This is a genomic window from Corynebacterium sp. 21KM1197 (assembly GCF_033783015.1).
GTDB lineage: Bacteria > Actinomycetota > Actinomycetes > Mycobacteriales > Mycobacteriaceae > Corynebacterium.
On the sequence record NZ_CP123907.1, the window covers coordinates 113,542 to 227,379 of the forward strand.

Sequence of the window (113,838 nt, forward strand, 5' to 3'; positions counted from 1 at the left end):
CCGACGCCCCCGTGGCCCAGGTGGGTGCGAGTCTGGCGAGGGTGGACTCTAAAGATTAAGTGTGCCCGATTTAGCCATAAACCCTGCTAGAGCAGGGAGAACTCTGTTTAAGAGGCTGCTCAATAGCGATACTTTGGCTCATCCCGGCGGTAGGGGCTGGGCATCGAGCACTGAAGCAGTCTAACACCACGAGACTCTGGTGTATAATGAAACAAGTAACGCTATTGTATCGCGGATGGACGGTCTTATGTCTCTAGTAGTAGTCATTCCATTTTTGACCGCACTTCCTTTGGCTCTTGTGGCAATGCGGGGGTGTGGAGGTTTCGTGCGGCTTGCCACCTCGTCCGTTCTACTGTCCTTCCTGGTCATGGTCGCAGGGGCCCCTCAAGTGGGTGCTCGATGATGTATATTTTGTGTGGTTCATCTAATGTTATCCATCAGAAGTGTTATGGAACTTACTTTCGGCGCGAGGGGAGCTAAAGTACATGAATACATACGCTAAACTCTGTGGCCCCCAGGTCACAGCCCTCTGGGCCAAGTCCGGGGATGAGACCGGCTGGCTTCCCCTCCCGCAGCACATGGTGGACGCCGCCTGCGTGGCCGAGTACCTCTGGGAAGCGTGGCTGGCCGATTCGGTCAAGGCGTACATCACCTCCGCCACCGGCCTGACTGAGGCAGAGGCAAAGACCCTGGTCGCCTGGCTTGCTGCCCTCCATGATTGTGGTAAGGCCACCACTCAATTCCAGTGCCAGATTGAGTCCCGCCCGGAGTATGCCTACATCGTGGAGGGCGTGCGCGAGGCCTTCCCTGTCACCCAGCGCCTCAAGCAGGAGAAACTGCGCCACGAGTTGGCCTCGGAGGTGATCCTGAAGCGTTGGCTCAAGGAGCAGGGCCTTAACCCCAAGGTGGCCTTATCCATCGCTCAGGTGGCGGGCGCGCACCACGGCAAGGCCACCGATCCGGCGGTGGTGGCTCGTGCGGAGGATCTCCTCGATGAGCACGCCGAGCCCTGGCACCGGGCGCATGCGGAACTCATCGCCATGATCAACCAGGTCACGGGCATGACCCCGGAGTTGTTGCGGCGGGTCAGGCGCCTACATTCCCCCGCGCAGCAACTCCTCACCGGCCTGGTGATCATGGCGGATTGGATTGCCTCCAACTCGGATGCCTTCCCCATGACCACATCAACCACTCAGGAGGAGCGCACCCGCCAGGGAACAAAAAAGATAGCCCTCACCCCGCCGTGGCGACCTCAACCCCCAGGAAGCCTCACCAGCAAGGATCTCATCGACGCCTATTACCGCAAGGTATTCGGTTGGCCGGAGGAGTTCGGGGCGCGCCCCATTCAGCGGGCGGTGGTGGAGGCCCTGGGCGAGGTGGAGGGGCCGAGCCTGATCATCGTGGAGGCGCCCACGGGGGAGGGCAAGACGGAAACCGCGCTGGCCGCCGCCCAGATCATCGCGGAGCGCATGGGCGCACAGGGGGTGGTGTTCGCTGCGCCCACGATGGCCACGGCGAACGGACTCTTCGAGCGCGTGCTGGACTGGGCGCAGGGCGCGGCGGCGGGGGAGGTTACCTCCATGTATCTGGGCCATTCCAAGAGCAATCTCTCCGAGGCCTATCGGAATATCGGGGAGGATCGCCGCGAGGATCACGGCGCGGTGGTGGCCACCCAGTGGCTGCGCGGAAGCAAGCGCGGGGTGCTCTCGAACTTCGTGGTGTGCACGGTGGATCAGGTGCTCATGCTGGCCTTGCAGGCCAAGCACTCCATGCTGCGTCACCTGGGTCTGGCGGGCAAGGTGATCATCGTGGACGAGGTTCACGCCTATGACGCTTATATGGGCTCCTACCTGCACAAGGCTCTGGAATGGTTGCGGCACTACGGGGCCTCGGTGATCCTCATGAGCGCCACCCTGCCGGTGGCCCAGAAGGGCGCGTTGGTGCGGGCCTATGGCGGTGAGGGCTCGGAGGGCACGGCCTATCCGCTGCTCACGGTCGTCGATAAGCAGGGCACGCGGGAGGTTCCGGTGCCCGCGCGGCCCACCGAGTTGCACGCCCACGTGGAGTTGCTTGCCGACGCCCCGGAGCACCTCATTCCGTTGGTGGCTGATGGTGGGTGCGTGTTGGTGGTGTGTAATACGATCCGCCGGGTTCAGGAGACGTATCGCCTGCTCAACGAGCATTTTCCGGGCGAGGTGGAACTGCACCACGCGGCCTTTATGGCCTCCGACCGCGCGGCCAAGGAGGACGCCCTGCGCGCGGCGTTGGGGCCGAGGGCGCATCGCGGGGCGGGTCGCCCGGAGCGCCGGTGTGTGGTGGCCACGCAGGTGGTGGAGCAGAGCCTGGACATTGACGTGGACGCGCTGGTCACGGACATCGCGCCGATGGATCTGCTGATTCAGCGCGTGGGCCGCCTGCACCGGCATCGCCGCCCGCCGGAGGATCGCCCCGAGCACCTGCGCCAGCCGAGGGTGTTTATCCGCGGGGTGGAGGAGCGCGAGCCCGTGCCGCGTTTTGAGCGCGGTACCGCCGCGATCTACGACCCCACCGTGCTGCTGGCCACGATGGCGGTGCTGGAGGAGCGGGTGCTGGCCGAGGGGCTGCGCCGTCCCGATGACATCGCGCCGCTGGTACACGCCGCCTACGCGCAGGAGAGGGAGGTGCCCGAGCAGTGGCGGGAGGCGTGGGCGAAGGCCCAGGCCAAAAGCGCGGAGGCTCGGGAGCGTTCCGAGCGGCGGGCCAAAACCTATCAGATACCGGGGCTGCGTGCCGCCGCGAATCTTGCAGCCCTGTTTGAGCGATACTCCGAGCAGAGCCAGGCGCACGCCGGGGAGGAGGCCGGAATGGCACAGGTGCGCGACGCCGACCCGAGCGTGGAGGTCATACCCATCGTGAGCGGCGAGTATGGGTATCGGCCCCTGGGTTACGAGGGCGCGGCGCTCACGGAGGGGGCTACCCCCGGATACCCCCTGGACATGCGGTTGGCCTGTAACACTGTTCGATTGCCCAGCCGATTAACCCAGCGACAGGATGATTTCGACCGGGTAATTACACAGCTGGAAGAAGAAACCCCAGCGGGCTGGGCGGAGAGTTACCTGCTCAAGGGGCAGGTGGCGCTGGTGCTTGACGAGAACCACGAAGCAACCATAAACGGGACCAGGCTGCGCTACTCCCTGGAGCTGGGGCTAGAGCAGGTACGAGAGGACGAGTGATGGCATTTTCGCTTATCGACGATCCCTGGATCGCCTGCGTGCGCGGCGACGGCACGCAGGAATTAATAAGCCTGCGCCAGGTATTTGGTGGCGCGGCGGGCGGGGAGTCCCCGGTGGTGGGGCTGCGCGGAGATTCCCCCGCGCAGGATTACGCCGTGCTGCGCCTGCTGCTGGCGATCTTCTGGCGGGCGCACAGCACCGAGATACGGGGCGACCAGGGGACGTTCTACGAACACGATGAATGGTTCCGCGCGGAATGGGCGGCCGCCGCCTCCGGAGAGGCGGATACCACCGCGCTGGATTACCTGGAGAAATACCGAGAGCGCTTTGACCTGCTGCACGCGGAAACTCCGTTCATGCAGGTGGCGGACCTGCATACGGAAAAGGGCGCTCGGTTAGAGGCACGCCGCATCGTGCCCGAGGCGGAGGATGAATACTTCACCATGCGCGCGGGGCGGGCACGCGGCAGCCTGAGCTTTGCCGAGGCCGCCCGCTGGCTGATCCACGCTCAGGCCTATGACTATTCCGGGATCAAGTCCGGCGCGGTGGGCGATCCCCGCGTCAAGGGAGGCAAGGGCTATCCCATCGGTACCGGGTGGACGGGAAACACCGGTGGCACGGTGATCCTGGGCTCCACCCTGCGCGAGACGCTGGTGCTCAACACCACCCCGGATTGCCTGGTGGCCGAGCCCGATGTGGATTGGGCCGCCTGGGAGCGCCAGCCCGATACCGCCGCGCAGCGCAAGCCCGAGGCGGAGGCCGTGTATCCCACCGGGCCCGCAGACCTGGCCACCTGGCAATCGCGCCGGGTGCGGCTCTTCCACGACGGCGAGCGGGTCACCGAGGTGCTGGTGAGCAACGGCGACCGCATCCCCGAGGCCGGGGCCAACATCATGGACGATCCCATGACCCCGTACCGCTACAGCGCCAATAAGTCCAAGAAGGGGCACGACGTGTACTATCCGCGTCCCTTCGACACGGATCGCACGATGTGGAAGTCCCTGGAACCCCTCCTGGCCCTGGAGGGGGACCCCGGATTCACGGAAAAGAGCAAGGCCCCCAAGCGCCCCCGGAACCTGACCCAACTGGCGGAACTGCGCAACCTTGAGGTGGTGCCCGAGTGGGCGAATATCCAGATGGTGTCCGTGGCCTACGGGCCGCAATCCTCCTCCATTGCGGAGGTGGTGGCCAGCGCGATAGAGATCCCGGTGGGGTTGTTGCGGGAGGAGGCCCGCCGCCAGCGTCGCCTGGTGCTGGATAATGCCCAGGCCACGGCCACGGCGGCCATCGCTCTGGGTTCCTTTGCCGGGCAGTTGAACACCGCGGCGGGCGGGGAGTACGAGTTCCAGTCCGCGCCCACGGATACCCTGCTCAGCCGCCTGGAACTGCCCTTTAGCCGTTGGCTGGCGGGGCTAGACGAGGAGAAACTAGAGGACCACGCCCGGCAGTGGCAGGGCTATGTGCGCGGCCGGGTGCTCGCGGAGGCAGAGGTGCTGCTGCGCGGGGTGAGCCCGCAGGGATTGGTGGGACGGGAGAAGTCCCCGGCCTCGGAGAGCGGGAAGCCCTATATCGAATCCGCCGCCACGGTGCTGCACCGTTTGCACAAGAAACTCGACGAGGCCCTGCCGACTACCGTGCGGGTGAGGGCTACAGAGGGAGAGGAATAAATGGATAACCTGCGTAAATCGGTAGGAGATACCGCGCAGTCAATGCAAAGAAAGTTCTTAGGCCATCATGGGGACCGCGAGCAGGCCCATGCCCGTGGGGTGCTGGCCGAGTTGCGTCGCAACGTGGGGCGGACTATGGAAAGCGATCCCTTAGGGTTAGCCCGAGTACTCTTGAATCTGGATCCACCGCTGGAGCAAGAGCCGATGGGAAAAGAAGGCGCTGTCACGCCGTCAGAAAGCGCTGCATACCACGCGCTTACGCTCTTTGCCTGGCACATGCAGAGCGCGCGGGAGCCCATGCACGTGCCGGATCGCTCCTTTGCGGCGGCGTGCGGGGTGCTGTACCGGCGCACGGAATCGGATTCCTTCAAGCCGCGCTTTGACGCGATGGTGTTGGCCGCTTCCTCGCGCTCGCGTTTGCAGCGCATGAGGGAAATGATCGCCCTGCTGCGCGGCGAGGCGTTGGGCTTTCATTACGGCCAGTTCGCTGCCGACCTGCGCGCCCTGGAAAACCCCGAATACCGCAAGAAAGTGCTGATGAGGTGGGGGCGGGACTTCGCCCGTATCCCGGCCGATACCCCCGTCACGGACTCTTAAAAAATAACGAAAGGAAACATCCTCATGTCCATCACCATTGATATTCACGCCCTGCATTCCCTCCCGCCCAGCCTCATCAACCGCGATGACACCGGCGCTCCCAAGTCCGCGATCTTTGGCGGCGTGCCGCGCCAGCGGGTGTCCTCCCAGTCCTGGAAGCGCGCGATCCGCAAGGATTTTGAGGATAACTGGGATGCCTCCCGGGTGGGATACCGCACCAAGCGGGTGGTGTCCACCATCGTGGACGCGATTCAGGAGCAGGCGGGCAAGGAGGAATGGCCGGACGACCGCGCCGCAGCGGCCGTGGAGGCCGTGTTCAAGACCCTCAAGATCAAGCTCACCGAGCCCAAGATCGACCCGGAGGAGGCGGACCCCGAGGAGCGCAAGCGCCTGGCGGAGACCGGCTACCTGCTCTTTATCAGCCCGCGCCAGGTGGAAAACATTGCGGCGGCGATCATTAAGGCCGAGGTAGAAGGCACCAAGATCGCCAAGAAGGAGGCTCAGGCCCTGCTCAACCAGGAGCACAGCGTGGACATCGCCATGTTCGGTCGCATGGTGGCCGATGACGCCGCCTATAACGTGGACGCCTCCGTGCAGGTGGCGCACGCCCTGGGTATCCACGCCTCCGAGCCGGAGTTTGATTACTTCACCGCCGTGGACGATCTGGTGGAGGATAATAAGGAAACCGGCGCGGGCATGATCGGCACGGTGCAGATGATGTCCTCCACCCTGTACCGCTTTGCCACCATCGACGTTGATTCCCTGGCGGAGAACCTGGGGGATCACGAGGCCGCCGTGACCAGTTCCGTGCAGTTCATCAAGAGCTTCGTGGAGTCCCTGCCCACCGGCAAGCAGAACACCTTTGCGCATAACACCCTGCCGGAGTTGGTGTACGTGGCGGTGCGCGATACCCGCTCGGTATCCCTGGTCAATGCCTTTGAGGAGCCGGTGGCCAGCACCGAGGGCCGCCGCCAGGAGGGTGCGGAGCGTCTATCCAAGGAGGCCCGGCAGATCGAGGAGGTCTATGGCTTCAAGCCTCTGGCGGCGTATGTGACGGGCCTGGGCGATCTGGCGGATTCCTTCCAGGACATCGCGCAGAAGGTGACCCTGCCGGAGTTGGGCGATTCCCTGCGCGCGGCCCTGGCCGCCGCCGAGGAGGCTTAATGCCTTCCACCTTGCTCCTAAGGCTCAAGGGGCCCATGCAATCCTGGGGCGACCGCAGCCGATACAAGATCCGCGCCACCGGCCAGGTGCCCAGCAAGTCCGGCGTGATCGGGCTCTTGGCCGCCGCCGAGGGCCGCAGGCGCACCGATCCGGTGGCCGACCTCGCGGAACTCACCTTCGCGGTGCGCGTGGATCAGCCCGGCAACCTGCTGCGCGATTATCAGACGGCGCAGCGCTGGCAGGAAAACCCCAACGCCGCCGCCAGTCTGGTCACCCGCTACTACCTCAGCGACGCGCTCTTTATCGCGGCCGTCGAGAGCCCGCGCCGGGAGGTGCTGGAGGGCCTGGAGGAGGCGCTGCGCAGGCCGCGCTTCCCGTTGTTCCTGGGGCGGCGATCCTGCCCCGCCCCGCCGGACCTGGTGATCGGCATTGAGAACGTCGGCGCGATGAACGCGCTGCGCGACCTTAAGTGGCAGGCCACCAAGGCGCACCGCGAGCAGCGCGGCACCCAGGTTTCCCTGCCGATCTTCCGCGATGGCCTGCCCACTGAGGCCGGGGTGCAGCGCCAGGACGTGCCGCTTTCCTTTGCCCAGGAGCACCGCCAGTATGCCTGGCGCACCGTGGTGGAGGAGGAACTGCGCCTGGATAATCCCGAGGGCACGTCCACGGACCCGTTCATGGAGGCGGTGATGTTCGCATGACCACGTTCACCAAGGTTCTGCTCAACCCGCAGCGCCGGGGCGCGCGCACCCTGCTGCTCAACCCGCAGGCCATGCACGCCGCCGTGCGCTCGGCGTTCCCCCCGGACATTTCCGAGGAAGATACCCGCGTGCTGTGGCGCGTGGATCATCGCGGGCACGAGCACACGCTCTACATCGTGGGCCCGGAGAAGCCGGACGCCGCGAACATCGTGGAGCAAGCGGGCTGGGATACCCGTCCCGCGCAGAGCGCCGATTACTCGCCGCTCTTGGACAAACTCCTGCGTGGTCAGCAATGGCGCTTCGAACTGGTGGCCAACCCCGTGAAGTCCACTCCGGTGCCCGGCAAGCGAGGCCGGATCACCCCGCTGGTGGGCCAGGGGCAGATGGATTGGCTGGCGCAGCGCGCACCGGAGGCGGGCTTTAGGCTTATCGACGCCGCCACCACCGGCCAGGACAACCTCCGCTTCCGGCGAGGCGAGGGCAAAAACTACGTGAGCCTGCGCACCGCGCGTTTCAGCGGGGTGCTGGAGGTAGAGGACGCGGATAAGTTGCGCCGCACCCTCACCCACGGGATCGGGCGGGCGCGTGCCTACGGCTGCGGCCTGCTCACCCTCGCGCAGCGATGACCAACCCCAGCGAGCTGCCGCTGGAGCGGCAGGAACTGGCCCGCATGGAGGATCGTCTTAGTTTCCTCTACGTGGAGCGGGCCATACTCAACCGCGCCGATAATGCGCTGACCATCACGGATAAGCGTGGGGTGGCGCATGTTCCCGCCACCGCGCTCGCCGTGGTGCTGCTGGGTCCGGGCACCCGCGTCACGCACAAGGCGATGGCCCTGCTTGGCGACGCCGGCTGCTCCACCGTGTGGGTGGGTGAGCGCGGCGTGCGCTACTACGCGCACGGGCGTTCCCCGGCCAAGACCGCCCGCATGGCGCAGGTCCAGGCGCGGATAGTGAGCAACCAGCGCACCCGCCTGAACTGCGCCCGCGCGATGTATGGCATGAGATTCCCCGGTGAGGACGTGAGTGCCATGAGCATGGCGCAACTGCGCGGGCGCGAGGGCGCGCGCATGAAAAAGATCTACGCCACCGAGGCCGCGCGCACCGGCGTGGCGTGGAGCAGGCGCAACTACGACCCCGCCGATTTTGCCTCCGGCGACCCGATCAACCGCGCCCTGACCGCCGCGAACGCCGCTTTGTATGGCATCACCCACGCGGTGATCGTGGGGCTGGGATTCATTCCGGGGCTGGGCGTGGTGCACACCGGGACGGATCGCTCCTTTGTGTACGACATTGCCGATCTCTACAAGGCCGAGATCACCATTCCTGCCGCCTTTGATGCCGTGGCCGCTGCGGTGGAGGACGGTGTGGGCCTGAGTGCTGATGCGCCGGATCTGGGTACCGATGTGCGCCGCCGTGTGCGCGACAGCGTGGTGCGCACGCGACTCATGGAACGCATAGTCAAGGACCTCTATGCCCTCATGGGCGTTACGGAGAAAGAGGACCTTTTGGATGTGGAACTCAAACTCTGGAGCGAACTAGAGGTGATCGCCGCCGGGGTGAACTGGGGCGAAGAAATCGGAGAATACCGATGATGGTGCTGGTGGTGACGGCCTGCCCCGCGGGTTTGCGCGGCGACCTCACCAAATGGCTGATGGAGATCGCGCCCGGTGTGTTTGTGGGGCGGCCCACCGCACGCCTGCGCGACCAACTCTGGGATCACACCGTGGCGCTGGTGAAAGACGGGCGGGCGCTGCTGGTGTACCAGACCAATAACGAACAGGGGATGGAGTTTCGGACGCACCGGCACGACTGGCAGCCCACGGACTATGAGGGGCTGACCCTGATGATGAGGCCGCACTCCAAGCCGCCGGAGAACAAGAGACGGACGGGGTGGAGCAAGGCGAGGAATATGCGGAGGGCTCGGAGATAGGTTTTTTGTGGGGTTGGGTTGGTGGGCCTTGGGGGTGCTCGTGGTGGCTGTGGTCGCGGGGTGAGGGAAATGGCTTGGGGTGAGGTGTAAGTTTTGGAAAGTTATAGCTAAAATGAGGAAACGGCTCTTATTTATGCTGGTCAGCAAGTGCGTTCCCCGCGCTAGCGGGGATGAGCCGATTCATTCTTGTGCGGGGAATATTATCACCCTGCGTTCCCCGCGCTAGCGGGGATGAGCCCCCTCCCCAGGGAAACCGTCTACCTTGAAAAAAGCGTTCCCCGCGCTAGCGGGGATGAGCCGGGAGACCGGAGACTCTGAAATCACCTTCACCCGCGTTCCCCGCGCTAGCGGGGATGAGCCGGATAACCCAGTGACTAGTCAAAGTATTTTCGAGCGTTCCCCGCGCTAGCGGGGATGAGCCTAGCATGGCCGGTGGCGCAGCCAATCAAAGCAGGCGTTCCCCGCGCTAGCGGGGATGAGCCGACACCCCCACCGAGCCCGATTCTCCTCATGAAGCGTTCCCCGCGCTAGCGGGGATGAGCCGCCTAGTAATGGTCAGTATGGCGAGGAGGGTTAGCGTTCCCCGCGCTAGCGGGGATGAGCCGAGATTTAAAGACTGTGGTAGGGCGCGCTACTGGCGTTCCCCGCGCTAGCGGGGATGAGCCCCCCCAAGACAACTCCGCTGCCCGAGCCGCAGCGCGTTCCCCGCGCTAGCGGGGATGAGCCCACCTGGCGGCATTTTCTCCGGCTTGGAGAACTGCGTTCCCCGCGCTAGCGGGGATGAGCCGTGGCGGGGTGTTGGTGTCTCCAATGTGCTGAAGCGTTCCCCGCGCTAGCGGGGATGAGCCGTACGACTCGAACTGCGCGGCCCCCGCTCGGTGGCGTTCCCCGCGCTAGCGGGGATGAGCCGTACAAAATCACCTTCAAGGATTTGCTGAAACTGCGTTCCCCGCGCTAGCGGGGATGAGCCTTTCCGGCCACGTGGTATGGGGCGGGTGAGCCGGTGTTCCCCGCGCTAGCGGGGATGAGCCGAACTTCGAGACCGGGATCGTGGACTCCCTGCGGTGTTCCCCGCGCTAGCGGGGATGAGCCTATCGAGCAGTTGGGCGCCGGGGCCAGAGTCCAGTGTTCCCCGCGCTAGCGGGGATGAGCCTCCTGGTGGCGGATCGTCGTTGCCCGCGCCATGGTGTTCCCCGCGCTAGCGGGGATGAGCCACTCAACAGTGGATAGCGCCGTGAAAGATACGGCGTGTTCCCCGCGCTAGCGGGGATGAGCCACCGCAGCGTGGGGTTCCACGTCTTATAGGGGTTGTGTTCCCCGCGCTAGCGGGGATGGGGCACGGTCTCATCACCGCCGTGACCATGCTGATAGAGGTGATCTGGAAGATCCGCAAGGAACAGAAAGAAAAACCCCGGCACGGTGAGCACCGCGAAGATTAGGAAAACCCCACCCCGGCTCCTGGCTACAGCAACTAGCCAGGCTCCCGGGTGTGGGGCACCCCTCCACCCTAACCCACAGAAAGGAACCCCCACCATGACAAAACACGACGCCTTCATCTACATAGGAGCCACGATCAGCGTGCTCGCCATCATCCTCACCGGCCTCAACGGCTGGTGGGCCACCCCCATCATCGCTATCACCGCCTTCCGCGCCGGATACGATACCGGGGCCACGCAGCGATGAGGTACACCGTCACCGGCGACGATGGCCGCGAGTACTGGACAATGGCGCAGTGCCTAGAGCACACCCAGGTCACTAAGGGCACCTGGTCGGCCTACGTCACCCGTGCCCAGGCCCCAGCCCCGGCGGGACATCTCAATCTTCGTACTCCCCTGTGGTCTGCTGATGAGGTACGCTCCTGGCACGCGCAGCGCCCCTCACAGCGACGCTAGGCCCCTGTGGAGCCAAACCCTCCCTCCCAGCGTTCTCTGTGGTCGGGAAGTTTCTACCTGTTCCACGGTGGGGATGAGACTGAGTGGTGAGTGTGTGAGAGAGCTATACGGCTTTCACGTTAGCCGCTCGCAGCGTGTCAATACTGGCGACGAGTCCGCAGAAATCCTGTGTGCGGATCATTTCTTCTTCGACCTCATCGAGCAGATGGTCAGGGGTGGTCAGGCCGTGGCGTGCGGCGTACCACAATGCATAATCCATACCTGCCCATGCGTTGCCATAGTATCCGTCTTCAACGACTTGAGTCTGTACTCTAAGTGGCAGGTTCTCCCATAGAAGAGAGACTACGTTGAAGGGGATAGGGTCATCCTCGTATTCGTTTTTCATGCCATTGAAAGTTACTATGAGATTCATCTTCTGATCTCCATTCATTTGTCGTCAAATGGCTCAAGTAAATGGGTTCTCTCTTCAGTATTATGGTACGCCGCTCGGATGTGCTGTGTGAAAAATGGTGTCCCCATAGTTTTAATGAGTATATAGTGCAATGTTGCGAATGTCTGTGGTGTTGGACGATGTACCTGAACACACGGTGAGTGTCAGGGAGTGGAGCTATGCAGGTAATTGATGGTTTCCTGCGCGCTTCGATGGTGTCTGCATCCGATCTGCTAGAAGGAGAACTGTTCGCTGGTGCCTGCCCTATATCCACTTTGGCGAAGATTATCTGGCTTCCCATCCAGGATGTGCTGGATATCCTTATCTGTGAGTGTCGGGCGCGGATTATCGCTGGAATCTCCATGATGGACCATGCACTCCGTTGAGTGTGGCGTGTGTAGTTAGTATGCTCACGCCCCACTGTCGCCTGATTCGTTATTGGTCCACGCTCGATCTCGGTCGCTTGAGCGGAATCCCAGACCGTATCGTGCGTAGCCTGCCGCACTATCCACCCCACTAGACCTGGGCAGTCTTTATGTCTCAACAAGTAGATTGTCCCTCGGCTTGGGTCAAAGGCTAGGACGCCGTGGAAGGTGTCTGTGCAACATGTACCGGCTCGGCGACCGCTCAAGGGGGTGGAGGGCCCGCGCTCCGGCACCCATTATTTAGGTACTAGGAATCATAAGAGTCCTCTGCTTAAAAATTTTCCTCCCTGTGTAACATCTATGCCTCACTGGCGATATCTCCAGCAAGGGTTGAAACCTTTAGCAAGGAGAATCTCATGAAGCGTCTTATCGGTGTTGCGGTCGCCATGCTTACTGCCGGTGGCCTTGCCTCGAGCGTAGCCACCGCCGGAGCGGTGACGATGGCTCCTGTCCCGGACGAGTCGTATGCGGAAGTGACCGTGGAGAATCTCATTTCTCCCTACGGGAAGCAGGCCACCTGCCAACTCCAAAAGGGCAGTCTTGGATATGTGCCTGAAACATGCAAACAGCAGCGTCCGGACGGGATCTGGGTGCAGCTTGATTCCATTGGCACACCTTTTTTCTTCTATATGGCGTATCCCGTATGGGATGATCCCGATCCTATTTTTCAGGCACTCCCGATAGGGGTTCAAAAGGAAATTGAAAAATGGGAGTTGATCCGCCGTGTTGGGCTCCAGCCTGGTTCTTCATTGTTTAGTAGTCCGCGCTTTGTGGAACTTGCCCTCACTCCAGCCGATCAGTTCCCGGAAGCCATGTATGAGCACATTGATGAGTTCACATCCCGGCGTGGACAGTATTAAAGAGGGTTATCAAGAATGAAATAAAATGGTATATCTGTAACCTATATATCTGTTGTGCTCAGCGTTCTTGTTCCGACTGCTCTCTATGCGGGTTATCATCTCCGTGGTTTGGTTGAGGGATCTGTTATGAAGAAGGGATAATCATGATTGATCGAGACGATATACTTCTTGCTTCGCTTGGCATTGCTGCTATTGCTTTTACTGCGGGTTGGGAGGTGGCGCTCCCCGTGGTTGGATATCTGTCCATATCGGCTTATCTCCGGTATCGCTATGCCAGGGAACACGGGGCGCGTTGAAGAGAGCGTTCCGCGAAGTAGGCCCCGGGGCCTACTTCGCGGAAAACATGGCCCGCGTTCTGGGATACGTCCCCGGAGCGTATACGTGGTGCTCTGATGAGGGTTAGATCCGGAGGGCGCAGTGATTCTCGTGGTGGTCACCAACCTGATTTAGAGGCGTAAGATCTAGGAAAGATCTCCGTTTTGCAAGAAAGATGAACTAGGAAAGTGCATTGCGTACTGTCCTACATTGCCCTGAGCGGAGTGGTACTTGCCGTGGTGATGGATAATCCACATGGTTGGGTACTGGCCCCTTTGGGGTTTGTGGCGATGGTCGCCGCGTTGGACGCCCACCGGGCCGGAAATGAGTGGAGTTTTACGCATGAGCAGGTCCTTCACCTGGAAAACCGCCTTAGCCTGGGCCGTCGTTGTTCTCGGGGCGCTGCTCGTTCTCGGCGGCCTACTCAGCGGCGGTGCGCTCCGTATTCTTGGTGCCCTGTTTCTAGGGGCGGCGGTCATTCTCCCCGGGGCTTGGTGGTTGTACTGCGAGAGGCAGGACAAAATCGCGGAGGAAAAAGCCGAGGAGCGCGCGGCCAAGTGGGCGAGTCTCACGATGGACGAGCGCGAGCTGTGGGGCGATCCCGCCCCCGCGAAAAGGAAAAAGCGTCGCTGGCCCGTGATCGCGGGTATTTCCGTGCTCTTGTTGATCGTCGGCGGCACGCTTTCTCCTGCTTTTGAAACGGGAGACGATGGTTCTGCTGAGGAAGCCACGAACCCCACCAGCACGGTTAAGATCACCACCTCCAAAGCGGCCAAGAAAACGGCGCAAACCGCCACCCCGGAGGAATCGTCGGAGGCTGAGTCTGAGGCTGAATCCGAGGCAGAACCCACGGAGAGTCAGGAACGGGAGCGCGGGGAGCGCCGCGCGGACAAAGATATATCCGATAGCCGGGGTAATCCGAAGCGGGTGAGCGTGGAGCGCCGTGCCCCGCAGGAGGAACAGCGGGTGGAGCAGCCGCAAGAATGGCAGGAGGAGGCCCCGGTGGAGGAACCTGCGGAACAGCAGACACCCGAGGTAGAAGAGCAGCCCGCCCCGGAACCGCCAGTAGAAGAACCAGCGCCTGAGACCACCACGCCGCAGGAAAGCGTGTATTACGCAAATTGCGATGATGTCCGCGCCGCAGGCGTTGCGCCTATTCCCGCAGGAGAACCCGGTTATCGGTCGGGCCTTGACCGCGATAACGATGGCTTTGCCTGCGAGGATGAGGGAGAGGAGAAAAGATGACCACGGTTGCCGTGGCTACCGCCATAGGAATGATCGTTCTTGACGCACACCCCGCCGCCGTAGCCATCACTTTGACGGTAGCGGCGCTGTGCCTGACGCTGGATACGCGGGAGGCGATCATCGAGCACCGCCAGGCGCGAGCGGCGCAAGCACGGTAAGGAGAAGCCGCCTAACCAGCCGCTTCCTCTAACTCCGCGCGCCAGGCGCTGAGACGAGAGTCCTCCGCGAGGTCGGCAAAGTCCACGTCAAAGCCTTGGTTGCGGATCTCGGTGACCAGGTCCATGAGGCGCACGGAGTCGAGCCCCTGGTCAAAGAGTTCCTCCTCGGGGTCGATCTGCTCGGGCGTGACGTCCAGCATGTCCGCCACCTTGGTGGTGATGCTACGGATTACTTCATCTACGGTTGCCATAATTATCTCTCCTTGAACTAGTCGTTGAGTCCCAGAACCGCGCGCACCGGGCCGAGTTTTACCTGGGTTTCCTGTACCTCGGCCTGGGGGTCGGAGTCGGCCACGATCCCGCCGCCCGCGTGCGCCAGCACGTGAGCCCCCTGAGTCATGGCCCCGCGAATGGTCACGCGCCACTCGCCGTTGCCGCGATCGTCGGCCCAGCCCACGGCCCCGGCGTAGAAGCCGCGCTGGGGTTCCTCCGCACGTAGCGCAGCCTGGGTGGCGATGGTGGGGTAGCCGCACACGGCGGGGGTGGGGTGCAGGGCGGCGGCGAGTTCGAGGGCGGAGATCGCCCCGCCGCGCAGGCGACCGTCGGCGGAGACGGCGTCCTCGCGCAGCATGCCGCGGATGCGGGTGCCCAGGTGCCAGGTGTGGGAGGTGGCGGTGAGCGAGGGGCGCTCCGGTACCTCTAGTTCCGCGCACCAGGGTTGCAGGATCCGCTTGATCTCGCGGGTGACGTAGGAGTGTTCCTCGATGTTCTTGGCGCTCAGCGTGAGTTCCGTGGCCAGGGCCTCGTCCCGCACCGGATCGGCGGAGCGGGCGACGGTCCCCGCCAGCGGGTGGGACTCGATGTATCGGCCGCGCTTGAGCAACAGCAGCTCCGGGCTCGATCCCACCAGCCGCGCCCCCGAGTACGCGGCCCCGGCGCTATCCAGGCTCACCAGGTGCCCGTGCCCGGTGCCGGAACCGGCGAGGAAGCGTGAAAGCAGCACTCGCGCGTCCGCCTCGGCCGCGAGCCGGTAGCGCACCGCGCGCGCGAGCACGATCTTTTCGAACTCGCCGCCGCGAATCCGCTCCGTGGCCTCCTGCACGCGCCGCGCGTGTTCCTCGGGCTCGGGCGTGGATTCCGTCCCGGTCACTACCGGCACCTCGCCCTGGGGCAGCGCGGGGGCGCCGGGGGAGAACCAGAACTTCACCGGGCTAAAGAGCGCCGGTGGTTCCGTGGTGTGGAAAGGCAGCGCCCCCGCCACCAGGGGGGCTCCCTCGCTCAGCCCCGCCAGGGCCTGATCCACGCTGTGCCATGCGGCTTTGCTGCCGACGCCGCTGAGCGTCCCCTCGGGGCCGGTAAAGAGGAAAGAATAGTCCGGTGTGCTCACTGGGCAACCGCCCAGACGCGTAGGACGTCGTGAGTATCCAGGACCCGCCCGGAGCGCTTGGCCACCCAGTCGAGGGTCTGGCGATGATCCTCGGCGGTGAAGTCCGCGATGGCGTCGCGGAGCACAAAGGCCCGGATGTCATTCATGAAGGCCTCGGCGGCGGTGATCATGCACCCCATGTGCCCGTAAACGCCTGCGATGATGAGTTCGTCGCGCCCCGCGTAGGCCAGGGATTGCCGCAGGTCGGTGCGTTGCAGCGCGGAATACCGCCACTTGGTGAGCACGTGGTGGTGCTCGCGCGGGGTGAGTTCCGGGATCACCTCGGCCTCCTGTTCGGTCTGCATTCCCGAGCCCCAGAACTCCTGCAACAGCCCGCGGCGATGTTCCCGCTGGCCGGGCGGCTGCACGGAGTAGAACACGGGGATGCCGGCGGCGTCGGCGGCGTCGATAAGCTGACGGATGTGGGGGATCACGGTGCTGGCGGGGGCCTGGGTGGCGGGGTAGGCGTCCAGGAAGTACCGCTGCATGTCGTGAATGAGCAGCGCGGATTTGTGGGGCTGCGGCGCCCAGTCCACGGTGTGAGTGGTGGGCATGGCGGGGATCTCGTAGGGGGCGATCTGGGGGATCGGCATGGGGTCCTTTCTTTCGGCTCGGCGGCAGGACAGAGAATGTATAAGGGGAGCCTACCCTATATATACGTTGTTGCTGTCGTGGGGCGGACCCGCGCCGTGCGCTCGGAGACCCAACCGGGTAAGGTTCCTCGCCGTGTCTCATACCCCCGATCGCGCCACGGTCACGCCCAAGAGTAGCGGCCCGAGCCGCCGCAGCATACCCCGCCAGACGGAGATCACCGATACCCGTCGGTACATCGTCATGGTGGCGATGGCCCTGGGCGGCTTTGGCATCGGGGTCACGGAGTTCGTCTCCATGGGGCTGCTCAGCGACATCGCCGCGGACTTTCAGATCTCGGAGGACTCCGCCGGGCACATCATCACCGCCTACGCGATGGGCGTGGTCATCGGAGCCCCGCTGATCGCGGCGCTCACCGGCTCGGTGCCCCGGCGCAGGCTGCTGCTGATTCTCATGGCGGCATTCACGGTGGGCAACGCCCTGACGGTGTTCGCGGGCGTGTACGCCAACTCCTACGCCGTGCTGGTGGCCTCCCGCTTCCTCGCGGCCCTGCCTCATGGCGCGTTCTTCTCCGTCTCCGGCCTGGCGGCGGCCTCGATGGCACCCAAGGGGCAGCGCGGCCGCGCTCTGGCCTTCGTGGGACTCGGCTTGCCCTTCGCCACGGTGCTGGGTGTGCCGGTGGCCCAGGCCCTGGGGCATGCGGTGGGTTGGCAGAGCGCATATGTGCTGGTCTCGGCCATCGGCCTGGCCACGCTGGCGGCCCTGTGGTTCCTCATGCCGCACATGACTCGAATGGCCCCCACCAGCCCGCTCACGGAACTCGGCGCGCTGGGGCGCGGCCAGGTGTGGCTTTCCCTGGCCATCGGCTCGGTGGGATTCGGCGGCATGTTCGCGGTGTACACCTACATCTCCTGGACGATGACCCAGCGCGCGGGCCTCGACCCCAGCCACATGTGGTTCGTGCTGATGGTCTACGGCCTCGGCATGGTCGCCGGTACCTGGGTGGGCGGCCGACTCTCCGACTGGAACCTCGAATACGGAATCCTCGTGGCCCTCGGTGCGATCTGCGCCTCCCTCCTCGCCTTCTACGTGGCCTCCACGAATGCGGTGGCGGCCACCGTGTGCTTTGGCCTCATCGGCATGGCGGGCTCCACCTTGATCCCCTCCCTCCAAATCCGACTCATGGATGTGGCCGGGGAGGCCCAAACCCTCGCCGCGGCCCTCAACCACTCCGCCCTCAACATCGCCAACGCCGCCGGTGCCTCCATGGGCGGCGCGGTGATCGCGGCTGGGTACAGTTACTCCGCCCCGGCGCTCGCGGGGGCCGGGCTGGCGCTCATCGCCGTGGTCCTCTGGTACGTGGCCTTTGCTTTACGACGCCGCGACATGGCGCGGTAGGGGGTTTGCTGGTTGTGCTGGCGCGGTTGCTGATTTAACTCTGCCGCTCTAACCCTAAGGGGTGCCATTGGCGGGGGCGGGGTGCTTTTCCGAGGCCTGGTGGCACCCCTTGGGGGTGGGGTGTGGGAGCCGCTTTTGGTGTGGTGCTTGATCGACCCGAGTTGATCGACCCGAAGGGGTGCCATTGGCGGGGATTTGGCCTGTTGCTTCCGCTAGCGGCACCCCTTGGTGTTGGGGAGGGGGCCGGAGAGGTGGAATGGGGGAAGTGGTGGGGCACCAACCACACCAGGGGCACCACCAGTACCAGGAATGGCGGGGTGCGGGAGGGAGGGCGTCGATAAGCGGCGCAAGGGGTGCCACCGCGTTGCGGGGGCCGCTGCACCCCGGCCTAGTGGCACCCCTTGGGGTGCCTAGAACACCTCGATCCGCGCGCCCAGGGACTCCGCCTGGATCAACTGCCGCTCCCACCCGGGGCCGCCGGGGTGTACGCGCAGCACCGGGCGGGCGGAGATGCGAATGGGACTCACGGAATCCTTGAGGGCGCCGGAGCGGGCCTCGAAGCGCACGCGGGAGCGGTGGCCGGCGTCGGTGAGTTCCTGGAGATGGGGGTGGGGGCCGGTGAGTTGGGCGCGGGCGTCCCCGAGGAGGGAGAGGGCCTCGTCGAGGGCGTCCACCAGGGCCTCGGAGTTGGTCTCGCACATGGCGCGCACCAGGGAGGGCGCGGTTCCGGCCACGCGGGTGCCATCGCGGAAACTCCCGGCGGCTAGGGAAAGGGCCAGCGCGCCGCCGTTATCCCCGGTGATCGCCAGGGCCTCGGCCAGCAGGTGGGGGAGGTGGCTCACGCGGGCCACGGCGGCATCGTGCGTGCTCACGCGCGCGGGGATCGCCTCGGCCCCCACGGCGGCGATCATGCGGGCCACGTCCGTCCACAGGGTCACCCACTCGGGGGTGGGGGTGGCGTCGCAGGCGTGATCGAAGGTGATGACCCAGGCGGCGCCGTCGAAAAGCCCCAGGTGGGAGGCCTTCCACCCGGATTGCGCGGTGCCTGCCATCGGGTGCCCGCCCACGTAGCGCCCCTCCATGCCGCGGGCGCGCACCAGCTCGTACACGCGGGACTTCACGGAGGCGACGTCCGTGAAGCCGCAGTGGGGGGCGTGCTCGTTGAGCGCGTCCAGCAGCTCCGCGAAGGAGGGCAGCGGGGTGGCCAGCACGATGAGCGCGCCCTCCTCCTCGGCGCGGCGCAGGGTGGCCAGGAGATCGGAACTGACGTCGAAGCCCTCCTTGGTGGCGGTGCGCGCGCCGGAGGGGGAACGGTTATAGCCGTACACGGGGTGCCCGGCGGCGTGGAGGTCACGCAGCAGGGAGCCGCCGATGAGACCGATACCCAGAATGCACACGGGGCGAGAAAAAGCGGTGGAAGTCACCTGACAAGTGTGGCACATTCCGACTACCGTTACGGGGTATGGAACCCGAGGATTACGGCGAGAGCTTTGCCGTGACGGTCACCCGCGTGGCCGGGCAGTGGCAGGTGCGCGAGTACGACGACGACTTTGAGACCATCTCCACCGCCGTCTCCGCCGTGCGCGCCCTACGCAGCGAGGGCCCGGCGTTTGCGTTGCTGTGCGTGGAGGACGATTACTTTGTGATCGTGCGCCCCACTCCCCAGCGCGTCAAACTTTTGCTTTCCGACGCCGTGGCCGCCACCGAGGACGACTTCGCCGCCTCCATCCTCGACGAGATGGACGCCGAGATCCCCTACGACGCCGCCGAGGACGACGCCTGGGCCGACGGCGACTTTGACATCCTCGCGGACCTCGGCCTCTCCGAGCAGGTCATGGGCGTGATCGCGGACGACGACGAGGCCTGGGCCTCCGAACAACTCATCCGCATCGCGGAGGAACTGGACTTCGACTCCGAGCTTATCGACGCCACCGGGCTCGACGATTAATGCCGCCGTTCTCCCTGCCCGTGCCCCTGGGACAGCGCCGCGCGGAGGAGGCCATGCGCCGCGCCCTGGAGGTGGCGTGTTCCACCCCGCCTGCCGACGTGCCGGTGGGGGCCGTGATCCTGGGGCCCGACGGCTCCGAACTGGCCCGTGCCACCAACCGCCGCGAGATGGATCTTGACCCCACCGCCCACGCGGAGGTCCTGGCGATCCGCCAGGCGGTGCGAGCCCACGGCGACGGCTGGCGACTCAGCGACTGCACCCTGGTGGTGACCCTGGAACCATGCGCCATGTGCGCCGGGGCGCTCCTGGGGGCCAGGGTGGGATCGCTGATCTTTGGCGCCTTTGAACCCAAGACGGGGGCCTGTGGTTCCGTGTTTGACTTGGTGCGCGATAGCGCGACGCTCCACCACCCCCAGGTGCGCGGCGGGGTGCTGGAGGAGGAGTGCGGGGAGTTGCTGGCCGGGTTCTTTGCGGGGCGGCGCTGAGGGGATGGGGGTGTTGTGGGCGAGTGTGGTGCTTCCCAGGGGCGCCATCACATTATTTTTCCATAACAGAATAATCACAATTTCTGGGGAATGGTGGCGCGGGGTTCCCGGTGCTCCTATCCTCGAGGAAGAGTGAAAGGAGAAACATAAATGGGTTTTCTTGACGACGCAAAAGACAAGCTGAACGAAGCTAAGGACAAGGCCGCCGACGTGGCCTCCGATCTGAAGGATAAGGCCGAGGACGCAGCCTCCGAGGCCAAGGACAAGGTAGAGGAGCAGAAGTAACATGGGTGATTTTCAGGACAAGGCCGAGGACCTGGCTGGCAAGGCCAAGGAGACCGTTGGCGACGTGACCGACAACAAGGACCTTGAGAACGAGGGCAAGGCCGATCAGGTCAAGTCCGACATCAAGGAGAAGGTCACCGAGGCCGGTGAGGCCATCAAGGACAAGGCCAACGAGGTTCTTGGCGCCTTCAAGAAGGACTAGTTTTTCCTTCACGTTTTAATTCTTTTCGAGGCTGATTTGAGGTTTCGGCCCCGGCTTGGATAACGTACTTGGCGGTGGCGTGTCCGAGCGGCCGAAGGTGCTCGCCTCGAAAGCGAGTGTTGGGTAACCCCCAACCGCGGGTTCAAATCCCGCCGCCACCGCCAACAACCCGGCTCCCCTGATCGTGGGGAGCCGGGTTTTCTCGTGGTGGTGGGGGTTGTGGTTGTGGCTACGGCGTTGAGGGGTGCACAACATCAAGGGGTGCCGTCCTTGGTGCCTGGTGGCCTTGCCTCACGCCTAATGGCACCCCTTAGAGGCGGGAAGTGAGGGGTACACAGCCACCACAGCGTTAAGGGGTGCCAGTGATGGCAAAACCAACCCCGCATATCCCGGTAGTGGCACCCTAAAGAGGTGGGCGAGGTGGGGTGGGAACCACACCCCCACCTGCGAACGCTGTCAGGTAGCGCTTAAGGGTGCCACCGGGGGCGTCGATAAGCCGCACCCGGCACCAATGGCACCCCTCTGTACACTTGGGGAGTCTTTAAGTCGATGGAGGGACGTCGTTCGTGGCTGAACTGTTGTACTCGCTGGGGCGTTGGTCGTTCCGCAGGAAGTGGTGGGTGCTGTGTACCTGGCTGCTGGTGCTGGCGGCGATGGCGGGCGCGGCGCTGTCCCTCATGCGGCCGTTTACCAATCAGTTCTCCATTAATAATTCGCCCGCGATCGAGGCCACGCGCATGCTGGTGCGCAATTTCCCAGATCAGGGCAATCCGGTGACGGCGGCCTCGGTGAACGTGGTGTTTCAGGCGCCGGAGGGGGAGAAGCTCAGCGATCCGCAGAACGTCAAGGCCATCGACGACGTCATTGCCGCCCTCAACGCGGATCTGGGTGACCTCATCGCGGATACCCAGCGCTTTGGCAACCCGGTGACCAAGTCCGCCGAGCTGGAAAAACAGGTGATTCAGACCTCCGTGGAGTCCGGCCTGCCGGAGGAGAGCGCCAAGGAGGACGCCGCGAACCTTCGCCTGCTCTCCGAGGATCAGACCATCGGCTACACCACCTTTGCCCTGGACGTGGACACCTCCATGGACGTGACCCAGGAGCAGCGCGACGCCGTGACCGCCGCGATGGAAAAGGGCCGCGCTGAGGGCCTGACGGTGGAGGCCGGCGGCGCGGGCTTTGGCGAGCCCATCGCCATCAAGGCCTCCAGCGAGGTCGTGGGCCTGGTGGTGGCCTTTGTGGTGCTCATCTTCACCTTTGGTTCCCTGGTGGCGGCCGGGTTGCCGCTGATCACGGCGGTGATCGGCGTGGGGATTGGCGTGCTGGGAATCCTGCTGACCACGCGCTTTGTGGAACTCAATAACATCACGCCCACGCTGGCGGTGATGATCGGCCTGGCGGTGGGCATTGATTACGCCCTGTTTATCCTGGCGCGGTATCGCGCGGAGCGGGCCCGCCTCGACCCGGAGCGGGCCGCCGGAATGGCCGTGGGCACGGCGGGCACGGCCGTGGTGTTCGCGGCGGTGACGGTGATCGTGGCCCTGGCCGCCCTGGCGGTGGCGGGGATCGGCTTCCTCACGGCGATGGGTCTGCTGGCGGCGTTCACGGTGTTTGTGTCCCTGCTGGTGGCGCTCACCCTGGTCCCGGCGCTGCTGGGCATCGCGGGGGAAAAGGCCTTTGCGGGAGCCATTCCGGGTATCGCGGGAAATAAGCGCCGCGCTTGGCGACGCCGCCCCGGGAGCCCCGGGCGCTCGGGGGGCGCTTCGGGAGACAAGGGGGTCGCGGCCTCGGAAGCGGCGGCCCGCCCCGCCTCCCACCGCCTGAAATCTCACCGCCGCGCCCCCATGAGCATGGGCCGCCGCTGGGTGCTCTTTGTACACAAACTCCCCGGCCTCACCATCGCGGTGGTGGTGCTGGGCCTGGGCGCGCTGTCCTTCCCGGTGAGCAAGCTGGAGATGGCCCTGCCCTCCGATTCCACCTCGAACCTGGAGACCACGCAGCGCAAGTCCGCCGATCTGATGGCGGAGGGCTTTGGCCCGGGCGTTAATTCCCCGTTCCTCCTGGTGGTGGACGCCCACGAGGTTTCGCCGGAGGCCCCGGCGCTCAAAACCTTCATGGAAGCCCAGGGCGAGGCCGCGGTGGAGAACCCGCAGCGCGCGGCGGCCTTAAGTTCCTTCATCTATGCGGTGGACACCATCGACGGCATGGCGGGGGTGAAGAACGCGCAGTTGGTGGGTGCGAATGGGGATCAGACCGCCGCGCAGATCATGGTCACCCCGTTCACCGGCCCGGACGATCAAAAGACGGTGGCCCTTTCCCACGCCCTGCGCGAGCGGGCTCACCAGATCGCGGACGCCACCGGAACCACCGTGGGGCTCACGGGGCTCACGGCGGTGCAGATGGATATTACGGAGACGCTGGAGGACGCCATGCCCCTGTACCTGGGGATCGTGGTGGGCCTGGCGATCGTATTGTTGCTCCTGGTGTTCCGCTCGATCATGGTGCCGCTGGTGGCGGGCCTGGGCTTCCTGCTCTCGGTGGGGGCGGCCTTTGGCGTGACGGTGTTGGTGTGGCAGGAGGGCCTGTGGGGCCTGGTGGGCACCCCGGCCCCGCTGATCTCCTTCATGCCGATCTTCCTCATCGGCGTGACCTTTGGCCTGGCCATGGACTATCAGGTCTTTTTGGTCACCCGCATGCGCGAGCATTACACCCATTCCGGCGGGGTCTCGCACTCCCGGTATACGGCGGTGGAGGAGTCCATCATTGAGGGCTTTACGCAGGGCGCGCGCGTGGTCACGGCGGCGGCGCTGATTATGATCGCGGTGTTCGTTGCTTTTATCGACCAGCCGCTGCCGTTCATTCAGATCTTTGGTTTTGCCCTGGGCATGGGTGTGCTCTTTGATGCCTTCTTTGTCCGCATGGCGCTGGTTCCGGCCGCGATGTTCGTGCTGGGCCGGGCCACCTGGTGGATGCCGAGGTGGCTCGATAAGATCCTGCCCTCCCTGGATGTGGAGGGTTCCGCCCTGGAAAAGAAGGTAATAGGAAAAGCATGACTGATCTGTCCTTTGACGTACACACCCGCCTGGAGCAGGCGGGGCCGGGCAAGCACGGCCGCACGGGCGTGATCCACACCCCGCACGGGGACATCGCCACCCCGGCGTTCATTCCGGTGGCCACCAAGGCCACGGTGAAAACGCTCACCCCGGAGCAGATCCGGGAGACCGGTGCGCAGGCGATTCTCTCCAACGCCTACCACCTGTATTTGCAGCCCGGCCCGGAGATCGTGGACGAGGCCGGGGGCGTGGCGGCCTTTGAGAACTGGCGCGGCCCCACCTACACGGATTCCGGCGGATTCCAGGTGATGAGCCTGGGCGTGGGCTTCAAAAAGGTGCTGGCGATGGACGTGGCGGACCTCACCCCCCAGGACGTCCGCGCCGCCAAGAAGGAGCGCTTGGCCAAGGTTGATGAGGACGGCGTGGATTTCAAGTCCGTGATCGACGGCTCCGCGCACCGCTTCACCCCCGAGGTCTCCATGCAGATCCAGCACCACCTGGGCGCGGACATCATGTTCGCCTTTGACGAGCTGACCACCCTGGTGGATAGCCGCGCCTACCAGGAGGAGTCCCTGGTGCGCACCACGCGCTGGGCGCAGCGCTGCCTGGACGAGCACGATCGCCTCACCCGCGAGCGCGCGCACCGGCCCAAGCAATCGCTGTGGGGCGTGGTGCAGGGCGCGCAGTACGAGGACCTGCGCCGTCAGGCCTCCCGCGATCTCGTGGCGCTTTCTGACGCCGCCGAGGCCCAAGGCAGGCGCGGCTTCGGGGGCTTCGGCATCGGGGGCGCCCTGGAAAAGGAGAACCTGGGCACCATCGTGGGCTGGGTGTGCGACGAACTCCCCGAGCACAAGCCCCGGCACCTGCTGGGGATCTCCGAGCCGGACGATCTCTTCACCGCCATCGAGGCGGGCGCGGATACCTTCGACTGCGTGGCTCCCACCCGGCTGGGGCGGCGCGGCGGGGTGTACACCCTCGACGGGCGGCTGAACCTCACCAACGCCCGCTTCAAGCGGGACTTCCAGGGCATCGACGAGGAGTTTGGCGGCTACGTCTCCCAGAACTACTCGCGCGCCTATATCCATCACCTGCTCAAGGCCAAGGAGTTCCTGGCCGGCACGCTGTGCACCATGCACAACCTGGCCTTCATGGTGGGGCTGGTGGATAATATCCGGGCGGCGATGGAACGCGGCGATTATGAGGCGTTCCGCGATGAGTTTTTGGGTCGTTATTATCACCATTAATTACGCGGGAGCCTGTGGCGTGTGAGAAAATGCCCAGGTGGCCAAGCAGCAGATGAATACAGTCCAGGGCGGCAAGCGCGGTAAACACCGTCGCGCCGACGGGCCGGTAAAGGCCCCCAAGAAGTGGTCCACCGCGGTCTCCACGATCTCCGCGGTGATGATGACGCTGGACATCACCATCGTGCTGGTGGCCCTGCCCGCCATCTCGGAGGACCTGGGTCTCACGCTCTCCGGGGGCCAGTGGGTGATCAACGCCTATTCCCTGGCCTTTGCCTCGCTCATGCTCAGCGTGGGCAGCATCTCCGATCTCATCGGGCGGCGCTCCATCTTCCTGATCGGGCACGTGCTGTTCCTGGGGGCGTCGATAGCCTGCATGTATGCGGACTCGGAGACGATGCTGATCGCGGCCCGCGCGGTGCAGGGTGCCGGTGGCGCGCTGGTGTTTGGTACCTCGGTGCCGCTGCTTTCCGACGCCTTCGCCCCCGCCGAGAAGGCGGAGCGCACCAAGGCGATTGCGACCCTGATGGGGTTGTCCGCGGCCGCCTCGGCGGTGGGACCGCTGGTGGGCGGCGCGCTGGTGGAAAACGGCGAGTGGGAGTGGATCTTTGCCATTAACATTCCCATCGGCATTTTTGTGCTGCTGGCCACCCTGCTTTTCATTCCCGACCTCCACAAGCAGGCGCGCGAGGCCGGAACCACGGACATGCCGCCCATCGACGTCCCCTCCACCATCATCGCGGCGGGCATGCTCTTTAGCCTCAATTACGGCATCATCTCCGGCCCGGAGCGCGGCTGGACGGACTGGCTGGTGATCCTGAGCTTTGCGGCAGCCTTGCAGCTGGGCGTGATCCTCGCGTGGATTCAAACGGCCAAGGGCGATAACGCGATGATTGATATTTGCCTTTTCCGCATTCCCTCCTTTTCCACGGTGGCCTTTTCCGCCTTTGCCGCCCGGCTTTTCAGCTTTGGCATGATGCCCTTCATTATTCTGTGGCTCTCCGGCCACGTGGGCCTCTCCGCCCTGGAGGTGGGGTATGTGTCCACCACGCTGGCCGGGCCGATCGTGATCTTCTCCGCCGTGGGCCTGGCCCTGGGCAAGGTCATGCGGGTGAGTTTTGTGCAGGCGCTCGGCATGGTGATCGTGGCCGGTGGCCTCCTGCTGGGCCTGATGGTGCAGCCGGATTCCAGTTGGCCCGCCCTGGTGCCCTCCTACGTGGTCATTGGTATCGGTACCGGCATCATGCTGCCGCACCTGATGGATCTGGCGGTCTCCGTGGTGCCTCGGGAAAAGACGGGCACCGCCTCCGGCATCGCCAATACCTCCCTGCCGCTGGGCACCAGTTTTGGCGTGGCGCTCTACGGCGCGTACCTGGCCAATCACATCGAGGACGGCATGGAGGGCGCCCCCGAGCAGATCATCACCGCCACGGAGGGCGGCCGCTTTGACCTGGTGGATCAGTACGCCCCGCAGTTGGGCGACCTGGCCCGCGAGGTATTCGTGGAGGGCCTGCACGGCATCTTCATCATGGCGGCGATCTTCGCCGTGGTGGGTGCGGTGGCCTGCCTGCTCTTTATTCGGGAAAAGGACATCCGGGCGGTGGAGGAGGACTCCGTGATTTCCGTGACTGTAGGCTCGGAGAGCTCGTTGAGCCCGGAGGCTGTGGTGGACGCTGTGGCCCCTGTGGCCCCTGTGGCCCCTGCGGCAAGCCCGGAACCCGGCACCGAGTTAGTGCCTCGCCCGGCCACCGCTCCCGCCGTCCCCATGTCCGCGCACCCCGTGGGCCGGGCCGAGTTGGCGGCGCGTGCGCGCCAGCGCCTTAATAATTCTCGCGGCGTTTAATCCACCCGATCACCGCGTACGTGATGGGCAGCAGCACCACCTCCAGCGCGGTCTTCCAGGCGAAGCCCACGATCAGGTAATTCAGCCCATCGCTCCAGGTGGTGATGCCGATGACCGGGGCGGCGATCAGGCAGAACAGCAGCGTATCGCCAAACTCCCCCACCACGGTGGAGCCGAGCAGCCGCGCCCACAGTTTCTTCTCCCCGGTGCGGCGCTTCAGGGCCACCAGCACGTACGAGTTCAGCAGTTGGCCCACCAGGTACCCGGCCAGGGAGGCCAGCACGATCTGTGGCACCAGACCCAGCACCAGGGAAAATTCCTCCTGGTTTTCGTAGAAATCGGCCGCCGGTAGCGCGATGGCGATATAAAAGGACGCCACCGCCAGCACCGTCACGCCAAACCCGGTGAGGATTGCGCGCCGCGAGGCCTTGAACCCGTAGCACTCCGCGAGCACGTCACCCAGCACATAGGCCAGGGGAAAGAGGAAAAAGGCGCCGTCCGTGATGAGCGGCCCGAGCGCCACGCCCTTGGTGGCGGTGATGTTGGAGATGAGGAATACCGCGACGAAGATCGTCACGATCACCGGGTACAAGGAGCGCTGAATGGGAATGAATCTGGCTTCTGTGGAGTTTGTCACGGGTTACATGCTGCCATAGGGGTGCCAGTGGCGGGGGATAAAAGGTTCGGGGCAGGGTAGTGGCACCCCTTGGGGTGGGGAGGGGCGGCGGGGTGAGAGGCGGGGGCGGCGTAGCGTCCGTTGGGGTGCCACCGCGCCGCCGATCAGCGCCCCGCCCCCGCCAATGGCACCCCAACGGTAGGTGAGGAGGGGAGGACGTATCCTGGTGCGATATGGCAGCAGAGAAACCACAGCCGGGCCCCTTGGAGCACCATGAGCACGGGGCGGGGCGGTACGCGCCGTCGCCAAGCGGGGACCTGCACTTTGGCAACCTGCGCACGGCGGTGCTGGCGTGGTTGCTCGCGCGGCGCACGGGGCGGCGGTTTTATCTGCGCGTGGAGGATATTGATACGCAGCGGTCCTCGGCGGAGAGCGCGCGGCGGCAGATAGAGGATCTGGTGGCGCTGGGGTTGGATTTTGACGGGGATCCCACCTATCAATCCGATAACACCCGTGCCTACGCGGCCGCGCTGCGGGCGCTGCCGGTGTTCGAGTGCTACTGCTCGCGTAAGGACATTCAGGAGGCGGCCCGAGCCCCGCACGCGATCCCCGGCCGCTACCCCGGCACCTGCCGCGATCTGCCGGAGGCCGAGCGGGAACGGCGCCGCGCCGAACTCACAGCGCAGGGGCGGGTCCCGGCGCTGCGGTTGCGCGCGGGGGTGGATCGGTGGCCGGTCACCGACGCGCTGCTGGGCGAATACACCGGCGAGGTAGATGACTTCATTCTGCGGCGCGGAGGCCAGCAGCCGGACTGGGCTTACAACCTCGCGGTGGTGGTGGATGACGCCGCCGCGGGCATCGACCAGGTGGTGCGCGGCGATGACCTGGCCTCCTCAGCGCCGCGCCAGGCGTACCTCGCGCACCTGCTGGGCCTGCCCGCCCCCGGCTATGCGCACGTGCCGCTGGTGCTGGGCCCGAGCGGGAAGCGCCTGGCCAAACGCGACGGCGCCGTCACGCTCCGGCAGATGCTTAGCGACGCCCCCGTGGCCCAGGTGGTCACGCGCCTGGCGGCGTCGGTGGGGGTGGAGGGGTGTGATTCCCTGGCGGGCCTGCTAGCGGAGTTTGACCCGGAGAAGTTGCCGTGCGAGGCGTGGGTGTGGGAGGGCGAGCAGCACTAAGGGGTGCCACTATGCCGCACGGGCCGCCTCGTCGGGGTTCAGTGGCACCCTTTCGTGTCGCAGTAACACCAAGGGGTGCCACGACCGGGGCTGCGGCCCGAAATCCGCCCCTAGTGGCACCCCTTAGCGTCATTGCAGCAAGCCGCCAGCGCCCCTATTTCCCCAGCCGCTCGGAGCGGAGCTGGTTCACCACGGGAATGTCCAGGGGCTCCAGGTCCGCGAGTGGAATGTTCATGGCCTGGGCGAGGAGGAGATCGGCCAATTGGGGATTGCGGGCCAGGACGGGGCCGTGCATGTATGTGGCCACCACGGAGCCCTGGACGGCGCCCTCGGCGGTGACCTGGGTGGAGGCGTCGGGGAGGCCCTCGGCTCCGTGGCGATCGCAGTTGCCCACCCCGCGATCCACCACGCCGAGCGCGGTGGCGCGGGGGCCGAGCACCGTGGCACCCATGTGGTTCTCAAAGCCGGTCAGCGGCTCGGTGAGCGCGGAGGTGAACCCGGCCCTGGTGGGGGTGGAGGCCACCTCCCCGATGGCGCGCTTGCCCAGGGAGGTGGTGGTGGCGTCGATAAGCCCCAGGCCATCAACCACCCGGTTACCGGCGCGGAAGGATTCCCCGAGCACCTGGAGCCCGGCGCAGATCGCCAGAATGGGGCGGCCCGCCTCGGCGGCGCGGGTGAGGCCGCCATCGGCCACCAGGTGTTCGGCGGCGAGGATTTGGGCGGTGTCCTCCCCGCCACCCAGGGTGTAAATATCCAGGTCGGTGGGGACGGCCTCGCCCAGACGCACGGTGTGAATCTCCGCGGTCAGCCCGCGCATGCGGGCGCGCTGGCGTAGTACGAGGGCGTTGCCGTCATCCCCATAGGTGCCCAGGACGTCGGGGAGAATGAGGCCGATGTGCAGCTCGGTCATTTACTTGTCTCCTTTCTGGGAGTCGGAGGCCTTTGCCGCCGCACGCAGGGCCTTATTGAGGTCGCGGAACGCGGTGTAATTGGCCAGCACCTCCACCCGCCCGGGCGGGCAGGCTCGGATCGCGTCGAGGGGATCGGGAATGTGGTCGTGGTGGATGCCCGCGTAAAGGAGCCGCACGGCGAGGTCGGTGCCGCGCTCCCCGGCGGCCTTGACGGAGAGGGAACCGAAGTCCTCGAAGCGCACGTCCCAGAGCCAGGAGAGGTCCTCGCCGTCGGCCACCTGGCCATTGACGGCGATCACCAACCCGTCGGCGCTGCGATCCACCATGGAGAGCGCCTCTTGCCACCCGGCGGGGTTCTTGGCCAGGAGCAGGTGCACGTCGCGGCCCTCGATGTGCACGGTGGAGTAGCGTCCGGCCACGTTGTCCACGGATTCCGCAGCGGTGATGGCCTTATCCAGGGGCACCTCAAATCCGGCCACGGCGGCGGCGATGGCCTGGGCGGCGTTGCCGCGATTGGCGCGGCCGGGGAGTTTGAGGGTGAGGTCGTGGCGGCCGCTGGGGGTGACCAGGCCCCCGTCGCTGACGGCCCAGGTGGGCTCCGGGCGGCGGAAGGGGCGGCCGTCGGGAAGCGGCTTGACGGCGTGCCAGTCGGTGCCGTCGTGGACGATGTGCCCGCCGGTGCGGGGACAGGAGACGGCGTCGCCCACCCAGCCGACCCCGGCGGAGACCCACACCACGTTGGGGTGATCGTAGGCCACGGAGGTCATCAGGACGTCGTCGCAGTTGGCCATCACGAGCATCTCCGGGTGGGCTTCCACGCAGGAGCGCAGGGCGCGCTCGATCTTGTTGATCTCGCCTACGCGATCGAGCTGATCACGGGTGAGGTTGAGCAGCACGAGCGCCTGGGGGTTAAGCCGCTCGGCCACGGAGGGAACGTGCAGCTCATCGACCTCCAGCACCACCGTGGCGGCGTCCTTGCCCGCGAGCAGCGCGGAGATGATTCCGGCGTCCATGTTGTCCCCGCCGGAGTTGGTGGCCACGGTGGTGTGGCTGCGCACCGCCGCCGCGAGCATGCGGGTGGTGGTGGACTTGCCGTTGGTGCCGGTGACCAGCGCCGTGGGCCGTCCCCCGCCGAGGGTGCGCATGACGTTGGGGTCAATGGCCTGCGCCACCAGCCCGCCGATCATGCCGCCCGCGCCGCGCCCGGTGAGGCGGGAGGCCGTGGTGGCGAGGCGGGCGGCGGTAGTGGCGGCGGTGGAACGCAGGCTGCGCAAGGCCGAGGTTAGATCAGGGCTCATGGGCTTTTACCTTAATAGGGTGCGGCCACACCCCGCAGAATCAGGCGAGGATCAGGCGGCCTGCACCCGCGCCACGGCCTCCATGAAGGCGGTATCGCTGAGCAGCGGAATGTTCTTGCGCCGGGCGTGCATGGCCTTTCCCCGCAGGTGATTGGTGCGATTGCACACCACCACGGAGGTGGCGCGGGTGAGTTTCTCCGAGTAATTCAGGCCCGCGCGGGTCAGCGCCGCGATCACCTCATTGGGATCCATGTCAATCTCCGGGGACACCACCACCTCCATGCCGGGAGCCAGCGCGCCGCCGGGAGCATACGGCCCCGGGTTCTCGTGCACGCGCGGGGCCTGCGCGGCCTCCACCCGCACGAGCGAGCGCTGCAACCCAAAGGCATCCGGCTTGAGTTCCTCCGGTTGCCGCCCGGCGAGGGGAGCGCCCGTATCCTGCGCGTGCCGGAAAAGGCGGGTGAGCAGCAGGGTATTCTCCCGCGTCACCTCCGCCTCGGGGCGCTGCGCCCTGCTTATCGACGCCACCGGGGACTCCGCCGTCACCCCCATCGCGGTGGCCACGGCCGCCAGGCGCACATCGTGAAACTCCGCCCCGGCTCGATACGCGGTGGCGAGGGTATCCACGATGAGTTCCGGGCGCGGCACGTGGCCCACTCGCTGCCTGCGCCGCCCGCCCTGACCGCGCCCCTTTCCCCGGGCGCGGGAGCGATTGGCGCGGGCGGCCGCATTCATGGCTCGCCGGGCCTCGGAGACCAGGAATCCCCAGGTGAGAGGGGTATCATGCACGATGAGGGTGCGGCCATCTATGAGTTTGTCCAGCTTCTTGAGCAGGCTGCCAAAGCGCCGCCCCTGCTCAATATCCTCGGGGCTCAGCCCGTGATAATGCACCGGCCCGAGGTTGGTGCGCGGGCCGGGATTGACCACGGCGTGGAACTCCTCCGCGATGTCCCCGTTGTTCTCGAATACCACAGCGTCCACCGCCACCACCCGGCCGGTGGAGGGGTGAATGCCGGTGGTCTGGAGAGTGAGCGCCACGTAGGGGGCGGCGGTGCTGTGCTCGTTATCGTGTTGCGTCATGGCGGGGCCTAATCCTTGGGCCTAAACATGAACCACAGGCTGCCCAGAACGATGAGCATTCCGCCGCCCATGAGCAGGAACGCCGGGGCGGTGTCCAGGGAAAGATCCGGGGTGACCTTGAAGTATCCCAGGGCGGCCACCGTGATGGCGAGCGCACCCAGGATCACGCCAAAGGCGGGCAACCACTGGATACCCTGCTCATCGTCCAGGTAGTCCTCGTACTCATCGTCCTCGTACCCCTCGGGGTCATGGGCGCTCCCGTAGTTGGGGGCGGCCTGATCGGGCACCACGGGCAGGGCACCGGTGCTCTCCGCGCTGGTGGCCGCGCCGGGGGACGTGGTGAAAAGCCCCGTCACCGGTACCTTTTGCACCTCGGGCAGGGGTTCGGCGGGTTCCTGGGGGGAGATCGCGTAGTGCTCGCTGGTGTTATTCAGCGAGTACTCCTGGGGTAGGGGCATGAATTGCTCGGGGGCGGGGAGGGGTTCGAGGGCGGATTGATCCAGGTACTCCTCTTCTTCCTCGAACTGATCCCCCAGGCGGGCGTGTGGGTAGGGCAGGGGCGGGTAGTCCTCCTGGAAATCGTGCTCCTCGGCGGACATCACGGGCTCCGCCTCGTAGGATTCCGCCGGTTCCTCCACCTCAGTGAAGGCTTCGAGATCGGTCTCGGGGAAGGCGGCGGGATCTGGGCCCACGGGAACCTGCTCGACCTCCGGGGCGTCCGTTTCCACGATCTGCGCGACCTGCTCGACTTCGGCCGGGGCCTCGCGGGGCACCTCCACGGGGTTGAGATTGGCGTTGGGTGCTGCGGACGGTGCTCCGGGGACGGCCTGGGCCTCGGGAACTGGTGCCTCGGTAACCTCCGGGGCTGCTGACGCAACCGGAACTGCGGCGGGAGGCTCGGGTGCCGGAATTGGCGTGGGTGCCTTGGCGGCCCTGATCCGGGTCGGGGCGGAGGGGGCCGGTATGGGCGCGGCGGGTGCCACCGGGGCAACCTGCGCGGCGGGCCGTGCCGCCGGGGGGCGCTGGGGTGTCTGGGTCGCCGGTGGCTGGGCGGTGGGTACCGCCTGCACCGGAGGCGCTGCTGCAACCGGCGTGGCGGGTGCCTGGGCTTGTCCCTGTGGCCGCGCCGGGGTTTGGACCGGTGGCTGGGGCGAGTTTTGGGGCGCCGGTGGCTGGGCCGTCGGCGCGGGTTGTGCGGTCGCGGCCGCCGCCGGGGTCGGGGCGGCGATCTCCTCCATCGCCTGCTGCGCGGGTATCACGATGGCCGCCAGGGATTGCGGCTGGGAGCGCCGGGCGGGCTGTGCCGGTTCCTCCGGTTGATTTGGGTTGGGCGGCGCGAAGTCGGGCATGTGCTCCGCGGGAGCGGAGACGAGGTTGCCCAGGGTGGGGGCCGCAGCGGCCACAGAGGGCGCAGTGGATTCCGACACGGTCGATTCGGAGGCTGAAGTGGTTGCCGCGTCTCCGGTGCCCGATGCCGCCGACGCTGCCCCGGCCTGCGTCGCCTGCGGCCTGCGTCCCACGTCGAGCACCTTGGTGCCGTCCGGGTTGAGGGCGAACATCGCCGGGGAGGTGATGGGGCGCAGTTCCTTATCGGGCTGCGGCGCGATGGATTCCACCACCTGATCCCCGGAGATGGTCACCGCCCAGGCGTGCTGCATGGGGGTGCCGCTGATCACCGGGAACTCGCCGGTGGCGGGCTGGTAGGGGTCGATGGCCGCCAGGGGAGAGACGAGGGGTTCTAGGTCCGCGTCGCTCATCTCCTGGGTGGAGAGCGCGTTGAGCACCACGTGGCGCTGTCCGTCCTGGTCATAGCAGAACACGCGGGCCACGGGGACCAGGCCCAGCATCTCGTAGTGCTCCACCACCTCGCGGAGATCGGCGGAGTCCTCGGGGCTGAGCACGCCCAGCACGCGATTATCAATGATCGCCACCACCAGGTCCTCCACGATCCCCAGAGTGGCCAGCCAGTGCGAGGGAATGTTGAGGTCCACCAGGCGCTGCGCGTCACCTCGGGAGATGTCCACGGGGCGCGGAGTGCCCTCGGGAATCATGGCCCATTCTTCCTTGGGGGGGAAGTTGGTGGGCATGACGAACACGGGGGCGGGGAAGTACAGGGTGCCGTTGATCCGCCCGGAGCCCTGCTCCAGGGAGATGGTGGCGTGAACCTGGGGAATCCCGCCCCTGGTGATGATGTGATCGAGCTGGGGGTAGGTGTCGCGCAGGTTGCGCGGCAGCCGCCCCAGGATCGTCTTGTTGTGGCTCACCAGGAACCCCCCGGACACGCGATCCGGGAGGAGGGTAAAGGCGGTCCGGGTGAATCCATCCTGGGCCACCTGGGAACCGAGGAGCGAGAAGAGGATCGCCTGGCTGCTCCCTTCCACCGGCACGGTGGCACCACCGCCATCGGAAAAGAATGGCAGAAGATAAGGGGTTTGGCTCATCGACGATTCTCCTCGCGTGCGTCAGGGTCCCTACTATTTTATGCACCCATGAGGGTACGGCAAGCGTTCCTGTGGCTTCCTAGGAGTTAGGCCTTATGGGCCCGGTTCACCGAGGAGACGATCGCCCGCACGGAGGCGGCGGTGGTGGAACCGGCCACGCCCACGCCCCAGGAACTCGTGCCGTCCACCTGAGCCAGAACGTAGCAGGCGGCCTCGGCGTCGTCGCCAGCCGAGCGCGATTGCTGGGAGTAGTCCTCCACCTCCACCTCGATCCCCGCCTGCTCCAGGGCGGCGGCAAAGGCGGCCACGGGCCCGTTGCCCTGGCCACGCACCTCCTGGCTGCGGCCCTGGTAGCGCACCTGGGCGGTGGCGCGTACCTCCTCGTCGCCGTCGATGTGCAGGGACTCCACGGCCAGCGGGGCCTCGCGGTCGAGGTACTCGGCGGCAAAGATGTCCCACATGTTCTTGGAGTTCACCTCGCCGCCCTCGGTATCGGTCACGGCCTGAACCACCTGGGAGAACTCCACCTGGAGCGCACGCGGCAGGTGCAGGCCGTGGTCGGTCTTCATGATGTAGGCCACCCCGCCCTTGCCGGACTGGGAGTTTACGCGGATCACGGCCTCGTAGTCGCGGCCCAGGTCCTTGGGGTCGATGGGCAGGTAGGGCACCTCCCACACGGTGTCGCGCAGTTCCTCCCAGGCAACCTCGGTGTTGCGCGCGCCGGGGCGCACGCTGGCGGCCAGGGCGTCCAGGCCCTTGTTGATGGCGTCCTGGTGGGAACCGGAAAACGCGGTGAACACCAGGTCGCCGCCGTAGGGGTGGCGCTCGGGCACCCGCAGTTGGTTGCAGTACTCCACGGTGGCGCGGATGCTGGGCAGGTCGGAGAAGTCGATCTGCGGGTCCACGCCCTGGGAGAGCATGTTCAGGCCCAGGGTCACCAGGTCCACGTTGCCGGTGCGCTCGCCGTTGCCGAACAGGCAGCCCTCGATGCGATCCGCCCCGGCCATGTAGCCCAGCTCCGCGGTGGCGATGCCGGTGCCGCGATCGTTGTGCGGGTGCAGGGAGAGCACGATGGCGTCGCGCCGGGCCAGGTTGCGGGACATCCACTCCACGGAGTCCGCGTACACGTTGGGGGTGATCATCTCCACGGTGGAGGGCAGGTTGATGATCATGGGGTTCTCCGGGGTGGGCTCCATGATCTCGGTGACGGCGTCGCAGACCTCGCGGGCGTAGTCCACCTCGGTGCCGGTGTAGGACTCCGGCGAGTACTCCCAGCGCCAGTTCGTCTCCGGGTAGTCGGCGGCGATGGTCTTGATGAGCCGGGCGGCGTCGGTAGCCAGCTTCTTGATGGCCTCCTTGTCCTTGCGGAACACCACCCGGCGTTGCAGGATCGACGTGGAGTTATAAAAGTGCACGATCACGTTCTTCGCGCCCTCGCAGGCCTCGAAGGTGCGGCGGATCAGGTGCTCGCGCGCCTGCACCAGCACCTGAATGGTCACGTCGTCCGGGATCATGTTCTGCTCGATGATCTCGCGCACAAAGGTGAAGTCGGTCTGGGAGGCGGACGGGAAGCCCACCTCAATCTCCTTGTATCCCATGCGCACCAGCAGCTCGAACATGCGGCGCTTGCGCTCGGGGCTCATGGGGTTGATCAGGGCCTGGTTGCCGTCGCGCAGATCCACGGCGCACCACTGCGGCGCGGTGGTGATCTTCTTGTCTGGCCAGGTGCGATCCGGCAGGCGGAAATCCTCCACCTCCTGCGCGTAGGGCAGGTAGCGGTGTGCGGGCATGGGGGAGGGCTGCTGAGTATTCACGGGACATCCTTTGCTGAGGTGCTTTGGGGGCAGTGCGCAGGGTCGGCATAAAAATACTCCGCGACGGGCTGCCGACCGCGCTTTAGAGGCGTGAGGGCCAGAGCTGATTCCCGCCGCGGCGAATAAGGAGGAGATTCGCTCGCGTGAACATGCCCACGAGTGTAGCGCATCACATTTACTTCCACCAGGCGGTCTGCTTATCGACGCCGCCCCGCGCGGCCAGGTCACGCCGGAGCGCCGCGCGGCGTTTAGCATGTGGTGCGTGACTTCCTTGCGCCCCACCCCCACCTCCACCCGCCTGATCTGGCTCTACGGAGCCATCGCTTTCCTCGTGGGCGCGGTCGTGCGCGTGGTGGTTATGGCGATCTTCGCCCGCGCGAACGAGGACAGCCTCGGTGGCCTGATGATGCAGTGGGACACCCACCACTACGAGCGCATTGCCGAGCGGGGTTACTTCGCGGGTCCCACCATCGACGACGTCCCTCCCGAGCATCGCCTGCTGGCCTTCTTCCCCGCGATTCCCCTGCTCATGCGGCTCGGACACGCGCTCACCGGCCTGGAATACGACACCGTGGGCATGGTGTTCAACGTGTTCTTTGGCGTGGCGATGGCGGCCGGGGTGGCGGCGATCGCCGCCCGCATGGGGGCCGGGCGCCGGGGCATGATTGGCGCCGCCTTCGTGGTCACCTCCGCCCCGATGGCGGTGACCTTCTCCATGCCTTATACGGAGGCGCTCTTTGGTGCCCTGGCATTCTGGGCGTTGGTAGCCATGATGGATCGCCGCTGGTGGCTGGCGGGGCTGTTGATCTTCGCGGCCGGATTCGTGCGCCTCACGGCGGTGGACCTGGTGGCGGTGCTCGCGGTGATGGTGGTTCTTTATGGGCGCACCCAGTGGCGCGCCTGGGTGGCCCTGGCGCTGAGCCCGCTCTCCGCGCTGGGATACGTCTGGTGGGCCTCCTCCCATACCAGCGAGGTGGGTGGATACTTCGGATTGCAGAAGGAGGGCTGGCACACCGGCTTTGACTTCGGCGTGGCCAGCGTGAAGTTCGCCTGGAACACGCTGATGACCAGCCAGGAACTGGGCTACTTCCTCAGCGTCGCCGTGATGATCGCCGCCCTGGTGGCCCTCGCGTTGGCCTGGGGGAAGGGGCCGCTGCCGCTGTGGCTCTTCGCGGCGGCGCTCAGCGCGAACATCTTGCTTTCCGACGGCATCATGCACTCCCGCCCCCGCCTCCTCCTGCCCGCCGCGATTGTGCTCGTGCCCCTGGTACTGGGGTGGGGCAAGCGCGTGAGCGGCCGGGCCTACGCGGTGGGGATTGGGGCCTGGGTGCTGGTGGGGGCGTGGTTCTCCGGGTACATGCTCGCGGTGTTCCCGTGGGCGATTTAGGGGAGGAAACTTATTCCTGGCTCTGCTAGAGTTGCCTTAGCCCCAGTTGATGCTGGTGAGGAAGTGGCCCCGGACGCAGCCTGGATGACTGTGCACCGGGGTTCGCGTTTTAGTTGGGGGAGGGTGGCCATTCGTATCTATGTTGATGAAACCCAGCACAAGGGGTACGTAGTTGTTGCTTCCGTTGTGAAGCCCGGGGCCGAGCGGCGGATATTGAGTTCCCTGCGTTCTGTCATTCTGAAGGGGCAATCGCATATTCATATGCGCTCCGAGCGTCCTTCCAGACGGAGCCGCATAGTGGGTGTGGTGGCTCATCTCGAATGTGAGGCATGGGTGTATTGGGCACCCAAAGACGGATCCCCGGTGGCCGAGGCGAGAATGAGTTGCTTGGCGGCTTTAGCGCGAGACTGCCTGGCTTCTTTCGGCCGGGTGGAGCTGGTTATTGAAGAGGATAATTCCATGCGAAAATGGGATAACCAGGTCTTGACCATCGTGAAGGCCGAACTCGGGGAAGAACGCGATCGGTTGGTGTGGAGCCATGCGAAGCCGTCCATGCGCCCGCTGTTGTCTGTGCCGGACATTATTGGATGGTGCTATCAGGCGAGCGATCGCAACTATTTTGGCCGGATTCAAGGAATGGTGAAAAGGCGGGAAGAGGTAGCCGCAATAGAGTCGCCGGTGAGGGTGCGGAAGAGATGAAACCTACCCCACCCCGCGCCGAGAGAGTGCCACGGTGGAGAGGATCATTGCCAGCAGCGCCAGCCCCATGAGCCCCCACCCCAGCGCCGTGGTGACCTGGAATCGCTCGCCCAGCACCGCGTATCCCAGGCTAAAGGCCACGATGGGTTCCGTGATGGTCATGGCGGGAAGGGAGTTCTTTAAAGCCCCGGCGTTAAAGGAGTATTGCTGCACGATGGTGCCCAGCGTGGCACCCAGAATCAGCCCGTAGGTTTCCCAGTTGGTGAGCAGCCCCAAGACGGATTCCCGGAGGAACACGTCCACCACTGCCTTGGAGAGCACGGCCACGTAGCCAAAGAGCGCGCCGGTGACCACCCCCAGGAGCAGCGCCTTGTGGCGGCGGATCTGGCGCTGGGCCACGCGCTCGATGAGGATCAGCACCGCCGCGCCCACGAGCAGGGCGGGAATCCAGCGATCGAGGGGCGGGTGGGGGTTACCGGCCAGGGGCTTTCCCAGGATTACCAGGATCGCCACGGCGGCGGTGAGTAGGCTTGCCCAGCCCATCTCCACGGGTGAGATGCGGCGGCCGTCGTAACGCGCGGACAGCGGCAGGGTGAACATGAGGGAGAGCACGAGGATGGGTTGCACCACGAGCAGGGTGCCGAAGCCGAGGGCGACCACCTGGAGCCCGTACCCGAGCAGCGCGGTGCCGGTGCCCGCCCACCACAGGGGCCGGGAGATGGCGTTCCAGAAGGGGGAGCCTTTGAGGGAGCCGTCGGCGGGTGCTTCCTCCGCGATCCGGTGGCGCACCACGGTGCCCCACGCGATGGTGAGGGCCGAGGCGAGCGCGAAGAGGATGGCCAGGAGGTTGCTATGCACGTGGTGGCATTGTACTGGGCTGAGCGCTCGTGCCGGTCAGGCTCGGCGCGGGAGGCGGGCGTCGAGAGCGGGGGTGAATGCAAACCTTTCAAGGCGTGCCTGCTGACAGGTATTGTGGGGCAGCGAGATCACCACAGGCCGTGACTAGAGACGTGAAAGGTGGACGATCCCGGTGGCGTTAATCGTTCAGAAGTACGGCGGTTCCTCGCTGGAGAGTGCCGAGCGCATCAGGCATGTGGCCGAGCGGATCGTGGCCACCAAGAAGCAGGGAAATGACGTGGTGGTGGTGTGCTCCGCGATGGGCGATACCACCGATGAGCTGCTGGAACTGGCCGCCGAGGTCTCCCCGGTGCCCCCGGCCCGCGAGATGGATATGCTGCTCACCGCCGGCGAGCGCATTTCTAATGCCCTGGTGGCCATGGCCATTGATTCCCTGGGGGCCAAGGCGCAGTCCTTCACGGGGTCCCAGGCGGGCGTGCTCACCACGGAGCGCCACGGCAATGCCCGGATCGTGGACGTTACGCCGGGGCGTGTGCGCGAGGCCCTGGACGAGGGCAAGATCTGCATCGTGGCCGGTTTCCAGGGCGTGAATAAGGACACCCGCGACGTCACCACCCTGGGCCGCGGCGGCTCCGATACCACCGCCGTGGCGCTCGCTGCCGCGCTCAAGGCGGACGTGTGCGAGATCTATTCCGACGTGGACGGCGTGTACACCGCCGATCCGCGCATCGTGCCCAACGCCCAAAAACTGGACAAGATTTCCTTTGAGGAAATGCTGGAAATGGCGGCGGTGGGCTCCAAGATTTTGGTTCTGCGCAGCGTGGAATACGCGCGCGCTTTTGGCGTACCGCTGCGGGTACGCTCGTCGTATAGCAATGACGCTGGCACGCTCGTGGCCGGTTCGATGGAGGATATTCCCGTGGAAGAAGCAGTGCTCACCGGAGTGGCAACCGATAAGTCCGAGGCAAAGATCACCGTTTTGGGTATTCCCGATAAGCCGGGGGAGGCCGCCAAGGTATTCCGCGCGCTGGCCGACGCCGAGATCAACATCGACATGGTGCTGCAAAACGTCTCCTCCCTGGAGGACAACACCACGGACATCACGTTCACCTGCCCGCGTGCCGACGCCCCCCGTGCCACCGAGATGATGAAGAAATTGCAGGCGGAGGGCAACTGGTCCAACGTGCTTTTCGACGACCAGGTGGGCAAGGTCTCCCTGGTGGGCGCGGGCATGAAGTCCCACCCCGGGGTCACCGCCGACTTCATGGAGGCCCTGCGCGACGACGACATCAACATCGAACTCATCTCCACCTCCGAGATTCGCATTTCCGTGCTGATCCGCGAGGGCGACCTGGATAAGGCGGCCCGCGCCCTGCACGATCGCTTCCAACTCGGCGGAGACACCGAGGCCGTGGTCTACGCCGGAACCGGCCGCTAACTTTTAAGGGGTAATACATGACAACTCTTGCCGTCGTAGGAGCCACCGGCCAGGTGGGGCGCGTCATGCGCTCGATCCTGGAGGAGCGCAATTTCCCGGCCGATACCGTGCGATTCTTCGCCTCGCCCCGCTCCGCGGGTACCACGCTGACCTTCCGCGGCGAGGAGATCGAGGTGGAGGACCTCACCGCCATCACCGAGGAATCCGTGGCGGACGTGGACGTGGCCCTGTTTTCCGCCGGGGGCGGCACCTCCAAGCAATGGGCCCCGGTGTTCGCCGCCGCCGGAGCCACCGTGGTGGATAACTCCTCGGCCTGGCGGCGCGACGATGAGGTGCCCCTCATCGTTTCCGAGGTCAATCCTCAGGCCGCCCGCGAGGTGCCCAAGGGCATCATCGCCAACCCCAACTGCACCACCATGGCCGCCATGCCGGTGCTCAAGGTCCTGCACGATGAGGCCGGGTTGGAACGCCTACACGTGGCCTCCTACCAGGCAGTTTCCGGCTCCGGCCTGGCCGGTGTGGAGGCCCTGGCCAAGCAGGTGGCGGAGGTGGGCGACCTCAACGTGGAACTGGTACACAACGGCTCCGCTCTCTCCCCCGAGAGTCTCGGCCCCTACGTGGCCCCCATCGCCTATAACGCCCTCCCCCTAGCCGGAAACCTGGTGGACGATGGCTCCGGGGAAACCGACGAGGAACAAAAACTCCGCAACGAATCCCGCAAGATCTTAGGTCTCCCCGACCTCAAGGTGGCCGGAACCTGCGTGCGCGTGCCGGTGTTCACCGGGCACACGATGGTGATTCACGCCGAGTTCGCCCGGGCTATCACCCCCGAGCGCGCCCGCGAGGTGCTGGCCGACGCCCCCGGAGTGACTCTCGTCGAGGTACCCACGCCGCTCCAGGCCGCCGGGATTGACGATTCCCTGGTGGGCCGCATCCGTCAGGATCAGTCCGTGGACGATCAGCGCGGCCTGGTGCTGGTGGTTTCCGGCGATAACCTGCGCAAGGGCGCGGCCCTGAACACCATTCAGATCGCGGAGTTGCTGGTGTAATCGGTTTCAGGGGTGAAGCGCCGGGCCTGGGGTGGGGCTCGGCGCTTCTTTTTGTTTGGTGGGGTGGTGTTTTGGTTTTCGAGCGGCCTTGTTTGTTCTTGTGCGACCTCGTTTGGCCGAAGGGGTGCCATTGCCGTCAATCTCGGCCTCTGACCCCGGAGGTGGCACCCCTTGGGGTGGTGGAGGCCCGTGGTGCCTCACCACGGGGTCTCATTGACGCCCGCGACATTGCCTTGCAGCACCGCAACGCTAAGGGGTGTCAGTGGGGCGTCGATAAGCCGAATGGCGAGTTAGTGGCACCCCTTAGCGCTGCACACCCCCGAGCCCCGCCGCAACGCCGCTAACAACACGGCCCCAACAACACCAAGGGGTGCCGCTAGCCGGGGAATCAGAACCAGCACCCCGCTAATGGCACCCCTTAGCGCTGCGGCGGCAGCCAGCGCCCACTACCTCCGCCCCTCGGATACGGCCGGGGAGCCGTCCGCGGAATCGGAGTCCTCGCTGAGTTCCTCGGTGATCTCCTCAGTCATGGCCTCGGTGAGTTGATCGTCCGGGAGGTTGGAAGCCGCGGTGGCCTTGGAGAGCGCGGCGGCGTCCTTGCGGCTAAAGCGCTGGGTGGGGTCGAGTTTGCGGGTGAGGAGTTCGCGGATGCGGTGGCGGCGGCGGTACTCCTTGCGGATCGTGGCGCGGCCGCGCAGCCAGGCGATGGAGAGGGTGATCGCCAGGATGATTCCGGCGTAGCCCAGCACCGGGAACACGTAGGCCACCAGATCCTTGAAGGGGAGGAAGCCGAGCACAAAGCCGGCGAGGACGCTCACGATGTACACCACGCGGAAGCGCGAGGGGTTGCTGCGCGTGAGTCGCTTGGCCAGGGCGTAGAAGAGGCCGAGCGCGGTGTTGAAGATCATCATGAAGATGGTGAAGGTCATGACGATGCCCAGCGCCGGGTGAATGGCGGTGACCACGCTGAGCATGGGCATGTCATCGTGTGCCACCTCATCGACGTTGAGGAACACGGTGAGGGTGGCGGCGGTGAGCAGCAGAGAGAAGCACAGCCCGCCGAGCAGGCCGCCGATGCCGGCGGCGCGGCTATCGAGGTTGTTGCCGCCGATCACCATGGCCATGGAGACGGCCACGATCAGGGAAAGGCCCACGTAGTTGAACGCGGAGAGCCACCAGTTGGGCAGGCTGCTGGAAACCTCGGCGGTGGCGATCTGGCTCAGCCCGGCGATGTCGAAGTCCGAGGTGAACAGCGTGTAGGTGGCGGTGCCCAGGATCATGAGAATGATGAAGGGGGTGACCGCGCCGATCACGGTGGAGACCTTGTCCACGTCGAGCATGCCCACGGCCATGACCATCAGCATCATGATGGTGGTGCCCACCCAGGGCGCCCAGCCGAACTGCTGGTTGAGGTTGGCACCGCCGCCGGCGAACATCACGAAGCCGATGCCAAAGAGAGTGACCACCGTGGCGATGTCCAGGAAGCGCGCGATGATGGGGTGCGTCACGCGGTCGAACACCATGGTGTGCTCGCGGGCCTGGAGGTGGCTGCTGAGCTGCATCATGGCGATGGAGCCGATGATCATGATGATGGCGGCCAGGGCTACGCCCCACAGGCCGTTGGTGCCAAAGGCCACAAAGTATTGCAGCATTTCTTGGCCGGAGGCGAATCCGGCGCCCACGATCAACCCGATCAGGGCAAGAGCGATTCCGATGGCTCTTTTGAACACGATAAAGATCTCCTATGAACTCGATTCAAGTAACTATTGAACACAAGGAATCTGGGAATCGTGCTGCGCAGGGGTGCTTTTTTGCTTATCGACGCCCCGCTTATCGTTATATTCGCAGGAAGCGGCGGTGCAGACTGTGGCCAACTTGTGACCATATTGTGACTCATTAGGCGCGATCGGTGGCCGCGATGAGGTCGCGCCGGGCCCTTGCCACGCGGGATCGAATGGTGCCCACCCGCACTCCGGCGATCTTGGCGGCCTCCTCATAGGTATAGCCCAGTACCTGGGTGAGGATGAGGGCTTCGCGGCGCTCGGCGGGGAGGGCGTCGATCAGCGTGCGGGTGTCGATCCACTCGGACCAGGTGGTCTCGGCGGGCTCGGTCGTGGTGGTGAGGTCCTCGTACTCGGTAGCGGCAGTGCGGGGGCGGGCCATGTCGTGCCGCACGCTGTCCACCCACACCCGCCGCGCGATGGAGAGCAGCCAGGTGCGCGCGGGGGCGGTGGCCGCGAAGCGGGGCAGGGCCCGCATGACTCGGAGGTAGGTCTCCTGGGTGAGATCGTCGGCGTTATTGCGGCCGCCGAGGTGGGCGAGGAGCCGCCACACGTCCGTCTGGGTGGCGCGGATGAAGTCCGTCAGGGCGGCGCGGTCGCCGCGACCCGCGCGCAGGGCGAGGTCGGTGACGCGAGCGTCGTCGCTGTCGGAGTGGTACTTCACGCGAATCTACGTTACCAGCAGGAATGATTATCCCTGCTCAGGGCGGGATTTCGGCGAGTCGTACAAAAGGTTGATTTTACCCCCTGTCGGTTGCCGGGCTTCTTCGCGCGGCGATAGGCTCGGCCCTGTAAGGCTATGAATTGTCTAGCCACTATTTCATGGAGGTTATTACTATGGCTATCGAGAAGTCGGCGGCCGACGAGATCCTGGAGAAGGGCCGCGTGCCCAACCACGATGGTTATACCCGTCGTGAGAACGGTGCCCCGGTCCCCAGCGAGAATCTCTCGGTGACCGCAGGCCCGCAGGGCCCCACCGTGCTCAATGACATCCACCTGATCGAGAAGCTCTCGCACTTCAACCGCGAGCGCGTGCCGGAGCGTAACCCGCACGCCAAGGGCAACGGTGCCTTCGGTGAGCTGCACATCACCGAGGACGTGTCCAAGTACACCAAGGCCGCGCTGTTCCAGAAGGGCACCGTGACCCCGATGGCCGTGCGTTTCTCCACCGTGGCCGGCGAGCAGGGCTCCCCGGACACCTGGCGCGACGTGCACGGCTTCGCCCTGCGCTTCTACACCACCGAGGGTAACTACGACATCGTGGGCAACAACACCCCCACCTTCTTCCTGCGCGACGCGATGAAGTTCCCCGACTTCATCCACTCCCAGAAGCGCATGGGTGGCTCCGGCCTACGCAACGCGGACATGCAGTGGGATTTCTGGACTCGCACCCCCGAGTCCGCCCACCAGGTGACCTACCTCATGGGTGACCGCGGCACCCCGCGCTCCGAGCGCGAGATGAACGGCTACGGCTCCCACACCTTCCAGTGGGTGAACGAGGAGGGCGAGGCCTTCTGGATCAAGTACCACTTCATCTCCCGCCAGGGCGTGCACAACTTCACCGCCGCCGAGGCGGAGGAGATGGCCGGTAAGAACGCCGACTACCTGCGCGAGGACCTCTACAACGCCATCGAGCGCGGCGACTACCCCATCTGGGACGTCAAGGTGCAGATCATGCCCTTCGCGGAGGCGGAGAACTACCGCTTCAACCCCTTCGACCTCACCAAGACCTGGTCGAAGAAGGACTACCCGCGCATTGACGTGGGCTACTTCGTGCTCAACCGCAACCCGGAGAATTTCTTCGCGCAGATCGAGCAGATGGCGCTGGATCCCTCCAACATCGTCCCCGGCGTGGGCCTCTCCCCGGACAAGATGCTCATGGGCCGCGTGTTCGCCTATGCGGACGCCCACCGCTACCGCATTGGGCCGAACTACCGCCACCTGCCGGTGAACCAGCCCCTGGCTCCTCGCCACACCTACCAGCACGAGGGCCCGATGGCGTACCTGTTCAACGAGACCTCGCACCCGGTGTACTCTCCGAACAAGACCGCCCTCAAGGCCGGTTACCTGGATGACGGCGAGACCTCCTCCTCTAACTTCACCTCCTACGGTCAGGCTGGCGACATCTTCGTCAATCCCGACCCGCACGGCACGGATCTCACCCGTTCCGCCTACGTGAAGCACCCCGAGGACGATGACTTCGGTCAGGCCGGCACCCTCTACCGTGACGTGTACAACGACGAGGAGAAGGAGCGCCTGGCGCAGAACATCACCGACGCGATGATGGGCGTGACCCCCGAGACGGAGGAGCGCTGCTACTGGTACTGGTCCAACGTGGACGAGAACCTGGGCGCCCGCGTGAAGGAACTGTTCACGCAGAAGAAGAACGCCTAATACTTCGGTTTCCCCCCGATCGAGTTCCTCGTAGAACTCCCCGGCTCCTGAGCGGCAAAGCGCTGCTCGGGAGCTTTTTTCTGCCCGATTCCGTAAATATGGCTACCGTGGGTGAGGAACAAACACCGATACCCGCGAGGAAGGAATACAGATATGTCTGACACCATTTACACCCAGAAGGTCACCGCCACCGGCGCTGGCCGCGACGGCCGCGTGCAGGGCGATGGCGGCATCGACTTCGACGTGCGCCCGCCCAAGATCAACGGCATCTCCGCCGGCGTGAACCCGGAGTCCCTCCTGGCCGCCGCCTGGTCCGCCTGCTTCAACGGTGCCCTGCAAAAGATGATGGGCGAGGCCGGCGTGGACACCGCCGCTCACGCCCCCGAGGTGGACGCCGAGGTTTCCCTCAACCGCGATCCCGCCGATGGCGGTTTCCGCCTTTCCGGGCGCATCACGGCCCGCTTTAAGGATCAGGATTCCCTGGAGGGCGCTCAGGAACTGGTGGACAAGGCTCACCAGTTCTGCCCCTTCTCCAAGGCCCTGGCCGGTGAGTTCGATGCCGAGGCCGTGCTGGGCTAATCAATTTTGGGCTAATTAGCCCAGGGCTAAGCACCCCTGGGCCAGTCAACCCAAGGCTAAGCACCTCTGTTAAGCACCTGGGCATAGAAAAAGGGGAGCGCTCCCGGCGCTCCCCTTTTTCTATGCTTAATCCCGCTCCACGGTCACCCCGTGAATGGAGCGGCCGATATAAAAGCTGCCCACCGAGCCGATGATCCACACCCCGGCGATGGCCAGGAGGCCGCGCACGGCATTATTGGGGTCAAAGCCCGTGGTGCTCCAATCCCGAATCAGGTTGGCCACGATGAGCAGGGGTACGGCCAGGGAGACCGTGGGGCCTAAGAGATTCACCCTGGTGAGCGCGCCGGGGGCGCGCCATAGGGCCACCGTGGTGGCCACGACCAGGAACGCGGCAAAGATCACCAGCGCGGAAATCACATATTCTGCCAAGGACATTGCTATCTCCTACCTCCGGCCTCGGGAAACCATGCGGGACATCGAGAGCGTGGGCAACACGCCGCCCACCAGCGCCGCGAGCAGCGCGATCTCGTAGGCGATGGACGTTTGGTGGTTGAGCGACCACACCAGATACAGCGCGATCATGGAGTAAAAGGCGAGGTCGGAGAGCACCACCTTGGTCAGTGTGTCGGTGGTGCGCAGAATCAGCACCAGGCCGGCCAGGAGGCAGGCGAGGATCACGGCCCCGCAGCCCCACAAGATGATCTCGAACATTTAGCTCACCCTCCGGTAGTAGTCCTCGGCTAATTGCAGCTCTTGGTTCCGCACGGCGGGGGCCATGCGGGCCTCCATGTCCGTCAATCCGTCTATCACCTCGCGGGGGTCGGCCCCGTGCACGGCCTGCACCAGCAGGATGGTGGGATCGCCCTCCTTTTCCGGGGCGCGCAGCCCCAGGGAGAGGGTGCCGGGGGTGACCGTGATGGAGGTGGAGAACCAGAAGATCTCCCACTGGCTGCGCACCCGCAGCGGATATTCCACCACCACGGGGTCAAAGCCGGTATTGGGGCGCAGCGCGGAGAACGCCAGGGTCACGGCGCTCACCACGATCTCCTTGATGAGCCAGGGAATGTAGATCAGAGTATTCATTGCGCGGCTCCTAGCACGGATTCCTGATAACTACTCACGTCCAGCAGGGACTCGGTGGCGGCATGGAGGGCGTCCATGAGCGGCCCCGAGCCCAAGAACATCAGCACGGAGATGGCCAGCAGCGTGGCCGCCGGGGCCACTAGCGACGCTCGCACGCGCAGGGTATGCGGTACGTGCTGCATGGGGCGGCCCCAGAACACCGCGCGCCACACCCGGAACATGGCCAGCAGCGCGGCAAAACTCGCCACGATGATCGTCCCGATCACTAGCCAGGAGGCCCAGCCATCCCCCCGCGCCACGCTGGTGACCACGGCAACCTTGCCCCACAGGCCGGAAAACGGTGGGAAACCCACCACAGAGAAGGCACCGGCGGCAAACACGGCCGCCACCCAGGGATCGCGTCGAGCCAGGCCGGAGAGCTTGGAGAGCAGCCCCGTTCCGTAGGTTTCCTCGATCGCGCCGGAGGCCAGCACCAGGGAACCCACGGTGACCATGTGGTGCAGGGCGTAGAGCAGGCCGGCGGCGAGGGCGCGCTGGGCGTCGCCAGTGGTAAAGGCCAGCATGACCAGGATAAACGGCATACCATTGACCATCTGGTAGGCCAGCACGCGGCGAATGGAGTTCTCCGCCAGTCCGGCGAAGCCGCCGATGAGCATGGATACCACCATGAGCACCACGATGAGCGTGTTCCATCGATCCGAAAGATCAAAGATCACCACGTAAATGCGGTACAGCATGTACACCGCCACCTTGGTGTGCAGCCCGGAGAACAGACCCATCACCGCCGCCGAGGTGCCGGGATACGTGCGCGGGAGCCAGGTGTGCACTGGGACGATGCCCGCCTTGGCGGAGATCGCGATGAGCACCAGGCCCATCGCCACCACCGCCGGGCCGTTGCCCTCGGCCGCGCCGCGCAGGGCGGCCATGTTCACCGTGCCCGTGGTGGCGTACACAAAGCCCACGCCCACCACCAGCAGAGTGGAGGCCGTGAGATTGACTAACACAAAGGTGCGGCCCGCAGCCAGGCGCGACCAGGTGCCCGTCATGGCTATCAGCCCGTAGGAGGGCAGCAGCATGACCTCGATGAACACGAAGAAGTTGAAGAGGTCCGCCGTGAGCAGCGCGCCATTAACGCCGGTGATGAGCACCAGGGTGAGCGCCGGATAGTACCGGGCGCGGGTTTCCCCGGACACCGTGGCAAACCAGTTGGCGCACAGGGCCACCAGGGAGGTGGTGATGATCATGACGGCGGAGAAGGCATCGGCCACAAAGGGGATGGCCACGCCGCCGGGGAAGAGCCCCACGTTGTGCCCCAGGGTGCCGTGCTCGGCGGTGTGGGAAAAGAGCCAAACTCCGGCGCTCAGGCTCAAGGCGGGTACCAGGAGGTGCAGCAGATCGCGTGCCCACTTCCACGGGGCCATCACGGCGAATGCGGAGGAGATCAGGGGAATAACAACAAAGAGCGGAAGCAGCATATCCATTAGTTGCGCTCCTCCTTAGCAGCGCTACCCCGGCGAGGCTCCTTATCCGCCATCAGGGTGGCGTGCGCCTGTTCGCGGGCCCGCTCCCCGGAGCGGAAATCCTCGGTGCTTTGGGTGGCGCGCCCCAGCGTGGATACCGGGGAGGGGTGCGGCTCCTGGCCGGAACTCACAGGGTCCACGCTGGCGGTATCGTCGGAGCGCCCCAGCGCGGCCAGGGTGAGCAGGATGGTGGTGGTGGCCATCGAGATCACGATGGCGGTGAGCACAAAGGCCTGGGGGAGGGGATCGGCCATATCGGCGGCGTCCACGCGGTCGTGGAACACCTCCCCACGCCAGGCGCCCACACCGCTGGCCAGCAGCATGAGGTTGGCGGAGTGGCCAATGAGTTGCATACCAAAGACAATGCGCACCATGCCTCGCTGCTGCACCAGGTACACGCCGCCGGTGACCAGCACGGCGATTGTGAGGGCCATGATCATCGCTGTTGCTCCTTTGCGGTTCCGGTGGGTTCTTCGGTGGGCTTTGCGACGGCCCCAGAGCGCTCACTCCCAGCGCCCATCTCATCGCCGTGATCACTGTGATCGCCGTGCTCCGGCACACCGGGGGTGGCCCCCAGCGGCCCGGATTCCCCACGGGCAAAGGGAAGTTCCTGCGTGGTGGCGGCACCGGGCCTGTCGTAAATGCCCAGGTAGTTCACCGCCGCCATGAGCATGCCCAGCACGGCCAGATAGATGCCGCCGTCGAAGATCAGAGAGGTGCTCATGTGCTCGCCCAGGATCTCCCCGTGAAGCGGAGCCAGGAAGGAGCCTTCGAACAGGCCCACAAAGCCGGCCGCCAGCGCGGTAACGATCCCGATTCCCGTGAGCCAATATGGCGTGGAGGGGCGGGCCACGATGGAGTCGCGGCCACGGGAGAGATAAAAGAGCATGATCCCGGTGCCCGCGATCAAGGCGGCCACGAAGCCGCCGCCGGGGTCCATGTGCCCGCGCATGAATACCAGGACGGAGAGGATCACCAGCAGCGGGGCCACCAGCCGCAGCGCCATGCGCAGCGGCAGGGAGTTGAGTTGCGATTGCCCAAAGGGGCGCGGGCGGGTGCCCTTGGCAAAGGGCAGGCGCGGGAAGGAGGTGACCACCGCGCCGATCACGATGGCCGCCATGCCTAGCACGGAGAGTTCGCCCAGGGTATCCAGGGCGCGGAACTCCACGATGATGGTGGCCACGATGTTCTGGCCGCCGGTGATCTCCGGCGCATTGGCGATGTACCACTCGGCCAGGTCGGAGCGCTCGCCCCGGCCCATGAGGGTGAACACTCCCAGGAAGGCCGCCAGGCCCGCCAGCAGCGCGATCACCAGGGAGCGCGCGGTGCGCCTGCGGCTCACCGAGGGGAAGTGCGCGGGCTGGTAGCGCAGCACCATCATGATGATGACCACCACCAGGGCTTCCACCAGGAACTGGGTGAGGGCGACGTCGGGAGCCCCCAGGATGAGCATCTGGAACGTGATGCCCACGCCCACGGTGCCCACCAGCACGGCGCTGGTGAGGCGGTGCGTGGTGCGCATGAGGCCCAACACGGAGAGGGCGATGATGAGCAGCGGACCCAGGTCGAGCCAGTTGTCTAGTCCCTCGGTGCGGGGGGCGAGGGGGGCGCCGTCGATGCCAGGGCGGCCCAGCAGGGCAAAGAGCATGAGCGCGATCACGCTGCACACCGGCCACACGAGGTGGCGCGAGGGGCTCTGGGAGTTCGCCATTTGGGCAAAAAGTCGCCCGGTGGCGGAGATTCCCTGAACCAGCGCACGCAGGAGGCCATTGCCGTTGAAGGGCAGCAGGAAGCGGGATTCCAGGGCGGGCCAGAGGCGGTGCCGTAGCGCGATTCCCGCTATGCCCAGGGCGATGACCAGCATGGATACTGCAAAGGGGGCATTGAAGCCGTGCCAGAGCGCCAGGTGGGTCACCTCGGAATCAGCGCCCACCCCGGTGGCGGCCACGATGGAGTCCACCGGCTTATCCAGGAACATCGGGGCCAGCCCCAGCGGCAGGGAGAGCAAACCCGGCAACGCGGCGGGCAGCCACAGGGAAACCGGGGCCTCGTGTACCCCCTCCATGCGGCGGCCGGGGTGCTCGGTGGCGGGATCGAAGAACGCACCAAAGACCAGCTTGGCCGAGTACGTGAAGGTGAGCAGGGCACCGATTCCGGCCACGATCAGCAGCGCGGTACCGGCCCCCTCCACACCGTAGAGGGCGCCGAGCATGCCCTCCTTGGAGATGAAGCCAAAGGTTGGGGGAATGGCGGCCATGGAAAGGGCGCCCACCACCATTCCGGTGCAGGTAAAGGGCATGGCGCGCCACAGCACTCCCAGGCGGCGGGTATCGCGGGTTCCGGCCTCGTGATCCACCACGCCGATGAGCATGAAGATCGAGGACTTGAACAGCGCGTGCGCCAGGGTGTGCACCAGCGCCGCCGAGAGCGCCAGGGGGGTGCCCACGCCGATGGTGGCCACGATCCAGCCCAGGTGGCTCACGGTGGAGTAGGCGGTGAGCTTCTTCAGATCCGTCTTTTGCACCGCAAAGAGCGCGGAGACCACGGCGGTGATCAGGCCGGTGCCAATGAGCAACCAGTTCCACACCGCGACGTCGTGGAAGATCGTGGAAAAGCGCATGAGCAGGTACACACCGGCCTTGACCACGGCGGCCGCGTGAAGGAACGCGGACACGGGGGTGGCGGCGGCCATCGCCTCGGGCAGCCAGAAGTGGAAGGGCAACTGCGCGGCCTTGGTGAAGGCGGAGAGCGCCACCAAAACGGCCACGGTGGCGGTGAGCGTGGGCTGCTCGGCCCACACAGGAGACGCCAGAATCCCCTGCACGCTGGTGGTGCCGGTGCTCACGGCGGCCACCGCGATGGCCGCCAGCAGGGTCAGGCCGCCGATGAAGGTGAGCAGCAGCGTGCGCTGGGCCCCGGCCTCCCCGCTCGACCCGGAGCGGGCGATGAGCAGGAAGGAGGCGATGGAGACCAGTTCCCAGCCGATGAACAGCACCACCACGTCTTCGGCAAGCACCAGCAGCAGGACGGCGAGGGTAAAGGCCGTCATGATTGTGTAAAAACTGGTGTTGCCCTGCCGCTTGGGCAGATAGGCTGCGGAATAGATGAACACGATCGCACCGATGCACAGGGCCAGCAGCGCGAAGAAGGCGCTGAGGGCGTCGGCACGCAGGGCCAGCGTGACGTCCGCGCCGGGGGCGAGGAAATCGCGCACCCAGGTCACCCGCCAGGTGAGGGGCTCTCCGTCCAGAATCGCGGGTAGGTGGCGGCCGAGGATGATCGCGGCGGCCACAAAAAGGCCCGCCAGCGGCCAGCCCGCGCGCCGGTCGGCCACCCGAACCAACGGGGGAGAAAGGAGAACGGCCCCCACCGCCAAGGCAATAACAATAGCTAACGTCACGTGTTGCACACTCTTTCGTAGCTCGTAAGTCCGAACCAAGGTTACCAGTAGGGTGTGACACGGTGAGCCTGCGCGGGATCGGCCCGCAAGCAGAATAGATTGGCAGGGTATGAGTGCCGTGCGTTCTACCCTCCTGTTCTCTCTCACGCTGGTGCCCCTGCTGGCGGGGGCCGTGTACCTCACCGTGGCCGGGCAGGGGCCGGAGAAATCGTGGTCGGCGGGGGAGGAACCCCAGGCCGCCCCGGCCGCCGCCACCGCGCAACTCATGGAGGCCCGCCGCGCCGCGATCGACGCCGGAACCAACGCCAGTTTTCTGGCCAACGGCACCGCCCAACTCCTCGACGGCGTATCCAAGTTCCAGTCCGGGGAGATCAGCGGGGACGTGCAGCGCCTGCGCGACGGCGCGGCCCAACTGCGCGACGGCATGATTCAACTTCAGGCCGCCACCGGGCAACTCGGCCAGGGAGCCACCGAACTTGCCGACGGCGTGGGCGGCGCCATGGACAAGATCCTCGCCCTGGGCGTGATCCAGGGGCAACTCGATGAGGCCGCCAGCAGCCTGGATCAGGAACTGGAAAAGTCCACCGACCCGCGCGCCCAGGACCTGCGCGGCCAACTCGCGGACTTCCGCGCCCAACTGGCCAACGGCGGCCTGGGTGAGGAAACCACCGGGCAACTCACGCGGCTGCGCGATGGCTCCCGTGACCTGGCCAATCAACTGGCCGTGCCCGGATACGGCTTCCACGACGGCATCTACAGCGCCACCGACGGCGCGAAGCGCCTGGCCTCCGGGATCGAGGAGGCCCAGGGCGGGGTGGCCGGTGCCCTGGACAGTATGGGGCAATTGGATTCGGGGGCGCGGCAACTCAACGATATGGCGCAGGAGAACCGCACCCGCGTGCAGGGGATTCAGCGCGCGCTGCCGGTGGCCCAGGCGGGTGTCGAGCAGGAGGCACGCGCGGAACTGCTCCCCATGTATGCGCTGCTCATCTCGGTTTTTGCGGCGCTCGGCGGGCTGGGCGCGGGGTTCCTGCGCCGCGCCGGGGATCGACTCCTGGCCGGGGGCGCGGTGGTGGCGGCCTCGGGCGGGCTGCTGTGGCTGATGGGCACCGCGTTGTCCTGGCAGACCCTGGCCGCCGGGACGGGCGTGCTGGCCCTGGCGGTGGGTGCTTTTGCTGGGCTCGGGGCCGGGTTGCGGCACGTGGCGGGAACCCGGGGCGCGGTGATCGGCGGGGCGCTGGTGCTGCTGGCCCAGGTAGGTGTGGCCGGTTGGGTGTGGAAGAGCGCTATGACCAGCGATCTTTCCTCCGCGTGGGCCGCCGTGGCGGGGCTCACCCCGGTGCACTACGCCACGGGCGCGCTCAGCGCCCTGAGCAATGGGGGCAGCGTGGCCCTGGTGTGGGTGGCCGTGGCGGTGCTCGGCGCGATGGTGCTGCTGGGTGGGGTTGCGCGGTGGGGGTTGGCGCGGCGTTAAGGGGTGCCAGTAGCCCTCGGTTGTGCTTATCGACGCCCCCGGTGGCACCCTTAAGCGCTACCTGACAGCGTTCGCAGGTGGGGGTGTGGTTCCCACCCCACCTCGCCCACCTCTTTAGGGTGCCACTACCGGGATATGCGGGGTTGGTTTTGCCATCACTGGCACCCCTTAACGCTGTGGTGGCTGTGTACCCCTCACTTCCCGCCTCTAAGGGGTGCCATTAGGCGTGAGGCAAGGCCACCAGGCACCAAGGACGGCACCCCTTGATGTTGTGCACCCCTCAACGCCGTAGCCACAACCACAACCCCCACCACCACGAGAGAACCCAACCACTCAGTTCCTGAGTGATTGGGTTCTCCTTGGTCGGGATAACAGGATTTGAACCTGCGACCTCCTCGTCCCGAACGAGGCGCGCTACCAAGCTGCGCCATATCCCGTGGTGCTCGCAATAGTTTAGTGCAGCCGCCCGAGATTCAACAAAACACCTGGTCAATCCCCGGCACCGCGCGCAGACCGCTGTTCCCCGGCCACCGCTCGGCGGGCCACCCCGAAACCCTGGCCCTACTCCTCCGTGATCCTCAGCAGCGTGGCGGAGGGGCGGCAGAAGAGTCGTACCGGGGCGTATTTGGAGGTGCCCAGGCCGTTAGACACGTGCATGGCCATGCCCTCAAACTCATGGAGCCCGGAGGCGCGCTCGGTGTCGATCCCGCAGTTGGTGAGCAGCGCTTTGCCGCCGGGGAGGCAGATTTGTCCGCCGTGGGTGTGCCCGGAGAGGGCCAGTTGGTATCCATCCTGGGCGAACTGGTGGAGCACGCGCGGCTCGGGGGAGTGGCTGAGTGCCAGGGTGAGGTCGGCCTCGGGGTTGGGGGGCCCGGCGATTTCTGAGTAGTCGTCGAGGTCGTGGTGGGGGTCGTCCACCCCGGCGGCGGCGATCCGCACGTGGCCCACCTGGAACTCGTGGCGGGCCTGATTGGCGTCGCGCCAGCCGTGTTCGAGGAAGGCGGCCCTCATGCCCTTCCATGGCAGGTCGATGTAGGAGGGGGTGCGCTTGCCGCCGATGAGGTAGCGCAGCGGGTTCACGGGTCTGGGGGCCCAGTAGTCGTTGGTACCAAACACAAAGAGCCCGGGGCGTCGCAGCAGCGGCCCGAGGGCGGCCAGCACGGCGGGCACTCCGTGTAGGTCGGAGAGGTTATCGCCGGTGTTCACCACGAGGTCGGGTTCCAGGGCGTCCAGGGCGCTGACCCAGGCGATCTTGGCGCTCTGCCCGGGGATCATGTGGAGGTCGGAGAGGTGCAGCAGCCGGAATTCCGGCTTCCCGCGCAGGGTGCCGGGCGGCAGGAGCGGGAGGGTGTGCTGGTGCAGTTGGAATCGGGTGAGTTCGGTGAATCCCCAGGTGGCGGTGGCAAGCCCGGTGCCGCCGAGGATCGCTGCGAGTTTTCTCATCGTGTGCACCCGCCTCAGCCTACCTGTGCGGGTAGGTTCGGAAAGTATGAGTGATATGAAAACCACCCTGCGCGGGGATCTGAAGGAGGCCATGAAGGCCAAGGACAAAACGCGCACCGGCACCATTCGCATGTTGTTGGCCGCGATCCAGGAGGAGGAAACCAAGGGCGCCAAGCACGACCTCACCGATGAGGAGGTGCTCAAGGTGATCGCCCGGGAGATCAAGAAGCGCCGCGAGTCCGCGGAGGTCTACGCCGCCAATGGCCGCCAGGAGCTTGCCGACGCCGAGCTGGCCGAGGTCGAGGTGCTGGAGGGCTACCAGCCGGAGCAGCTTGACGACGCCGCCCTGGCCGCCCTCGTTTCCGAGGTCATCGCGGAGATGGACCCGGCCCCGACCATGAAGCAGATGGGCCAGGTGATGAAGCAGGCCACCGCCAAGGCCGCCGGCCGGGCGGATGGCAAGCGCCTCTCCGCCGCGGTGAAGTCCGCGCTAAGCGCCTAGCCGCTCGCGCAGTCGGTTGGTTAGTTCCTCCAACTCGGAGGTGTCGATGCTGGGGAGCCCCGAGCGCGGGGAGGGTTCGGCGGGGGCCTCGGAGGTGGAGGTCGGCTGCGATTGTTGCACGGGCCGGGAGCCGTCGGAAACCTCCAGGGTGACCAGGCTACCGGGGCGCAGCCCGCCGGGGCTGTCGGTGCGGGTACCCATCACGATTCCGCGGGGGGTTCCGTTGCCGGGTACCTCCTGAATGTTCACCATCAGGCCTGCCTCCTCAAGGAGGGTTTGGGCCTCGTCGTCGCGTTTGCCGTTGGCGGCGTCGAGCGCGGTTTGGAGGCGGCCGCGATCGAGGTCGTGGTTGTAGTCGGGGAGGTTGCCGTCGATAGCCTGCGGCACGGCGGTGGCCCACTGGAACCAGGTGTCCGCGGGCTCGTTGCCGCCGAAGAGGCTGCCTGCGCCGCACTGCTGGACGGGCCCGGTGCACAGGGGCAGGTTCTGGGTGCCGTCGTTATAGATGTACGGTGCGGCGGAGAGATTGGAGTTGAACCCGAGGAACGCGGAGGACATGTGGGATTCCGTGGTGCCGGTCTTGGCCGCCACGGGTGCGCTCCACCCCACGGCCTGAGCGGCGCGGGCGGCGGTGCCGGAAACGGCGTCCTCGGAGAGCGCCTGCATGAGCGCGTTGGCGGTCTGGGGGTTGAGTACGTCCTCGCATTCGGGGCGCTCGATGGGAACCTCGTTGCCGTCGCGGTCGGTGATGGAGGCGATGGGGTTGGGCTCGCACCAGCGCCCACCGGAGGCGATGCTGGCACCCACGTTGGAGAGTTCCAGCGCGTTTACGGAGGTGGGGCCCAGGGTGAAGGAACCGAGGTTGTGCTCCTTGACGTAATCCGCCACGGAGGCCTCCCCGTCAAAGCTGCCGGGTGCGGCGTAGGAGCGCAGGCCCAGGTTCACGGCCAGATCCACCACGGGGGCCACTCCCACCTGCTGAATCAGCTGCACAAAGGTGGTGTTGGGGGAGTGGGCCAGGGCGTCCTTGAGCGTCATCTGGGGGGCGTAGGTGCTGGCGTTTTCCACGCAGTAGGTGGACGGCGGGCAGCCCTCGGCGCCGCCCTCGCCCATGCCGATGGCCTCGAATCGGGTGGGCACGTCCAGCATGGTCTCTAGGCCCATGCCGTTATCAATCGCGGCGGCAGCGGTGAAGATCTTGAACACCGAGCCCGCGCCGTTGCCCACCATGGAAGTGGGCTGCGGCATGAGGGTTTCCCCGTTTTCCGGGTCGAGGCCGTAGTTGCGGGAGGAGGTCATGGCGAGGATGTCGCGGGAGTCGGTGCCGGGCCGCACCACGTTGAGCACCTCGGCCACGCCGGGGGTGCCGGGGCTGACGTTGGCGGCCACGGTGTTGCGGGCGGCGTCGTGCACGGCGGGGTCGAGGGTGGTGCGAATGGTGTATCCGCCCTTGGTGAGCACGTCCTTGGGTAGCCCCTTGGACTCCAGGTAGGTCAGGGCGTAATCGCACATGAAGCCGCGATCGCCTGCGGTAATGCAGCCGTTGGGCAGGGATTCCGGGGTTTCCTGCACGCCGAGGGGCTGGAGTTTGTATTGCTCGGCCTGGAAGGATTCCAGGACGCCGTAGGAGACCATCGCGTCGAGCACCGTGTTGCGGCGGTCAATCACACCGTCCGGGTTGGTGTAGGGGTCGAGCACCGAGGAGGACTGCACGATGCCCGCGAGCATGGCGGCCTGGGGCACGGAGAGTTTGGCGGCGGGAATGCCAAAGTACGTGCGCGCGGCGGCCTCCACGCCGTAGCTGTTATTGCCAAAGGGCACCAGGTTGAGGTAGCGGGTGAGCACCTCGTCCTTGGTGAGCAGTTTGTCCAGGTCGGAGGCCATGCGCATTTCGCGCAGTTTGCGCGGTATGGAGGTCTCGATGGCGGCGTTGCGCTCGGCGTCGTCGTTAGCCGCCACGAAGAGCAGGTAGTTCTTCACGTACTGCTGGTTGAGCGTGGAGGCTCCCTGGGCCACGCCGCCGGAGGTGAGGTTGGTGACCAGGGCGCGCATGGTGCCCTGGAAGTCCACCCCCTCGTGCTCGTAGAAGCGACGGTCCTCGATCGCCACGATGGCGTCCTTCATCGGCTGCGCGATCTCCTCGGAGGCCACCTCGTAGCGGCGCTGGTCGTAGATCCAGGCCATCGGCTCGCCGGTGACGTCGGTGATGGTGGTGACGCCGGGGGCGTGGCCGTCGGTGAGGTCCGCGAGGTTGGATTCCATCGTCGTGCTGGTGCGCTGTACCGCTACCCCCGCGATGCCGGCGGCAGGGGAGAGCGCGATGGCGGAGACCACTCCAATGCTTACGGTGGCGCCGATGATCGTCGTCAGCGATTTAGCGATAGACACGTGCTCAACCCTACGCATTTTGCCCGCAAACAGGAACCCCCGTCACCTCCAATTATGTGACCCATTAGACATAGGACGTCTCATGTGAATACACTTACGCGCAGAGAAGTATTAGGTGTACCAAAGGAGTGAATACGGTGACGGCCCCTCTCATGCACAAGCGTGACAATGCTTTCCTCCATTACGGGCAGGGAAAGTGCCCCACCGACATCGTGTGCGACCGTGACGCCTGGGTCATGCAGGCGCAGTGCCGCGACGTGGACCCGGATGCCCTCTTCGTGTCCAGCGCGGAGCAGCGCAAGGCCGTGGCCATCTGCCGGGGATGTCCCGTGATGAGCATCTGCCGCGCCGATGCCCTGGATAACAAGGTGGAGTTTGGCATCTGGGGCGGGCTCACCGAGCGCCAGCGCCGGGCCCTGCTGCGCCGCAACCCGGAGATCACCAGCTGGGCCGATTACTTTGCCGCGGGCGGAGGCCTACAGGAACTGTGAGATCCCGGCTACAGTGAGGGGCATGAAAACTTGGGAATACGCCACCGTGCCACTGCTCACTCACGCCACCAAGCAGATCCTGGATACCTGGGGTGAGGACGGCTGGGAACTCGTCTCCGTGGTACCCGGCCCCAACCCGGAGAACGTGGTGGCATACATGAAGCGCGAGGTTCAGTAGATGAGCATCACCGATCGCCTCGCGGAACTCGGGATCACCCTGCCGCAGGTGGCGGCCCCCGTGGCGGCCTACGTTCCCGCCGTGCAGGTGGGCAACCAGGTGTGGACCTCCGGGCAGCTCCCCTTCATCGACGGCGCGCTGCCCGCCACCGGCCAGGTGGGGGTCGAGGTTTCCACTAACGACGCCGCCTCCTACGCCCGCACCGCCGCGCTCAACGCCCTCGCGGCTATCGACGCCCTCGTGGGCATCAACAACGTGCGCCGCGTGGTGAAGGTGGTGGGATTTGTTTCCTCCGCCCCGGACTTCCACGGCCAGCCCCAGGTGATCAATGGGGCCTCCGAGGTGATCGGGGAGATCTTCGGGGAGGATGGGATTCACGCCCGCTCCGCCGTGGGGGTGGCCGAGTTGCCCCTGGATTCCCCGGTGGAAGTGGAAGTGATCGTGGAACTGCGCTCCTGAGGTATGGGCAGAACCACCAGGGGGCGCTAAGCTGAAAGGTATGCAGCATCCTGCTTACAGCCAGCTTCGGCCGGTCACCGCATCGGCCTCTGTTGTTCTGTGCCCTAACCCCAGCTACGCGGCGCTGGAGGGCACCAACACGTGGATCATTAAGGGACCCGAGGACGAGCGCTCCATCGTGGTCGATCCCGGCCCGGAGGACGAGGGGCACCTCAACGTGGTGCACTCCAAGGCCGGGGAGGTGGGCCTGATTCTGCTCACTCACCGCCACCACGATCACGCCGACGGTGCCCAGAGATTCCGCCAACTCACCGGGGCCCCCATCCGCGCCACCGATCCGGCGCACTGCCACGGGGCGGATCCGCTTCACGACGCCGAGATCATCACCATCGAGGGCGTTACCCCCCAGATTGAGGTGGTTCACACCCCCGGCCACACCGGCGACTCCACCTCCTTCTTCGTGTGGTCCGGCGTACCCGGCGAGTCCACCCTGGAGGGGATTATCACCGGCGACACCATCGCGGGCCGCCACACCACCATGATCTCCGAGACCGACGGCAACCTGCGCGATTACCTCGCCTCCCTGACCCTCCTGGAGGAGCGCGGCAAAAACATTCCGCTGCTCCCCGGCCACGGCCCCGATGGCGAGGACACCTCCGCCTTTGCCCGCAAGTACATCGACCGCCGCCAATACCGCCTGGATCAGATCCGCAAGGCCTGGGCCGAGCATGGCAAGGACATCGAGTTGCGCACGCTCATCGACGTTATGTACGACGACGTAGACCCCGTTCTGCGCGGCGCCGCCGAACAATCCACTCGCGTAGCCCTGCGCTACCTGGAGGAAGAAGAGTCCTAGCCAGTTTGACGAGCCAAAGACCCTCTCGTGGAGAGGGTCTTTTTTTGGGTGGTGTTCTCTGTTTTGCCTGCTCTGCCCTGTTAGCCGCCTAAGGGGTGCCATTGCCGGGTGTGCACCTTGCCTGACCCGGGAGATGGCACCCCTTGTGATCGTTGGGAGGGGCGGGATTGGCTGAATGGCCCGCGTGTTCTAACGCTGGAGGCTCTTCGCAACAACGCTAAGGGGTGCCGCTAACGAGGTTTGGGGGTTGTGTTATTCGGTAATGGCACCCCTTGGCGCTGATCCCGCCCGCCTCACACAGCCGGGCGGAGTGTTCGCGCTTGTTTCTGTTCGTGTTCCCCAAGGGGTGTCACTGGGCGCGCGGCGAGGTGGCCTGGCACCGAGGCGGCACCCCTTCATGTGGTTCATGTGAGCACGCCCCTTTGGGGTGCCACTGCCACCGGGTGCGGCTTATCGACGCCCCCGGTGTCACCCTTGAGCGCTACCTGACAGCGTTCGTAGGTGGGGGTGTGGTTCTCACCCCAACTCGCCCACCCCAAAGGGGTGCCACTGGTGGGGAGGAACGGCCCGCAGACCCCCAATGGCACCCCTACGGAAGATGTCGCCCACCCCACTACCGCGATTCTTCACTTCCGGTCACCGGGCTGACATCGAGTGAACGCCGAGTCAGCGCCAACCCAACCCAAGGGGTGCCATTACCCTGCCCAGCGAGAGTGTCTGATGGTTTGTGTGTGGGATTCCATCCCGCATAAGGAGACAAGCCAGAATGACTACTGTGACACGACGAGATCCGGCTGATAAGGCCAAGATTGACGCGATTGAGAAAAAGCTGCTTGCAAACCCTGAGATCGCGAAGCTCATTGATGATTTAGGCACCTCAACCACCGACGCCAACGATTTGGTGCGTGGGATGTTGCAAGCCTCGATTACCAGGGGTTTAAACGCCGAGATGGATGCCCACCTGGGCTACCGGCCAGGGGATAGAGACGCTAAAGCAGCACTAGGCACAGACAACCACCGCAACGGGGCGTATCCAAAGACCGTGGATTCTCACTACGGTCCGGTAACTGTCGAGGTTCCCAGGGACCGGGCCGGGACGTTTGTTCCGACCATGGTCCCGAAAGGCTCGCGGCGTTTGACCGATGTTGACGACATGATTGTGAGCTTGTATGCCGGGGGCATGACAGTGCGCGATATCCAACACCATATGGCTACTGCCATGCGTGTTGATATCTCCCACGAGACGATTTCTGCGGTGACTGACGCTGTCCTTGATGAGGTCATGGTGTGGCAGAACCGCCAGTTAGATGAGTTCTACCCCGTCATTTTCCTTGATGCGCTGCGCATTAAAGTCCGTGAGGGCGGGCGCGTGGTCAACAAGTCCGCGTATATGGCCATTGGGGTGGATCTCGACGGCATCAAACACATCTTGGGGCTATGGATCGCGAGGGAAGAAGGCGCGTCGTTTTGGGCCCATGTGTGCTCGAATCTGGCTAATCGCGGGGTCAAAGATGTCTTCATTGTCTGCTGTGACGGGCTCAAAGGCCTGCCTGAGGCTGTGGAGGCATCCTGGCCGGGATCGATGGTACAAACCTGTGTTGTGCACTTGATTCGTGCTGCTAACAGGTGGGTTGCCTACGGGGACCGTAAGGCGGTTTCAGCGGCCTTGAAGAAGGTCTATACCGCCCCTGATGGCTCCAGTGCTGCCATTGCACTCGAGGAGTTTGCTTCTTCGGGTCTTGGCCAGAAATATCCCAGGTCAGTCAAGGTGTGGCAGGACGCATGGGAGAGGTTCGTGCCGTTTTTGCAGTTCCCTCCGGCAGCGCGCAAAGTCATCTACACCACCAATTCCATCGAGTCGTTTAACAACGAGTTGCGCAAAGCCACCCGCAACCGCGTGCAGTTTACGAACGACGAATCCGCGTTGAAGACCTTGTGGTTGATGATCTGCAATATTGAAGACAAACGCGCTGCTCGCAGGGCCAAGGAAGGTAAAAAGGCCGCGGCTACCGCCGGGAGGCTTGTGGAAGGAGCGAAAGTCTCAGGCTGGAAGCAAGCCATCAACCAGATGGCCGTGGCCTACCCCGACCGCTTCGACCAATACCTCTAAGAAAACCGCCCCACACACAAACAACTTGACACGCTCTGCCCACGCCACTCCCGCCCCCGAGGTGGCACCCCTTAGCGTCGCGGCCAGCACCACAGCACCAGCTCACCGCCCCCCCCCACCAGCAACCACACACACAAAAAGAACCGGGCCGCAGCCCGGTTCTTGGTATCTCTTGATGGGGTGTCGGCCCTATCAGCCCCGCTGGAACCCAACAACCACCAGCAGTTAATCCGCCAAAAACTATCGCGCGGATTACCGCGCGCGGCGCGCCAGGTGCTCGGTATCCACGATGAGCACGGACTTGCCTTCCAAGCGAATCCAGCCGCGGTGAGCGAAGGTGGCCAGGGCCTTGTTCACGGTCTCTCGGGAGGCGCCCACGAGTTGAGCGATTTCTTCCTGGGTGAGGTCGTGGTTCACGCGCAGCGCGCCGCCCTCCTGGGTACCAAAGCGATTGGCCAGTTGGAGGAGGGTCTTGGCCACGCGGCCGGGGACGTCCGTGAAGATGAGGTCCGCGAGGGAGGCGTTGGTGCGTCGGAGGCGACGGGCCAACACGCGCAGCAGTTGCTGCGCGATCTCGGGGTGCTCGTCTACCCACTGGCGGAGCATGGCGGCGTCCATCGTGGCGGTGTGTACCTCGGTGACGCACACGGCGGAGGAGGTGCGGGGGCCGGGGTCGAAGATGGAGAGTTCACCGAACATGTCCGAGGGACCCATGATGGTCAGCAGGTTTTCGCGGCCGTCGGGAGAGTGACGGGAGAGCTTCACCTTGCCGGAGGTGATGATGTAGAGGCGGTCGCCCGGCTCGCCTTCGTTGAAGATGGTGGAACCGCGGCTGAACCGGGCCGTCTCCATGTCACGGATCAGGTTGTTCACCGCCGTGGGGTCTACGCCCTGGAAGATCCCGGCGCGGGAGAGGATGTCGTGTACAACTTCCACAGTTTCTCCATTCAAGGTACGGACGCAGAACTCCGGACCTTGTTCCTGCGTGCCGTGGGGCAGTGGCAGGTGAAGTACGCCCACCTGGTGTACTCGCGTTAATAGTGTGTATCCCGGATTGAATCTGCGTATTAACGTGAAATTGTGAACCGGCACCTACTGTACAAGGAAGTGGGACTACCTCGCACCTTATGTGTGGTTCCGCGGACTCCCGGTGGTGCCGGGTGCTGTCCGCTAGTGAGGAGTCTATAGGACTTCATAAATGGTCTATAACTAAGAATGTGGAGCGGTCCTGAACTGGCAGGGCAGGGTGGGTTGCGGGGCGCAAATGCTTTGGGGGAGGGGACAATGGCACACTAGTGAGCATGGCCGATCTTGCTCTTACCCGTCGTGCGCGGCGCATTAACCGGGAGCTGGCGCGGGAGTACCCGGATGCGCACTGCGAGTTGGTGTATTCCAACCCCTTGGAACTCACGGTGGCCACGGTGCTGTCCGCGCAGTGCACGGACGAGCGGGTAAACAAGGTCACCCCGGCGCTCTTTGAGCGTTGGCGTAGCGCGGAGGATTATGCCCGGGCTGATGAGGCCGAGGTGGCGGAGTATATCCGCAGCACCGGTCTGTATCGCTCGAAGGCCCGGCACCTGGTGGAGATGGGCCAGGCCCTGGTGTCGCGCTTTGGCGGGGAGGTGCCCGAGGGATTGGCGGATCTGATGAGTCTGCCGGGCGTGGGGCGCAAGACAGCCTTGGTGGTGCGGGGCAATGCCTTTGGGCAGCCGGGGATCGCGGTGGATACGCACGTGGGCAGGCTGGCGCGGCGGTTGGGGCTGAGCGCGGAGCAAAGCCTGGTGAAGGTGGAGCGGGATCTCATGGGTTTGATTGAGCGCTCGGAGTGGACGATGTTTTCCCACCGCATGATCTTTCATGGGCGCAGGGTGTGCAAGGCGCGCAAGCCGCTGTGTGGGCAGTGTCCGGTGGCGGCGCAGTGCCCATCGCGCGAGATATAGCTTCCTAGCGTCCTGGGGCAAAGAAGAATGAAAGAGGCATAACCCAATGAATAAGCATGTGGTGGCCTACGCGGTGGCCGTGGTGGCCGTGGGCGCGCTGTTAGTGCTCGTGGTGCCGGGCATGATGCGGCAGACTCCGGAAGATCAGATAGCGCAGGAGCCGTCCCAAGAGCAGCAGGCCGCCCAGGTGGCCCCGCGCCCGGAGTGCGGCGCGCGGGGAGTGGCCGGGGTGGAGTTGAGCTGCCTGGGTGCCCAGCCGCAAGAACAGCAGCAAACACAGCAGCCGGACCTCAGCGCCGAGGGCGTGGCCGTGGTCAATGTGTGGGCCTGGTGGTGCGCGCCGTGCCGCGAAGAGTTGCCGTTGATGGAGCGTTTTGCCCAGGAGCACCCGGAGTACCGGGTGGTCGGCGTGCACGCGGATGCCAAGGCCGCTGCCGGTGCGGAGTTGCTCAATGAGTTGGACGTGGATCTGCCGAGCTTCCAGGACGGCGATAATTCCTTCGCCGGTGCCCTGGGCCTGCCCTCGGTGGTGCCGATCACCGTGGTGGTGCGCGATGGAGAGGTTGCCGGAGTGCTGCCCAAGGCGTATGCGGATATGACGGAGTTGGAGCGAGACGTGAGGGAGGCGTTGGCATGACACCCGCGTGGTTGAGGCCGCTGGTACGGGCGGCGCGGGCGGGTGAGGTGGTTACGCCGGGCCGCGCGGTGAGCGCAGGGGGGCGTCGGCAAGCGGCGGTGCTGATGGCGCTGTCCGGTGACGCGAGTGCCCTGTCGCGCCCGGAGGACGCCTCGGTGCTGCTCACGCACCGCACGCCCACGATGCGTTCGCACGCGGGGCAGGTGGCCTTTCCCGGAGGGCATATTGACCCGGAAGATTCCGGCCCGGTGGGGGCGGCGTTGCGCGAGGCCTGGGAGGAGACGGGCCTGCGCAGCGCGGAGGTAACGCCGCTGGTCACGCTCCCGCCCACGAGCGTGCGCATGAGTGGCTCGGCGGTGTATCCGGTGCTGGCGTATCGGGATTATCCTGGGAGGACGTATCCCGCGAGCCCGGAGGAGACGGACGATGTGTTTGACGCGCCGTTGGCGGAGTTGATCGATCCCGCGCACCGCCTCACCGTGGGGTGGCAGGGGTGGACGGGCCCGGCTTTCCGCAGCAATGGTTATGTGGTGTGGGGCTTTACTGCGGCGCTGCTGGCGGGGCTTATCGACGCCGCCGGGTGGGCCCAGCCCTGGGAGCGCGAGCGCGTGGTGGATCTGGGCGAGGCCCTGGAGAACTCGCGGAATAACGAGAGATGAAAGGTCGGAATCCTTCAAGTGAACCCCGGTGTGATGGTGGATGTGCTCGTGGCCTTCGTGTGCCTGCTCGCCCTGCTGGGCGGGTGGCGGCAGGGCGGGATGGCCTCGTTTTTATCCGCCGTGGGCGTGATCTCCGGCCTGGTGGTGGGGGCGGGCGTCATGCCGCTGCTGATGTCCCAGATGGAATCGGTGGGCCTGCGCTTCCTGGTGGCCACAGGAGTGTTGTTGCTGCTGGTGGCCGTGGGCAACCTGGTGGGCGGCGTGGTGGGCTCTGCTTTACGACGCTCCATGAAGGCCCGCTCCTCCGTCAAGATTGATTCCGCGCTGGGCGCGCTCTTTCAGGTGTTGGTGACCTTGGCGGTGGTGTGGCTGGTGTCCATTCCCGCCGCCACGGGACTGGGCGGTCAGTTGGCGGCGGGGATTCAGGGCTCGCGGATCTTGGGCGCGGTGGATCGTACGGTGCCGGATTCCGCGGCGCAACTGCCCGCCAAGATCTCCGCGCTGCTTTCCGATACCGGCCTGCCGCCGCTGATCTCCCCCTTTGGCCAGGGCGCCTCCCCAGAGGTGGCCGCCCCCAGGATCGAGGTAGAAAATACCGCCCTGGTGGAGCAGTTGCGCCCCAGCGTGATTCATGTGATGGGCGACGCCCCCGAGTGCCGCCGCAGGCTCATGGGCTCGGGCTTTGTGGCCGCCGAGGATTACGTGATCACGAACGCGCACGTGGTGGCGGGCACGCAGCGCGTGCGCCTGGATACCACCCTGGGGGTCAAGGACGCGGACGTGGTGTTCTATGACCCGGAGGTGGACATCGCGGTGTTGCACAGTCCCGGCCTGGGTATCGCGCCTTTGCACTGGGCGGACTACACAGCGGATACGGGCCAGGACGCCATCGTGATGGGCTTCCCGGAGTCCGGGCCCTTCGAGGCCGCCCCGGCCCGTGTGCGCGAGGCGCTGACCATCGCGGGGCCGGATATTTACGCCTCCGGGCGCTTTGAACGCGAGGCCTATACCCTGCGCGGTTCCGTGCGCGAAGGCAATTCCGGCGGGCCGCTCCTGGATGAGGAGGGCCGGGTGCTTGGCGCGATCTTTGGCGCCTCGGTGGATCAATCGGACACCGGGTATGCGCTCACCGCCACCGAGGTGCGCGAGCGGGTAGGCGATCTGGGTGCGCTGCGACAACCGGTGGGTACGGGGGCGTGCGTGGCGAGGTAGGAGGCTTGTGCTGGGGGTGATTGGACACTAATATTGGTGCCAATAGATCCCGCAGCCGCCTCTCACGGAAGCGTCCCGCTGTAGTGGCCCTGATAACCCCGGAGGCAAGCTTCTGGGGTTATCCTTATATATCCAGGGGGGTATATGAATAATCAGTCCTTGTTTCTTTCGCCCGAGGAGCAGGTGGAGTACCTGTATCGCAAGAATTATTTTGCCGAAGGCAGTTTCTCTGAGTGGGATATTAATCGTCTGGGCGCGATGAATTTTCACTATGTTCTTGGGGTATGATAAGAATTTCCGGCAGCTTTATTTCGATGGTAAGATTTCCGGCGCTAAGACCCCCAGTAGGCTGCTGAGGGTTATAGATGTGGATGCTGAGGTTTCGTCGCTACTCTATTCGGGCATGAGAAATGCCGAGTGGTTGCTACGGTGCTTTTTTGTTCGGAATTATTGTGAAAAATTTGATCCCAGGGGTTCTTTTCTTGACTATGAGAATTACTATGATCTTGGTGGTGGGTATGGGGGCGATCGTCTTGCGCGTGGATTGATGAATGACATACTTACATACGGTGATTCTCATGTAGAGAGTGTTCTTGCGGAGGCCAGCAGGGTAAGAGGGTGTGTTCTTCCTCGGTGGTGTACTGAAGAAAATTGGCAGGTCTGCCGCGATCTTTCCGCAGGGCTGGCGCTGTGGGAGGTTGTTGATAGTTTCTCCCTTGGTAGGTTGGTGAGATTGTTGCAGTGCTGTGATCCCGTCGAGGATGCTACGGAGCATGTGTGGCGCAATATATCGTTAGATATGGGGGTGTATGAGGGGCAATTTCTGGCGCGGATCGAGTCTTTGCGCTCTCTGCGGAATCTCGTTTCCCATCAGTCGAGGCTGTGGGCGCGTCCGACCACAAATACTCCGACAAAAAAGGGTAAGTTCCGAAAGAAGATGAATCGGTGTCATAGAAAATCCATGTTGGTGGCTTTTTATAATGTGGCCCTGCTTCAAGGGGAGGAAGAGAAGCAGTATGATTTTTCCCGGAGGATCGAGGCGGTGCTTAACTCTGAACCAGACTATGCGGTAGGGGTAAGTTAATGTAGATGATCGTAGACCCCTCATTCCTCCCTCAAGAACCCGGCGATCAGCGCCGTGAACTCCTCGGGGGCCTCCACGCTCGGTAGGTTCTTTGTGCCCGCGATGTGATGGCGTCGGCTAAGCGCGGCGGCCCGGGGGCTGAGCCGGGCGGTGGCGCGCCGGGCGAGGTGAATCCATAGGGGCTTGGGCGGGGCGATCATGAGGGTGGGGGCGGTGATTTTCAGGCCGAACCACTTGGTGGGGATGGTGGCGGTGAGTAGCCGATTGTTGCGGCGTCGCGCCGCCAGGGTGGAGCCGATGCGCCGCGCGGTGAGTCGCAGCCGCAGGGTTTCTTCATAGCGAGGGCTGCGGTGAAAGGGGGCGTCGGTAGTGCGGCGCAGCTGCCAGCGGAAGAAGGAATCGCGGTGGAGGAACCACCGCAGGGGGAATCTGCTCAGCGCGCGGCGCAGCAGGGTGGTGGTGTGCAGCCAGGGGCGGCGGACCATGCCCCGGCGCAGGTCCACGGGGTGCGCGGCGCTCACGGCGATGAGCGCGTCTACGCGCTTGGGGGCGGCCGCGGCGGTGCACCAGGCTACGGTGCCGCCGGTATCGGTACCCACGAGGGCCGCCGAGGTGTGCCCGAGCGCGCGGATCAGCCCGGTGACGTCGCCCACGGCGGAGCGGATGTCATAACCAAAGCCGGTGGGGGGTTTATCGGACATGCCGTAGCCGCGCATGTCTACCGCAGCCACGTGGAAGCCCTGTTCGGCTAGGGGGGCGATCACGTCCTTGTAGTCGAACCAGCCGCCAAAACTGCCGTGCAGGAGCAGCACGAGGGGATCTTTGGCCGAGCCCGCCTGGGCCACGTGGAGGCGCACGCCCCGGGTGTAGATGAGGTCATGGCGGAAGGGGCCGTCGAGGTGCACGACGCTGGGGGAAAGCGGGAGTTCTGCGGCCATGAGCACTCCTTGTGTACATGCGGCGGGGCATACGGCGGGCGTGGGAAACCTCCCGGCGCGGCCTTTATGCGCGTCGGGAGGCGGGAGGAGGAGCGAGGCGAAGGGTTAGCTGTAGAGCCCTCGGTCCTTGGCTTCCAGCTTCTTCTGGGCGGAGCCGGGCACCAGGTTCTTTAGTTCGTTCACCGAGTCGATGGTTTTTTGCGGGGCACCCAGGCTCTTGACCTTCTTCACGCCCACCAGGGCGAGCAACCCGGCGGTGAGGATCATCACCAGGAATACGATGAGCAGGGAGGCCCAGGCGGGGAGCCAGAGGCTCAGCAGCGCCGCGACGAACATGAAGAAGAAGAACGTGCTGTAGAGCGCGATGGTGCCGGCGGCACCGAAGAGTCCGCCGCCGATGGCGCCCTTCTTGGCCTCGGCGGTTAGTTCCGTCTTGGCTAATTCCAGCTCGGCGCGGAAGAGGCTGGACATCTGCGAGGTGGCGTTGCTGACCAGGGTGCCGATGGACTCTTGCCCGGTGGAGGCATCGACGTCGCTCAGTGGAATAGACTTCACCTGAGGTGTGAAATCACTCGGGCCGTCGGTAAAAAATCCGTCCTTGTTGCTCACGTTATTCCTCCCAGGAGCGGGTTCGTATCATTCTTCGCTTCTACATAGTGTAGACGGTACTGTTCATGCCCACCCTACCGCGTTCTCCAAGGGGTCAAGGATGTTTGATGGGCTTCGTCGCCTCGGCCGCATTGATTCTCTCGTCCGGCAGGCCGCCCGGGACATCGCGGCGGTGCATCGCCGCCCGGTGAATCTTCGTCGTTACCAGGTTACCTCCGCGGAGTCCGTCCTGCGTGGCGCGCGCACCACCATGCTTATCGACGCCTTCCCTCCCGCCTCGTCCGCGCCCGAGGCCCTGGAGGTGGGTGGTTATGCGCTTTTGGCCCCGAGCCATATCGAGGCCACGGCGCGTACCTGGGCTAGGGCGCCCTTGCAGGTGATCGCGCGGCTCGACGTGCTCTTTGGCGGTACCGGGGTGCCGCGCGAGGGGGCGGCGGTGCGCCTGCGCGAGGTGGGCGAGCTGGTGGTGGCCGGTGGGGATGACGCGCTGCTTCCCCAGGTGATGCACGCGGAGATTGCCGCGCGGGAGGTATTCGGGCCGCGCAGCGGCGCGGTGGCACGCGTGGCGGCGCGGGTGGCGGCGGTGTCGAGTGGATTTGATCCGCGCGGATTGGCGGTGCCGGAGCCGTATTTGTACCGGCATCGCCACGAGTATGCGGCGGCTCTGGAGGGGTACGGGGCCTCGGTGGAGGGGGTGTCTGTGCTGCTAGAGCTGCTGTTACGGGCGTGGATTGATGGGGCGCGGGAGGCGGAGTCCATCGCTGCCCTTTTGTGAGTTGTGGCACTTTTGGGTTGTGGTCTTGCCATTGCTTTTTTGCTGTGGCATACTCGCCTGTGCAAGGCCCCGATATACTGTGTGGCCTGCCCCGGTCCGCCCCCCGAGACCGGGTTACTTGACGGCCCGCGCACACCCCCCCCGAGGCGCGGGCCGTCCCTTATGTCTGGGGTTGGTTGGGGCGCATCGCCCCCCGGTTGTTATACCTCCCCGCGGGCGTGCCCGTTTAGTTTATCCACAATTTTTGGTGGCGCGTCATCAAAATCGCTTGGTTATCCACAGGCTTGAGGCGGACGTTTTCGGGGCGTGGTTGTGCGCAGCACACTGAGGGCATGAATCTTTCTCGCTTCCTCGTCTTGCTCATCGTGTTGCGCCCGGCGCTACACTCCGAGGCCCTGCATATCGCCGTGGCCAGCGGAATGAAGGTGATTGATACCTCCGATCCCGCGGAGATCACCCGCTACTATCCGCGCGCCAGCGTCGTCCTCATTGATGATGAGGCCGGATCCCTACTGCCGCCGCTCCCGCCCGGCGGTGGGCCGCCGGTGTATCTGGTGGCGGGAGATCCCGGCCCGGTGCCCCATCACGCCGTGGTGGCCTGCCATGCCGAACGCGGCTTTGTGATTCCCGCCCAGGCCTCCGATCTCCTCCGCGCCTTGGGTACTAGCGCCAGGGAGTCCGCCGCGCCCGTTGCCCCTCGTGGTCGGGTGCTGGGGGTTCTCGGTGCGGTGGGTGGGGTGGGTACTTCCACCCTGGCGGCTGCGGTGGCGCGCGAGGCCGCCCGCGAGCACCGCGCTGTGCTGCTGGACGCGGTCGATCACTCCGGTGGCCTCGATCTGCTCATGGGATGCGAGGACGCTCCCGGCGCGCGGTGGCCGGATCTTCACGTGGCGGAGGGCTCCCTGGCCGCCGAGGACCTGCTTGCGGCGCTTCCCCATAGCGGGGAGGTGGCGGTGCTTTCTGCGGCTCGCGGAACGGTGGCTGAGGATTATCGCCTCACCGGGGAGGAACTGCGCGGTGCCGTGGAAACCCTGCGGCAGGGGGAGATTCCGGTGGTGATGGATCTGCCGGGTGCGGGGGATCTGTGTTTGACCGGGGCGGAGGCGTGCGACGAGGTGGTGGTGCTGTGTTCCGCCGAGGTGCGCGCCGGGGCGAGATTGGCGGGGCTTGCCGCCAGGTTGCGGGCGCGGGGTATCGCCGCGAGCGTGGTGTTGCGCCACCGTGGGTGGTCCGGCCTGGACGCGCAGGATATTCAGCATGTGAGTCAGCTCCCCGTGCTGGCGGAGTTTCCCACCATCGCGGGCCTGGCCAAGGCCACGGAGCGCGGCGGTTTACCCGCGCATCTTCCGCGCTCGTTGCGCAGCGTGGCAAAGGTGGTGTGGAAGTGATGTATGAGGCCGTGGTGGAGCGTGTGCAGCGCCAGCTCATAGAGCGCGGCGGTGGTGCCACCCCGGAGGAGGTCGCCGCGATTGTTCGGGCTGAGGCTGGGGCTATTAGCGACGTCGATGTGCTAGCGATACTGCGCCGCCTGCGCGATGATTCCGTGGGAGTGGGCGTGTTAGAGCCGGTGCTGGCCCTACCCGGGATCACAGACGTGGTGGTTAATGGGCCGGAGGAAGTGTGGTGCGATCGCGGGCGCGGTCTAGAGCGCGCCGGGGTGCGCTTTAGCGATGACGCCGCTGTGCGCCGCTTGGCCGCCAGGCTCGCGGTATCGGTGGGGGCTCGGCTCGATGATGCCCAACCTTTTGCCGATGGTCGCCTTCGACGGGAGGACGGCACGAGCATCCGCTTTCATGCCGTGTTAAGCCCGCCCTCGGAATCGGGTACCTGCCTGAGCCTGCGGGTGCTGCGCCAGGCCACGTTGAGCATGGAGGAATTGGTCCGTGCCGGTACGATACCGCCGCCGGTGGCGGAGTTCTTGCGCGATGTGGTGGTGCGGCGGTGCTCCTATCTCATCGTGGGTGGCACGGGCACGGGGAAAACCACGCTTCTTTCCGCACTATTGGCGCAGGTACCGGATCATGAGCGGCTGCTGTGCATCGAGGACACCGCCGAGTTGGCCCCGGCCCACCCCCACGTGGTGAACCTGGTGGCTCGCCGCGCCAATGTGGAGGGCCGGGGCGCGATTACGCTCTCCGCCTTGGTGCGCCAGGGGTTGCGCATGAGGCCGGATCGGATTGTGGTGGGGGAGATTCGCGGCGCGGAGATCGTGGATCTCTTCTCCGCCCTTAACACTGGTCACGAGGGCGGCGCGGGCACCCTCCACGCCAATTCCCTCGCGGAGGTCTCCGCCCGGATCGAGGCTCTAGCGGCCTTGGGTGGGTTAGATCGCCAGGCGGCGCACAGCCAATGGGCGGCGGCGGTGAGATTGGTGCTGGTCATGCGCAGAACACGGGAGGGAAAGAGGATCCTCGCGCAGATCGGCCTGGTGGAACGCGGGGAATCCAGCCTGGCCTACGTGCGTGAGGTCTGGCACACGGGACAGGACGCGGCGCGCCTTGGCGAGGAGTTGTCATGGTGAGCCTGATGGGGTGCTGCGCGGGGGCGATAGCGCTGGTTCCGGCGCGGCCGGGGTTGCGGCTGAGCCTCATGCGCCAGGCTTATCGACGCCCCCGGCAAGCGTGGCTAGTTTCCGCGTTATTGGTGATGGTTCTTGCCACGATGACGGTCATGCCCTTGAGCGTGGTGCTTTCTGCCGCCATCGTTGGACTCACCGGGTGGTTCATAGCGCGCTCCCTTCTGCGGCGCCAGCGCAAAGAACAGCAGCGCCACCAGTTGGCCACCGTGTTGAACCTGGTGACACACCAATTGCGCAGTGGTGCGGAGCCCGGTGTGGCCCTACGCGGCGTGGTGCGGGGGCAACAAGATATGAGCCCGGAATTACGTGAGCAGTTGCTTGTGCTCTCCTCCGGTGCTGCACCCGCTGCGTCTATCCCGGAATTACACACCGTGGCGCGCGTGTGGGAGGCGGCCCGCCATCACGGAATAGCGCTGGCCCCGCTGTTGGGGCGGGTGCAATCCACGCTGGAAAAAGAGCTGCGGCATGGTGCGGCAACGCGCGCTCGCCTGGTGGGGCCGCAATCAACCGCCGTGGTGCTAAGCCTCCTGCCGTTGGGCGGGGTGGGGCTGGGCACGACGATGGGGGCTAATCCCGTGAGTCTGCTTTTTGGCGGCGGGTCGGGCGGATTGTTGCTCATGGCGGGAACCACACTGATGTCTTTGGGGGCGCTGTGGTCCCAAGCGCTCATCGAGCGGGCGGGAGGGCAACCATGATTCCGGCGTTATTGCTGGCGCTGGCGCTGATGATCGTGCCCGTGGGTGCGCGCAATGAGCGCCTCCACCAGGAACGCAGTGCCACCCGCCCCCGCGATGGTCCGCGAGGCCTGGCCCTCCGACACCTCGTGGAGAGGGTCAGAGCGCGCGTAACACGTGGGAGAGGAGAGGCCGCGCCGGGTGTGGCGGCGGAGATTGATCTCTATGCCGAGTGCTTGGCGTCGGGCCTGAGCCCTGCGGTGGCGGCCAAGATTGTTGGGGAATGCAGCACGTCCCCGGTGCGGGATACCTGGCACACCGTGGCCGCTTTGCTGGCGATCGGGGTGCCCCCGGAGCGGGCTTGGGCCGAGGCTCAGGTGGTGCCTGGCCTCCGGGACGTGGCACACCTGGCGTGCCACTCTCACCACAGCGGGGTGAGTTTTGCTCGGGCTGCCGCCGAGGTAGCCGACGATATACGCCGCGCCGCTGAGGATCGCGCCACCGCCACTGCCGAGCGCGCCGGAGTGCTCATCGCCATGCCGCTGACGTTGTGCTTTCTCCCGGCGTTCTTCCTCTTGGGGCTCGCCCCGGTGGTGATCGGCGTGGCCCGAGAGATTTTCTAGAACATCACATTGGTAACAGAAAGGACTAGATCATGTACTTCATGCTTGCAGCGCTACGGAAAGCAGCGCGGGAAACAATCCGGCTCAGCCGCGATGAGAAGGGACTCAGCACCATCGAATACGCCATGGGGACTCTCGCGGCGGCGGCACTTGCGGCCGTGCTTTACATGGTGGTGAATAGTTCGGCGGTGACGGACGCGATCCAGAACATCATCACCGATGCGCTCAGCAACACCCCGGGCTAACCAGCCGTTGCGCGAGAAGCGGATGGGGGAGGAAGGCTCGGTGACGGTGGAGGCCGCCGTGGCGATCAGTGCGCTCGTGGTGGTATTTGCCGCGCTCGTCGCCGGGCTCATCACCCTGGCCGCGCGGGTGTCCGCCATTGACACCGCCGGCGCGGCGGCGCGGCATTACGCCATTTCAGGGCAACGCTTGGAACCGGAGCGCGGCCGCGTGAGCATTACCGAAAGCGAGGGAAAGGTCACTGCCACCGCAGAGATTCCCGCGCCCTTTGGCACCATGCGCGCGCAGGCGATATATCCCGTTGAGGGAATAGCGGGGATAGAGGCGCGGTGATGAACGCCAAGAGAGGGGAGGAGGGGTATGCCACCCTCGTGGGGGCGGTGATGTGCGCGGCCCTGGTGGGGTGCGTGGTGCTGGCGGTGACGCTCCTTGGGGGTGTGATTGCCCAGCACCGCGCCCAGGTGGCGGCGGATATGGCCGCTATCGCGGGGGCGCACAGCCTGTGGCTTGGCGGCGATGCTTGTCGGCTGGCCGAGGACACCGCGCGCGATAACACGGCGGAGATTCAGCGGTGCGAGATAGAGGGCATGGACGTCATCGTGGCGGTACGGGTGCGAGGTCGGGAGGCGGTGTCGCGGGCGGGGCCGTTGTGATCTCCTGAGCGGGTTTTTGGTCTATTATTTGAGGAGGTGGGATATGCGGATACTGCCCTCGGCTTTCAAGCATGGATTGAAATTAGAGGAGATATTGGCAGCTCTACGCAGTCCTATTTATCATGAACAGCAGAGGGGGACCCGTGAAGGTATTCCTTGTGGGGGCAGGAACTTCTCTCAATCCGATAGAGATCGCTTATACGATTGATGTACGTGGAGAGATCGTGGTTTTCCATGCCATGCCCGTTACGAGAGCAACCTATGGGAAACTGCGTCGTAAGAAAAGGGGATGGTAATGGCTCTCTATGCAGATGAACAATTGATAGAGATGGCAGAGTATTATTCTGAGGGGATTCCCGAGGAAGATTATGCCGGTGATGGAACGTTTGGCTCGGCTGCATGGGTGCTCGATGTTTTTAGTTTCGATGAGTTGGGTGAAATATCCGATCATCTTCAAAAAACGGGTATCCCTTTTACTGATTATCTTCATTCCGCAGTGATGGATCGCTTGAGGTCTGACCGGGAATAAAGGCGCAGGACTGTGCAGGGGAAAGGAGGAGATCATGAAGCGGTACCAGAACGTGACGGTGGAGACCGTAGACGAGATCGAGGGCTTCGATGAGGGATATGTAGCCCAGGCGGTCAAAGATGTTCATGCGCACCTGGGGGAGGTTGAACCGTCTGATGTGACTTATGGGTCGGGGATGCTTCTGTGGGGCCTCCCGGAAGCCGTGCGAGGCGCGTTGATCCGCGAGGCATTGGATGAGGACTTGCCTTTGGAGGTGGTGATCAATCGGGTGTTGATTAACCACTACACGGATTCCTAAGTCGCTTGATCTGGCCCGCGTAGTTGATTGGATTGGGGTTGATGCGCATAAGGCGAGGGACTCTGATGTGTAGCCACCCCCGCCAGCGCCCCCAGCAGCCGCACCGCTCCCGCCTTGCTCAGCGGTTGGTTCCCATTGCCGCATTTGGGCGATTGCACGCAGGAGGGGCACCCGCCCTCGCAGGAGCAGGATCGCACCGCATCAAAGGTGGCCGTGATCCAGGTGGGGAAGCGCTCGAAGCCGCAGTCGGCAAACCCGGCTCCGCCGGGGTGGCCGTCATACACAAAGACGGTGGGTAACCAGGTATCGGGGTGCTCGGTGGTGGAGAGTCCGCCGATGTCCCAACGGTCGCAAGTGGCCAGCAGGGGGAGCATGCCGATGGCGGCGTGCTCGGCGGCGTGGAGTGCGCCGGGCCATTCGGCAGGTGGCAACCCGATCTCCTCTAAAAAGGCGGGATCGAGGGTATAGGCCACGGCGCGGGTGGTGAGGGTGTGCACGGGCATGTCCAGGGGAACGGTGTCCATGAGGGTACCGTCGGGGCGTCGCACCACGTACCCGGTTACCTGGCGGGAAACCTCCACGTTGAGGCTGCGCAGGTCCACGCCGGGCGCGAGGGTACGCGGAGGCTGCACCTCATCGAGCACCCGCACGGCGGTGGAACTGCGGGCAAAGGTGGTGTAATCGACCTCGGTGGGGCGCACGAGCGCCACGGCGTCATCGAGGTTGAGGTCATCGACCACGTAAGAGTCGCCCTGGTGGAGGTAGATCGCGCCGGGGTGTACCTGGGCGGGGGCGCGGGCGGCGTCGATAGTGCCCAGCAGGCGGCCGTCGCTGGTATCTGCGATGAGCACGTCGCCGCTGGTATCGCCGCGTAGCCCCAGGCTGGCGTGCGCGGTGGTGGTTTCCTCGCCCACGGGGAACCAGCCGCGCGGGCGGCGTCGTATAAGGCCCTGGGCCACCAGTTCCTCCACCACCTCTGCGGCGGCAAAGTCCTCGATGTCCTGGCTGCTCAGGGGAAGTTCTATGGCGGCGCAGTAGAGATGTCCGCGCAGCACGTGGGGATTGTGCGGATTGAATACCGCGCGTTCCAGGGGACGCCGCAAGAGCGCCGCGGGGTGGTGCACGAGGTAGGTGTCCAGGGGGTCGTCGCGAGCCACGAGCACCACGATGGAGTCCTGCCCGCGCCTGCCCGCGCGCCCGGCCTGCTGCCACAGGGAGGCCACGGTGCCGGGAAAACCGGCGGTGACCACGGCGTCGAGCCCGCTCACGTCGATGCCGAGTTCCAGGGCGTTGGTGGTGGCCACGCCCAGGAGTTCCCCGGAGTCGAGCTGGCGTTCCACCGCGCGGCGATCCTCCGCCAGGTACCCCGCGCGGTAGGAGCGCACGCGCTGCGCGGCCAGGGGCTTGCCCATGACCACGAGGTCCTCGGCGGCAAGCAGCGCCGTGGATTCGGCGGAACGCCGGGAACGCACAAAGGTCAGGGTGCGCGAGCCCTGGGCCACGAGCGCGGCCATGAGCCCGGCGGCCTCCGAGGCGGCGGAGCGACGCACCGGCGCGGACTGCTCGCCCTCGCGGTCGGGCAGGAAGCCCGGTTCCCACAGCACCACCGTGCGCGCGCCGACGGGGGAGGCGTCGTCGGTGATGGCCTGCACGTCCAACCCGGTGAGGCGCGAGGCGTGCTCGGCGGAGGTAGCCGAGGCCAGAATGAACGTGGGGTGGGCGCCATAGTGTGCGGCGATCCGGCGCAGCCTGCGCAGCACGAGTGCGACGTGTGCGCCGAACACACCCCGGTAGATGTGGGATTCATCCACGATGACGTAGCGCAGCCGCCGCCACAGGCGCGCCCACCGGGGGTGGTGCGCCAGCAGCGAGGTATGCAGCATGTCCGGGTTGCTGAGAATGAACCGGGATTGCTCGCGGATACCGGACCGCGCCTCGGCGGGGGTATCGCCGTCATAGGGTGCGGGGTGAATACCGCCCAGCGGCCCCACCTCGCGGCACATGCGACGCAGGTGGCGGAGTTGATCCGAACCCAGCGCCTTTGTGGGGGTGAGATACAGCGCGCAGGCGGTGGGGTCCTGCGCGAGGTCGGTGAGCACCGGCAGCAGATAGCCCAGCGACTTCCCCGAGGAGGTTCCGGTGGCCATGATCGTGTGCTGGCCCGCGTGCGCGGCCTCGGCGGCGGCCACCTGATGTTCGTACAGGTGGGCGGTGCCGTGTTCTTCCAGGTGTGCCCGCAACTCCGGTAGCGCCCACTGCGGCCAGGGGGCGTACCGTGCCGGGCGCGCCGGGGTGGTGGAGCAGTGCGTGCAGCGCGATTCCGGGAAACGGGCATGAAGCGCCGCCACGAGTTCCTCTCCCAGAGTGGGCGGTGGTGCCATCGGCGTGTTTTACCCCCTTTTGAGGTTAATCGAAGTGTGCGTGGCCTGGGATTTTATCGAGATGGACTTCCGATACTATCGCGCAGGCGTAAAACATGACACACTAAGACAAGGTCGCAGTTTCTGTGCGCAGTGTGTAGGCGCTCGCAGGAGATGAACATGCGGGCGCCCAGGGCCACACCCGGAACTGGGTAGTTTGATGAGACCCGTTTCCCGCTGGCGCACCAGAGCGTCAGCACAGAACCAAAAGAAAAGGTTGCAAAAACATGGCACAGGGAACTGTTAAGTGGTTCAATGCCGAAAAGGGCTTCGGCTTCATCGCTCCCGAGGACGGCTCCGCCGACGTCTTCGTGCACTACTCCGAGATCCAGGGCAACGGCTTCCGCACCCTGGAGGAGAACCAGCGCGTGGAGTTCGAGATCGGTGAGGGCGCCAAGGGCCCCCAGGCTCAGCAGGTGCGCGCGCTTTAAAGCTCGCACGGGAGGGCCGCAGGCTGGGTACGTCCCGGTGTGCGGCCCTTTTCTTATGCTTATCGACGGGTTGGGGGAAGTGGCGGCGTACACGCCGTGCCGCATGCGGGTCAGCGTGCCACGTTCGGCTAAGTGGCGCAGGGAGAGTGAATCTACACCGTGATTTTGCCTATGCCGAGGTGGCTGGTCCCATCGCTGTAAGGCCAGGTCACCGATGATTTTCGTGGCCTCCGTTCCTTTAGTGGTTCAAAAATTACGGTATAGGATATTTTTGAGTCACAGGACTGGGGTGGATGGTTCTACGGAACGGCAAGGTTGGGTGGTGGCCAAGGGGAAATACTTCAAGATGAGGTGTCCTTGCCCTGAATGACAGATAAAAACGGTTCACCTTAGCCCGTATGATCCTCATTGTAGAAGAAACTTAATCTCGAATATTCTATGGAAAATCTGCCGGAAGGAAGGGTTTTGATATATACTACTGAGATTAATCAGAACTATGCGGAATGGGGTATGTGCCTGAAGAGCTGGAGAATTATTTAGACAGGGTGATGGATGAGTTCTACAAGGTAGGAGTGGAGGCTGATTATCTTTTTGTTGGAGCTACATCACAGGTCTCCTGGACGATCACGGTGGAAGCAATGGATGAGGCGGAGGGGCGGGTACGGCTCTACGATCTCTGGCCGATGCCTTGAAAGCCGTGGGTGTCTCTCACGATCCCCGAGAGAAAGCACTTTCCTAATGGTTACGCCATAGCGAGAGCCTGGTGCCCCAACTCCTCACGCCCGCGAAACCCCCGAGCGCACCTCGGAGTAATCGCTGAATCGGGCGTGCACCTTGTCAATGGCCACGCCCACCAGTGCCCCCAGCGTGAGCCCGAGCGCCAGCCCCGCCAGGGGGTAATCCTGCACCACGTATCCGCCCAGGTATCCCACGAACCCGGCCTGAACCGCCCAGATGAGTACCCCGATGGTGTCAAAGAAGAAGAACTTGCGCCACGGGTAGCGCATGGAACCCAGGGAGAGGGTGAGCACCAGGCGGCCCCAGGGGATAAAGCGGGCGATGATGATGGTAAAGCCCGCGCGTTTTTTCATATTGGCCGATACCCAGCGCATGGAGGCCGCGAGTTTGCTCTTGGGCGGGGCGGAGCGAATGAACTGCACAAAGCGGGTGCCCAGCAGGTAGCACACGTTATCGCCCAGCATGGCAAAGGCTATTCCCACGCCGATGATGCCCCAGATATTGGGGCTGCCCGTGCTGCCTGACCACGCCCCGGCCATCGTGAGAATGGACTCGCTGGGGAAGAAGGGAATGAGGCAGTCCAGGAACACCATCGTGGCGGTGAGGGGGTAGAACCATGCGGAGGACATGAAGAGCTCGATCCATGCCTCAATCTGATGGGTCATTCATCACCTCCGGGGATCGTTGCCGGGAAACCGTTGTCACTTCAGCACTCCGGCAGGGGCTGCTCGCTTACAGGTGGATTCTAGTAGGTTCTTGGTGCGGGCACCCAGTGGTGGGGAGAATGGGCTTGATGCATGAGTCTTGTGGAGGTAGCATGAGGTCACTGCCGCCTGTTACGACAGGTTAGGAAGAAGATCCTAGGATCCCAGCCGGACGACTGGACCTAGGATCTTCGTTTTAATCCGTGAGAGATTCTGGTGTGCTGCGGTTGAGAATTACTTTATCGGATATCTTCTCCCAATCCCTGCTCGTGCCCGAGTGTAAAGAGTTTATCGTTCCGAGGATGATGTCGGGAATCCATAATAGTGGTTCATCGCCCCTGCGTATGTGGTGTAGATGAATGTTGGTGCTCTGGCCGCCAGCCTGGAGTGCAACGATATGTTCAATATCTTTCCTGTTTTGCGTCGGGTGTCTGCTTTCCAGGGTCACCTCGTTGATCTGCATATCGGATAGCTCAAAATATAATTGTTCCAAGCACTTCCTGCGGTAGCGTTCGGTTTTTCTGCTCTTTTCGCTTCGGTGCGTGATGATTACTTGGATGGCATCGAGGCGAGAGACGGCGGCGATAATCTCTTCTTTCCGCTTCTTGCTCTCATCGGTCCAGTGGAGTTTGATCTGTCCGGGGAGGCGTAAGGGGAGTAGGGCGCTACGCACGGCATCGAGGTGTGCAGGGGAAGGATCGTGGCGCACACCATGTACTCCTGGTGCCGGGGAATCCTGGACGCCGATGACTCATCGACGTAGGCAACTAATTGGCCCTCCATCTCGTATATCGTACCCAACCCCCCGCGCGTAACCGCACCATTAAATACTGTGGGCGGTGCCTGTGTACGGTGTACGTGTAGTAGTAGTTATTCGTTGCGCGAGGGAAGGGATGTACTCCCGTGGCAGATACTAAGGGGCCGGGCGTGAAGCGCCTGGTCATTGTGGAGTCGGCAACCAAGGCGAAGAAGATCCAGCCTTACCTGGGCGATGATTACATCGTCGAGGCCTCGGTGGGCCATATCCGTGACCTGCCGCGTGGTGCCGCGGATGTCCCCGCCAAGTACAAGAAGGAGCCGTGGGCCCGCCTGGGCGTGGACACGGAGCATGGCTTTACGCCCCTGTACGTGGTGAGCACGGATAAGAAGAAGAAGGTGGCGGATCTTAAGGCCAAGTTGAAGCTCGTGGATGAGTTGCTGCTGGCCACGGACCCCGACCGCGAGGGGGAGGCCATCGCCTGGCACCTGCTGGAGGTGCTCAAGCCCAAGGTGCCGGTGCGGCGCATGGTGTTCAACGAGATCACCAAGTCCGCGATCCTCGCGGCGGCGGAGAATACCCGCGATCTGGACGATAATCTGGTGGACGCGCAGGAAACGCGCCGCATCCTGGATCGCCTGTATGGCTATGAGGTTTCCCCGGTGTTGTGGAAGAAGGTCATGCCGAGGCTTTCTGCGGGCCGCGTGCAGTCCGTGGCCACCCGCGTGATCGTGGAGCGTGAGCGCGAGCGCATGGCCTTTACCTCGGCGGAGTATTGGGATGTGGCGGCCACGATGGATACCGGGGTGGCGCAGTCCGATCCCGATAATCCTCGGGAGTTCGTCGCGCGCCTGTCCCGCCTGGGCGGGAAGAAGGTGGCGCAGGGGCGTGACTTCAACGATTCCGGTGAGCTGAAGGGTTCCGCGAAGGCGGAACTGGTGGTCGTCGATAAGCAGCGGGCCGAGGCCCTGGCTGCGGAACTGACTGGGGCCACCGCGCGCGTGACGGACGTGGAGGAGAAGCCCTACACTCGCCGCCCGTACGCGCCGTTTATGACCTCCACGTTGCAGCAAGAGGCGGGGCGCAAGCTGCATTACACCTCGGAGCGCACCATGCGCATTGCGCAGCGCCTGTATGAAAACGGCTTCATTACCTATATGCGTACGGATTCCACGTCGCTGTCCGCGCAGGGCATGCAGGCGGCGCGGGAGCAGGCGCGCGAGTTGTACGGGGAGAACTTTGTGGCTCCTTCGCCGCGCCGCTATGACCGCAAGGTGAAGAACTCCCAGGAGGCGCACGAGGCGATCCGTCCCGCGGGCGAGCGCTTTGCCACCCCGGGGCAGTTGCATGGCAGGCTGGACGCGGAAGAGTACAAGCTCTATGAGTTGATCTGGCAGCGCACGGTGGCCTCGCAGATGGCGGACGCCAAGGGCACCTCGTTGAAGGTCACGCTGCTCGCCAGCGCCTCCGAGGAGGCGGAGTTTGCCGCCACGGGGCGCACCATCACGTTCCCAGGCTTCCTGCGCGCCTACGTGGAGAGCACGAAGCTTGCCGACGGCCGCGACCTCGCCGATAATGCCGAGCGACGCCTCCCGCGCCTCACCGAGGGCGATAGCCTCACCGCCGCGCGGCTCAGCGCGGATGGGCACACCACCAACCCCCCGGCCCGCTACACCGAGGCCAGCCTGGTGAAAAAGATGGAGGAACTGGGCATCGGCCGCCCCTCCACGTATGCCTCCATCATCAAAACCATTCAGGATCGCGGCTACGTGATGGTGCGCGGTAATGCGCTGGTGCCCAACTGGGTGGCCTTTGCCGTGGTGGGGCTGCTGGAAAATAACTTCTCCGCCCTGGTGGATTATGATTTCACCTCCTCGATGGAGGACAAACTCGATGACATTGCCACCGGCTCTGCGCACGGCGTGGATTGGCTCACCGGCTTCTACTTTGGCAACCTGGAGGCCGATGAGGACATCGCGGATGCCATCGCGCGGCGCGGCGGGCTCAAGACCCTGGTGGGGGAGAACCTGGAGCATATCGACGCCCGCCAGGTGAACTCCCTGCTCCTCTGCGAGGACGCCGAGGGCCGCCCCATCTATGTGCGCGTGGGCCGCTACGGCCCCTACATCGAGCGTCAGGTGGGCACCACCGCCGAGGGCGAGCCGGAGTACCAGCGCGCCAACCTCTCCGTGGACACCACCCCGGAGGAATTGACTCTCGACGCCGCCGAAAAACTCTTTGCCACCCCCCAAGGCGGGCGTGAACTGGGTGTGAACCCTGCCAACGGGCGCGTGATCGTGGCCAAGGAGGGGCGCTACGGCCCCTATGTGACCGAGCAACTCCGCGAGGACGAGCAGGAGCGGGCCGAGGCCGAGGCGGAGAAGGTGGTGGCCGCCGAGCGCGCTGAGGAGGATCGCCAGCGCGCAGCCGAGGGTAAGCGGGCCAAGAACTGGGAGACCAAGACCGCCGCCAAACAGAAGGAAAAGCGCGTGGCCGCCCTGGTGGAGGAATCCCTCAAGCCCGCCACCGCCTCCCTGTTCTCCTCGATGGAGCCGGCCACTGTGACGTTAGAGCAGGCGCTACAGATCCTTGCCCTCCCGCGCGAGGTGGGGGTGGACCCGTCCGATGGCGAGGTGATTACCGCCCAGAACGGCAGGTACGGGCCGTACCTGAAGAAGGGCTCGGACTCTCGATCCCTGGCCAGTGAGGAGCAGATCTTTAGCGTGACCCTGGACGAGGCGCGGCGTATTTACGCCGAGCCCAAGCGGCGCGGGCGCGCCGCCGCCAAGCCTCCGCTCAGGCAGTTAGGGGACAATGATGTCTCTGGGCGGCCCATGAGCGTGAAGGACGGGCGCTTTGGTCCATACGTCACTGACGGCCAGACCAATGCCTCCCTGCGGCGTGGCGACACCCCGGAAACCATGACCGATGCGCGGGCTAATGAGTTGCTTTCTGAACGTAGGGCCAAAGAGGCCGCTGCACCAGACAAAAAGCCCGCCAAGCGGACACGGAAGCGGGCGACGGCCAAATAAACCACTCCCCACCAGGAATAATTCCGGTGGGGAGTTTTCTATGTCGTGGATCACTATGCAGATATTTCATTGAACCTTAATATCTACTTTAGTACCTATTTGGGGTGATTTCGGGTGGTGGCTGGAATGCTTGCGCGCTGACGCAAGGGACGGTCCATTCCCTTGAAAAGACCCTGGAAGCGTGTTAAAGTTCCAGTGTCAGCGCTATCGCTGCGTCTAAGGTAGGTACAGTATGAAACACATAGCAAGTATTCATTACGATCAGAGGGCTGGAGGTGAGACCAGTGTCTGATGGTGAAAAAAACGATTAGTACCTTTGGTATATCAAAGGCTGTAAAGAGGGTTATTGCTTTCTTTGCTGCTTTGGTGATCGCGGTTTCCGGTTCGACCTCCGTGGCGAACGCTCTGGATTACGGTGAAGAGTTCTTCCTTGATCCGCAGAGGAGCATGTATCCCACGAGTGGCATGAGGGTCGATGGTGAGGATGTTCCTTTGGGAACTGGTCTTGATCCGCTGCTGCAAACTCGCAGCGGAGAGGCTATTCCCAATATTTATGCTTACTGTGTGGAATACCAAATCTTTGTTAAAGATTCTTCCGCTAAGGCCTTTACGTGGACCGAATACAACGATAAGGTCCGCTCGGAAAATCTGAAGAATCAAGATAACCGAGAGAAGATTAACTGGATTCTCCACAATGCCTACCCGATGCTCCCTGAGAAGGAGCTTGCGGAAAAGGCTGGCCTTCCGAACCTTTCTAAGGCTCATGCTGTTGCGGCTACTCAGCTTGCGATTTGGAAGTTTAGTGATGGGCTTGACGCTAATGAGCGAGTGAAGGGTGTTCCGCCCAACGTTCTGAAGGCTTACGATTACCTGACTGGCCCGGACAACACGGGCCGCAAGGAAAGCACCTCCGGTAATAACCGGACCGGTGCTTATGTTGTGCCTGATGATAAAGATGGTCAGCACATGGTTATCGTGGACGTGGATAGTGATCCCGAGCCGGAACCTACCCCTGGCCCGGAGTCTGAGGAGTCTACTACTCCCGAGGAGACCCCGGAGGTTACCGAACGTCCGGCTCCGAAGAACCCGAAGATCAGCACCTCTGCTGAGTTCGCTGAGGGTGCTAATCAGGTTGTTGCTGGCGCTACGGTGAATGACGCTGTGACGTATGAGGATCTGGTTCCGGGTAAGCAGTACACGCTTGAGGCTTCGTTGGTTGATAAGGCTGATGAGTCGAAGGTGGTGGGTTCTGGTTCGCAGTCGTTTACGGCTGATGAGTCCGGTAATGGTTCTGTTGTTGTTCCGATTAAGGTCAGTGATGATGTTGCGGAGCCGGTTGCGGCTGCTGTGGCGTTTGAGACGTTGAAGTCGGATGATGATGAGGCTCAGGCGAATAAGGCTGAGGATCTGCCGGAGGGTTCTGCTCCGGATGTGATTGCTGAGCATAAGGACATCAATGATGAGGCTCAGACTGTGGAGTCTGCTGAGGATCAGCAGGCGAAGATTGAGCTGAAGAAGTACATCGGTACGGAGGAGTTCGCTGGTTCGGAGAAGCCGCAGGGTCAGCCTGGTGCTGATGGTGTGGTGGATGCGCAGACGGCTGATGAGGCGTTTGCTGCTAAGGCTGCTGGTGATGATCTGACGGTGACGTTCGCGGTGACGAACACTGGTGCGTTGAACCTGAAGGATGTTTCTGTTGCTGATGCGTTGATGGATTCTGATACTGCGGGTATTGATCCGGGTACGGTTTCGCCGGAGAAGCAGGATATTGCTGTTGGTGAGACGAAGTACTTTACGGCGAAGATTGCTGCGCCGGAGGCTGGGAAGTTGCATGCTGACCAGGCGAAGGCGGAGGGTACTCCGGTTGATGAGCAGGGTAATGAGGTTCCGTTTGTTGATGAGGATGGTAATCGTCAGGAGCCTGGTTCTCGGGTTCCGTCGAATGAGGATCCTGCGCATGCGGTGACCCCGGAGTCGAAGACTGCGGATGTGGAGCTGAAGAAGTACATCGGTGCGAAGGCTGAGAATGCTGATTCGTTGTCGGTTGCTGAGGCCGAGGCCCTGAATGATTCTCAGACTGAGGACACTGCCCATGAGGCTGCTCAGGCTGATGAGGACCTCACCGTAGCGTTCGTGGTGGAGAACACCGGTCAGTTGGATCTGGCAGATGTGAAGGTCTCGGATGAAGCCATCAAGGCGGCGTTTAAGAATGCTGTTGATGGCACCGAGGCTGGTCTGGATGCTGATACTCCGCAGGTGAGCAATATCCGTGCGGTGGATGCTGAGAAGCAGAAGCTGTTGAAGGTTGGAGAGAAGATGGTCTTTGTGGGCGATCTGAAGGCTCCGGCTGCGGGTAAGCTGCATGCTGATAAGGCCAAGACCACTGGTACTCCTGTTGATGAGAAGGGTGAGCCGACTGGTTACGCCCCGGTCGATGAGAATGGCAAGCCGGTTGTTGATGAGCAGGGTAATCCTGTGGTTAATGAACCGGGTACGCCGGTGGAGTCTGAGGAGGACCAGGCTCACGCTACGACCCCGGAGGATCAGTCTGCGAAGATTGAGCTGAAGAAGTACATCGGCGCCAAGACCGATATCACCTCCGTGTCCCAGGCCGAGGGTCTGAACGATTCTCAGACCGAGGATGCTGCCCATGAGGCGGCCAAGGCTGATGAGGATCTGACTGTGGCCTTCGTGGTGGAGAACACCGGCGAGTTGGCTTTGAAGGACATTCAGAACCCGTCGGATGAGGCGATCAAGGAAGCATTCACCAATGCTCTTGATGGCACGGTGTCCGGTGTGGATGCTGATACCGCCCAGGTGACCAACATCAAGGTTGCTGATTTCGCGGATAATGCTGATAAGCAGCGTTTGCTGAAGTCCGGTGACAAGGTTGTCTTTGTTGGTGATCTGAAGGCTCCTGCTGCGGGTAAGCTGCATGCGGATAAGGCGAAGTCCACGGGTGTTCCGGTGGATGAGTCTGGTGAGCCTGTGGAATACACCCCGGTTGATGCTGATGGCAAGCCGGTTGCTGATGAGCAGGGTAATCCTGTGATCAACAAGGCGGAGACGCCGGTGGAGTCCAATGAGGATCCTGCTCATGCGCGTACCCCGGAGAAGCCTGAGCCGGAGATTGAGACCGTTGCCAAGTTCAAGGACGCTGAGTACAACGTTGTTATTGCTGACAACGTGATCGTTGATACGGTGAAGTACTCTGGTTTGGTTCCTGGTAAGTCTTACGATGTCACTGCTGAGCTAGTGAATAAGGCTGATGGGGCTGTGATTGGTGAGGGCTCTGCCACGTTCACGGCTGAGGATTCGGGTTCTGGTTCTACGGAAGTGGAGCTGACGGTGAATGCCGATGTTGAGGAACCCGTCGCTAGTGCTGTTGTCTTTGAGACTCTGACGTCCTCGGATGCTGAGGCTCTCGAGGCGAAGGCCTCGGATGAGGTTCTTGATGGTGAGGACGCTGCGAAGGGTGCGATTAAGCAGCTGCCTAAGAGCGTGGATCGTCCTTCGGTGATTGCTGTTCACCATGACATCGAGGACACGAAGCAGACCGTGGAGACTGATGACTCCAAGGTGAAGCCGAAGCCGCGTCCCTCGGAGTCTGTGGTTCCGTCGGACCAGCCGGTGAACCCCCAGCCGAACCCGGAGGATGAGCCTTCCGATGCGCCGAAGCCGACGTCGGAGCAGACCTCTGCTCCGGAGCCGACCTCAACGGTGACCTCTGAGCCGGCGACCCCGGGCGAGCCCGCGACCGAGGAGCCTGCTGAGCCGACCGATCTGAAGCCCTCCGTGACCACCTCGGTGGATCCGAAGGCCGTGGATGAGATCGTGCCTGGTGGCAAGGTTGTGGATAAGGTGTCCTACCAGGGCCTCAAGCCCAACACGGAGTACACCTTGCAGGCCGAAATGCGCGATAAGGATAACGAGGATCGCGTGATTGGTTCCGGTGAAAAGACCTTCACCACGCCGAACTCGGATGCTGAGTCCGTGTCCGGCACGGTGGATGTGGATATCACCTTCAACGCCAATGCCACGGATGTGAAGTCCGCGGTGGCCTTCGAGGAACTGACCTCCATGGTGGTGGATGCCAAGGGCAACCCGACGCCGGATGCTTCCGTGCCGAATGTGATCGCTGAGCACAAGGACATCAATGATGCGGCTCAGACCGTGAGCACCCGCGAGAAGCCCGAGCCTGGTGAGCCGAAGTTGGAGTTGAAGAAGTACATCAACGACAACGATGCTCAGGACTGGAACACGGCGGAGCAGCTGAAGCCGGGTGAGAAGGCCACGGTGAAGTTCGTGGTGAAGAACACCGGCGAGGTTGATCTGTTCAACGTGACGCTGTCCGATGAGACGGTTGAGGGCGTGGGCGATGTTGTGAACATCACCCCGGATCAGATCGACCGCCTCAACGTGGGTGAGTCTGGAGAGTTCACCGGTGAGCTGACGCTGCCGGAGAGCAACCAGAACCACAAGGATGTCGCTAAGGCCGAGGGTGTTCCGCCGAACCCGGAGAACCCGGACGAGCCTGGCCTGGATCAGCCGAAGGTGCCCTCTAACGAGGACCCGGCCCACGCTGAGACCCCGGGTGAGGGTGAGCCCAAGCTGGCTCTGAAGAAGTACATCAACGGTGAGGATTCGCAGACCGCGAATGAAGCCGTGGAGGCTTCCAAGGCTGGCGATGAGCTTGAGGTGACCTTCGTGGTGAAGAACGTTGGAGACGTGAACGTCTTTAACGTGACGGTGGAGGACAACCTGCTGGAGAACGATGAGTCCGGCGTGAAGGTTGATGATCCGAAGCCCGCTACGGATGAAGATGCCAAGAAGGCCGAGCGCCTGGCGCCGGGTGAGGAAGTGACCTTCAAGGGCACGATCCCCGCACCGGAGGCTGGGAAGCTGCACGCCGATGAGGCCAAGGCTAAGGGTGTTGGTCCGAACCCGGAGAATCCGAACGAGCCCGGCGATAAGCCGGTGGAGTCCAACGAGGATCCGGCGCACGCTAAGACCCCGAAGCCCGGCGAGCCTGTGGTGCCGGTGCCGCCGAAGCCGGGTGAGCCGGAGCCGAAGATCACCACGGATGCCGCGATTGAGGGCAATGGGCCTTTGGTTGCTGGTGCCACGGTGGTTGATACGGTGAGCTTCACTGGTTTGAAGGTGGGCCAGCGTTACGAGCTGGAGGCTGCGTTGATGTGTAAGGCTTCTGGTGAGTCCACTGGTGCTACGGCGAAGGTGGCGTTTGTTCCGCAGGTTGCGGATGGTCAGATTAATGTGCCGATTTCGGTGACGGATGCTAACTGCTCTGAGCAGGTGGCGTTTGAGACTCTGCGTGATAAGTCTGGTGATGTGGTGGCTGTGCACCATGACATTAATGATGCTGCGCAGACGGTGACTGCTGAGGATGTGACGAAGCCTGCGCCTTCGCCGGAGACGGTGGAGAAGAAGCGGGATCGGAATGTGACGGTGGTTTCTGAGGGTGCGCCTGAGGTTGGTAAGGCTGTGGCGCCGAAGACGCCGCGTCGTTCGATTAAGGCGATTCCGTCTGGTTCCTTGGTGTTGGAGGAGGGTATGCCTTCTCGGATCTAAGGGATCTGATGGTGACCTGTTAGGTCTGTGAGTGTGGGGGTGTGTGGTCCCGGTTGGGGCTGGGCACCCCCACCACCCATGTCTAGGGTTTTTGCTGGTGTGGTTGAGCCAGATGCTGGCGAGGGCTATCCTGGATAAGGACAGCCCACCTTGACTGTCATTAAAAGGCGAAGCCCCCGCCGAGACGTGGAATCCGGGCGAGGGCTTCGTGAGACTAGCTGAGCAGCCTCATGATCGCTTCTACGATAAATCTCGCGATCACGTTGATACTCAGCCGCCCCAGGAACCGTCGCACGGAGTTGCTGCTCCGGCGGCGGTTCCTTTTATCTTCGCTTTCGCGTCGATGGCGGGCCATTCGTCTCACCTCCTCCCTGACAGTCGAAGGTGCTTCCCTGGTGGGGTGCGTGCCTCCGCCAGGTGGTGGAGACTTATCGCACCACCAGGAGGAGCCGGGTATGTTCCCGGCAAAAGGTATATTACCGTGGATCGGCGGGGTGGGTCTGTGGGACGTCGGAAAGCAAAACCTACACAAGCGTGGTGGTGTGCTCGCGCAGGTATTCCCGGAGTCCGGGCAGCGTGAACTCGATCAGGCCAGTTCCGGCTGGGCGAATAACTCCGGCTTCGAGGAGGCGCTGGCGGTACACCGAGGTGTAATTCTTTTCCACGCCCATGCGGGTGGCAATGTCGTTGATCCGGGAGGGGCCGGAGTTCTGGGCCATGTGGATGAGAAAGGTCTTATCCACGTTGGAGAGGTCGCGCAGGGAGGTGGCATGGACAGAGGCTTCCGAGGCGGCGGCGAGCGCGCTCGATGCCGTGTTGGGCGTGGCTGGCCTCGATGGTGGGGCCGGTGGCGTGCCGCCAGGTGTTGTGGCCCACTAGCTGAATCATGAAGGGGTATCCTTCTGTGGCTGTGGCGCAGAGTTCTAGGGCCTCGGGAGTGATTGTCTTGCCGGAAGCCTCGATGGGATCGGTGAGCGTGGCGCGGACGTCGCTAAGCGAGGCGTTACTGAGCTCTATGCGCTCGGCGCAGCGCAGGAATGTGAGTACGGAATCACTGAGGAGGTTGGAGATAGCGCCGGGTAGGCCCGCGAGAATGAGGGCAAAGGGGTATTCCTCGCGGACAAGGTGTTGGGAGAGCGCTCCGAGTTGGCGCAATTCCTCCCTGTCCGCCCTGTCTGCTCCGTGGACTTCGTCGACGGAAATAACTAATCCTACCCCTCGCTGCTGAAGCTCAGTGAGTAACCGAGTGACGGACTGCCTCAGGCCGGTATCCGGGCGAGAGGGGTAATCCAGATTAATTCCTCCGATTGGGGTGCTGAGTCCGGCAATTCTCAAGGCGGAAGGGCGCTTTCCGCAGAGTGGAGTTCCTCAACTCCAAACCGGAGGCGTTCTAGGAGGCCTGCGGTGGCGGTCTCAGAAAGGTGCAGCCAGCCCTCGGATCGCGCTACGTCCTCAAGGGCATTAAGCATGACGGTTTTGCCCGTTCCCCGAGGGCCAGTGATGAGGGTGAGCAAGCCGGGGGCACCGGGGCCATCAATAAGCGATTCGCGGAACTTCGTTGCCTCCTCATCGCGGCCAACGAGGAGGGGCGGGGTGGCACCTGCGGTGGGGGTGAAGGGATTGCGGAGGTGCGTCATGCTAGAGATTTAGACTCTTTTATACCCTTTATACTTTTGTTTCCTTCTTCGATGTTTTGGGGCGGTGGCTCCCCGGGTTTGCGCCCTGTGGGCTCTGCGCCTGGGGCATGACCTCTGGAGGGCCTGGGTGCTCGGTGGTGAAGCTGGGGGCTATGGGTTATCTTGGTGGCGTGACCAATGGGCCATGAGCAGGCCTTGGGCATCTTCCTCGCTGAGCTTTGAGATCTTGGAAAGTGAATAACCTAGTTCCTTCTGTAGTGCCGTGGCCAGCCAGGAAGGTAAAGGGGTGGGTATATCGGGCTCGGGGAGAGCGGTAATCTGATGGAAACTCTGTCCCATGCTTTCAAGGATGGTGGCTAGGGAATGCGCCTGGGGAGAACCTGACTCCTTGAGTTGTTCTATTCGCCGTGCCATCTCGTCATATACTTCGCCGTCGGAGCGGGCTCCTGCGGCCCAGAATTCTGCGATTTCTAAAACGGGGTTGTGGTTATCGTCGATGGTTTCTCGCCATATGATGCGATAATCTCGGTTGCCGACGATGAGTTTGCGAAAACCAATGAGTGCGCCTAAAAGAGGTTCCCCGGCGCCGGGTGAACGCTCTAAAAGGAGCATCTTCTTGAAGATCTCACGGACAATTTGGGGATCCTTTTTACGCAGGCGAACAAGATCTGCGATGGCATCCTCGGTGAGGCGCACGCGGGCGTGAGAGGTGGGGAGCGGTATGGGTGGGCTAGATGGTGCTAGACGGTGTGGAGTTCGGAGGCGAGTTCAGCCTCAAGTTCGGCACGGGTGAGCCCGAAATGATCTAGGGCCTCATCGAGATCGGTGCGCTCGCCGCAATCCGTAAGAAATCGGGCTAATATTAGTGCTGCGTCGCGTAGTTTTTCCCGGTCATCGCGGAGCGTGGCCATTTCTTGGGTAGAGACGATCTCCGCCACCGGCTGTCCGTGGCGGGACAGGATGACCTGTTGGTTCTTTTCTGCGGAGGCGACTAACTGGGAGATGCCCCTCCGGGAGGCTGTGGTGATCGAGATGGTCTCCATGCGGGTATTCTATGTAGATTTCTATGTATGTTCAAGGGGGCTCTGAGGTTGAGGTCGAGGAGTGTGCCCGTATGGGGTACAGGCAGAGGTTTATTTACAGGGCTGCACTTGCCGGTAGTGTGGCATCTTCGTAGTCGCTTGACCAGGGTTAAGGCCGGTGAAGATTTCACCTCAGTAGCCCTGTGGATAAACCTCATTATGTCCGAATCTTTAACCCGTTTATGGCATTAAGACTAAATTGAGTACTGATTAGCGGCTGGCTCCGGTGTTGGGAAAACGGGTAAGGTTTTGTTCAACTCACTTTGATTCAGTATTTGCATAGGCAACTTGGCCTATCTCCGGCGCTGCGGTTACCGGTTTTGTTGGATACCTGCCCTGATAATGATGTGGTTACCATTGGTAAGAACAGGAGCTCCTCAAAACTGGGCGGAGCTTGCTCTCTGGAAGTGTTATTAGGTTTTGAGAAAGGGCATCCTCCCAGCCTCTTAAGGCCGTGGAGAATGCCCTCTGGCAGTGCGAGAACCCTTACCCGCTCTTCTTGCTCACCCACCGATACAGCCCCACCGTGAGCAGGGCAAAGACCACGATCCCCACCCACTGCCCGGCGGACTCGTAGCCCTCGGGGAAGATCGCCAGCGGGGAGGCCTTGCCCGTGGCCGCGATGATTCCGGCGTTCAGAACGCCAAACAGGCTCTCGCCCACGATCAGCCCGGTGGCCATGAGCACACCGAGGCGGGTAGCCTTTTCCGGCTGCGCGCTGCGGGCGGCGCGTCGATTATAAAGCGCGCCGATCACGCTGCCCACCACGATCATCAGCGTCAGCCCCATCGGCAGGTACATACCCATTCCTACAGCCAGGGGCGGCAGCGCCAGGCGCTTGGCGGAGGTGCGGTTGAGGGTTTCGTCGATAGCAATAATGCCCACGGCGATGAGCGCGCCCAGGCCCACCTTGCCCCAATCCAGGGAGTCCCCGAAGATCCCCTGCGCCACGGAACTCATCAGGGCCGCCTGGGGCGCGGCGAGCGCGTCCGGGCCCGCGCCCTCCGCTCCCTGGAAACCAAAGGCCTGGAGCATGAGTTGCAGGATCGGCGGAATGACTAACGAACCAAAGATCACGCCGATGATGAGCGCCACCTGCTGCTTCCAGGGAGTTGCGCCCACGAGCTGGCCGGTTTTGAGATCCTGGAGATTGTCATTGGAAATGGTGGCAATGCCAAATACCACGGCGGCGGTAAAGAGCGTATAAGCCACAAGCGCGGTGGGATTGGTTTGGGATTCGGAGCCGGTGGCCACCTTAATGAGCAGCGCTGCGGAGAGCACCGTGATAATACCCATCGAGGAAATGGGGCTATTCGACGCCCCGATAAGCCCAGCCATGTATCCGCACACGGCGGCAATAAACAGCCCGGAAATAAGGGTGAAAAGCACGCTGAGCGTGATGAGCAGGCCGGTATGATGGCCGATCTCCGTGCCGCGCAGGAAGCTCCACAACAGCAATCCAATGGGGATCATGGACGCTACAATGCTGATGATCACCAAGGGGAAAGGGAGATCGCGCTCCACCAATTCCACCTCCTGCCCGCTCTTGCGGGCGCGGGAGGAAAGCAGCGAGGAGCGGATACCGCGCGTGATGGGGCCGATGATCTTCAACAGCGTCCACAGCGCCGCCACCGCCATGGCACCCGCGCCCACAAAGCGAACGTCCTGGCTGAACACGGTGGCCACGGACTCGGAAACATCGCCGGTGGCGGGAACCTCGCCCCTGGTGAAGATGGGCATGAGCACGCCGTGAGCGATCAACACACCGGCGAGCATGGCGATGCCCACCGTGATTCCCACCAGGTGCCCCACGCCGATGAGAGCCAGGGATAAACTGCTGCCCATCATCACGCCGCCCGTGCCCACCTTGAACGCGGTGGAAACCTCGGTGGCCACGGCCTTGAGCGCCCCGAGCAGGCCAAAGAACGCAGAAGCCAGCGCGCCGCCGACGATCACGTGCAGGCCGCGACGATTCTCCTCCGCCGAACCCTGTTCATCGCCCACGCGCAGCACCTCGGCGGCGGCCACGCCCTCCGGGAAGGGAAGGTCAGAGCCGGTGACCAGGGCGCGGCGCAGGGGGATGGAATACATCACGCCTAGTACGCCGCCGATCATGCACACCAGAAGGGTGGTCCAATAGGGGAAGCCCTGCCACCAGCCGACCATGACCAGGCCGGGGAGCACGAAGATGATGGCGGAGAGCGTGCCGGCCGCCGAGGCGATGGTCTGGACGATGTTGTTCTCCACCACCGTGTGCTGCGCGAACTTGCGCAACACCGCCATGGAGATCACGGCGGCGGGAATGGAGGTGGCAAAGGTGAGTCCCACCTTGAGGCCGAGGTAGACGTTGGCGGCGGTGAAAACCAGGGTGATGAGTCCACCCAGGATCACCGCGCGGAGAGTGAGTTCGCGCATGGGAGCCTCCCTGCTAGGGGAATAAAAACGATGAGAGGTAGGTTACCCCTCCCTGGCAATGCGGGAGGGGTAACCCCGGTGGGGTGTGGGTCACAGGGCTACTCGCCTGCTGGGGAGGGCTTAAACTAAGTTTCATCTTCCGTAGTAGAGGGCGAAAATAAGGGAACCCCCACCCGCGGGTCAAAACAAGTGAGGGTTCCTGGTTTGAGCTGGCGATAGGATCCATAGCCACTTTATGGCTTCGCGAATGCACATCACGATGCCGTAGGCTGTGGCCCGCTCCAGGGCCCGTCGCAGAGATTTCTTGATCTCGCGGCGGTCTGGACGCAAATCATTTTATGGTAGGAAAAATAGTTTGCCGGTATGCCGGTTGAACTGCGGTGGGGTGTGTGCCGCAGGGCTTAGCTTGGGAGATCCTTGTTGGGCTTGCTGCGGAACCACGTTTCCGTGAACCTGGGCTGGATCAGAATCCCGAGCGAGTGCATGGCTCCGAGTACTCCTAAGCCAATGGCAAGCCCTTGTTGGCCGAGGGCGGCGGGGATGATGGCGATGGAGGCGAAAAATATGGTCAGGAAGAAGTAAAGTTTTTGCCTCCTGCGGATAGACTCCGCCTCTGCGGATATTCTCCGAGCCGCAGCATGGTTTACTTCCGCGTTGGAATGGGTTGCTGCGTTTGTGGCTTCGGCGGCCTTTTCCGCCATTGCCACTATGCGGTCGGCTAATCCGGCCTGGATCTGTTCATACTGGGATAAATCCTCGGGAGGAGGAAGGGGAATGGGCCCCTGATGATCCGTAGGATGCGCGTCTATCGCTGGATCCTGCGTTGTCTTTGGCTCCTGATGGGAGTGCTCATTACTCATCGTTTCTCCGTATGTGAGATCATGCGGTATAGGTTTTCCAGCCTAGAGGCGAAGAGCCTTGCCCTCCACCCCCAGCAAATACTCCTTAACGGCCAGGCCACCGGCGTAGCCGCCCAGGGAGCCGTCGGAACGCAGAACCCGGGGTGGATCACGGGGTTGCTCGCCGGTTGTGGGGAGGGGATTCTAGATCGGTGGTGTCGCGTGCGCTTTGGAGCGAGGCCAGGGTGTGGTAGCGGGGTTGCTTGGCAAAGGCGCTTCCACGTCCTCTTTTTGGGTGGGGAATGGGGGCGGGGAGGGTGATGGTATTTTCATCTTTAGGGGAGGATAGGAGGAAAACTTGATAGACGGGATCATTCCATCCATTCGCTTTTGATGCTTGTATGATTTTTGCTATGTCTTTGTCGATGGAACTAGAGGATTTATTTAATTTTTTAGCGTTGGCTCCGTTCCAGTCGATGGCGTCAAATCGGTGTTCTATTTTGGTGATAATTGCCTGAATGGAGTGATTGGCGTAGAACGCCAGGTAATCTACGTTCCTGATTGAGCGTCCGGCTTTGACAATGCAAGCGTTTTGCTTTCGGTTGATGTAAAGATCCCATGCTTTGGGGTCGGGTATGATAGCCACGTTTCGCAGAGGGGTTACCGGACGCTCATTCGTGGCTGATATTACTTTCTGCTGGATGGATTTCATCCACGTCTCGGCATCTTTGTCCATCCAGCCGACGAGGCGAATGATTTTTTGTGCCTCCACCTGGAGGTCAATCTCAAGGGTACTGCCGTGGTGTGCGATTCGATTTCGCACATACCCTATTGATGCAAGGTATTCCGCGATGGTTGAGCGGTCAGCCTTAGAATTGGGGAAAACGTATTGTAGGGAGTGTCGCCAAAGCTCCTCGTATTTATTTTCAAATAGCGATTGCCAGAATCCAAAGGTGAGGCCGGAATAGATCCTTCCGGGAGTGGGAACCTTGCCTCGCTTTTTGATTCGCGCGGCTACTTCTTGTATTGAATCGGCCTCTTGCGTCCAGGGGGTTCCGGGGAGAAGGCTCTGGGAGGGGGTGCTGTGGTTGAGCTGGGAGATTATTTTATTCCGAAGTAAAACCTCAAAGTGGTGGATGAGTTCAAAGAGCGATGCGGATGCGGCGGCATTCCATTCATAGAGTTTACTAGCCATGGTGATGTCACCTCCTGTGGCGGCTTTGTACTCGGCAAATCGCTCCGGTGAAACCCATGATTCTTTTATTTGCATGCAGGCTATGTTACCCTGCTACCGTGGCCCCGGATCGGCCTCTGTCGGTGTCCTTGTGATTGCGCGGCAAGCCCCCGGGGCTTTGCCATGCTTTCAGCTTTCTTCTCTAGGCTGCGTGAGTATGAGGCTTCTTACTGTGTGCTCTCAGGCTGTTTGCCGCCCCTCCACCCCCAGCAAATACTCCTTAACGGCCAGGCCACCGGCGTAGCCGCCCAGGGAGCCGTCGGAACGCAGAACGCGGTGGCACGGCACCACGATGGGCAGGGGGTTGGTGCGGCAGCCGCTGCCCACCGCGCGCGCCGCCCCTGGTTTCCCCAGGGCGGCCGCGATCTCGCCATAGCTGGCGGTGTGCCCGTACCCGATGGTGAGCAGGTGGCGCTGCACCTGGTTCCTAAACCCCGTGGCCTCGCCCCAGTCCAGGGGCACGGTGAACTCCCGGCGTCGTCCGGCAAAGTACTCGGCTAGTTCCTGCCGCGCCTGCTCCACGATGGGGGAATCGGTGGATTCTCCCGCGCCAAAGAGTACGTGGGTCAGTCCGTGCGCGGAGGCCAGCAGCGTGAGCGGGCCGATGGGGGTATCCATACCTATGACCTATCCGCCAGGGTTTCCCTGATCGGGCGGGCCAGTTGCGTCATTTCCCGGCGGCCGCGCAGTTCCACGGACTTCATGAGCGTCCAGCGGGCCTGCTCGGCCTCGTTGGCCCCGCGCAGGGTGGCGGAGTTGGTGAGGATCCGCCCGGGGGTGTCCTTGGCCAGTTCGGTGAGGCGGGCGGCTTGATTCACGGCGTCGCCAATCACGGTGTATTCAAAGCGATCGTGGCCGCCGATGTGCCCGGCCACCACGTGCCCGGCGGCCACGCCGATGCCCGCTTGAAGCGTCATGCCGCGTAGTTCCTCGCGGAGTTCGCGGGCGGCGCTGAGGGCGAGCGAGTTGGCGTCGGCAAGCGGAAGCGGTGCCCCAAAGACGGCCAGGGCGGCGTCGCCCTGGAACTTATTGATGATGCCTTTGTTGCGGTGTACCACCTTGACCACGCGCTCGAAGAAGCGGTTGAGCTCCGCTACCACCTCCTCCGGCTCGTGGTGGACGGCAAAGGCGGTGGAGCCGATGACGTCGATGAATAGCACCGCCACCTTGCGATCCTCCCCGCCGAGGGTGGGGCGTTCCTCCAGCGCGCGGCGGGCCACCTCGGTGCCCACGTAACGGCCAAAGATGTCGCGCACGCGCTGGCGCTCGCGCAGGCCTCGCATCATCTCGTTGAAGCCCGCTTGCAGCACACCGATCTCGGAGCCATCGTAGATGTCCACCTGGGCGTTGGAATCGCCCCGGCGCACGCGATTGATGGCCTCCTGCAACTCCTGGATCGGATCCACCACGCTCATGATGGAGAGCGTGGTGCCCACAAAGCCCGTGACCAGCGCGCCCAGGATGAGCCAGAGAATCGCCGGAATGATGTCCGCAGCGTTCTCCGTGAAAAAGCCAGCCTGCTGCCCCCAGATGAGCAGCAACACGCCGATGGCCGGAACCCCCGTGGTGAGTACCCAGGTGGTGCGCAGGCGGGACTTAATGGGCGGCTCCAGGGTGGAATCCTCGAAGCGGCGTGCCAGGGCGGAGGCCGCCACCGGGCGCACCATGCGCTCGGCCACCAGATAGGTGATGATGATGACCACCGAACCCGCCAGCGCGCAGGCCACCGCGATCACCAGGGCCATGCGCCCGCTGGTGGCGGAGGTGATAATCACCGCGATGAGAATGCCGATAAACCACACGATGGCGCACACCACCGCCTGATAAATGGGCAGGCGCAGCACCAAATTGCGCACCATATTGGGATCGTGCGCCTCCGGGGAGCGCTGCCAATCCAGCACCGGGCGGAACAGGATAAAGGTGGCCGCGATGCTCACCACGGCGGCAAAGACCACATAACTGATGCCGATGGCCGCCAGGTGCGAGCCGGAGGAATCAAAGTGATCCAACTCCGGCAGTGGAATGAGGAAGCGGATGAAGAACATGATGGCCGCCGCCCCAAGGACATTCGATCCGAGCACAAGGGCGGCGTACAGGGGCCAGGAGGTACCCCACAGCCACGTGATGGCCCTGAGCAATCGGTTCATGCTAGATACTCTATCCATTCGCTACCCTGGGTGCGGTGAGCACTTCCCCCCGCAGCGTGGCCGAGCGCCTCGCAGATACCCCCAGCGTGCGCGATGTGGTGTTAAACGCCGCGCGTGCGGCCCGAGAGATGGCCGGTGCGGAGGGGGCCGGGGGTGCTGGCGCTGGGCACGGTGATGCTGCGGGGGGCGTCGAGAGTCCTGGGTTTGGGGCGGGCGCGGGCAGCGCCGCCATGACGCACTCCTGGGTATTTACCGGCGCGCCGGGCTCGGGGCGCTCCCAGGCTGCGCTGGCGTTCGCCGCCGCCCTGGAATGTGCCGGTGAGGAACCCGGCTGCGGGCGCTGCGAGGCCTGCCGCGCCGTGCTCGACGGCGCGCACACCGACGTCGTCCACGTGGTGCCCCAGGCCCTTTCTATCGGCGTGGATTACGTGCGCGAGACGATCATTGCCGGCGCGCATCGCCTCCCCACGGTCTCCCCGTGGCGGGTAGTCATCATCGAGGACGCCGATAGGCTCTCCGCCTCGGCCGCCGACGCCCTACTCAAGACCGTGGAGGAACCCCCCTCGCGCACCGTGATGATCTTCTGCGCGCCCTCCACCGACCCCCAGGATTTTTCCACCACGCTGCGCTCGCGCTGCCGTCACGTCTACGTCCCCTCCCCCTCGGTCGAGGAGATCACCCGCCTACTCGTGGCGGAGGAGGGCGCCACGGAAAACGACGCCCGCCTCGCCGCCCAGGCCTCGCTGCGGCACATCGGCCGTGCACGCAGGCTGGTCACCACCCCCAGCATGCAGCAGCGCCGCGCCGCCGTGCTAGGGCTCGCGGAGCTAATTCGCCACGGCGACCAGGCATTCCAAGCCATGTACACGCTGGTCAAGACCATAGAAAAGGAGGCCACCGAGGCCTTCGCGGAGGCCGACGCCGCCGAGCGCGAGAAACTAGAGCGCTCCCTGGGGGCCGGGGGCAGGGGCAAGGGCGCGCAAAAGGCCACCCGGGGCTCGGCGGGCATGGTCAAGGAACTGGAAAAGGCGCAGAAAATGCGCACGACGCGCCGCCGCCGCGACCTCCTCGACCTGGCTCTGGTGGATCTCTCCGGCCTCTACCGCGACGCCCTCCTGCGGGCGGTGGGGGCCACGGTGGAGCCGGTTCACCCCGATTTCTCCGGGCTGGCGGGGGAACTGGCGGATTCCGTGGGGGAGCGGGGGCTGGTGGAGTGCCTGGACGCCATCGCGGTGTGCCGCAGGCACATCACGGAAAACGTGCAGTTCAGCATCGCTACCGACGGCCTGGTGGGCCGTTTGCGGCAAGCATACGGGGTGTAGTAAGGTAATCGCTCGTGCCGCCTTAGCTCAGTCGGTAGAGCGATTCACTCGTAATGAATAGGTCGCGAGTTCGATTCTCGCAGGCGGCTCCACTTTTATCTTGGGGGAGTGTTGTCGGGGTGCCAAGCGTGTACGGCACGTGTACGATGATGGGGGTAGTTGGTGCTATGCGGTTGGTTGGGATTGTATGGGATGATCGCAGTGAAGGCCATATTGCTCGGCATAACGTTGATCCATATGAGGTGGAAGAGGTCTTAGGGTCTCGTCCTCTTGTGTATCGCCGGGGCTGGGGTGGAACGGAATATACTTTCGGTCAGACCTATTCAGAGCGTTACCTTTTATTGTATTAATACAGGCGCCCGATGGCCGTACCCGTGTGATAACCGCCCGCGATATGACGCTGAGGGAACGATACCAGTTAAGGGGGGGATATGAATAATCCCGATTTCTTTGATGCGCATGATTTTTCTCAAGAAATTCAGAATGCACAACCGGCGGAGTGGGAAGTGTCTCCGATGTCCGCGTTTACGGTGCGGCTTCCGAAACAGGTATTGGAGGCTCTCCGCGACCTTGCCCGACAGCGTGGAGTGACCACGGGCCAGGTAATGAGGGATATTCTCACGAGTGCGGCGGAGGAAGGAGCGAAGCCGGAGAAGATGATTCCTGCTTCTGAACTGCGGGCCTTGATCACCCGGGTGCCGTGAGGTGGGTGCACCGCTTGGCTGATTCCTGGCGGGAGGCGGCCGACTTCTTGGAGGTTGGCCGTCCCACTGTGGAGAAACACCTCGAAGAGAATCGGTTACCTTTGCGAGCGAATTTCCGAAGAGCGTTGGAGAATCTTTTTATTGGATGCTATCTCCTATAAGCTCCTAGGGGGAGAGAAAAAGATTCTTGATGAGCTGACTGCGGAGGCATCTGGATTAGGGCTTTACGAGGTGGAAGCGCATGAGTATCGGGAACCGCTGCGGGAAATTCGGAAATCTTCTGGGGAAAGTTGCACTCTTTGGGGCGGGGATACCTCATGGTCGGGCTGAGATAATCGCGGGCATGACAGGCTTTGTGCGGGAAGAGTCTCCATGAGGGCTGTGGACGCTACCAGACCTATCTTGCCCCCGCACCCCCTTTTAGGGGGTAGCCCTCGCCCCGTGAAAACCGCCCTTCACCAGCGCGTATCGGCGCTTAGGTGCGCCAGCGCCAACCCCTCAATCAAACTGACACTTTTACAGAAAGTGTAAAAGTGTCATGATGTGACCATGGCTACTGACACCTCTCATACCGGCATTCCTCTCCCCCCGATGTCCCACAATCTGTGGGGCACCCCGGAGGAAGCAAAGCCCCTTTCCGGCAGCGTGCGCAAGTTGGTCTCCACGGTGCTGGGGGCCAATGCCGATGAGGTCAACCGCATTCCCGCAGCGGAGATTCAACTCAGCGAGGTGCGCCTTAGCGAGGAGGATCTGGGTGCGCTGCGGGGGATCGTCGGTAAGCAATACGTGAGCACCGAGCACGAGCAACGAATGCGCCGGGCGCGCGGAAAATCCTACCCTGACCTGCTGGATTGGCGCTCTGGCCGGGTGATTGACGCGCCGGACGCCGTGGTGGTCCCCGGCACCGAGGAGGAAGTTGAACAACTGCTGCGCTGGTGCACCGAGCAGCGCGTGGCGGTGGTGCCCTTTGGCGGCGGAACCAGCGTGGTGGGGGGCGTGGCGCCCAAGAAGGGCCAACTGCGCGCGGTGATTAGCCTCGATCTGGTGCGCTTTGATGAGTTGGAGGACGTGGACACCGTCTCGATGGAGGCCACGCTGGGCGCGGGGCTCTCCGGCCCGCACGCGGAGTTGAAGCTTGCCCAGCACGGCTTGCAGATCGGCCACTTTCCGCAGTCCTTCCCCTATGCCACCATCGGCGGTTACGCCGTTACGCGTTCCTCCGGGCAGAACTCCGCAGGTTATGGGCGCTTTGATGAGATGGTGCGCGAACTCACCGTGGTGACCCCGGTGGGAATCACCCGGGTGGGGTACCAGGCTCCGGCTTCGGCGGCGGGCCCGGATCTGCGCCAGTTATTCATGGGGTCGGAGGGCACCCTGGGCGTGATCACGCGGGTGCGCCTGCGGGTGCACCCCATCCCGGAGGTCAAGCGCTACGAGGCGTTTAGCTTCCCCTCCTTCGCCGCCGGAGCCGACGCCATGCGCGAGGTCACGCAGACGGGCACCGGCCCCACGGTGCTGCGCCTTTCCGATGAGATCGAGTCCAGCATCAACCTTTCCTCCACCGATAAGATCGGTGATTCCGATGACGCCGATTCCGGTTGCCTGCTGCTGACCATGTACGAGGGCACCCCGGAGCATGCGGAGGCTCGCCACGAGGAAACCCGTGACCTGCTGCTTTCCCTGGGCGGGGTGTCTCGCGGCGAGGGGCCGGTGCGCCAGTGGGAGCGCGGCCGATTTGGTGCGCCGGTGCTGCGCGATGGTCTGCTGGATCAGGGAGCGGTGTGCGAGACCTTTGAAACGGCCACCGAGTGGTCCAACGTGGAAAAGGTCAAGCAAGCCGTGACCGAGGCCGTGGGGACCTCCCTGGCGGAATCCGGCAGTTCCGCGATCATCATGTGCCACATCTCGCACGTGTATCACGGCGGCTGCTCCCTGTACTTCACCATCATCGCTGGTCAGCGTGGCGACGACCCCGCCGCCCAATGGTGGAAGGCCAAGGAGGCCGCCTGCCAGGCGATGGTGGATAACGGCGCGACGATCACGCACCACCACGCCGTGGGCACCGATCACCGCCCCTGGGTGCACAAGGACCTGGGCGAGCTGGGTTCTACCATCTTGGCCTCGGTGAAAAAGACCCTCGATCCCGCCGGGATCCTCAACCCGGACAAGTTGTTCTGATACTTCCCGTCACTTCCCCGCGCCGCGCAGCGATGTGGTGCAACCGTCCCTCGTAATCGCACCGCACAAACACGCTGCGCCCCGCGCGCGAAAACCCCGCACAGTCAGGAGAAACAAGGCATGAGCGATACCTATCACATGGCCCGCCGCGAGATCTCGCGCGTCGCCCTGCTGACCAACCCCGCGGCGGGCAAGGGAAAAGCCATGGCGGCATCGGAAGCGGCCACCAAGGCCTTTTATAAGTACGGCGTGGACGTGGTGCGTATCTCCGGTTCCTCGCCGGAGGCCTCGCGGGAGTTGGCGGGGGAGATGATCGCGGATGATTCCATTGATGCCCTGGTGGCCTGCGGCGGTGACGGTTTGATCGGCCTGGCCTTGCAGGAGCAGGCCGGTAGCGATACCCCCTTGGGCATCATTCCCGCTGGTACCGGCAACGATCACGCCAGGGAGTACAAGATTCCGCTCGATCCGCGTCGGGCGGCCAAGACCATCGTGGAGGGATACACCACCCGCACCGACCTGGGGATCATGCGCACGGATAGCGGCCAGGAACGGTACTTTGGCACCATCGCGTGCGCTGGGTTTGATTCCCTGGTGACGGACCGCACCAACCGCATTCCGTGGCCCTCCGGGCAGCCCCGCTATCTATTGGCAATTCTCATCGAGTTTCTAAACTTCCACTCCCTGCCCACGCGGATCATCTTCGATGATGGTGCGGAGACCTTTGAGGGGGATGTGACGCTCTGCGCCATCGGTAACACCCGCACCTACGGGGGTGGAATGCAGGTGTGCCCGGACGCCGATCACTATGACGGATTGTTCGACATCTCGGTGGCCACAAAGATGAGCAGGCGCAAGGCCGCGCTGAACGTGGGCAAGATCTTCTCCGGTGACTTCGAGGATCTGGAGGAGGCGCGGCAGTACCGGGCGCGGAAGGTGCGCGTGGAAATGCCGGGCATTAATGCTTATGCCGACGGTGATAAGTACTTCTCGAGTCCCATCGAATGCGAGATTGTCCCGGGGGCTGGCTATTATATAGTTCCGAGGCCCTAACTAAGCCTCTCTTGAGGAAGTGGAAAGGAATCTATCATGCCTAAAACCTCTAGGATGTCCCGGATTCTTGAGTGGCGTCCGCGCGGTGCTTTTTCCCGGACGCTCATCGTGCTGCTGCTGGTCATGCCGCTCATCGTGGCGGTGGCGTACATGTGGTCCATGTGGGATCCCCGCCACTACCTGCGCGATGTGAAACTGGCCGTGGTGAATAACGATCAAGGTGCCACCCAGGCCGGCAAGCAGGAGAAGTTTGGTCAGCAGGTGGTGGATGGCCTGCTGGAAACGGATTACCTGAACTTTGTGGAGGTCAGCGCCTCCGAGGCGGAACAGGGCCTGGCCAAGGGTACCTATCTGTTCACCGTGGAGATTCCCGAGACGTTCTCGCAGGACGTGATCACGGTGATCGACGACAAGCCCAAGCAGCCCGTGATCGAGATCTCCTACAACGATTACAACGGCACCAACGCCCCGCTGCTCACCAATGGCCTGGTTTCCGAGATTCAAAAGGGCGTGGCCGAGGGAATCCAGGAGGGATACGCCAAGCAGATCCTCGACGGAATGAACCAGCTGGGAGCGGGCCTGGGCGAGGCTGCCGATGGTGCCAAGCAGCTTGATGATGGCGCCACCCGGCTCCACGACGGCACCACGCAGGGTGTGGACGGCGCGCGCCAGCTCAAGGACGGCACCACGCAACTACGGGACGGCTCGCAGCAATTGGTGACCGGCCAGGCGCAGGCCCTGGATGGATCGAACCAGTTGGTGGCGGGCCAGGCGCAGGCGCTCGACGGCTCTAATAAGTTGGTGGCGGGCCAAGGGCAGCTCCTGGATGGCACCAAGCAACTGGGCGATGGCATGGTTCAGATTGACGACGGCGTGGGCCAACTCACCGGCACCCTGATTCCCCTCATGGATCAGTTGCAAAGCGCGGTGACCAGCCTCCAGCCGGTGCTGGACACCATGCGCGCGGTGGGCCTGGGCGCGCAGGCGGATCAGATCGCGGGCACGCTGGGGAAGTTCAATAACAACAACCCGGAGAACATGGCGTCCCAACTGCGCAAACTCAAGGCGGGTACCGCTGAGGTACGCAGCAACCTCACCGATCCCTCCTCGCCGTACATGAGCGGCTTGCTGCAACTCAATGATGGTCAGCAGCAGTTGAACAATGGTCTGCTGCAACTCAATGACGGCCAGCAGCAATTGCACAGCGGCCTGGTGCAGCTCAATGACGGCCAGAAGCAACTGGGCGATGGCATCGTGAAGGTAGATGACGGCATGGGGCTGCTGTATGACGGCACCCTGCAACTCAACGACGGCACGCGCCAACTCAAGGACGGCACCGTGCAACTCTCCACGGGCCTGACCGAGGGCTCCAAGCAGGCCCCGAAGATTAATGAGGTGCCGCTTTCCTCCCATCAGATCGCCGTGCCGGTTCTGTATGACTCGCAGAACAAGCACGCGGTGCAGACCCAGGTGGACGTGCACGATCCCACCAACCTCACGCTCTCCGGCGGCGTGTCGATGATCCTGATTCTGGTCTTTGGCTTCCTCCTCATGGCCTTTGCCTCGATCTTGCTCCCGGACGTGCTCGGCCGCATGCGCAAGAACTCGGCGGCGCTGCCCGCAGCCAAGGCTTTCCTCTTGGTTACTGCGGTGAACATGGTGATCCTGCTGATCCTCGCGGGTCTTTCCGCCACGATGGGTTGGGAGCCGGCCCACTGGGGAGCGGTGCTGTTCATCTTTGCCCTGATGGCCATGTGTGGCGCGGCGGTGTACCAGTTCTTCCGCACGCTCTTTGGGCGGCTCGTGGGTGGTATCTTCGCCCTTGGTTTCCTCGGCTACGGGGCGTTCTCCTTCGGCGGCGTGTGGCCGCTGGAACTCACCCCCGGTGCCCTGCGCATGCTCCACGGGATTCACCCGATGTCCTACGCCCGGTATGGCTTTATTCGGGCCACCGACGGTGCCCTGGACGGCACCTTCTGGCTGGGCGTGACCGGCCTGGTGCTCTCCATCGTGTTCGCCCTGGCGCTGACCTTCCTGGTGCGCGCCGTGCGTACCAAGCGCGCCCAGGAACCCGGCAGGCACGCGGCGGACACCACGCAGCGCATGGCTGCGGTGGAAGCATAGTAAACACAGAGAAAAGAAAGGCAGGATCGTCGTGGTAACCAGTGTGGCCGTGGCGCAAACCAAGCACACGGACATTGAGGAAAACATTTTGTCCGCCGCCCGGGAATGCTTCATGGAAAGCGGCGTGCAAAAAACCACGATGGTCGCCGTGGCCCGGCGTGCGGAGGTCTCCCGTCCCACCGTGTACTCCTACTTTGGCAGCGTGGATAACCTCGCGCGCAAGGTACTCACCAGGGAAATGGTGGGGCTTCTCGACGCCGCCTACCCCCTGCCCAGGGACGTGGACGGGCTGTGCGCGGCCCTGGTGGAGGTGGGGCTGCTGGCCCGCCGCAACGAGTTCCTGGCGCAGGTATTGGGCAAAAGCCCGGAATTGCTGCTCACGTATCAGTTTCAGCGTTTGGGAGAAAGCCAGGAGATATTAATTCGCTTTATTAAGAATACGGTGGCGCGTATTCAGGGCACCGATCCCGCCATGAGGGGTGGCGACCCCAAGGTAATCGCCACGCAGGTTTTTATGGTGGTGCAGTCGCTCGTTCTCTCCGCGGAGGCGATGAGCACGGGTGTGCCATCGGAAGAGGAGTGGGCCGTAGAGCTCACCGCAATGTTGAAGGGATACCTATGCCAGTAAAAAACGGGGCGCTCAATGCCGCGCGGCGCGCGGAGGAACTAGAAAGCCTTGGTGAAGGCACCGTCGATGTGGTGATTATCGGTGGCGGCATCACCGGTGTGGGCCTGGCCCTCGACGCCGTGACCAGGGGATTAAGTACCGTTCTGGTGGAAAAGCACGACCTCGCCTTTGGTACCTCCCGGTGGTCCTCCAAGCTGGCCCACGGGGGCCTGCGTTACCTGGCCAAGATGGAGTTTGGCATCGCCCACCACTCGGCGGTGGAGCGTGGAATCCTCATGGAGCGCACCGCGCCGCATCTGGTGCGGGCGCTGCCGCAGGTGATGGCCCTGGGTGCGGACTCCACCCTGGTGCAAAAGGCCGCCACCCGCGTGGGCTTCCTCGCCGGGGACGCTTTGCGTATCACCGCCGGTACCTCGGCCAAAACCCTGCCCCGCTCCCGCTTTGCCTCCCGTGAGGAGACGCTGCGGCTCTGTCCGGCGGCGTCGAAAGCCGGACTCAAGGGGGCCTGGGTGAACTATGACGGCCAGATGGTCGATGACGCGCGCATGGTCACGGCCATCGCGCGCACGGCGGCCAGCGAGGGCGCGAAGATTCTCACCTATTGCGAGGCGGTGCGCGCCAGCGGCACGGAGGTGCTGCTGCGGGACGTCGTGAAGCACAACGAGCACACGGTGCGGGCGCGCGCGGTGATCAATGCCACCGGGGTGTGGGCGGGCTCGATGGATACCGCGATCAAGGTGCGCCCGGCGCGCGGCACCCACCTGGTGTTTGATGCGGAGCTCTTTGGTAACCCCACCGGGGCGCTCACGGTGCCGCTGCCGGGGTCGATCTCGCGCTACCTATTTATTCTTCCGGCCCCGCACGGGCGCTGCTACCTGGGGCTCACGGACGAGGACGCGCCGGGGGAGATCCCGGACGTGCCACCCACCCCGGAGGAGGACGTGGACTTCCTGCTCCGCAACATCAATCGCGCGCTGGATACCGCGCTCACGCGGGCCGATGTGCTCGGCGCCTTCACCGGGCTGCGCCCCCTGCTCGATAGCGGGGAGGAGGGCTCCACGGCCGATCTTTCGCGTCGGCACGCCGTGGTGGAATCCGCCGAAGGCATGTTCTCCGTGGTGGGCGGCAAGTTCACCGAGTATCGCCTCATGGCGGAGGAGACGTTGGATCGGGTGATAGCGGCGCGGCGGCTGGCGGCGGGGGAGTGTGCCACTCGAAACTTCCCGCTGCTCGGCGCGCCGGGGCATGGGGATTACTCCCACATCGCCGCCCGCGACCTACACGGGCTACCTGAGACGATGATCCGGCGCTTTGGCAACGAGGCCCCGCAGGTGCTGGCCGCCGCCACGGTGGAGCACCCCCTGGAAAACGTAGGCAACCTGGACGTGACCCGCGCCGAGGTGGAGTACGCCTTTACCCACGAGGGCGCGCTGAGCGTAGCGGACGTGCTGGAGCGGCGCACCCGCGCGGCCATGATTCCGGCGGACGCGGAGGCCGCCCGCCCGGCGGTGGAAGAAATCTATGAGCACGCGATGAGGAGAATGTGATGAGGAAGTTCCTGGACACGGTGTTTGTGAAGGCCCAGGCGCGGTATCCCGTGGCCACGGGGGCGATCATGCACAAGGTGGTGGCTGCGGCGTCGAGCGGTTCGAAGAAGTCCCGTGGCTCTGATTCTTCTGCGGGGGAAGCCCCGGAGCGGATCAGCGGTCTGGCGGCGGCGAATCGGGCGGCGGGCATTGCGGTGGACTCCGAGGCGGAACTCACCCGCTTTAACGGGGTGCTGGCGGCGAATGCCGCCGCCGGAATCCCCGGCTATGAGGGGCTGCGCGGTTAGGCTTTTGCTATGCGACGCCGCGGCCTCGCTTGCTATGTAGCGTCGCGGCGTCACCGGGGGTCACCCCGCGCCGTGCAACCTCGCCTCGTCTGCGCCACCCGTGCCGCTTAATAAAAATCATTTTCACCTGCGGCGATGCGGCCGCAACGCCGTTAGACTCGATCGGGTACGTGCAGTCTTTCCGTATAAAAGGAGCCCGATATGTCCCACAAGGTCACCGGCGTTGTGTCCACCGCCAAGGGCCAGCCCGTGGAAACCACCACCATCGTGATCCCCGATCCCGGCGCGCACGACGTGGTGGTAAAGATTCAGGCCTGCGGCGTGTGCCACACGGACATGGCCTACCGCGACGGCGATATTGAGGATGCCTATCCCTTCCTGCTCGGCCACGAGGCCGCGGGCATCGTGGAGGAGATCGGCGAGGCCGTCACCCACGTGGAGGTGGGGGACTTTGTGGTTCTCAACTGGCGCGCCGTGTGCGGGGAGTGCCGCGCCTGTAAGCGCGGTGAGCCGCACTACTGCTTTGCCACCTTTAATGCCTCCAAGAAGATGACCCTGGAGGACGGCACGGAACTCACCCCCGCCCTGGGGATCGGAGCCTTTGCGGAAAAGACCTTGGTACACGAGGGACAGTGCACCAAGGTCAATCCCGAGGCGGACCCCGCCGCCGCAGGCCTGCTGGGCTGCGGCGTGATGGCGGGCGTGGGCGCGGCCGTGAATACCGCGCAGGTCAAGCGCGGCGAGTCCGTGGCCGTCTTTGGCTGCGGTGGCGTGGGGGCGGCGTCGGTAGCGGGTGCCGCCATGAATGACGCCACCACCGTGATCGCCGTGGACGTGGACGAGCGCAAGCTGGAATGGGCGCGCAACCTCGGTGCCACCCACACGATCAACTCCGCCGAGATGGAGGAGCAGGAGGTGATTGACGCCGTGCGCGAACTCACCGGCGGCTTCGGCGCGGACGTGACCATCGACGCCGTGGGGATCATGCCCACCTGGCGGCAGGCCTTCTACTCCCGCGACCACGCCGGGCGCATGGTCATGGTGGGCGTGCCCAACCTGACCTCCAGCATCGAGATCCCCGCGATCGACTTCTTCTCCCGGGGCGGAAGCCTCAAGCCCTCCTGGTACGGCGATTGCCTGCCCGAGCGTGACTTCCCGGCCTACGTGAACCTGCACTTGCAGGGCAGCTTCCCGCTGGACAAGTTCGTCTCCGAGCGCATCGCCCTCGACGCCGTGGAGGCCGCCTTTGACACGATGAAGTCCGGCAAGGTGCTGCGTTCCGTGGTGGTGCTCTAAATGAGCCACAAGAACCTGCGCGTGGATCACGTGCTCACCTCCGGCGTATTTGCCCTCGACGGCGGGCAGTGGGACGTGGACAACAACATCTGGCTGGTAGGCGATGACAGCGAGGTGTACATCATCGACGCCGCGCACGACGCCGCCCCCATCATCGAGGCCGTGGGGCAGCGCACCGTGCGCGGGATCATTTGCACCCACGCCCATAACGATCACATCAACGTGGCTCCCGAACTCGCGCAGCGCCTGGACGCACCGATCTTTGTGCACCCCGGCGACCAGATGCTGTGGGAGGAGACCCTGCCGGGGGTGGCGCACAGCGACCTGGCCGACGGCCAGGTATTCGAGGTGGCGGGTACGCAGATGAAGGTGCTTAACACCCCGGGGCACTCGCCCGGTTCCTGCTGCCTCTACCTGCCGGAGGCGGCGGAACTCTTCTCCGGGGACACCCTCTTCCAGGGCGGGCCGGGGGCCACCGGGCGCAGTTATAGCTCCTTTGACACCATCATCGACTCCTTGAAAACCTCCCTGCTGGATCTCCCGGCGGAGACCACCGTGCGCACCGGGCACGGGGATCACACCACGATCGGCAGCGAGGCTCCGCACCTAGAGGAGTGGATTAAGCGGGGGTACTAGAACAATAAGTAAAGAGGCGGCTTCTTCGTCTCTTTACTTTGTTTCGTGGGACTCATCAGGGCCGGTCTGCGATCTCACCGTGCTCAAGCCACCCCGGGTCATCGCTTCCGAAGTTCGGCCGCGATCCGTTCGGTGAGGATCCTTTTCCTCAAGGGACATGGCAATGATTTGGGCCGCAAGGTCCAATGGGCGGGTGTGAGTAGATATAGAGCCCCTACAGTCCCGTATTATCAATCAACCGCACCCCGCCCACTGTGGCCGCCACCAGGGCTAACGCGGGGGTGTCCAGGGGCCGGGAGAGTGCTTCCTCGCTCAGCGGTTCGAGGCTGCGCGGGTCCACCACCACCAGATAGTCCAGATCCACGCCGGGGGCCTGGGCCAACTCCTGCCGCGCGCCGGGCAGATCGAGCGCCATACCCTGATCGACGCGCTCCGCCAAACCAAAGAGCGTGCGAGAGAGGGCGAGCGCGTGGTGGCGCGCCTCGGGAGAGAGGCGCTGGTTGCGGCTGGACTCCGCGAGGCCGTCGGCCGCTCGTGCGATCGGAACCTCCACGATCTCTACGGAAAAGTTCAGATCGTTCACCAGCCGACGCACGATCGCCACCTGCTGGGCGTCCTTTTGACCGAAGTAGGCGCGGGTAGGCGCGACGAGGTGGAAGAGCTTGGAAACCACGGTGGACACGCCGTCGAAATGCCCGGGGCGGCTGGCCCCCTCCAGCCGTGATCCCATCGCCCCGGTGCGCACCCAGATGAGGGGCTCGCCGCCGGGATACATCTCCTCCACGCTGGGCATAAAGACGATGTCCACGCCGTGCTCGGAGAGGAAGCGCACGTCCTCCTCGGGTTGGCGCGGATAGCGGCGATAATCCTCGCAGTCGCCGTTATCGGCAAATTGGAGGGGATTGACGAATACGCTCGCCACCACCACGTCATTATCCGCCACGGCCCGTTCGAGCAATCGCCCGTGGCCCTGGTGCAGGGCCCCCATCGTGGGCACCAGTCCCAGGCTGGCAGCGGGGGAGGCGGCAGCGTTGGCGGCCAGGGCCTCGCGGAGTTCCTGCGTGGTGCGGCACAGGATTGTCACTTACTGCTCCTCCTCGAAGGACTCGGCGGCCTGTGGGAAACTCCCGCTGTGCACGTCTTGGATATAGGAGCGGGTGGCGCGGCCTAATTCCTCGCCAAGATCGGCATAGGCGCGCACAAAGCGCGGTGTCTTGCCCCTGGTCAGGCCAAAGGCATCCGTCCATACCAGAATCTGGCCATCGGTGCCTGCTCCGGCCCCGATGCCGATGGTGGGGACGCTCAGCGCGGCGCTGATCTTCTCCGCGGTGGCGGCGGGCACCATCTCGAATACCATCGCGCACACGCCCGCCTCCTGGATCGCCAGGGCATCAGCACGCAGGCGCTCGGCGCCCTCCCCGCGCCCCTGTACCACGTGTCCGCCCAGGGCGTGCTCGGATTGGGGGGTATAGCCCAGGTGCCCCACCACGGGGATACCGGCGCGGGTGAGCGCGGTGATGGTGGGGGCCATCTCCGCCCCTCCCTCCAACTTCACGGCGGCCACGCCGCTTTCCTTCATAAAGCGGGTGGCGGTGGTCAGTGCCTGTTCGGGGCTGGCCTCATAGCTGCCAAAGGGGAGGTCCGCCACCACAAAGGCACGGGGTGCGGCCCCGGCCACGGCGCGGGCCATGGAGATCAACTCGTCCACGGTGATCGGCAGGGTGGAGGAGTGGCCTAGAACCACGTTGGCGGCGGAATCGCCCACCAGGAGGAGGTCAATTCCGGCCTCGTCGAAGATCGCTGCGGTGAGGGCATCATAACTGGTCAGGGCGGTAATCTTCTGCCCCTGGGCCTTGGCCTGCAAGAGGTGGCGGGTGCGCACCCGCCCGTTGGTGATCTGTGGCATAGGTGGAGTATATCTGAGGTGCTTCCGGGGGAACCTGTGGCGTGGCGGAGTGATTTATTCCGGTTGCCGATTAATAAAAGCCGCCATGCCGGGAACGGTGAATGACACAATTCCGTGGTCGGGGGAAAAGATCATTCCCTTGTTTACTAGGTTGGCGCGCAGTGGAGCTACGGAGTTGAGGTCACGTGCCATCTTTTGGGCCACCATGCTGCTTCTTATGCCCTCGGTGCCTTCGGGGCACATGGCCCGGAGGTATTCTCGCTCTTTGGGGGTACATCGATCCCAGCGGGCGAGGAAAAATCCCTTGTCTAGTTCTTCCTGCCCCTTGCGTATTCCCTCTTCTGCTGCGGTGTGGGAAATAGTGTTCTGAGAATTCCTTTCTGCGTCCCAGCTTTCCTTGCCAAATTGCTGGATAAAGTAGGGATATTGGCCGGAATGGTGCAGGGCAAGACTGAGGGCCTCCGGGCTCCACTCCACGTCCACTTTCTCGGCGGGTTGTTGGAACGCCTCGCGCGCTTCCTCCTCGGTGAGGCGCTCGATGTTCTTGAAGGAGAAACGCTCCGCGTAGGATTTAGCGTCACATATCTTCTTTCGCAACGTGGGAAGTCCGGCCAGTCCCAGGAGAAAGGGTATTCGCTCCGAGGCCGCCATTTGCGCGCAGACGGAGAGAGTGGCAAGTTCCTCCTCGTTGAGATCCTGGGCCTCGTCGATGAGGAGGGCCATGCCTTTTCCTTTTTCCTGCATGGCGGCGGCTACGTCGCGGATGATGTTCTTTGTATCCAGGGCGAGGGAACCGCTATTGGCGGCTCCTCCCGTGGCCCCGGAAAGGTCGAGGCCAAAGTTCCAGGTTTCGCTCGTGTCATAGGAAGCCTTAAAGGAGAGCATGGTTTTGAGCGCGCGGAGGAACTTCTTAGCGGGATTGGGGCCGGCGTCCTGGCTTATCTCGTAGAGCGGCTCGTAGAGACCATCGCCGATCATATGGCGGAGGTCTTTACCGCGTTCCGCCTCTAACTGGCACACCACCCATTCCTTGTTCTGGGCGATCTTTCCCATCTGGGTAAGGAGGACGGTCTTGCCTACCCCGCGCAGGCCGCACAGGATATGTGGGGCGTCAGTATAGCCATTGGCGGCGCGATCGAGGGAGATGTCTCAGGCTTCCAGTTCGGTATCTCGGCCCACCAGC

107 protein-coding genes, 3 tRNA genes and 1 CRISPR repeat array are annotated in these 113,838 nt (G+C 64.1%); of the genes, 68 read left to right on the top strand and 42 right to left on the bottom strand.

Features of this window, described 5'->3' with window-relative positions; translation table 11 throughout:
• Positions 1-485 precede the first annotated feature (485 nt).
• From cas3 to OLW90_RS00585, 10 genes are all read left to right on the top strand, one after another.
• Positions 486-3,212, top strand: a complete 2,727-nt coding sequence (cas3, locus tag OLW90_RS00540; protein ID WP_319650346.1) for a CRISPR-associated helicase Cas3' — start codon at positions 486-488, stop codon at positions 3,210-3,212.
• Positions 3,212-4,879, top strand: coding sequence for a type I-E CRISPR-associated protein Cse1/CasA (casA, locus tag OLW90_RS00545; RefSeq protein ID WP_319650347.1), 1,668 nt, complete (start codon positions 3,212-3,214; stop codon positions 4,877-4,879). Before cas3 ends, casA begins: the two co-directional genes overlap by 1 nt.
• On the top strand, positions 4,880-5,476 hold the full coding sequence (gene casB, locus OLW90_RS00550; protein ID WP_319650348.1) for a type I-E CRISPR-associated protein Cse2/CasB: 597 nt from the start codon (positions 4,880-4,882) through the stop codon (positions 5,474-5,476). It begins immediately after the preceding gene.
• 24 nt (positions 5,477-5,500) lie between these two features.
• Entirely contained in the window at positions 5,501-6,640 is a 1,140-nt protein-coding gene (gene cas7e / locus OLW90_RS00555; RefSeq protein WP_319650349.1) for a type I-E CRISPR-associated protein Cas7/Cse4/CasC, read from the top strand.
• Positions 6,640-7,341 carry a type I-E CRISPR-associated protein Cas5/CasD gene (gene cas5e / locus OLW90_RS00560; protein WP_319650350.1) on the top strand — a complete coding sequence of 234 codons (702 nt, stop codon included), beginning with the start codon at positions 6,640-6,642 and terminating at the stop codon, positions 7,339-7,341. Before cas7e ends, cas5e begins: the two co-directional genes overlap by 1 nt.
• Complete coding sequence (gene cas6e, locus OLW90_RS00565; RefSeq protein ID WP_319650352.1) at positions 7,338-7,967, top strand: type I-E CRISPR-associated protein Cas6/Cse3/CasE; 630 nt, start codon at positions 7,338-7,340, stop codon at positions 7,965-7,967. Before cas5e ends, cas6e begins: the two co-directional genes overlap by 4 nt.
• On the top strand, positions 7,964-8,935 hold the full coding sequence (gene cas1e / locus OLW90_RS00570; protein WP_319650353.1) for a type I-E CRISPR-associated endonuclease Cas1e: 972 nt from the start codon (positions 7,964-7,966) through the stop codon (positions 8,933-8,935). Before cas6e ends, cas1e begins: the two co-directional genes overlap by 4 nt.
• Positions 8,932-9,273, top strand: a complete 342-nt coding sequence (gene cas2e, locus OLW90_RS00575; RefSeq protein ID WP_319650354.1) for a type I-E CRISPR-associated endoribonuclease Cas2e — start codon at positions 8,932-8,934, stop codon at positions 9,271-9,273. The genes cas1e and cas2e overlap by 4 nt, the downstream gene beginning before the upstream one ends.
• Before the next feature lie 149 nt (positions 9,274-9,422).
• Positions 9,423-10,611: a CRISPR direct-repeat array (repeat unit 28 nt; unit sequence GTGTTCCCCGCGCTAGCGGGGATGAGCC).
• Between the two features lie 195 nt (positions 10,612-10,806).
• On the top strand, positions 10,807-10,956 hold the full coding sequence (locus OLW90_RS00580; RefSeq protein WP_319650355.1) for a hypothetical protein: 150 nt from the start codon (positions 10,807-10,809) through the stop codon (positions 10,954-10,956).
• Positions 10,953-11,165 (top strand): hypothetical protein, encoded by a 213-nt coding sequence (locus OLW90_RS00585; protein ID WP_319650356.1) that lies wholly within the window; start codon positions 10,953-10,955, stop codon positions 11,163-11,165. Before OLW90_RS00580 ends, OLW90_RS00585 begins: the two co-directional genes overlap by 4 nt.
• A 103-nt stretch (positions 11,166-11,268) precedes the next feature.
• Here the strand turns inward: OLW90_RS00585 and OLW90_RS00590 are convergent, their stop codons facing one another.
• A complete protein-coding gene (locus OLW90_RS00590) occupies positions 11,269-11,577 on the bottom strand; it encodes a hypothetical protein (RefSeq protein ID WP_319650357.1) in 309 nt (102 codons plus the stop codon).
• A gap of 197 nt (positions 11,578-11,774) precedes the next feature.
• On the opposite strand from OLW90_RS00590, the gene OLW90_RS00595 reads away from it, so the two are divergent.
• From OLW90_RS00595 to OLW90_RS00610, 4 genes are all read left to right on the top strand, one after another.
• Positions 11,775-11,981, top strand: a complete 207-nt coding sequence (locus tag OLW90_RS00595; RefSeq protein ID WP_319650358.1) for a hypothetical protein — start codon at positions 11,775-11,777, stop codon at positions 11,979-11,981.
• A gap of 395 nt (positions 11,982-12,376) precedes the next feature.
• On the top strand, positions 12,377-12,880 hold the full coding sequence (locus tag OLW90_RS00600; RefSeq protein WP_319650359.1) for a hypothetical protein: 504 nt from the start codon (positions 12,377-12,379) through the stop codon (positions 12,878-12,880).
• Positions 12,881-13,537: 657 nt separating this feature from the next.
• Positions 13,538-14,440 (top strand): excalibur calcium-binding domain-containing protein, encoded by a 903-nt coding sequence (locus tag OLW90_RS00605; RefSeq protein WP_319650360.1) that lies wholly within the window; start codon positions 13,538-13,540, stop codon positions 14,438-14,440.
• Positions 14,437-14,598, top strand: a complete 162-nt coding sequence (locus OLW90_RS00610; protein WP_319650361.1) for a hypothetical protein — start codon at positions 14,437-14,439, stop codon at positions 14,596-14,598. The genes OLW90_RS00605 and OLW90_RS00610 overlap by 4 nt, the downstream gene beginning before the upstream one ends.
• Before the next feature lie 11 nt (positions 14,599-14,609).
• Here the strand turns inward: OLW90_RS00610 and OLW90_RS00615 are convergent, their stop codons facing one another.
• Genes OLW90_RS00615 through OLW90_RS00625 form a run of 3 tightly spaced genes read right to left on the bottom strand, consistent with a single transcriptional unit; the run spans position 14,610 to position 16,617 of the window.
• Positions 14,610-14,849, bottom strand: coding sequence for a phosphopantetheine-binding protein (locus tag OLW90_RS00615; RefSeq protein ID WP_319650362.1), 240 nt, complete (start codon positions 14,847-14,849; stop codon positions 14,610-14,612).
• A 17-nt stretch (positions 14,850-14,866) separates the two neighbouring features.
• Positions 14,867-15,985, bottom strand: a complete 1,119-nt coding sequence (locus tag OLW90_RS00620) for an isochorismate synthase MenF (RefSeq protein WP_319650363.1) — start codon at positions 15,983-15,985, stop codon at positions 14,867-14,869.
• Complete coding sequence (locus tag OLW90_RS00625) at positions 15,982-16,617, bottom strand: isochorismatase family protein (protein ID WP_319650364.1); 636 nt, start codon at positions 16,615-16,617, stop codon at positions 15,982-15,984. The genes OLW90_RS00620 and OLW90_RS00625 overlap by 4 nt, the downstream gene beginning before the upstream one ends.
• A 133-nt stretch (positions 16,618-16,750) precedes the next feature.
• Here OLW90_RS00625 and OLW90_RS00630 point away from each other — a divergent pair, with 133 nt between their 5' ends.
• Positions 16,751-18,013 carry an MFS transporter gene (locus tag OLW90_RS00630; protein WP_319650365.1) on the top strand — a complete coding sequence of 421 codons (1,263 nt, stop codon included), beginning with the start codon at positions 16,751-16,753 and terminating at the stop codon, positions 18,011-18,013.
• Between the two features lie 410 nt (positions 18,014-18,423).
• Here OLW90_RS00630 and OLW90_RS00635 read toward each other — a convergent pair whose 3' ends face one another.
• Positions 18,424-19,455, bottom strand: coding sequence for a prephenate dehydrogenase (locus OLW90_RS00635; RefSeq protein WP_319650366.1), 1,032 nt, complete (start codon positions 19,453-19,455; stop codon positions 18,424-18,426).
• A gap of 20 nt (positions 19,456-19,475) precedes the next feature.
• Between OLW90_RS00635 and OLW90_RS00640 the strand changes: the two genes are divergently transcribed.
• The 8 genes from OLW90_RS00640 (at position 19,476) to OLW90_RS00675 (ending at position 27,070) form a co-directional block, all read left to right on the top strand.
• Positions 19,476-19,961 carry a tRNA adenosine deaminase-associated protein gene (locus OLW90_RS00640; protein ID WP_319650367.1) on the top strand — a complete coding sequence of 162 codons (486 nt, stop codon included), beginning with the start codon at positions 19,476-19,478 and terminating at the stop codon, positions 19,959-19,961.
• Positions 19,961-20,446, top strand: a complete 486-nt coding sequence (locus OLW90_RS00645) for a nucleoside deaminase (protein WP_319650368.1) — start codon at positions 19,961-19,963, stop codon at positions 20,444-20,446. The genes OLW90_RS00640 and OLW90_RS00645 overlap by 1 nt, the downstream gene beginning before the upstream one ends.
• Positions 20,447-20,596: 150 nt before the next feature.
• Positions 20,597-20,731 (top strand): hypothetical protein, encoded by a 135-nt coding sequence (locus OLW90_RS00650; protein WP_319650370.1) that lies wholly within the window; start codon positions 20,597-20,599, stop codon positions 20,729-20,731.
• 1 nt (position 20,732) lies between these two features.
• Positions 20,733-20,933 carry a CsbD family protein gene (locus OLW90_RS00655; protein ID WP_319650371.1) on the top strand — a complete coding sequence of 67 codons (201 nt, stop codon included), beginning with the start codon at positions 20,733-20,735 and terminating at the stop codon, positions 20,931-20,933.
• Positions 20,934-21,006: 73 nt separating this feature from the next.
• Positions 21,007-21,097 (top strand) — tRNA-Ser (locus OLW90_RS00660).
• A gap of 402 nt (positions 21,098-21,499) precedes the next feature.
• The gene (locus OLW90_RS00665) at positions 21,500-23,986 is read left to right on the top strand and encodes an MMPL family transporter (RefSeq protein WP_319650372.1); all 2,487 of its coding nucleotides are present in this window, start codon (positions 21,500-21,502) and stop codon (positions 23,984-23,986) included.
• Positions 23,983-25,230, top strand: coding sequence for a tRNA guanosine(34) transglycosylase Tgt (gene tgt, locus OLW90_RS00670; RefSeq protein WP_319650373.1), 1,248 nt, complete (start codon positions 23,983-23,985; stop codon positions 25,228-25,230). Before OLW90_RS00665 ends, tgt begins: the two co-directional genes overlap by 4 nt.
• Positions 25,231-25,390: 160 nt before the next feature.
• Positions 25,391-27,070 carry an MFS transporter gene (locus tag OLW90_RS00675; protein WP_413464537.1) on the top strand — a complete coding sequence of 560 codons (1,680 nt, stop codon included), beginning with the start codon at positions 25,391-25,393 and terminating at the stop codon, positions 27,068-27,070.
• Here OLW90_RS00675 and OLW90_RS00680 read toward each other — a convergent pair.
• Positions 27,048-27,707, bottom strand: a complete 660-nt coding sequence (locus OLW90_RS00680; protein WP_319650375.1) for a queuosine precursor transporter — start codon at positions 27,705-27,707, stop codon at positions 27,048-27,050. The two genes, OLW90_RS00675 and OLW90_RS00680, sit on opposite strands and share 23 nt — an antisense overlap.
• A 212-nt stretch (positions 27,708-27,919) precedes the next feature.
• Between OLW90_RS00680 and gluQRS the strand changes: the two genes are divergently transcribed.
• Positions 27,920-28,864 carry a tRNA glutamyl-Q(34) synthetase GluQRS gene (gluQRS, locus tag OLW90_RS00685; RefSeq protein WP_319650376.1) on the top strand — a complete coding sequence of 315 codons (945 nt, stop codon included), beginning with the start codon at positions 27,920-27,922 and terminating at the stop codon, positions 28,862-28,864.
• Positions 28,865-29,018: 154 nt separating this feature from the next.
• Here the strand turns inward: gluQRS and OLW90_RS00690 are convergent, their stop codons facing one another.
• From OLW90_RS00690 to leuA, 5 genes are all read right to left on the bottom strand, one after another.
• Positions 29,019-29,774 carry a glutamine amidotransferase gene (locus OLW90_RS00690; RefSeq protein WP_319650378.1) on the bottom strand — a complete coding sequence of 252 codons (756 nt, stop codon included), beginning with the start codon at positions 29,772-29,774 and terminating at the stop codon, positions 29,019-29,021.
• Positions 29,775-31,073 (bottom strand): Mur ligase family protein, encoded by a 1,299-nt coding sequence (locus OLW90_RS00695; RefSeq protein ID WP_319650379.1) that lies wholly within the window; start codon positions 31,071-31,073, stop codon positions 29,775-29,777.
• A 51-nt stretch (positions 31,074-31,124) separates the two neighbouring features.
• Positions 31,125-32,153, bottom strand: coding sequence for an exonuclease domain-containing protein (locus OLW90_RS00700; RefSeq protein ID WP_319650380.1), 1,029 nt, complete (start codon positions 32,151-32,153; stop codon positions 31,125-31,127).
• A gap of 8 nt (positions 32,154-32,161) precedes the next feature.
• Positions 32,162-34,594 carry a hypothetical protein gene (locus tag OLW90_RS00705; RefSeq protein ID WP_319650381.1) on the bottom strand — a complete coding sequence of 811 codons (2,433 nt, stop codon included), beginning with the start codon at positions 34,592-34,594 and terminating at the stop codon, positions 32,162-32,164.
• An 86-nt stretch (positions 34,595-34,680) separates the two neighbouring features.
• Positions 34,681-36,384, bottom strand: coding sequence for a 2-isopropylmalate synthase (gene leuA / locus OLW90_RS00710; protein ID WP_413464493.1), 1,704 nt, complete (start codon positions 36,382-36,384; stop codon positions 34,681-34,683).
• 277 nt (positions 36,385-36,661) lie between these two features.
• On the opposite strand from leuA, the gene OLW90_RS00715 reads away from it, so the two are divergent.
• Entirely contained in the window at positions 36,662-37,795 is a 1,134-nt protein-coding gene (locus OLW90_RS00715) for a hypothetical protein (RefSeq protein ID WP_319650382.1), read from the top strand.
• Positions 37,796-37,918: 123 nt separating this feature from the next.
• Entirely contained in the window at positions 37,919-38,494 is a 576-nt protein-coding gene (locus OLW90_RS00720) for a hypothetical protein (RefSeq protein ID WP_319650383.1), read from the top strand.
• 3 nt (positions 38,495-38,497) lie between these two features.
• On the opposite strand, the gene OLW90_RS00725 is transcribed toward OLW90_RS00720, so the two are convergent.
• Positions 38,498-39,352, bottom strand: a complete 855-nt coding sequence (locus OLW90_RS00725) for a DMT family transporter (protein WP_319650384.1) — start codon at positions 39,350-39,352, stop codon at positions 38,498-38,500.
• 172 nt (positions 39,353-39,524) lie between these two features.
• Here OLW90_RS00725 and OLW90_RS00730 point away from each other — a divergent pair, with 172 nt between their 5' ends.
• On the top strand, positions 39,525-40,790 hold the full coding sequence (locus OLW90_RS00730; protein ID WP_319650385.1) for an aspartate kinase: 1,266 nt from the start codon (positions 39,525-39,527) through the stop codon (positions 40,788-40,790).
• A 17-nt stretch (positions 40,791-40,807) separates the two neighbouring features.
• Positions 40,808-41,839 carry an aspartate-semialdehyde dehydrogenase gene (locus tag OLW90_RS00735; protein WP_319650386.1) on the top strand — a complete coding sequence of 344 codons (1,032 nt, stop codon included), beginning with the start codon at positions 40,808-40,810 and terminating at the stop codon, positions 41,837-41,839.
• A gap of 446 nt (positions 41,840-42,285) precedes the next feature.
• Here the strand turns inward: OLW90_RS00735 and OLW90_RS00740 are convergent, their stop codons facing one another.
• On the bottom strand, positions 42,286-43,569 hold the full coding sequence (locus OLW90_RS00740; RefSeq protein ID WP_319650388.1) for a hypothetical protein: 1,284 nt from the start codon (positions 43,567-43,569) through the stop codon (positions 42,286-42,288).
• Positions 43,570-43,735: 166 nt separating this feature from the next.
• On the bottom strand, positions 43,736-44,284 hold the full coding sequence (locus OLW90_RS00745) for an RNA polymerase sigma factor (protein WP_319650389.1): 549 nt from the start codon (positions 44,282-44,284) through the stop codon (positions 43,736-43,738).
• Between the two features lie 173 nt (positions 44,285-44,457).
• Here OLW90_RS00745 and OLW90_RS00750 point away from each other — a divergent pair, with 173 nt between their 5' ends.
• Positions 44,458-46,014, top strand: coding sequence for a catalase (locus OLW90_RS00750; protein WP_319650390.1), 1,557 nt, complete (start codon positions 44,458-44,460; stop codon positions 46,012-46,014).
• Between the two features lie 153 nt (positions 46,015-46,167).
• Positions 46,168-46,593 (top strand): Ohr family peroxiredoxin, encoded by a 426-nt coding sequence (locus OLW90_RS00755; protein WP_319650392.1) that lies wholly within the window; start codon positions 46,168-46,170, stop codon positions 46,591-46,593.
• Between the two features lie 126 nt (positions 46,594-46,719).
• On the opposite strand, the gene OLW90_RS00760 is transcribed toward OLW90_RS00755, so the two are convergent.
• Genes OLW90_RS00760 through OLW90_RS00785 form a run of 6 tightly spaced genes read right to left on the bottom strand, consistent with a single transcriptional unit; the run spans position 46,720 to position 52,596 of the window.
• The gene (locus OLW90_RS00760) at positions 46,720-47,028 is read right to left on the bottom strand and encodes a Na+/H+ antiporter subunit G (RefSeq protein WP_319650394.1); all 309 of its coding nucleotides are present in this window, start codon (positions 47,026-47,028) and stop codon (positions 46,720-46,722) included.
• A gap of 9 nt (positions 47,029-47,037) precedes the next feature.
• Positions 47,038-47,304, bottom strand: a complete 267-nt coding sequence (locus OLW90_RS00765) for a cation:proton antiporter (RefSeq protein WP_319650395.1) — start codon at positions 47,302-47,304, stop codon at positions 47,038-47,040.
• Complete coding sequence (locus OLW90_RS00770) at positions 47,305-47,676, bottom strand: monovalent cation/H+ antiporter subunit E (RefSeq protein WP_319650396.1); 372 nt, start codon at positions 47,674-47,676, stop codon at positions 47,305-47,307.
• Positions 47,673-49,157, bottom strand: coding sequence for a monovalent cation/H+ antiporter subunit D family protein (locus tag OLW90_RS00775; RefSeq protein ID WP_319650397.1), 1,485 nt, complete (start codon positions 49,155-49,157; stop codon positions 47,673-47,675). The genes OLW90_RS00770 and OLW90_RS00775 overlap by 4 nt, the downstream gene beginning before the upstream one ends.
• On the bottom strand, positions 49,157-49,636 hold the full coding sequence (locus OLW90_RS00780) for a cation:proton antiporter subunit C (RefSeq protein ID WP_319650398.1): 480 nt from the start codon (positions 49,634-49,636) through the stop codon (positions 49,157-49,159). The genes OLW90_RS00775 and OLW90_RS00780 overlap by 1 nt, the downstream gene beginning before the upstream one ends.
• On the bottom strand, positions 49,633-52,596 hold the full coding sequence (locus OLW90_RS00785; RefSeq protein WP_319650399.1) for a DUF4040 family protein: 2,964 nt from the start codon (positions 52,594-52,596) through the stop codon (positions 49,633-49,635). The genes OLW90_RS00780 and OLW90_RS00785 overlap by 4 nt, the downstream gene beginning before the upstream one ends.
• 109 nt (positions 52,597-52,705) lie before the next feature.
• Here OLW90_RS00785 and OLW90_RS00790 point away from each other — a divergent pair, with 109 nt between their 5' ends.
• On the top strand, positions 52,706-54,070 hold the full coding sequence (locus tag OLW90_RS00790) for a YhgE/Pip domain-containing protein (RefSeq protein ID WP_319650400.1): 1,365 nt from the start codon (positions 52,706-52,708) through the stop codon (positions 54,068-54,070).
• A gap of 360 nt (positions 54,071-54,430) precedes the next feature.
• On the opposite strand, the gene OLW90_RS00795 is transcribed toward OLW90_RS00790, so the two are convergent.
• Both OLW90_RS00795 and OLW90_RS00800 read right to left on the bottom strand, forming a co-directional pair.
• Positions 54,431-54,507 (bottom strand) — tRNA-Pro (locus OLW90_RS00795).
• Between the two features lie 124 nt (positions 54,508-54,631).
• Complete coding sequence (locus OLW90_RS00800) at positions 54,632-55,513, bottom strand: metallophosphoesterase (protein WP_319650401.1); 882 nt, start codon at positions 55,511-55,513, stop codon at positions 54,632-54,634.
• Between the two features lie 46 nt (positions 55,514-55,559).
• Between OLW90_RS00800 and OLW90_RS00805 the strand changes: the two genes are divergently transcribed.
• Positions 55,560-56,015, top strand: coding sequence for a GatB/YqeY domain-containing protein (locus tag OLW90_RS00805; RefSeq protein ID WP_319650402.1), 456 nt, complete (start codon positions 55,560-55,562; stop codon positions 56,013-56,015).
• Here OLW90_RS00805 and OLW90_RS00810 read toward each other — a convergent pair.
• Positions 56,004-58,403: a transglycosylase domain-containing protein gene (locus OLW90_RS00810; protein WP_319650403.1), complete on the bottom strand. Its 2,400-nt coding sequence runs from the start codon at positions 58,401-58,403 to the stop codon at positions 56,004-56,006. The genes OLW90_RS00805 and OLW90_RS00810 overlap by 12 nt on opposite strands.
• A gap of 137 nt (positions 58,404-58,540) precedes the next feature.
• Between OLW90_RS00810 and OLW90_RS00815 the strand changes: the two genes are divergently transcribed.
• The 5 genes from OLW90_RS00815 (at position 58,541) to OLW90_RS00835 (ending at position 62,497) form a co-directional block, all read left to right on the top strand.
• The gene (locus OLW90_RS00815; protein WP_413464480.1) at positions 58,541-58,894 is read left to right on the top strand and encodes a WhiB family transcriptional regulator; all 354 of its coding nucleotides are present in this window, start codon (positions 58,541-58,543) and stop codon (positions 58,892-58,894) included.
• A 22-nt stretch (positions 58,895-58,916) separates the two neighbouring features.
• The gene (locus OLW90_RS00820) at positions 58,917-59,072 is read left to right on the top strand and encodes a DUF4177 domain-containing protein (RefSeq protein WP_319650404.1); all 156 of its coding nucleotides are present in this window, start codon (positions 58,917-58,919) and stop codon (positions 59,070-59,072) included.
• Positions 59,073-59,531, top strand: coding sequence for a RidA family protein (locus OLW90_RS00825; protein ID WP_319650406.1), 459 nt, complete (start codon positions 59,073-59,075; stop codon positions 59,529-59,531).
• Positions 59,532-59,571: 40 nt separating this feature from the next.
• On the top strand, positions 59,572-60,387 hold the full coding sequence (locus OLW90_RS00830) for an MBL fold metallo-hydrolase (RefSeq protein WP_319650407.1): 816 nt from the start codon (positions 59,572-59,574) through the stop codon (positions 60,385-60,387).
• A 766-nt stretch (positions 60,388-61,153) separates the two neighbouring features.
• Positions 61,154-62,497 (top strand): IS256 family transposase, encoded by a 1,344-nt coding sequence (locus tag OLW90_RS00835; RefSeq protein WP_319649700.1) that lies wholly within the window; start codon positions 61,154-61,156, stop codon positions 62,495-62,497.
• 252 nt (positions 62,498-62,749) lie between these two features.
• Here the strand turns inward: OLW90_RS00835 and glxR are convergent, their stop codons facing one another.
• Positions 62,750-63,433 (bottom strand): CRP-like cAMP-activated global transcriptional regulator GlxR, encoded by a 684-nt coding sequence (gene glxR, locus OLW90_RS00840; RefSeq protein ID WP_319650410.1) that lies wholly within the window; start codon positions 63,431-63,433, stop codon positions 62,750-62,752.
• Positions 63,434-63,798: 365 nt separating this feature from the next.
• Between glxR and nth the strand changes: the two genes are divergently transcribed.
• From nth to OLW90_RS00870, 6 genes are all read left to right on the top strand, one after another.
• Positions 63,799-64,437, top strand: a complete 639-nt coding sequence (nth, locus tag OLW90_RS00845; RefSeq protein ID WP_319650411.1) for an endonuclease III — start codon at positions 63,799-63,801, stop codon at positions 64,435-64,437.
• Positions 64,438-64,483: 46 nt separating this feature from the next.
• Positions 64,484-65,074 (top strand): TlpA disulfide reductase family protein, encoded by a 591-nt coding sequence (locus OLW90_RS00850; RefSeq protein WP_319650412.1) that lies wholly within the window; start codon positions 64,484-64,486, stop codon positions 65,072-65,074.
• Positions 65,071-65,733 (top strand): CoA pyrophosphatase, encoded by a 663-nt coding sequence (locus OLW90_RS00855; RefSeq protein WP_319650416.1) that lies wholly within the window; start codon positions 65,071-65,073, stop codon positions 65,731-65,733. Before OLW90_RS00850 ends, OLW90_RS00855 begins: the two co-directional genes overlap by 4 nt.
• Before the next feature lie 18 nt (positions 65,734-65,751).
• Positions 65,752-66,945: a MarP family serine protease gene (locus OLW90_RS00860; RefSeq protein ID WP_319650420.1), complete on the top strand. Its 1,194-nt coding sequence runs from the start codon at positions 65,752-65,754 to the stop codon at positions 66,943-66,945.
• A 144-nt stretch (positions 66,946-67,089) separates the two neighbouring features.
• On the top strand, positions 67,090-67,233 hold the full coding sequence (locus OLW90_RS00865; RefSeq protein WP_319650421.1) for a hypothetical protein: 144 nt from the start codon (positions 67,090-67,092) through the stop codon (positions 67,231-67,233).
• Entirely contained in the window at positions 67,217-68,029 is an 813-nt protein-coding gene (locus OLW90_RS00870) for an Abi family protein (RefSeq protein ID WP_319650423.1), read from the top strand. The genes OLW90_RS00865 and OLW90_RS00870 overlap by 17 nt, the downstream gene beginning before the upstream one ends.
• Before the next feature lie 20 nt (positions 68,030-68,049).
• Here the strand turns inward: OLW90_RS00870 and OLW90_RS00875 are convergent, their stop codons facing one another.
• Positions 68,050-68,967, bottom strand: coding sequence for an alpha/beta hydrolase (locus tag OLW90_RS00875; protein WP_319650424.1), 918 nt, complete (start codon positions 68,965-68,967; stop codon positions 68,050-68,052).
• A 105-nt stretch (positions 68,968-69,072) separates the two neighbouring features.
• Positions 69,073-69,576 carry a phage holin family protein gene (locus OLW90_RS00880; protein WP_319650425.1) on the bottom strand — a complete coding sequence of 168 codons (504 nt, stop codon included), beginning with the start codon at positions 69,574-69,576 and terminating at the stop codon, positions 69,073-69,075.
• Between the two features lie 100 nt (positions 69,577-69,676).
• Between OLW90_RS00880 and OLW90_RS00885 the strand changes: the two genes are divergently transcribed.
• The 10 genes from OLW90_RS00885 to OLW90_RS00930 all read left to right on the top strand — a co-directional run bounded on the left by OLW90_RS00885 (position 69,677) and on the right by OLW90_RS00930 (position 75,949).
• On the top strand, positions 69,677-70,351 hold the full coding sequence (locus OLW90_RS00885) for a hypothetical protein (protein ID WP_319650426.1): 675 nt from the start codon (positions 69,677-69,679) through the stop codon (positions 70,349-70,351).
• 332 nt (positions 70,352-70,683) lie between these two features.
• Positions 70,684-71,739, top strand: a complete 1,056-nt coding sequence (gene ssd / locus OLW90_RS00890; RefSeq protein ID WP_319650428.1) for a septum site-determining protein Ssd — start codon at positions 70,684-70,686, stop codon at positions 71,737-71,739.
• Entirely contained in the window at positions 71,739-72,872 is a 1,134-nt protein-coding gene (locus OLW90_RS00895; protein WP_319651799.1) for a TadA family conjugal transfer-associated ATPase, read from the top strand. The genes ssd and OLW90_RS00895 overlap by 1 nt, the downstream gene beginning before the upstream one ends.
• Positions 72,866-73,624 carry a hypothetical protein gene (locus tag OLW90_RS00900; protein WP_319650429.1) on the top strand — a complete coding sequence of 253 codons (759 nt, stop codon included), beginning with the start codon at positions 72,866-72,868 and terminating at the stop codon, positions 73,622-73,624. The genes OLW90_RS00895 and OLW90_RS00900 overlap by 7 nt, the downstream gene beginning before the upstream one ends.
• Entirely contained in the window at positions 73,621-74,226 is a 606-nt protein-coding gene (locus OLW90_RS00905) for a type II secretion system F family protein (RefSeq protein WP_319650430.1), read from the top strand. Before OLW90_RS00900 ends, OLW90_RS00905 begins: the two co-directional genes overlap by 4 nt.
• A gap of 41 nt (positions 74,227-74,267) precedes the next feature.
• Positions 74,268-74,471, top strand: a complete 204-nt coding sequence (locus OLW90_RS00910) for a DUF4244 domain-containing protein (protein WP_319651800.1) — start codon at positions 74,268-74,270, stop codon at positions 74,469-74,471.
• Positions 74,446-74,802 carry a hypothetical protein gene (locus OLW90_RS00915; protein ID WP_319650431.1) on the top strand — a complete coding sequence of 119 codons (357 nt, stop codon included), beginning with the start codon at positions 74,446-74,448 and terminating at the stop codon, positions 74,800-74,802. The genes OLW90_RS00910 and OLW90_RS00915 overlap by 26 nt, the downstream gene beginning before the upstream one ends.
• Positions 74,802-75,122, top strand: coding sequence for an Rv3654c family TadE-like protein (locus tag OLW90_RS00920; RefSeq protein WP_319650432.1), 321 nt, complete (start codon positions 74,802-74,804; stop codon positions 75,120-75,122). The genes OLW90_RS00915 and OLW90_RS00920 overlap by 1 nt, the downstream gene beginning before the upstream one ends.
• Before the next feature lie 295 nt (positions 75,123-75,417).
• Positions 75,418-75,651 (top strand): hypothetical protein, encoded by a 234-nt coding sequence (locus OLW90_RS00925; protein WP_319650433.1) that lies wholly within the window; start codon positions 75,418-75,420, stop codon positions 75,649-75,651.
• A gap of 34 nt (positions 75,652-75,685) precedes the next feature.
• Positions 75,686-75,949, top strand: a complete 264-nt coding sequence (locus tag OLW90_RS00930; RefSeq protein WP_319650434.1) for a hypothetical protein — start codon at positions 75,686-75,688, stop codon at positions 75,947-75,949.
• Here OLW90_RS00930 and OLW90_RS00935 read toward each other — a convergent pair.
• Positions 75,946-78,330: a DEAD/DEAH box helicase gene (locus tag OLW90_RS00935; protein WP_319650435.1), complete on the bottom strand. Its 2,385-nt coding sequence runs from the start codon at positions 78,328-78,330 to the stop codon at positions 75,946-75,948. The two genes, OLW90_RS00930 and OLW90_RS00935, sit on opposite strands and share 4 nt — an antisense overlap.
• A 266-nt stretch (positions 78,331-78,596) precedes the next feature.
• Between OLW90_RS00935 and OLW90_RS00940 the strand changes: the two genes are divergently transcribed.
• Both OLW90_RS00940 and OLW90_RS00945 read left to right on the top strand, forming a co-directional pair.
• A complete protein-coding gene (locus OLW90_RS00940) occupies positions 78,597-78,800 on the top strand; it encodes a cold-shock protein (RefSeq protein ID WP_055122404.1) in 204 nt (67 codons plus the stop codon).
• Positions 78,801-79,312: 512 nt separating this feature from the next.
• Positions 79,313-79,492, top strand: coding sequence for a hypothetical protein (locus tag OLW90_RS00945; RefSeq protein WP_319650436.1), 180 nt, complete (start codon positions 79,313-79,315; stop codon positions 79,490-79,492).
• Between the two features lie 84 nt (positions 79,493-79,576).
• Here OLW90_RS00945 and OLW90_RS00950 read toward each other — a convergent pair whose 3' ends face one another.
• Complete coding sequence (locus tag OLW90_RS00950; RefSeq protein WP_319650437.1) at positions 79,577-80,203, bottom strand: DedA family protein; 627 nt, start codon at positions 80,201-80,203, stop codon at positions 79,577-79,579.
• 235 nt (positions 80,204-80,438) lie between these two features.
• Positions 80,439-80,951 (bottom strand): hypothetical protein, encoded by a 513-nt coding sequence (locus tag OLW90_RS00955; protein ID WP_319650438.1) that lies wholly within the window; start codon positions 80,949-80,951, stop codon positions 80,439-80,441.
• Positions 80,952-81,145: 194 nt separating this feature from the next.
• Here OLW90_RS00955 and topA point away from each other — a divergent pair, with 194 nt between their 5' ends.
• Both topA and OLW90_RS00965 read left to right on the top strand, forming a co-directional pair.
• Positions 81,146-84,031, top strand: a complete 2,886-nt coding sequence (gene topA, locus OLW90_RS00960) for a type I DNA topoisomerase (protein WP_319650439.1) — start codon at positions 81,146-81,148, stop codon at positions 84,029-84,031.
• A 291-nt stretch (positions 84,032-84,322) separates the two neighbouring features.
• A complete protein-coding gene (locus tag OLW90_RS00965; protein WP_319650440.1) occupies positions 84,323-89,620 on the top strand; it encodes a VaFE repeat-containing surface-anchored protein in 5,298 nt (1,765 codons plus the stop codon).
• Positions 89,621-90,144: 524 nt separating this feature from the next.
• Here the strand turns inward: OLW90_RS00965 and OLW90_RS00970 are convergent.
• The 10 genes from OLW90_RS00970 to OLW90_RS01015 all read right to left on the bottom strand — a co-directional run bounded on the left by OLW90_RS00970 (position 90,145) and on the right by OLW90_RS01015 (position 98,974).
• Positions 90,145-90,363 carry a hypothetical protein gene (locus tag OLW90_RS00970; RefSeq protein WP_319650441.1) on the bottom strand — a complete coding sequence of 73 codons (219 nt, stop codon included), beginning with the start codon at positions 90,361-90,363 and terminating at the stop codon, positions 90,145-90,147.
• Positions 90,356-90,775, bottom strand: coding sequence for a hypothetical protein (locus OLW90_RS00975; RefSeq protein WP_319650442.1), 420 nt, complete (start codon positions 90,773-90,775; stop codon positions 90,356-90,358). Before OLW90_RS00975 ends, OLW90_RS00970 begins: the two co-directional genes overlap by 8 nt.
• Before the next feature lie 176 nt (positions 90,776-90,951).
• Positions 90,952-91,257, bottom strand: a complete 306-nt coding sequence (locus OLW90_RS00980) for a hypothetical protein (protein WP_319650443.1) — start codon at positions 91,255-91,257, stop codon at positions 90,952-90,954.
• 150 nt (positions 91,258-91,407) lie between these two features.
• Positions 91,408-91,953, bottom strand: coding sequence for a type II toxin-antitoxin system RelE/ParE family toxin (locus OLW90_RS00985; RefSeq protein ID WP_319650444.1), 546 nt, complete (start codon positions 91,951-91,953; stop codon positions 91,408-91,410).
• A 44-nt stretch (positions 91,954-91,997) separates the two neighbouring features.
• Complete coding sequence (locus OLW90_RS00990; protein WP_319650446.1) at positions 91,998-92,300, bottom strand: type II toxin-antitoxin system prevent-host-death family antitoxin; 303 nt, start codon at positions 92,298-92,300, stop codon at positions 91,998-92,000.
• A 525-nt stretch (positions 92,301-92,825) separates the two neighbouring features.
• Positions 92,826-94,754 carry an OPT family oligopeptide transporter gene (locus tag OLW90_RS00995; protein WP_319650448.1) on the bottom strand — a complete coding sequence of 643 codons (1,929 nt, stop codon included), beginning with the start codon at positions 94,752-94,754 and terminating at the stop codon, positions 92,826-92,828.
• A gap of 401 nt (positions 94,755-95,155) precedes the next feature.
• Entirely contained in the window at positions 95,156-95,614 is a 459-nt protein-coding gene (locus OLW90_RS01000; RefSeq protein WP_319650449.1) for a DUF2335 domain-containing protein, read from the bottom strand.
• A 148-nt stretch (positions 95,615-95,762) separates the two neighbouring features.
• Positions 95,763-96,863, bottom strand: a complete 1,101-nt coding sequence (locus tag OLW90_RS01005; RefSeq protein WP_319650450.1) for a hypothetical protein — start codon at positions 96,861-96,863, stop codon at positions 95,763-95,765.
• Positions 96,864-97,007: 144 nt separating this feature from the next.
• Entirely contained in the window at positions 97,008-97,445 is a 438-nt protein-coding gene (locus tag OLW90_RS01010; protein WP_319650451.1) for a methylated-DNA--[protein]-cysteine S-methyltransferase, read from the bottom strand.
• 2 nt (positions 97,446-97,447) lie between these two features.
• Entirely contained in the window at positions 97,448-98,974 is a 1,527-nt protein-coding gene (locus tag OLW90_RS01015; RefSeq protein ID WP_319650452.1) for an adenylate/guanylate cyclase domain-containing protein, read from the bottom strand.
• Positions 98,975-99,000: 26 nt separating this feature from the next.
• Between OLW90_RS01015 and OLW90_RS01020 the strand changes: the two genes are divergently transcribed.
• From OLW90_RS01020 to OLW90_RS01070, 11 genes are all read left to right on the top strand, one after another.
• Positions 99,001-100,296 carry a DNA polymerase III subunit delta' gene (locus OLW90_RS01020; protein WP_413464494.1) on the top strand — a complete coding sequence of 432 codons (1,296 nt, stop codon included), beginning with the start codon at positions 99,001-99,003 and terminating at the stop codon, positions 100,294-100,296.
• 16 nt (positions 100,297-100,312) lie between these two features.
• Positions 100,313-100,388: transfer RNA gene (locus OLW90_RS01025), tRNA-Thr, on the top strand.
• Positions 100,389-100,727: 339 nt separating this feature from the next.
• Positions 100,728-101,000 carry a CopG family transcriptional regulator gene (locus OLW90_RS01030; RefSeq protein ID WP_319650455.1) on the top strand — a complete coding sequence of 91 codons (273 nt, stop codon included), beginning with the start codon at positions 100,728-100,730 and terminating at the stop codon, positions 100,998-101,000.
• 591 nt (positions 101,001-101,591) lie between these two features.
• Positions 101,592-103,178 (top strand): FAD-binding oxidoreductase, encoded by a 1,587-nt coding sequence (locus OLW90_RS01035; RefSeq protein ID WP_319650456.1) that lies wholly within the window; start codon positions 101,592-101,594, stop codon positions 103,176-103,178.
• Between the two features lie 120 nt (positions 103,179-103,298).
• Complete coding sequence (locus OLW90_RS01040; protein WP_319650457.1) at positions 103,299-104,231, top strand: diacylglycerol kinase; 933 nt, start codon at positions 103,299-103,301, stop codon at positions 104,229-104,231.
• Between the two features lie 36 nt (positions 104,232-104,267).
• On the top strand, positions 104,268-106,355 hold the full coding sequence (locus tag OLW90_RS01045) for a YhgE/Pip domain-containing protein (RefSeq protein WP_319650458.1): 2,088 nt from the start codon (positions 104,268-104,270) through the stop codon (positions 106,353-106,355).
• 31 nt (positions 106,356-106,386) lie between these two features.
• On the top strand, positions 106,387-106,983 hold the full coding sequence (locus OLW90_RS01050) for a TetR/AcrR family transcriptional regulator (RefSeq protein ID WP_319650459.1): 597 nt from the start codon (positions 106,387-106,389) through the stop codon (positions 106,981-106,983).
• Positions 106,974-108,530, top strand: a complete 1,557-nt coding sequence (locus OLW90_RS01055) for a glycerol-3-phosphate dehydrogenase/oxidase (RefSeq protein WP_319650460.1) — start codon at positions 106,974-106,976, stop codon at positions 108,528-108,530. Before OLW90_RS01050 ends, OLW90_RS01055 begins: the two co-directional genes overlap by 10 nt.
• Positions 108,530-108,817, top strand: coding sequence for a hypothetical protein (locus tag OLW90_RS01060; protein ID WP_319650461.1), 288 nt, complete (start codon positions 108,530-108,532; stop codon positions 108,815-108,817). Before OLW90_RS01055 ends, OLW90_RS01060 begins: the two co-directional genes overlap by 1 nt.
• A 201-nt stretch (positions 108,818-109,018) precedes the next feature.
• Positions 109,019-110,113 carry an S-(hydroxymethyl)mycothiol dehydrogenase gene (locus tag OLW90_RS01065; RefSeq protein WP_319650462.1) on the top strand — a complete coding sequence of 365 codons (1,095 nt, stop codon included), beginning with the start codon at positions 109,019-109,021 and terminating at the stop codon, positions 110,111-110,113.
• Positions 110,114-110,749, top strand: coding sequence for an MBL fold metallo-hydrolase (locus tag OLW90_RS01070; protein ID WP_319650464.1), 636 nt, complete (start codon positions 110,114-110,116; stop codon positions 110,747-110,749).
• Positions 110,750-110,963: 214 nt separating this feature from the next.
• Here OLW90_RS01070 and panC read toward each other — a convergent pair whose 3' ends face one another.
• From panC to OLW90_RS01085, 3 genes are read right to left on the bottom strand one after another with little or no spacing between them, the layout of a single operon-like run.
• Positions 110,964-111,833 carry a pantoate--beta-alanine ligase gene (gene panC, locus OLW90_RS01075; protein ID WP_319650465.1) on the bottom strand — a complete coding sequence of 290 codons (870 nt, stop codon included), beginning with the start codon at positions 111,831-111,833 and terminating at the stop codon, positions 110,964-110,966.
• Positions 111,834-112,655 carry a 3-methyl-2-oxobutanoate hydroxymethyltransferase gene (gene panB, locus OLW90_RS01080; protein WP_319650466.1) on the bottom strand — a complete coding sequence of 274 codons (822 nt, stop codon included), beginning with the start codon at positions 112,653-112,655 and terminating at the stop codon, positions 111,834-111,836.
• Positions 112,656-112,709: 54 nt separating this feature from the next.
• The gene (locus tag OLW90_RS01085; RefSeq protein WP_319651801.1) at positions 112,710-113,801 is read right to left on the bottom strand and encodes an AAA family ATPase; all 1,092 of its coding nucleotides are present in this window, start codon (positions 113,799-113,801) and stop codon (positions 112,710-112,712) included.
• Positions 113,802-113,838: the final 37 nt, after the last annotated feature.

Bases quoted from the DNA above. Each gene is read 5' to 3' on its own strand.
- OLW90_RS00930 (WP_319650434.1), top strand. From the start codon at position 75,686: ATGAAGCGGTACCAGAACGTGACGGTGGAGACCGTAGACGAGATCGAG.
- cas2e (WP_319650354.1), top strand. From the start codon at position 8,932: ATGATGGTGCTGGTGGTGACGGCCTGCCCCGCGGGTTTGCGCGGCGAC.
- OLW90_RS00770 (WP_319650396.1), bottom strand. From the start codon at position 47,676: ATGAATACTCTGATCTACATTCCCTGGCTCATCAAGGAGATCGTGGTG.
- OLW90_RS00910 (WP_319651800.1), top strand. From the start codon at position 74,268: ATGCTTGCAGCGCTACGGAAAGCAGCGCGGGAAACAATCCGGCTCAGC.
- OLW90_RS00755 (WP_319650392.1), top strand. From the start codon at position 46,168: ATGTCTGACACCATTTACACCCAGAAGGTCACCGCCACCGGCGCTGGC.
- cas5e (WP_319650350.1), top strand. From the start codon at position 6,640: ATGCCTTCCACCTTGCTCCTAAGGCTCAAGGGGCCCATGCAATCCTGG.
- OLW90_RS00640 (WP_319650367.1), top strand. From the start codon at position 19,476: ATGGAACCCGAGGATTACGGCGAGAGCTTTGCCGTGACGGTCACCCGC.
- OLW90_RS00615 (WP_319650362.1), bottom strand. From the start codon at position 14,849: ATGGCAACCGTAGATGAAGTAATCCGTAGCATCACCACCAAGGTGGCG.
- OLW90_RS00900 (WP_319650429.1), top strand. From the start codon at position 72,866: ATGGTGAGCCTGATGGGGTGCTGCGCGGGGGCGATAGCGCTGGTTCCG.
- OLW90_RS00915 (WP_319650431.1), top strand. From the start codon at position 74,446: ATGCGCTCAGCAACACCCCGGGCTAACCAGCCGTTGCGCGAGAAGCGG.
- OLW90_RS01010 (WP_319650451.1), bottom strand. From the start codon at position 97,445: ATGGATACCCCCATCGGCCCGCTCACGCTGCTGGCCTCCGCGCACGGA.
- OLW90_RS00590 (WP_319650357.1), bottom strand. From the start codon at position 11,577: ATGAATCTCATAGTAACTTTCAATGGCATGAAAAACGAATACGAGGAT.
- OLW90_RS00935 (WP_319650435.1), bottom strand. From the start codon at position 78,330: ATGGCACCACCGCCCACTCTGGGAGAGGAACTCGTGGCGGCGCTTCAT.
- OLW90_RS00610 (WP_319650361.1), top strand. From the start codon at position 14,437: ATGACCACGGTTGCCGTGGCTACCGCCATAGGAATGATCGTTCTTGAC.
- OLW90_RS00655 (WP_319650371.1), top strand. From the start codon at position 20,733: ATGGGTGATTTTCAGGACAAGGCCGAGGACCTGGCTGGCAAGGCCAAG.
- OLW90_RS01070 (WP_319650464.1), top strand. From the start codon at position 110,114: ATGAGCCACAAGAACCTGCGCGTGGATCACGTGCTCACCTCCGGCGTA.
- OLW90_RS00800 (WP_319650401.1), bottom strand. From the start codon at position 55,513: ATGAGAAAACTCGCAGCGATCCTCGGCGGCACCGGGCTTGCCACCGCC.
- OLW90_RS01045 (WP_319650458.1), top strand. From the start codon at position 104,268: ATGCCTAAAACCTCTAGGATGTCCCGGATTCTTGAGTGGCGTCCGCGC.
- OLW90_RS00865 (WP_319650421.1), top strand. From the start codon at position 67,090: ATGAATAATCAGTCCTTGTTTCTTTCGCCCGAGGAGCAGGTGGAGTAC.
- OLW90_RS00855 (WP_319650416.1), top strand. From the start codon at position 65,071: ATGACACCCGCGTGGTTGAGGCCGCTGGTACGGGCGGCGCGGGCGGGT.
- OLW90_RS00675 (WP_413464537.1), top strand. From the start codon at position 25,391: ATGACGCTGGACATCACCATCGTGCTGGTGGCCCTGCCCGCCATCTCG.
- OLW90_RS00990 (WP_319650446.1), bottom strand. From the start codon at position 92,300: ATGGAGACCATCTCGATCACCACAGCCTCCCGGAGGGGCATCTCCCAG.
- OLW90_RS00765 (WP_319650395.1), bottom strand. From the start codon at position 47,304: ATGTTCGAGATCATCTTGTGGGGCTGCGGGGCCGTGATCCTCGCCTGC.
- OLW90_RS00980 (WP_319650443.1), bottom strand. From the start codon at position 91,257: ATGACGCACCTCCGCAATCCCTTCACCCCCACCGCAGGTGCCACCCCG.
- OLW90_RS00585 (WP_319650356.1), top strand. From the start codon at position 10,953: ATGAGGTACACCGTCACCGGCGACGATGGCCGCGAGTACTGGACAATG.
- OLW90_RS00715 (WP_319650382.1), top strand. From the start codon at position 36,662: ATGTGGTGCGTGACTTCCTTGCGCCCCACCCCCACCTCCACCCGCCTG.
- tgt (WP_319650373.1), top strand. From the start codon at position 23,983: ATGACTGATCTGTCCTTTGACGTACACACCCGCCTGGAGCAGGCGGGG.
- OLW90_RS00885 (WP_319650426.1), top strand. From the start codon at position 69,677: ATGTTTGATGGGCTTCGTCGCCTCGGCCGCATTGATTCTCTCGTCCGG.
- OLW90_RS00775 (WP_319650397.1), bottom strand. From the start codon at position 49,157: ATGGATATGCTGCTTCCGCTCTTTGTTGTTATTCCCCTGATCTCCTCC.
- OLW90_RS00700 (WP_319650380.1), bottom strand. From the start codon at position 32,153: ATGACGCAACACGATAACGAGCACAGCACCGCCGCCCCCTACGTGGCG.
- OLW90_RS01015 (WP_319650452.1), bottom strand. From the start codon at position 98,974: ATGAACCGATTGCTCAGGGCCATCACGTGGCTGTGGGGTACCTCCTGG.
- nth (WP_319650411.1), top strand. From the start codon at position 63,799: ATGGCCGATCTTGCTCTTACCCGTCGTGCGCGGCGCATTAACCGGGAG.
- OLW90_RS00870 (WP_319650423.1), top strand. From the start codon at position 67,217: ATGTTCTTGGGGTATGATAAGAATTTCCGGCAGCTTTATTTCGATGGT.
- OLW90_RS00925 (WP_319650433.1), top strand. From the start codon at position 75,418: ATGGCTCTCTATGCAGATGAACAATTGATAGAGATGGCAGAGTATTAT.
- OLW90_RS00695 (WP_319650379.1), bottom strand. From the start codon at position 31,073: ATGAGCCCTGATCTAACCTCGGCCTTGCGCAGCCTGCGTTCCACCGCC.
- OLW90_RS00905 (WP_319650430.1), top strand. From the start codon at position 73,621: ATGATTCCGGCGTTATTGCTGGCGCTGGCGCTGATGATCGTGCCCGTG.
- OLW90_RS00705 (WP_319650381.1), bottom strand. From the start codon at position 34,594: ATGAGCCAAACCCCTTATCTTCTGCCATTCTTTTCCGATGGCGGTGGT.
- gluQRS (WP_319650376.1), top strand. From the start codon at position 27,920: ATGGCAGCAGAGAAACCACAGCCGGGCCCCTTGGAGCACCATGAGCAC.
- OLW90_RS00650 (WP_319650370.1), top strand. From the start codon at position 20,597: ATGGGTTTTCTTGACGACGCAAAAGACAAGCTGAACGAAGCTAAGGAC.
- OLW90_RS00825 (WP_319650406.1), top strand. From the start codon at position 59,073: ATGAGCATCACCGATCGCCTCGCGGAACTCGGGATCACCCTGCCGCAG.
- OLW90_RS01060 (WP_319650461.1), top strand. From the start codon at position 108,530: ATGAGGAAGTTCCTGGACACGGTGTTTGTGAAGGCCCAGGCGCGGTAT.
- OLW90_RS00830 (WP_319650407.1), top strand. From the start codon at position 59,572: ATGCAGCATCCTGCTTACAGCCAGCTTCGGCCGGTCACCGCATCGGCC.
- OLW90_RS01030 (WP_319650455.1), top strand. From the start codon at position 100,728: ATGAATAATCCCGATTTCTTTGATGCGCATGATTTTTCTCAAGAAATT.
- OLW90_RS00735 (WP_319650386.1), top strand. From the start codon at position 40,808: ATGACAACTCTTGCCGTCGTAGGAGCCACCGGCCAGGTGGGGCGCGTC.
- OLW90_RS00995 (WP_319650448.1), bottom strand. From the start codon at position 94,754: ATGCGCGAACTCACTCTCCGCGCGGTGATCCTGGGTGGACTCATCACC.
- ssd (WP_319650428.1), top strand. From the start codon at position 70,684: ATGAATCTTTCTCGCTTCCTCGTCTTGCTCATCGTGTTGCGCCCGGCG.
- OLW90_RS00835 (WP_319649700.1), top strand. From the start codon at position 61,154: ATGACTACTGTGACACGACGAGATCCGGCTGATAAGGCCAAGATTGAC.
- OLW90_RS00750 (WP_319650390.1), top strand. From the start codon at position 44,458: ATGGCTATCGAGAAGTCGGCGGCCGACGAGATCCTGGAGAAGGGCCGC.
- OLW90_RS01000 (WP_319650449.1), bottom strand. From the start codon at position 95,614: ATGAGTAATGAGCACTCCCATCAGGAGCCAAAGACAACGCAGGATCCA.
- leuA (WP_413464493.1), bottom strand. From the start codon at position 36,384: ATGCCCGCACACCGCTACCTGCCCTACGCGCAGGAGGTGGAGGATTTC.
- OLW90_RS00690 (WP_319650378.1), bottom strand. From the start codon at position 29,774: ATGACCGAGCTGCACATCGGCCTCATTCTCCCCGACGTCCTGGGCACC.
- OLW90_RS01065 (WP_319650462.1), top strand. From the start codon at position 109,019: ATGTCCCACAAGGTCACCGGCGTTGTGTCCACCGCCAAGGGCCAGCCC.
- OLW90_RS00635 (WP_319650366.1), bottom strand. From the start codon at position 19,455: ATGTGCCACACTTGTCAGGTGACTTCCACCGCTTTTTCTCGCCCCGTG.
- OLW90_RS00805 (WP_319650402.1), top strand. From the start codon at position 55,560: ATGAGTGATATGAAAACCACCCTGCGCGGGGATCTGAAGGAGGCCATG.
- OLW90_RS00580 (WP_319650355.1), top strand. From the start codon at position 10,807: ATGACAAAACACGACGCCTTCATCTACATAGGAGCCACGATCAGCGTG.
- OLW90_RS00790 (WP_319650400.1), top strand. From the start codon at position 52,706: ATGAGTGCCGTGCGTTCTACCCTCCTGTTCTCTCTCACGCTGGTGCCC.
- panB (WP_319650466.1), bottom strand. From the start codon at position 112,655: ATGCCACAGATCACCAACGGGCGGGTGCGCACCCGCCACCTCTTGCAG.
- OLW90_RS00950 (WP_319650437.1), bottom strand. From the start codon at position 80,203: ATGACCCATCAGATTGAGGCATGGATCGAGCTCTTCATGTCCTCCGCA.
- cas3 (WP_319650346.1), top strand. From the start codon at position 486: ATGAATACATACGCTAAACTCTGTGGCCCCCAGGTCACAGCCCTCTGG.
- cas1e (WP_319650353.1), top strand. From the start codon at position 7,964: ATGACCAACCCCAGCGAGCTGCCGCTGGAGCGGCAGGAACTGGCCCGC.
- OLW90_RS00600 (WP_319650359.1), top strand. From the start codon at position 12,377: ATGAAGCGTCTTATCGGTGTTGCGGTCGCCATGCTTACTGCCGGTGGC.
- cas7e (WP_319650349.1), top strand. From the start codon at position 5,501: ATGTCCATCACCATTGATATTCACGCCCTGCATTCCCTCCCGCCCAGC.
- OLW90_RS00595 (WP_319650358.1), top strand. From the start codon at position 11,775: ATGCAGGTAATTGATGGTTTCCTGCGCGCTTCGATGGTGTCTGCATCC.
- OLW90_RS00605 (WP_319650360.1), top strand. From the start codon at position 13,538: ATGAGCAGGTCCTTCACCTGGAAAACCGCCTTAGCCTGGGCCGTCGTT.
- OLW90_RS00940 (WP_055122404.1), top strand. From the start codon at position 78,597: ATGGCACAGGGAACTGTTAAGTGGTTCAATGCCGAAAAGGGCTTCGGC.
- OLW90_RS00965 (WP_319650440.1), top strand. From the start codon at position 84,323: ATGGTGAAAAAAACGATTAGTACCTTTGGTATATCAAAGGCTGTAAAG.
- OLW90_RS00780 (WP_319650398.1), bottom strand. From the start codon at position 49,636: ATGATCATGGCCCTCACAATCGCCGTGCTGGTCACCGGCGGCGTGTAC.
- casA (WP_319650347.1), top strand. From the start codon at position 3,212: ATGGCATTTTCGCTTATCGACGATCCCTGGATCGCCTGCGTGCGCGGC.
- OLW90_RS01040 (WP_319650457.1), top strand. From the start codon at position 103,299: ATGAGCGATACCTATCACATGGCCCGCCGCGAGATCTCGCGCGTCGCC.
- OLW90_RS00895 (WP_319651799.1), top strand. From the start codon at position 71,739: ATGTATGAGGCCGTGGTGGAGCGTGTGCAGCGCCAGCTCATAGAGCGC.
- OLW90_RS01005 (WP_319650450.1), bottom strand. From the start codon at position 96,863: ATGCAAATAAAAGAATCATGGGTTTCACCGGAGCGATTTGCCGAGTAC.
- OLW90_RS00625 (WP_319650364.1), bottom strand. From the start codon at position 16,617: ATGCCGATCCCCCAGATCGCCCCCTACGAGATCCCCGCCATGCCCACC.
- OLW90_RS00645 (WP_319650368.1), top strand. From the start codon at position 19,961: ATGCCGCCGTTCTCCCTGCCCGTGCCCCTGGGACAGCGCCGCGCGGAG.
- casB (WP_319650348.1), top strand. From the start codon at position 4,880: ATGGATAACCTGCGTAAATCGGTAGGAGATACCGCGCAGTCAATGCAA.
- OLW90_RS01035 (WP_319650456.1), top strand. From the start codon at position 101,592: ATGTCCCACAATCTGTGGGGCACCCCGGAGGAAGCAAAGCCCCTTTCC.
- OLW90_RS00850 (WP_319650412.1), top strand. From the start codon at position 64,484: ATGAATAAGCATGTGGTGGCCTACGCGGTGGCCGTGGTGGCCGTGGGC.
- OLW90_RS00920 (WP_319650432.1), top strand. From the start codon at position 74,802: ATGAACGCCAAGAGAGGGGAGGAGGGGTATGCCACCCTCGTGGGGGCG.
- OLW90_RS01055 (WP_319650460.1), top strand. From the start codon at position 106,974: ATGCCAGTAAAAAACGGGGCGCTCAATGCCGCGCGGCGCGCGGAGGAA.
- OLW90_RS00875 (WP_319650424.1), bottom strand. From the start codon at position 68,967: ATGGCCGCAGAACTCCCGCTTTCCCCCAGCGTCGTGCACCTCGACGGC.
- cas6e (WP_319650352.1), top strand. From the start codon at position 7,338: ATGACCACGTTCACCAAGGTTCTGCTCAACCCGCAGCGCCGGGGCGCG.
- OLW90_RS00760 (WP_319650394.1), bottom strand. From the start codon at position 47,028: ATGTCCTTGGCAGAATATGTGATTTCCGCGCTGGTGATCTTTGCCGCG.
- OLW90_RS00820 (WP_319650404.1), top strand. From the start codon at position 58,917: ATGAAAACTTGGGAATACGCCACCGTGCCACTGCTCACTCACGCCACC.